Source organism: Kitasatospora sp. NPDC096140, from assembly GCF_040303045.1.
Lineage (GTDB): Bacteria > Actinomycetota > Actinomycetes > Streptomycetales > Streptomycetaceae > Kitasatospora.
On sequence record NZ_JBEOUW010000005.1, the window covers coordinates 79,199 to 194,541 of the forward strand.

The window sequence follows — 115,343 nt, forward strand, 5'->3', positions numbered from 1 at the left end:
GGGCCGGGGCCGTACCCTCCCCCCCCCCCCCCCCACCCACTGAGGCGGACGCCCCCGCCGTTCCCGCCACCGGCGGGCCCTTCCGCGTGTGCTCAGAGGCCCAGCACCGTCCGCAGCACCGTGCCCAGCTCGGCCTCCGGGTCCAGCGCCGGGCCGGGCGAGCGCCAGGCGACGAAGCCGTCCGGGCGGACCAGCACCGCGCCCTGCGGGCCGATGCCGTGCAGGGCGGCGAAGTCCGAGCCCGGCTCCGGGGCCAGGTCGTCCTCGGCGCCGTCACCGATCCGGTAGGCGTCCAGCGGAACGGCCAGCCGGTCCGCGACCCGCCGGGCGCCCGCCTGCCAGGCGCCGCCCTCGGGGCCGGTGAGCAGCACCATCGCCTGCTCGTACAGGTCCAGCGTGGAGAGTCTGACCCCCGCCCTCAGCAGCCACTGGTGCGGGGCCCGGCTGCCCGGCTCGCCCGCCACCTCGAACTGCTCGGGGACGACGGCGCCCGCCCGGTCCGTGCCGACCACCGCGCCGACCGGGTAGCGGTAGCCGAGCGCCACCGCCAGCACCCCGGCCTGCCGCCCGACGCCCGGCACCACCGCGTAGCCCGGGTGGCTGTGCTCGGCGGAGCGGGCCGAGGCGCGCTCGCCGGTCACCTGGGCGACCGGCCGCCGCTCCTGCCCGTACGTCTCCAGCAGCCGCGGCCCGGCCCAGCCGCACAGCACGGCGGCGAGCTTCCAGGCCAGGTTGTGGGCGTCCTGGATGCCGGTGTTGGAGCCGAAGGCGCCGGTCGGGGACATCTCGTGCGCGGAGTCCCCGGCCAGGAAGACCCGCCCGGAGCCGTACCGCTCGGCCACCCGCTCGGCGGCGTGCCAGGGCGCCCGGCCGGTCACCTCGACGTCCAGCTCCGGCATGCCGACGGCGGTGCGGATGTGCCGCTCGCAGCGCTCGTCGGTGAAGGCCTCCAGCGGCTCGCCGTGCTCGGGGTGCCACGGGGCGTGGAAGACCCACTCCTCCTGGTTGTCCACCGGCAGCAGTGCGCCGTCCGCCTCCGGGTTGGTCAGGTAGCAGGCGATGAAGTGCCGGTCGCCGACCACCTCGGCCAGCCGCTTGGCGCGGAAGGTGATGCTCACGTTGTGGAAGAGCTCGCCCTTGCCGCTCTGGCCGATGCCCAGCCGCTCGCGGACCGGGCTGCGCGGGCCGTCCGCCGCGATCAGGAAGTCCGAGCGCACCACCCGCTCCTCGCCGTTCTCCCTGCTGCGCAGCACCGACGTCACGCCGTCGGCGTCCTGCTCGAAGGAGATCAGCTCGGTGCTGAACCGGACGTCCCCGCCCAGGTCGCGGGCCGCCCTCAGCAGCACCGGCTCCAGGTCGTTCTGGCTGCACAGGCACCACGAGCTGGGGCTGAACCGGGCCAGCCGGCCGCCGGGGTCGATCTCGCGGAACAGCCACTCCTGCTCGGCGCCGGTCAGCGAGGGCGCCTGCAGGATGCCGTGGTTGGGCGCGAGGATCGAGGCCGCCTCGCGGATCGCCGGCTCGATCCCGGCCACCCGGTACAGCTCCATGGTGCGGACGTTGTTGCCTCGGCCGCGCGGGTGATGCGAGGTGTCGGCGTGCTTCTCGACCAGCAGGTGTCTGACCCCGAGTCGGCCCAGGAAGAGCGAGGCCGACAGCCCGACCAGCGAGCCGCCCACGATCAGGACCGGCACCCGGTCGTCGATCTTCGGATTCATCAATTGCTCCGCCCTGTAACGGGATTCCGCGGCCCGGCTACTGGGCTCGGCGCCGCCCTCGACGGGCCCGCTCAGCCGGGGGCCCCGCTCTTCCATCCCCCGCCCGAGGCCGGCTGTGCCGCCCCTTCGCCCGGATGGCCCGCAAATCTCGCGCCGCGCCCGGTGCGCCGCCCACGATCGACCTCAGGCCTGGAGCCGACCGCTCGGGCCCGACCGCCGTCGCACCGCCCTTCCCAGGCCGGGAAGCACCCGCCGGGCGCGGCCGACACGGCCGACACGGCCCGCAGCGTGCGACCCAGAGCAGAAAGTGGATCATGACAACTCTGTCCGAACCCCAGCCGAAGCAGCAGGACGAGTCCGACTCCCGGTTGCGGGTGGTGCTGATGCTGGAGATCCAGGACGGCGCCCAGCAGCGCTTCCTCGACGTCTACGAGCAGCTGCGCCACCAGGTGGCCTCGGTCCCCGGCCACGTCAGCGACCAGCTGTGCCAGTCGATCAACGACCCGCGCCAGTGGCTGATCACCAGCGAGTGGCGGGACCAGGAGACCTTCCTGGAGTGGGTGGACAGCCCGGCCCACCGCGAGATGGTCAAGCCGATGCACGGCTGCGTCAGCGACAACTTCCGCTCGCTGCGCTACGCCGTCCTGCGCGAGACCTCGGCGGCCGGCTCGACCGGCACCCGCGCCCCGATGGAGGTGCCGCCCGGCCTGCCGCGCACCGCACCGGCCGGCCACGTCGGCCCGCCGAAGGCCGAACCGGGCCCGGACGGCGTGGTCCGCCACGCGCTGACCTTCACCGTCAAGCCCGGCAGCGAGCCCGAGGTGGCCAGGATCCTGTCCGGCTACGCCTCCCCCCGGGCCGAGGTGGACGAGCACACCCGGCTGCAGCGGACCTCGCTGTTCATGCACGGCAACCGGGTGGTACGGGCCGTCGAGGTGGTCGGCAACCTGGGCGACGCCCTGCGGCACGTGGCGATGCAGCCCGAGGTGCGGGCCGTCGAGGAGGCGATCAACCCGTACCTGGAGGAGACCCGCCAGCTGGGCGACCCGCAGGCCGCCCGCGCCTTCTTCGCCAGGGCCGCGCTGCCCGCCAAGCACCAGGCGATCGCCGGCTCCCCCGCCTCCGGCCGAATGCACCGGCACGCCGTGCTCTACCCCGTCCGCCCGGGCAACGGACAGGCCGTGGCCGAGCTGCTGGCCCGGCACGACAACCTGGCCACCGCCGACCCGACCGGGCCGGTCGCGGCGGGCACCGTCTTCCAGCGCGAGGACGTGGTGGTGCGCCTGGTCGACCTGCGGGTGCCGGCCGAAGCCGACCCCGCCGCCGCCCTCGGCGTGGCCGACGACCTGGAGGCGGCCGCGCTGGCCCGGCTGCTCGACCTCGGCCCGCAGGGCGACCTGCGCACCGTCACCGGGCTCGGCGCCTTCCTCGCCGCCCGCGCCATGAACCCCGTCACCGACCGCAGCTCCGCCGACCCCCACGCCAACTGACGCTCCGTCACCCCACGTCAACTCCACGTCGATTCCACGGAGGAAGACCATCATGACCACGCAGTACCCACGGATCGTCAACGTCGACGAGGCTCCGGAGAACCGCCGCCACGGCGCCGAGCTCCGCACCATGCTCACCCCGACCACGTGCGGGGCGACCAGTGGCTTCATGGGCCTGGCGATCGTCCGGCCCGGCGAGCGGATCGGCGAGCACTACCACCCGTACTCCGAGGAGTTCGTGTTCGTCGTCTGCGGCGAGCTGGAGGTCGACCTGGACGGGGAGACCCGGCCGCTCAAGGCCGACCAGGGCCTCATGATCCCGATCAACATGCGCCACCGCTTCCGCAACGTCGGCGACACCGAGGCCCGGATGGTCTTCCACCTCGGCCCGCTCGCCCCGCGCCCCGACCTCGGCCACGTGACCACCGAGGAGTCCGCCGCCTCCGGCCCGCCGGAACACGCCAAGGTGGCCTCGTGACCCGGCGCGTCGCCGTCACGGGGATCGGTGTGGTCGCGCCCGGCGGGGTCGGCGTCCCGGCGTTCTGGGAGCTCCTCACGGCCGGCCGCACCGCGACCCGGGGCATCACGCTCTTCGACCCCACCGGGTTCCGCTCCCGGATCGCCGCCGAGGTCGACTTCGACCCGGCGGCCCACGGGCTGGGCCCGGAGGACGTCCAGCGGGCCGACCGCTACGTCCAGTTCGCGATGGTCGCGGCCGACGAGGCGATCGCCGACGCCGGCCTGGACCTCGCCGCCGAGAACCCCTGGCGGATCGCCGTCTCGCTCGGCACCGCCGTCGGCGGCACCACCCGGCTGGAACACGACTACGCCCTGGTCAGCTCCGCCGGCGCACGCTGGGACGTGGACCACCGACAGGCGGAGCCGCAGCTGCACCGGGCCTTCGCGCCCAGCACGCTCGCCTCCGCGGTGGCCGAGCGGACCGGCGCCCGCGGCCCGGTGCAGACCGTCTCCACGGGCTGCACCTCCGGCCTGGACGCGATCGGCTACGGCTTCCAGGCGGTCGAGGAGGGCCGCGCCGACATCTGCGTCGCCGGCGCCTCCGACTCCCCGATCTCGCCGATCACCGTCGCCTGCTTCGACGCCATCAAGGCCACCAGCGAGCGCAACGACGACCCGCAGCACGCCTCCCGTCCCTTCGACGCCGAGCGCGACGGCTTCGTCCTCGGCGAGGGCGGCGCCGTCCTGGTGCTGGAGGAACTGGAGCACGCCCGGCGCCGCGGCGCCCGGATCTACGGCGAGGTCGGCGGCTTCGCCACCTTCGGCAACGCCTACCACATGACCGGCCTCACCAAGGAGGGGCTGGAGATGTCCCGGGCGATCGACCACGCGCTCGCCCACGCCCGGGTCGACCGCACCGACGTCGACTACGTCAACGCGCACGGCTCGGGCACCAAGCAGAACGACCGGCACGAGACCGCCGCGGTCAAGCGCTCGCTGGGCGGGCACGCCTTCGGGACCCCGATGAGCTCGATCAAGTCGATGGTCGGCCACTCGCTCGGCGCGATCGGCGCGATCGAGGTCGTCGCCTGCACCCTGGCGCTCGCCCACGGCGTCGTGCCGCCGACCGCCAACTACGAGACTCCGGACCCGGAGTGCGACCTCGACTACGTGCCGCGCACCGCGCGCGAGCTGCCGCTGAGCCACATCCTCTCGGTCGGCAGCGGATTCGGCGGATTCCAGTCCGCCGTCGTGCTCAACAGAACGGGGTGAGTTCCATGACGTCACGTCAGCAGGGCCGCCGGGCGGTGGTCACCGGCCTCGGCGTGGTGGCGCCGAACGGCGTCGGGGCCGACGCCTTCTGGAAGGCCACCAGGCAGGGCGTGAGCGTCCTCGACCGGATATCCCGCGAGGGCTGCACCGAGCTGCCGCTCAGGATCGCGGGCCAGGTACGGGACTTCGAGCCGCAGTCGGCGATCGACAACCGCTACCTGGTGCAGACCGACCGCTTCACGCACTACGCGATGGCCGCCGCCGACCTGGCGGTGGCGGACGCCGGCTTCCGGCCAGACCCCGAACAGCCCTTCGCGGTCGGCGTGGTGACCGCGGCCGGCTCCGGCGGCGGCGAGTTCGGCCAGCGTGAACTCCAGCAACTCTGGGGCCAGGGACCGAGGTTCGTCGGACCGTACCAGTCCATCGCCTGGTTCTACGCGGCCAGCACCGGCCAGATCTCGATCCGCGGCGGCTACAAGGGCCCCTGCGGAGTCGTCGCCAGCGACGAGGCCGGCGGCCTGGACGCCCTCGCGCACGCGGCCCGCTCGATCGAGCGCGGCACCGACGCGGTGGTGGTCGGCGCCGCCGAGGCCCCCCTGGCCCCCTACTCGATGGTCTGCCAGCTCGGCTACCCCGAGCTCAGCCTGGCCGAACGGGCCGAGGAGGCCTACCTGCCGTTCACCGCGCGGGCCTGCGGCTTCGCCCCCGCCGAGGGCGGCGCGATGCTGATGCTGGAGGACGAGCGGACGGCCCGGCGCCGCGGCGCCAACGTCCGGGCGCACCTGGCCGGGCACGGCGCCACCTTCACCGGGGCCTCCCGCTGGGAGGAGTCCCGCGAGGGGCTGGCCGCCGCGATCCGGATCGCGCTGGACGAGGCCCGGATCGCACCCGAGGAGATCGACGTGGTCTTCGCGGACGCCCTCGGCGTCCCGGCCGCCGACCGGGCGGAGGCGCTGGCGCTGGCCGACGCGCTCGGCCCGGCCGCCGAGCGCGTCCCGGTCACCGCGCCCAAGACCGGCACCGGACGGGCCTACTGCGGCGCCCCGCTGCTGGACGTGGCCGCCGCCGTGCTGGCCATGGAGGACGGCGTGCTGCCGCCCACCCCCAACGTCACCGAGGTCTGCCACGACCTCGCCCTGGTGACCGGCCGCGCCCGCCCGGCCGAGCTGCGCACCGCCCTGGTGCTCAGCCGCGGGCTGATGGGCTCCAACTCCGCGCTGGTGCTCCGGCGCGGCGAGCGGGCCTGAACCTCCCGAACCACTCCGTCACACCTTCGAAGGGACACACCCCCGTGAGCAACACCCTCAGCTATCCGGAGCTCGCCGCCCTGCTGCAGGCCCGGGCCGGCGTCATCGTGGAGCCGGGCGATCTGGAGCAGCCGGGTGCGCAGTTCGACGCGTTCGGCGTCGACTCGCTCGGACTGCTCGGCGTCGTCGGCGAGTTGGAGAACCGGCACGGCCTCAAGGTCACCTCCGGCGCCGAGTCCGCCAAGACCCCGGCCGAGTTCATCGAGCTGGTCAACTCCTCCCTCTCCGCGAAGGCTGGTGCCTGAGATGCCCGGACACACCGACAACGAGATCGTCATCGCCGCGCCGCTCGACCTGGTCTGGGAGATCACCAACGACCTGGAGAACTGGCCGGACCTGTTCAGCGAGTACGCCTCGGTCGAGGTCCTGGAGCGCGACGGCGACCGCGTGCAGTTCCGGCTCACCATGCACCCGGACGAGAACGGCCAGGTGTGGAGCTGGGTCTCCGAGCGCACCACCGACAAGTCCTCGCTCGCGGTGCGCGCCCGCCGGGTCGAGCCCGGCCCGTTCGAGTTCATGGACATCCGCTGGGAGTACGCGGAGGTCCCGGCCGGCACCAGGATGCGCTGGATCCAGGACTTCGCGATGAAGCCCACCGCGCCGGTCGACGACAACGGCATGGTCAACCACATCAACAAGAACTCCCGGATCCAGATGCAGCTGATCCGCGAGAAGGTCGAGAAGCGGGCGGCGGAGCTGTGAGCGGCGCGCACCGGGCGCTGATCGTCGCCCGGATGAAGCCCGAGGCGGCGCCGGACATCGCCGAGGTGTTCGCCGAGTCCGACCAGGGCGAACTGCCGCACCTGATCGGCGTCACCGGCCGCAGCCTCTTCCAGTTCGGCGACGTCTACCTCCACCTGATCGAGGCCGACCGTCCGCCGGGCCCGGCGGTCGCCAAGGTCATCGGGCACCCGGAGTTCCGGTCCGTCAGCGACCGCCTGACCGCCTTCGTCCAGGCCTACGACCCGGCCACCTGGCGCGAGCCGAAGGACGCGATGGCGCGCGAGTTCTACCGCTGGGAGCGCTGAACCCGGCGTTCCCGATGGGCCCGCCCCCGGCCGTGTGCCGGGGGCGGGCCCATTGCGCTTCCCGGCGGTCCGGGAACCCACTCCCACCCCCGGTCCCTCGGCCCCGACATCCGGCCCCGACACCCTCCCCTCGACACCCGGCCCCCGGTCCCGGCGCGGATTCACCCGGATCGCCCGGCCAGCCGGGTGAACACACCCGGGACTCCACCCGAAGGGCGCACAGTCCGCACCGGCGCTGCCACGCTCCGGTGGCAGGCGGCCGCACCGTGGTTGACGGTGGATCAGGCGCACCCCCCGCGAGCCCCCTTGCCCGGCACCGTGTCGGCAGTCGCGGTCCGCGCGCCGGAAGGATCATCCTCATGCGTTCTGCACGCACGCTGCTCGCCGCGGCGGCCGTCGCCGCCGTCCTCACCGCCGGTGCTCCCATGGCCTATGCCGACGGCTCCGCCGACCAGGGCAAGAACCTCACCTGGCAGGAGAAGCAGGAGAAGCCCGACAAGGGCTCCGCCGACAGTACGAAGGGCAATGACAGCTCGATGGGCTCGGCCGCCACCCAGGACCACAAGGGCACCGATTCCAAGGGCACCGACTCCAAGGGCACCGACTCCAAGGGCACCGAGGAGCACAAGGGCTCCGACTCCAAGGGCACCGACTCCAAGGGCTCGGAGTCCAAGGGCGGCGAGTCCAAGGGGAGCGAGTCCAAGGGGAGCGAGGAGCACAAGGGCTCCGAGGCCAAGGACGAGGACCACAAGACCCCGCACGGCGGCGTGCACACCGGTGGCGGCGGTATGTCGCTGTCCGGCGGCGGGCTCGCCTCCGGCGCGGTGCTGCTGCTCGGCGGCCTCGGGGCCGGTGCCTACGCCCTGCGCCGCGGCCGCCGCGCCTCCGGCGCGGTCGCCTGACGCCCGACGCGCTGCTTCCGTCGCCTCCGGGCGCCCCACCCCGGCCGGGGCGGGGCGCACCGGGGGCGGCGGGCCGTTCGGAACCGGTTGAGCGGAGGACAGGAATGACGGGTGGTCCCGCCTCTGGAATGCCCCGGCTGCTGCGCGCCGGGATGGGCGCGGCAGCGGTCGGTCTGCTGCTGATCTACAACTCGGTGGACACCGGGCCGAGCACCGACACGGCGGCCACCCAGGCCGCTCCCCCGGCGGCCACCGCCTCGGCCGTACCGGGGCCGCCGGCCGCCGCCTCCCCGCCGCCCGCGGCGGCGGCCGCGCCGGGGGTGCCCCCGCTCAAGGCCTCCAAGCCGACCCGGCTGCGGATCCCGCAGATCGCCGTGGACGCGCCGTTCACCGAGCTGACCCTCAACGCGGCCGGCCAGCTCAACGCGCCGCCGCCGGACGACAAGAACCTGGTCGGCTGGTACCGCGGCGGCGTGACCCCCGGCGAACGCGGCAGCGCGGTCGTCGCCGGGCACGTGGACACCACCAAGGGCCCGGCGGTGTTCCTGCTGCTGAGCCTGCTGCTGCCCGGCAACAAGGTCGAGGTGAGCCGCGCCGACGGCACGGTCGCCGTCTTCACCGTGGACTCGGTGGAGACCTTCGCCAAGGACGCCTTCCCCGACCAGAAGGTGTACGGCAAGACGCCCGACGCCCAGCTCCGGCTGATCACCTGCGGCGGCACGTACGACAAGAAGAAGCGGGACTACCTGGACAACGTGGTGGTCTTCGCGCACCTGGAGTCCTCGCACAAGGCCTGACGCGGCGCGGGGCCTGATGCCGCGCGCACCGGACGACCGCCGGCCCCCCCCGGAGCGCGGCCCGCGGGGGCCGCGGGGGGGCGGGGGGGGGCGTGGGTGTTTGGGCGGGGGGTCGCCCCCCCGCCCGCCCCCGGGGGCGGCGCCCCCCCCCCCCCCCCCCCGGGAGGGTGGGAGGGAAGGAGCGCGGGGGCAGGGATCGCCTGCCCGTGAGGGCGCACGCGCACACGGGCCGCGCGCCCTGGCTACAGGGGCGGCACACCGTATGGCTCTTCCACGGTACGACCCCGTCCCGGCCGTGTCTGCACGAATACTTGGATTTCCTACTATCTGAGACGGCAGTCACCCGGCGGAACGCAACAGGGCCCGGACCGCCGTCCTACGGCGGTCCGGGCCCTGCGCGGGCGGGGGACCCGTCAGCCCAGGTCGACCGAGCGCGCGAAGCGGGCGCCGATCTCGGCGGCGATCACGGTCAGCACGTCCTGCGGGATCTCGCTGTCCACGGTGATGGAGGCCAGCGCGCCGCCGCCGTCGCGGGCGACCTGCATGCCGGCGATGTTGATGCCCGCGTCGCCGAGGTGGCGGCCGAGCACGCCGACCACGCCGGGGCGGTCCTCGTACTTGAAGAAGGCCATGTGGTCGGTGAGCGCCACGTCCACGTCGAAGGCGTCCACGCCGACGATCTTCTGGGTCTGCTTGGGGCCGGCCAGCGTGCCGGAGATGGCGATCTCCTCGCCGTTCGCGAGCGTGCCGCGCACGGTGATCACGTTGCGGTGCTCGGGGCTCTCGCTGGAGGTGGTCAGGCGGACCTCGACGCCGCGCTCCTGGGCGAACAGCGGGGCGTTGACGTAGGACACCGTCTCGGCCACCACGTCCTCGAACACGCCCTTCAGCGCGGACAGTTCGAGCACCTTGACGTCGTGCTGGGTGATCTCGCCGCGGACCTCGACGTCGAGCCGGACGGCCACCTCGCCGGCCAGCGCGGTGAAGATCCGGCCGAGCTTCTCGGCCAGCGGCAGGCCCGGACGGACGTCCTCGGCGATCACGCCGCCCTGGACGTTCACGGCGTCCGGTACGAGCTCGCCGGCCAGCGCGAGGCGCACCGACTTGGCGACCGCGATGCCGGCCTTCTCCTGCGCCTCGTCGGTGGAGGCGCCCAGGTGCGGGGTGGCGACCACGTTGTCGAAGGCGAACAGCGGGGAGTCGGTGCACGGCTCCTTGGCGTACACGTCCAGGCCCGCGCCGGCCACCCGGCCCTCGCGCAGCGCGGCGGCGAGCGCCTCCTCGTCCACGATGCCGCCGCGGGCGGCGTTGACGATGCGCACGGTCGGCTTGACCTTGTGCAGCGCCTCGTCGCCGATCAGGCCGATGGTCTCGGGGGTCTTGGGGAGGTGGACGGTGATGAAGTCCGAGACCTCCAGCAGCTCCTCCAGGGTGACCAACTTGACGCCCATCTGCGCGGCGCGGGCGGCCTGGATGTAGGGGTCGTACGCGACGATCTTCATCCCGAACGCGGACATCCGCTGGGCGACCAGGACGCCGATCCGGCCGAGGCCGACGACACCGAGGGTCTTCTCGCTCAGCTCGACGCCGGTGTACTTGTTGCGCTTCCACTCGCCCTGCTTGAGCGCGGCGTTGGCCGGCGCGATGTTGCGGGCGACGGAGATCAGCAGGCCGCAGGCGAGCTCGGCGGCGGTGACGATGTTGGAGGTCGGCGCGTTGACGACCATCACGCCGGCCTTGGTGGCGGCGGCGACGTCCACGTTGTCCAGGCCGACGCCGGCGCGGGCGACCACCTTGAGCTTGCGGGCGGCGGCCAGCGCCTCGGCGTCGACCTTGGTGGCGGAGCGGATCAGGATCGCGTCGACGTCGGCGATCGCGGTGAGCAGCTCGGTGCGGTCGGCACCGTTGCAGTGGCGGATCTCGAAGTCGGGGCCGAGGGCGTCGACGGTGGCGGGCGACAGCTCTTCGGCGATCAGAACGACGGCGGTCTTGGATGTCACAGTGCTCACGACAGTGTGTCCTTAACTCTGCGGTTCCCCCGGCACGAAGGTGGCGTGGAAGGGCGGGGGAAGGTGGCATGCCGCGTAGGTAGACGCACGACGCTGTGGGCCTGACGCGCACTCGGAAGTGTATCGACGGGCTGGGTGCCAGGCTGCTCCCGTCCGGCGAAATCACCCGGACGAGAGCAGCCTACTTGTACAAGGGCGTTACAAAAGGGGGGGCGGGGAAGGCTCAGGCCTTCTCGTTGACCCAGCTCATCAGCGAGCGCAGCTTCTTGCCGGTGGTCTCCAGCAGGTGGTCCTCGTCGGCCTTCTTGTACTCGTTGTACTTGGGCAGGCCCGCCTTGTACTCGGCGATCCAGTTGTTGGCGAAGGTGCCGTCCTGGATCTCGGCGAGGACCTTCTTCATCTCGGCCTTGGTGGCGTCGGTGATGATCCGCGGGCCGGTGACGTAGTCGCCCCACTCGGCGGTCTCGGAGACCGACCAGCGCATCTTCTCCAGGCCGCCCTCGTACATCAGGTCGACGATGAGCTTCAGCTCGTGCAGGCACTCGAAGTAGGCGATCTCCGGCTGGTAGCCGGCCTCGACCAGGGTCTCGAACCCGGCCTTCACCAGGGCGGCGGTACCACCGCAGAGGACGGCCTGCTCACCGAACAGGTCGGTCTCGGTCTCCTCGGTGAAGGTGGTCTTGATGACGCCGGCCTTGGTGGCGCCCAGACCCTTGGCGTACGACAGCGCCAGGGCGAAGGCGTTGCCCGAGGCGTCCTGCTCGACGGCGACGATCGCCGGGACGCCGCGGCCCTCCTCGTACTGGCGGCGGACCAGGTGGCCCGGGCCCTTCGGGGCGACCATGCAGACGTCGACGTCCGCCGGGGGCTTGATGAAGCCGTAGCGGATGTTCAGGCCGTGGCCGAAGAACAGGGCGTCGCCGGCCTTGAGGTGCGGGGCGATGTCGGCCGCGTAGACGTCGGCCTGGATCGGGTCCGGGACCAGGATCATGATGACGTCGGCCTCGGCCGCGGCCTCGGCCGGGGTGACGACGCGCAGGCCGGCCTCCTCCGCCTTGGCACGGGACGTGGACTCGGGCTTCAGGCCGACCCGGACGTCCGCGCCCGAGTCGCGCAGGGACAGCGCGTGGGCGTGGCCCTGGCTGCCGTAGCCGATGACCGCGACCTTGCGGCCCTGGATGATGGACAGGTCGGCGTCGTCTTCGTAGAACAGCTCGGCCACGGGGGCACATCTCCTTGCATCATGGTGCCGGGTTCGCGGTGTTCACCGTATGCGGTCCCGGCGGGTGTGGGGTCTTTGCTTCAGGGTTTGAGACGGTTTGGCGAGTCGGGCGGGGTCGCCGCCTGGCGCTGTTTACGCGCTGCGGTCCAGGGCGCGCAGCGACCGGTCGGTGATCGAACGGGCGCCGCGGCCGATGGCGACCAGGCCTGACTGGACCAACTCCTTGATGCCGTAAGGCTCCAGCATCCGGAGCATGGCCTCCAGCTTGTCCGAACTGCCGGTGGCCTCGATGGTCACCGCTTCGGGCGACACGTCGACGGTCTTGGCACGGAAGAGCTGGACGATCTCGACGATCTGCGACCGGGTCTCGTTGTCGGCGCGGACCTTCACCAGGACCAGTTCCCGCTGGATCGCAGCGGCCTGGTCGAGTTCGACGATCTTTATCACGTTCACGAGCTTGTTGAGCTGCTTGGTGACCTGTTCCAGCGGGAGGTCCTCGACGTTGACCACGATCGTCATCCGGGACACGTCCGGGTGCTCGGTCGGGCCGACGGCGAGGGAGTCGATGTTGAAGCCCCGACGGGAGAACAGCGAGGCGATGCGGGCGAGCACGCCGGGCTTGTTCTCGACCAGGACGGAGAGGGTGTGCTTGGACATGTGGTTCCTCAGTCGCACAAGAGGGGTCCGGCGTGGCCGGTCCCGAGAAGGGTGGCGGCGGGCGACGGGCGGGCGGGCCCGGTCAGTCGGAGTCGTCGCCGAAGTCGGGACGAACGCCCTTGGCGAACTGGATCTCGTCGTTGCTGGTCCCGGCCGCGACCATCGGCCAGACCATGGCGTCCTGGTGGACGATGAAGTCGATGACGACCGGGCGGTCGTTGATCTCCATCGCCTGCTTGATGACGGCGTCGAGGTCCTCGGGGCGCTCGCAGCGCAGGCCCACGCAGCCCATCGCCTCGGACAGCAGGACGAAGTCGGGGATCCGGGTGCCCTGGGCCGGCGGCTCGATGCCGTCGTGGCCCGGGCCGGCGTGCAGCACGGTGTTGGAGTAGCGCTGGTTGTAGAACAGCGTCTGCCACTGCCGGACCATGCCCAGCGAGCCGTTGTTGATGACCGCGACCTTGATCGGGATGCCGTTCAGGGCGCAGGTGACCAGTTCCTGGTTGGTCATCTGGAAGCAGCCGTCACCGTCGATGGCCCAGACCGGGGTCTGCGGGCTGCCGGCCTTGGCGCCCATCGCCGCCGGGACGGCGTAGCCCATGGTCCCGGCGCCGCCGGAGTTGAGCCAGGTGCCGGGCTTCTCGAACCGGATGAACTGCGAGCTCCACATCTGGTGCTGGCCCACGCCCGCGGCGTAGATCGCCTCCGGGCCGACCAGCTGCCCGATCCGCTCGATGACCTGCTGCGGCGAGAGCTGGCCGTTGGGGGCCGGCTCGTAGCCGATCGGGTAGGTCTTCTTCCACTCGTCGAGCTTCTCCCACCACTCGGCGTAGTCGCCCTTGTGGCCGGCGTCGAACTCGGCCTGGACGGCGACGATCAGGTCGGCGAGCACCTCGCGGGCGTCGCCGACGATCGGCACGTCCGCCGGGCGGTTCTTGCCGATCTCGGCCGGGTCGATGTCGGCGTGGACGACCTTGGCGTACGGGGCGAAGCTGTCCAGCTTGCCGGTGACGCGGTCGTCGAAGCGGGCGCCGAGGGTGAAGAGCAGGTCGGACTTCTGCAGGGCGGTGACGGCCGGGACGGAGCCGTGCATGCCCGGCATGCCCAGGTGCAGCGGGTGGCTGTCCGGGAAGGCGCCGAGGGCCATCAGGGTGGTGACCACCGGGGCGCCGGTCAGCTCGGCCAGGATCCGCAGCTCGGCGGTGGCCTGCGCCTTGATCACGCCGCCGCCGACGTACAGCACCGGGCGCTTCGCGCTGACCAGCATCTTCGCGGCCTCGCGGATCTGCTTGGCGTGCGGCTTGGTGACCGGGCGGTAGCCGGGCAGGGCCGCCTCGACCGGCCAGCGGAAGGTGGTGGTCGCCTGCAGCGCGTCCTTGGCGATGTCGACCAGGACCGGGCCGGGGCGGCCGGTCGCGGCGATGTGGAAGGCCTCGGCGATCACCCGGGGGATCTCGGCCGGGTCGGTGACCAGGTAGTTGTGCTTGGTGATCGGCATCGTGATGCCGCAGATGTCCGCCTCCTGGAAGGCGTCGGTGCCGATCGCCTTGGAGGAGACCTGCCCGGTGATCGCGACGATCGGCACGGAGTCCATGTAGGCGTCGGCGATCGGGGTGACCAGGTTGGTCGCGCCCGGGCCGGAGGTGGCCATGCAGACCCCGACCTTGCCGGTGGCCTGGGCGTACCCGGTGGCGGCGTGGCCGGCGCCCTGCTCGTGCCGGACCAGGATGTGGCGCACCTTGGCGGAGTCCATCAGCGGGTCGTACGCGGGAAGGATGGCCCCGCCCGGAATGCCGAAGACGGTGTCCGCGCCCACGGCCTCCAGGGAGCGGATGAGCGACTGGGCGCCGGTCATGGTCTCGACGACGTGCTGGGGAGCGGGAGCGTTGGCGGCCGGGTTGTCCCCGCGGCGGGGGGATGCGGCGTGCTCAGTCATCTGCCTGTCTCTTCTCGGGTTTTGCCGACCCGGCTGCGGGCCCCGGTGCTGCGAGGGTGGGGTCCCGGTCCGGGTCGATCGCCGGCTCTGCCTCAATCGTCCCGCTCAATCCGACAACTCGGAGGATCTCGGGCGGTCGAGGCCAGGGGTCTTGCGGGGTGGAACAGCGTCAGTGCAACAAAAAACCCCTCGTGCCCAAGGGCATGCGAGGGGTGGCGCGTCGGTCTGTCACGAGCAGGGCGTGCGAGCCCTGTCAGCCGACGCGCCCGCCAAGTACGAGAATTCGGGTGCGCATGGCAACGACCATCCTCCCGTCCGGGGTGGCGTGTCAAGCAGGTGGGATGACCGTCTCGCCATGCGGACCACCGGCCGGACCGGTAACGGCACGGTGTTCGGGCAGGTCAGAGCCGCCGTGGTGACGTACGCCACGTCCCGGTGCGGCGTCCGGCCGGCCACTCGTCCGGGTGTCGGCGGCCGGGTGGCCGCGGCGGGCGGAGAGCGGGCCCGGCTGCTTCGGCAGCGGGTAGCCGCGGCGGGCCAGCGCGCGGCGCAACCGGGGTTCGTCCAGCGGCGGCGCGAAGGCCGAGCCCTGGGCCTGCCCGCAGCCCAGTTCCTGCAGCACGGCGACCTGGCGGGGCAGGTCCACGCCCTCCGCGGCGGTGGCCATCCCGAGGTCGCGGCCAAGCCGCAGGGCGTGCCCGGCGAGCGTACGGGCGAGCCCGGACTCGCCGAGGCCCTGGACCAGCGTGCGGTCCAGCTTGAGGCCGTCCAGGGGCAGCCGGGCGAGGGCGCCGAGCGAGCCGCTGCCCGCTCCGTAGCCGGCCAGCCAGGTGGAGACGCCGAGCCGGCGCAGCGCGGCCAGCCGCCGGCCGAGTTCGTCGGCGAGCGAGTCCGGCCCCATCCGGGCCACCTCGATCACCAGCTCGCCGGCCGACAGCCCGCTGTCGCGCAGCGCGGCGGCCACCGTCTCGTACACGCCGGGCGAGCAGAGCCGTTCGGCGGAGAGCCGAACGGCGACCGGGACGGGCTCCGGCGCGCCCCGGCCCCGGCCGTGCAGGCCGCGCCGGGCGGCGGCCGCGGCGACCGCCTCGCGGACCAGCCAGCGGGAGAAGCGGGTCGCCGCGTCGCCGTGCTCGGCGGAGCGCAGGAACTCGGCCGGGGTGAGCAGCAGGCCGCCCGCCGAGCGCCAGCGGGCCTGCGCCTCGACGCCGGTCACGGCGCCGTCGGCGAGGTCCACCACGGGCTGGTGGAGCAGGGTGAAGCCGCCCTCCCGGACGGCCAGTCTCAGCCGCTCCTCCAGCTCGGTGCGGCGCTCCAGGTCGGCCCGCATCGCGGGGGTGTAGAGCACCACCCGGCCCTTGCCCTCGGACTTGGCCCGGTACATCGCGAGGTCGGCGTTGCGCATCAGCTCGTCGGCGGCGGCTCTGGGGTCGGCGGCGGGGCCGCGTTCGGGGGTGCCGAAGGCGATGCCGATGCTGGCGGCGACACCGAGTTCGGCGCCGCCGATCCAGTACGGCTCGGAGAGCGCCACGCGCAGCCGTTCGGCCAGCTCCTGGACCTGGAGGCGGCCGAGCGGGCCGCAGACCAGGGCGGCGAACTCGTCGCCGCCGAACCGGGCGACGGTGTCCCCGCAGCGGACGGCGCCCTGCAGCCGGCGGGCGGCCTGCACCAGCAGCTCGTCGCCGACCTGGTGCCCGGCGGAGTCGTTGACCGCCTTGAAGCCGTCCAGGTCGAGGAAGAGTACGGCGATCCCGGCGCCGGTGCCGCCCTGCTGGCCCCGGGCGCCGAGGGCGGCCCGCAGCCGCTGGGTGAACAGCGCCCGGTTGGGCAGGTCGGTGAGCGGGTCGTGGAAGGCGTTGTGCTGCAACTGGGCCTGCAGCATGACGCGTTCGGTGACATCCCGGCTGTTGAGCAGCAGCCCGTCGCGGTGCCGGCTGACCGTGGACTCGACGTGCAGCCACTCGCCGTCGCCGGAGCTGATCCGGCACTCCACCCGGGCGGAGGGCTCGGCGGTGGCCGGGACGCGGTGGGCGGTGAGCCGGATCCGTGCGAGGTAGCGGCGGACCTCGGAGAGCACCCGGTCCACGTCCTCCGGGTGGACGAGGTCCAGCAGGTTGCCGCCGACCAGCTCCTCCGGGTCCCGCCCGTACACGCCGAGCGCGGCCGGGGAGACGTAGGAGAGCACGCCGTTGGCGCCGGCGATCATGATGACGTCGCTGGACCCCTGCACCAGGGAGCGGAAGTGCGACTCCTTGTGGGCGAGTTCCTGGGCCAGCGACAGGTTGTCGAGCAGCATCACGCCTTGCCTGAGGATCAGTGCCAACCCGACGGTGCACGCGGCCGCGGCCACCACGCGGTCCAACTCGCGCCCGCCGAGGGCGTTGTAGAGGATTCCGGCGGTGCAGACCGCGGCGGCGGCGTACGGCGTGAGCGCGCTGAAGGTGGTGGCCACCCGGCGGCGCGGCAGGCCGCCGGCCGAGGGGTGCTCGCGCAGCGGGCGGCGCCAGCGCACCGACCACGGCGCCCAGGCCAGCAGCAGGCTGCCGGAGAACCAGCCGGCGTCCAGCAGTTCGCCGGAGTGGTAGCTGCTGCGCAGCTCCGGGGAGGTGAACAGGGCGTCGCACAGCACGGTGACGGCGAGCGCCAGCATCGCGGTGTGCACCGCCGCCCGGTTGCCGTCCCGGCCGCCGAAGCGCAGCCCGACCACCAGGCTGACCAGCAGGATGTCCAGCACCGGGTAGGCCAGGTTGAGGGCCAGCCGCAGCGGGGAGCAGTCCTCGCCGGCGGCGATCCGGCCGAGCGCCAGGCTCCAGCTGAGGGTGAACAGCGAGCCGGCGATCAGCCAGCCGTCGAGCAGCAGGCAGAGCCAGCCGGCCGCGGAGCGCGGGCGCTGGGCGAGCACCAGGACGCCGGTGATGGCGAGCGGGGCGAACAGCAGGAAGGCGTACTCGGCGAGCGAGTCCCGCGGCAGCGGGGTGCGCACGACCAGCTCGTACCAGCCCCAGGTGCCGTTGCCGCAGGCGACCATGAGAGAGGAGAGGCCGAACAGCAGCCAGGCCGGGCGGGCGTGCCCGCCGACGGTGCAGCCGTACACCAGGCAGGACAGGGCGGCCGCCAGGGCCGCCGCGGACAGGCCGAAGTCGCCCATGAAGATGGATAGTTGGCGGGATCCCCAGCCGGCGGTGGCGCCCATGGCGTAGGCCAGGCAGAGCCCGCCCAGGACGAGTCCGGGCAGCGCGCGGCTCTCCCGGAGCCGACGCAGCGGGCCGCGGCGGGCGGGTGCGGGAACCGCCCCGGCGGCGGACGCGTCGGCGGGTGGTGCACCCGGGCGTCCGGCTTCGGGCAGCACCGTATCGGTGGAGCTCACTCGGCCTCTCCCCCTCCGGCCCGGGGCCTCGCGCCCCGGCCACGGGCCACCGGACGCGCACCTCTCAGCCGTACGCGGTGGCCTGGCGCCCCGTCAGGACGGTGGCCCAGGGGGTGGGCGGCCTGCCGGCCGCCGCACCGCACCGATGCTCCCAAAATGGACCCTACACCAATTCCGTCACTCAATGACACGCACACTCAACTTAGAGTAATGGCGCAGAGGTGGGGAAATACCCCCGATTCCGGCGGATCGGCCCGGTTGGCGGCGGCGCGCGGCCGGGGGCTCACGCGGCGCGCACGGGAGCACACGGCGGCGCCCCGCCACCGGGAGCGGTGGCGGGGCGGTGGCGGGGCGGTGCTCCGGGCCCGGCGGCGGGGCCCGGTCTCAGCGGCCTGACAGGGCCTGATCGTCCGGGAACAGCCGCAGCCGGTGCGCCAGCGCGGCCGCCTCGCCCCGGCCGCCGACCGCGAGCTTGCCCAGGATGTTGGAGACGTGCACGCTCGCGGTCTTCGGAGAGATGTACAGTTCCTCGGCGATCTGCCGGTTGGTCCAGCCGCGCGCGAGCAACCGGAGCACGTCCCGCTCACGGGGGGTGAGGTTGAAGGAGTCCCCGACGGCCGCGGCCGGAGCCGGCTCCGCCGCCGCCCGCTCGGCGGGGGCGAGGCTCAGCCCGGCCCGCTCGGCGAGGCCCGCGATCTGCGCCCCCAGCGTCCGGTCCTCCCGGACGGCCGCCAGTTCGGCCGCCTCGCGCAGCAGTTCGGCCCCGTCCTCGCGCCGCCCGGCCAGCACCTCGGCCTCACCGGCCCGCAGCAGGGCGAGCGCCAGCGGGTACGGCAGACCGGTCGGCCGCAGCGCCTCGACCACGGCACCCCACTGGTCCGGGGTGTCGGCGCCCTCGGCACGGGCCAGTTCGGCCTCCAGCAGCCGGGCCCAGCCGTGGTGCAGCGGCGCCCGGGGCCGAAGCCGCCCGGCGGCCGCACCGATGGCGGCCAGCGCCTCGCCCCGGCCCGCGTCGGCCTCCGGCAGGCCCCGGGTGTCCGCCTCCACCCCGGCGGCCTCGGCCAGCAGCGGGTAGACGTCGGACTCGTGGCCGAGGCGCCCCTCCTCCGACAGTGCGGCGAGCAGTTCGGCCCGGGCCTCCAGCGGCCGGCCGCCGAGCGCGGCGAGCCGCACCGCCAGCCGGCTGATCGGCACGCTGTGCTGGACCTGGCCGACCCGGTTGGCCGCCCGGGCCTGCGCCAGCATGGTCGCCGCGGTGGGCAGGTCGCCCCGGAGCAGGGCGAGTTCGCCGCGCATCCGGTCCAGGAACTCGGCGTGGGTGCCGCTGAGGCTGGTCAGCTCGCAGGCGGCGAGCACCTCGGCGGCCTCCTGGACCCGCCCGAGGTCGGTCAGCGCCTCGACCAGGTTGCCGGTCAGGATGGTGCCGATGTTGCGCAGCAGGCCGTTGCCGTCCGCGAACTCCAGGCCCTCGCGGGCCAGCCGGACGGTGTCCTCGGGCCGGCCCAGGCCGCGCTGCATGCTGGCCAGGTTGTTGATGCCGCGCAGCAGCAGGTCGGGCACGCCCAGCCGGCGGGCCCGCTCGACCGCCCCGGCGAGCTCGGCCAGGCCGCCCTCGGCGTCGCCGTGCACGTCGTAGCGCAGGCCGCCGAGGGTCATCCGGGCGTGCACCTCGACCGAGTGCGCGCCGACCTCCTGGGCGATCCGGATCGCCCGCTCGGCAAGTTCGAGGTGTTCGGGGCCGGGCTTCTTGAGCATCGCCGAGCCGGCGCCGAGCGCGAGCACCTCGGCCTGGACGGCGGACGGCGGCAGCTGGGCCACCAGCCGCAGCGCGTGGCCGATCTCCTCCTCGTCGCCGGAGCGGCGCAGGCTGCCCAGCATCCGGGCCCGGTTGATCCGGAACCAGGCCGCGCGCACCGGGTGCACCGTCTCGTCGACCAGCCGAAGCCCGCGCTTGGCCAGGCTCAGGCCGCGCTCGCGGTCGCCGGTGCGCCGGGCCGCGACCACCGCCTCGGCCAGCACGTCCTCCAGCTGGATCCGGTCGCACTCCTCGTCGGCGGCGCTGTGGTCGCAGGAGCCGGGCGGGTAGGTCTCGGCCCAGTCGTACGGGCGCAGGGTGTGCGCCAGCACCTCCTCGGAGACCATGTCCCACAGCTCCAGGGCCCGCTCCAGCATGCCCAGTTGCTCGGCGAAGGCGTTGCGGCGGCGGGCCGCCCGGGCGGCGTCCAGGGCCGTCGGCAGGGCGCGGGCCGGATCGTGCGCGTGGTACCAGTAGTTGGCCAGCCGGGCGGGCAGCGCGTCGGAGGAGAGCAGCTGCGGGTGGGCCTCGACGGCGAGCGCGAACGTGCGGTTGATCCGGTGGCGTTCGCCGGGCAGCAGGTCGTCCGAGACCGCCTCGCGGACGAGGGCGTGCCGGAACCGGTAGCCCTCGCCCTCGCTGTCCGGGCGCAGGATGTTGGCGCCGACCGCCGAGCGCAGCGCCTCGATCAGCGCCTCCTCGTCGTCGTCCAGGACGGCGGCCAGCAGGGCGTGTTCGACGTGCGAGCCGCCCTCGGCGGCGATCCGCACCACCCGCTGGGCCTCCTCGTCCAGGCCCTCGACCCGCACCAGCAGGATGTCCCGCAGCGAGTCCGTCAGCCCGGCGCCGAAGCCGTCCTGGAAGGCCGTGGCCAGTTCCTCGACGAAGAAGGGGTTGCCCTCCGAACGGCGGTGGATCCGGTCCACCAGCTGGCGGTCGGGGGCGGCGGTGCCGAGGATGCCGGCCAGCTGCGCGGCCACCTCGCGGCGGTCGAACCGCGCCAGCTCCAACCGCTGGACGGTGCGCAGCCGTTCGAGCTCGGCGAGGAAGGGGCGCAGCGGGTGCCGGCGGTGCAGGTCGTCGCTGCGGTAGGTGGCGACCAGCAGTACCCGGGAGCGGTGCAGGGTGCGCACCAGGAAGGCGAGCAGTTCGCGGGTGGAGCGGTCCGACCAGTGCAGGTCCTCGACGGCGAGGACGAGGGTACGTTCCGCGCCGAGCCGTTCGAACAGCCTCGCGGTGTGCTCGAACAGCCGGGCCCGGCCGTACTCGTCGTTGGGTTCGCCGTCCGCCTCGCCGAACTCGGAGAGCAGGCGGGCGAGGTGGCCCTCGCTGCCGGCCGCGGCGGCCTCGAAGTCGGTGCCCAGCGAGCGGTGCAGCCGGCGCAGCGCGGCGGCCAGCGGCGCGTACGGCAGGCCTTCGGCGCCGACCTCCGGACAGCTGCCGAGCGAGGTGACCGCTCCCCGGTCGGCGGCGCGCTCCAGGAACTCCTCCAGCAGCCGGGTCTTGCCGACGCCGGCCTCGCCTCCGATCAGCACGGCCTGCGGACTGCCGGTGCCCGCCCGGCGCAGCGCGTCGGTCAGTTCGGTGATCTCGCTGCCACGGCCGACGAAGACGGGGCTGACCGATATCTGCTGCATGGAGGCGAGCATGCCATAGCCGGTGGGGACCGGCCGAGGGGTTATCTCCCCTGGCGAACGCCCGGAGGGGGAGACGCTCACTCGCGTCTCCCCCTCCGGAACTCCGTCGGCACCGCCCTGGTGCCGGACCGTCAGCATTCGGGCCGACGCACGGGGCGCCGCTGGAAGCGGGAGGCCACCGGGCGCTGCCGCAGGCGGCTCGCCTGCTTGGCCTCGCGGACCAGTCGCTCGTGCTCGGCGCGGGCCACGAGCTCGTGGGCCTGTTGCTGGAAGGTCTGGTACTCGATCACTTCGGTTCCCCTTGTGGGTCTCACTGCGTTTCGCTGACGAGTAAGAGCTTCCTCTCCCAGTGGGGGGTGGGGCATCGGGAGCGTGCCCGATCTTCCGGGGCCCGGATGCCTTAGATCGGGCTCCGGAAAAGGTTCAAGGCCCGGCCTCACCCCATTACAGAGGTGAGACCGGGCCTTAGGCCTTACTTAGAGGGCCTTAGATGCCTTAGATGCCTTAGGAAGGCAGGGTTGACAGCCTAGGTGCCCTGGGAAGGGCCCGCTCAGGCGGACACGCCCCGCTTCTCCAGGCTGTGCCTACTGTCCTTCTGCGGCGAGCCGCTCCAGGATCAGATCCTTCACGCGGGCGGCGTCCGCCTGGCCGCGGGTGGCCTTCATGACCGCGCCGACCAGCGCGCCCACTGCCTGGACCTTGCCGTCGCGGATCTTGGCGGCGATGCCCTCGTTCTCGGCGATGGCCTGGTCCACGGCGGCGCCCAGCGCGGAGTCGTCCGACACCACGGCCAGGCCGCGCTTCTCGACGATCTCGTCCGGCTCGCCCTCGCCGGCCAGCACGCCCTCGATGACCTGGCGGGCCAGCTTGTCGTTCAGCTTGCCCTCGGCGACCAGCGCGGCGACCCGGGCGACCTGCGCCGGGGTGATCGGCTGCTCGCTCAGCTCGGTGCCGGTCTCGTTGGCCCGGCGGGCCAGCTCGCCCATCCACCACTTGCGGGCCTGGTCGGCCGGGGCCCCGGCCGCGATGGTCTCCTGGATCGGCCCCACCGCACCGGCGTTGAGGACGGACTGCATGTCCTTGTCGGACAGGCCCCACTCGGCCTGCAGCCGGGCGCGGCGCACCCGCGGCAGCTCGGGCAGGGCGGCACGCAGCTCCTCGACCCACTCGCGGGCGGGGGCCACCGGCACCAGGTCCGGCTCGGGGAAGTAGCGGTAGTCCTCGGCGTTGTCCTTGATCCGGCCCGAGGTGGTGGTGCCGTTGTCCTCGTGGAAGTGGCGGGTCTCCTGGACGATGGTGCCGCCGTCGGTCAGCACGGTGGCGTGCCGCTGGATCTCGTACCGGGCGGCCCGCTCCACGCTGCGCAGCGAGTTGACGTTCTTGGTCTCCGATCGGGTGCCGAAGGTCTCGGTGCCGTTCGGGCGCAGCGACAGGTTGACGTCGCAGCGCATCTGGCCCTTGTCCATCCGGGCCTCGGAGACGCCGAGGGAGCGGATGACCTCACGCAGCTCGGCGACGTACGCCTTGGCGACCTCGGGGGCGCGCTCGCCGGCGCCCTCGATCGGCTTGGTGACGATCTCGATCAGCGGGATGCCGGCCCGGTTGTAGTCGAGCAGCGAGTGCGTGGCGCCGTGGATGCGGCCGGTCGCGCCACCGACGTGGCTGGACTTGCCGGTGTCCTCCTCCATGTGGGCGCGCTCGATCTCCACGCGGAAGGTCGAGCCGTCCTCCAGCTGCACGTCGAGGTAGCCGTTGAAGGCGATCGGCTCGTCGTACTGCGAGGTCTGGAAGTTCTTGGGCATGTCCGGGTAGAAGTAGTTCTTCCGCGCGAACCGGCACCACTCGGCGATCTCGCAGTTCAGCGCCAGGCCGATCTTGACGGCCGACTCCACGCCGATCGCGTTGACCACCGGCAGCGAACCCGGCAGGCCCAGGCAGGTCGGGCAGGTCTGGCTGTTCGGCTCGGCACCCAGCTCGGTCGAGCACCCGCAGAACATCTTGGTCTTGGTACCGAGCTCGACGTGGACCTCAAGGCCCATCACCGGGTCGTACGACGCCAGAGCGTCCTCGTAGGAGACCAGGGTCATGACGCTCACAGCGTCCCTTCTCACTTGAAGCTTGGGAGGTACGGGCCCGGCCGCCGCTCGCGCGGGGCCGGGCCTGGGAGCTCGGCTCGGCTCAGCCCAGCAGCACGTCGTCGGAGCCCAGCCGGCGCAGCTCGCGCACCAGCAGGGCGGTGCCGGTGACCAGCGCCGCGGCGCCGACCAGGGCGTTGACCAGCTTGAGGGTGTCGCTCTCCTCGCGGGCCTTGCGGACGTCCTTGGCGATGGAGATCGCGCCGAAGGCGCTGGTGCCGATGGACAGCCACAGGCCGGGCTTGCTGTGCTTGAAGCCCTTCAGGGAAGTGGACTGCGCCTTCGCCTTCTCGATCTTGCTCACAGTGCCGGTGCCTCCTCCAGCAGGGTGTGCCCCCACTTGTCGTTGAGCGCGGCCTCGACGGCGCCGCCCACGCGGTACAGGCGGTCGTCCGCCATCGCGGGTGCGATGATCTGCAGGCCGACCGGGAGATTGTCCTCCGGGGCCAGCCCGACCGGCAGCGACATGGCCGCGTTGCCCGCCAGGTTCGACGGAATCGTGCACAGGTCGGCCAGGTACATCGCCATCGGGTCGTCGGCGCGCTCGCCGATCGGGAAGGCGGTGGTCGGCGTGGTCGGCGAGACCAGCACGTCCACGCCGGCGAAGGCCGCGTCGAAGTCGCGCGAGATGAGCGTGCGGACCTTCTGGGCCGAGCCGTAGTAGGCGTCGTAGTAGCCCGAGGACAGGGCGTAGGTGCCCAGGATGATGCGGCGCTTGACCTCGTCGCCGAAGCCGGCCTCGCGGGTCAGCGCGGTGACCTCCTCGGCCGAGCGCGTGCCGTCGTCGCCGACCCGCAGGCCGTAGCGCATCGCGTCGAAGCGGGCCAGGTTGGAGGAGCACTCCGACGGCGCGATCAGGTAGTACGCCGGCAGCGCCAGGGTGAACGACGGGCAGGAGACCTCGACGACCTCGGCGCCCAGCTCGCGCAGCAGCTCCACCGACTCGTTGAAGCGCTGCATCACGCCGGACTGGTAGCCCTCGCCGGCGAACTCCTTGACCACGCCGATCCGCATGCCGCGGACGTCGCGCATCCTCGCGGCCTCGACCACGGCCGGGACCGGCGCGTCGATCGAGGTGGAGTCCAGCGGGTCGTGCCCGGCGATGGCCTCGTGCAGCAGCGCCGCGTCCAGCACGGTGCGGGCGCACGGGCCGCCCTGGTCCAGGCTGCTGGAGAACGCGACCAGGCCGTAGCGGGACACCGAGCCGTAGGTCGGCTTGACGCCGACGGTGCCGGTGACGGCGCCGGGCTGGCGGATCGAGCCGCCGGTGTCGGTGCCGATCGCCAGCGGGGCCTCGAAGGCGGCCAGCGCGGCGGCCGAACCGCCGCCGGAGCCGCCGGGGATGCGGGTGAGGTCCCACGGGTTGCCGGTCGGGCCGTAGGCCGAGTTCTCGGTGGAGGAGCCCATCGCGAACTCGTCCATGTTGGTCTTGCCGAGGATGACGACGCCGGCGTCCTTGAGACGGCCGGTCAGCGTGGCGTCGTACGGCGGGATCCAGCCTTCGAGCATCTTGGAGCCGCAGGTGGTCGGGACGCCCTTGGTGGTGAAGACGTCCTTCAGGGCGAGCGGGACGCCGGCCAGCGGGCCCAGCTCCTCGCCCTTGGCGCGCTTCTCGTCGACGGCCTTGGCGGCGGCCAGCGCGCCCTCGGTGTCGACGTGCAGGAAGGCGTTGACCTTCTTGTCGACGGCGTCGATGCGGTCCAGGTGCGCCTGCGCGACCTCGACGGCGGACACCTCGCCCTTGGCGATGGCGCTCGCGGTCCGGGCGGCGGTGTAACGGATCAGCTCGGTCATCTCGGTCAGTCCTCCCCGAGGATCTGCGGCACACGGAAACGCTGCTCCTCGGCGGCGGGGGCGCCGGACAGCGCCTGCTCCGGGGTGAGCGAGGGCCGGACCTCGTCCGCGCGCATGACGTTGGTCAGCGGCAGCGGGTGGGAGGTCGGCGGGACGTCCTGTCCGGCGACCTCGGAAACGCGGGCTACCGCGCCGATGATCACGTCGAGCTGCTCGGCGAAGTGGTCCAGCTCTTCGGGCTTCAGCTCAAGACGCGACAGCCGGGCGAGGTGGGCGACCTCCTCGCGCGTGATGCCAGGCATGCAGCGATCCTCAGGGTGAGTTCTGGTGAGGCCCGGCGTGCCTTGCGGGCGGTGCCGGGCCCGGGCAGGAGCAGCCGGGTTCGGCGCTCCGTCCTCGTGGTCTTTGGACCCCATCCTATGGGGCCCGGCCCGGCCACCGGCCAACCAGTGAGCCGAGCCGCCCGTCACCGCCGGGTCGCATCCCCGCCACCACCCCCACGGCGGCGTCCGGCACGGCGTCGATCACCGCTTCGATCCCCGTACGAGCACCGCTTCGATCACCGCGCGAGCACCGGGCGAGCACCGCGTCGAGCACCGGGCGAGCACCGCGTCCGTCACTGCGGCCGGAAGCGGGCCCAACTCTGCGTGCCCGGCGCGTTGATCTCCATCTGCGCGGCCTGGACGGCCTGGACCACCGGCGGCAGCACCGGGGGCAGGACGGGCGGGAGCGTCGGCGGCAGCACCGGCGGGATGGCCGGCTGGACGATCGGCTTGCCCTGGACCGGCTTGCCGCCCTGGAGCGGCTGCAGGCCGGCCCGCAGCTGGGGCGGCGCGCCGAGCCGTTCCACCGGCGGGGCGCCGGTGCGGTGCACCCGCAGCCAGGCGGTGGCCTGCTCGGCCGGCAGCGCCGCCGACACCAGCCAGCCCTGGACGGCGTCCACGCCCATGCAGTGCAGCCGCTCCCAGGTCTCGTCGTCCTCGACGCCCTCGGCGACCACGGTCAGGCCCAGCGAGTGGGCGAGCTCCACCGAGCAGCGGACCACCGCCGCGTCGTGGTCGTCGGCGACCATCCGGGAGACGAAGGAGCGGTCGATCTTCAGCTCGCCGACCGGCAGGCTGCGCAGCCGCACCAGTGAGGAGTGCCCGGTGCCGAAGTCGTCGAGGGACATCCCGACGCCGTAGCCGCGCAGCTCGGCGAGGGTGTCGGCGGCCCGCCGGGAGTCGTCCAGCAGCAGCCGCTCGGTGATCTCCAGCTGGAGCGCGTGGGCCGGCACCTGGTGGCGCACGAGGTGGCCGGCGACGCGCTGGGCGAAGCCGGGGTTGAGCACGTCCCGCGGCGAGACGTTCACCGCGACCTGCACCTGCAGCCCCTGGTCGCGCCAGTAGGCGAGCTGGCCGACCGCCGCCTCCAGCACGTAGTCGGTGAGCCGCGGCATCAGGCCGCTGGACTCCGCGAGCCCGACGAACTCGTCCGGCGAGACCCGGCCCTGGCCGGGGCGCTCCCACCGCAGCAGCGCCTCCAGGCCGACCACCCGGCCGTCGAAGGCCACCTTGGGCTGGTAGTGCAGCTGCACCTCGCCGGTCTCCAGGGCCCGCCGCAGGTCCCCCAGCAGCCCGATCCGGTACGGGGTGTCGGCGTCCTGGGTCTCGTCGTACTGGGCGACGCCGCTGCAGCCGCGCTGGGCGTGGCCCATCGCGACGTCGGCGCGGCGCAGCAGGGACTCGGCGTCCTGGGCGTGCTGCGGGTAGACGCAGACGCCGGCGCTGGCCTCCAGGACGAGCAGCAGCCCGTCCAGCCGGATCGGGGCGGCCAGTTCGGCGATCAGCGCCTTGGCGACCCGCTCCAGGCTGTCCGGGCAGTTGATGCCGGGCAGCAGGACGGCGAACTCGTCGCCGCCCATCCGCGCCACCATCGGGCGGCCGCGCCGGTAGTGCCGGGGCAGCCCGGCGAAGACGTCGTCGATGGACTCCCGGGTGGCGCTGCCGGCCGGGCCGCCGGAGCGCAGTGCGCGGTGCAGTCGGCGGGAGATGTGAACCAGCAACCGGTCACCGGCCGTATGACCGAGTGTGTCATTGAGTGATCTGAAGCGGTCGAGGTCAAGCAGGATGAGACCGACGCTGTACCCCTGGTCGCACTCCGCGATCGCCTCCTGGGCGGCCAGCAGTAAGGCCTGACGGTTGGGCAGGTCCGTCAGCGGGTCGGTCAGTTGGTCACGGGCGCGGTCCCTGGCGATCCGCCAGGCCGCCACCAGCACGGCCAGGGGCACCGCGAACAGCGGCAGCAGTTCGGGTTCGTACCGGTAGACCAGGACGGCCAGCGGGATGAGCGGCGCAGCACCGGCCAGCAGCACGCCGAGCAGCAGGACCGCACCCGCCACCCCCTGCGGCGGGCGTGTGGGCGCACCGCCGGTCGTACGATCCATAAGCCCTGTCCTCCGTCGGGCCCGCCCCGTCAGGCCGCCTTACGGTGAGGCACCGTGCCGGTACCGACAGCTGCCGGGCATGGAGCGACCCCGCGGAGCACCGGCCCAGCCGGTGCCCCCACCCCTGCTGACACTCTGTTGCGCACCAGGGTATGCCTGGGCCCACCCGGTGGGCAGACTTTCGGACAACCGGAAACGCGCCACCGCGCACGAGTGTCACACAGTGACACAATGCCCGCTTTCACTGCACGTACCCGGTGACGTTGCATCAGGACGATAACAACACGGATCCGACCGCCCGCCGCTCGGGTCGGCTCCGGGTCAGCCCTCGGCGGGCACCTGCTCCGGCTCGGCGGCCTCCTCCGGCTCCGGAAGTCCCAGGTGGGCACGGGCGGCGGCCGGTCCGTCAGCCAGCAGGACGGCGAAGCCCGCGTCGTCCAGGACGGGCAGTCCGAGCTGAACGGCCTTGTCGTACTTGGATCCCGGGTTGTCACCGGCGACCACAAAATCGGTCTTCTTCGAAACCGAACCGGTCACCTTCGCTCCGCGCGAGGTCAGCGCCTCCTTGGCGCCGTCCCGGGTGTGGCCGGCCAGCGTGCCGGTCACCACGACGGTCAGACCCTCCAGCGGGCGCCCCGCCTCCTCCTCGTCCGCGAACTCCTCGGTGAAGCGCACCCCGGCGGCGCGCCACTTCTCCAGGATCTCCCGGTGCCACTCCTCCTGGAACCACTCCACCACGGACCGGGCGATGATCGGCCCGACGCCCTCGACCGCGGCCAGCTCCTCCTCGGTGGCCGAGAAGATCCGGTCCAGGTCGCGGAACTCCCGCGCCAGCTCCTGCGCCGCGACCGGCCCCACGTGCCGGATCGACAGACCGTTGAGGAACCGCCAGAGCGGGCGGTCCTTCACCTTCTCCAGGTTCTCCAGCAGGACTCCGGCGGTCTTCTTGGGCTCGCCCTTCTGGTTGGCGAAGAAGGTGGCCTTCTTCTCCTTGCCGGTGCGGTCGTCCAGCTTGGGCATGCCGGTCTTCTGGTCGCGCACCAGCACCTGCAGTGGCAGCAGCTGCTCCATCGTCAGCCCGAAGACGTCCCCCTCGTCCTTCACCGGCGCCTCGGCCGGCTCCAGCGGCTGGGTCAGCGCGGTGGCCGCGACGTAGCCGAGACCCTCGACGTCCAGGCTCGACCTCCCGCCGAGGAAGGCGATCCGCTCGCGGATCTGGGCCGGGCAGAACTGGGCGTTGGGGCACCGCAGATCGATGTCGCCCTCGGTCATCGGGCGCAGCTCGGCCCCGCACTCGTGGCAGTGCGAGGGCATCACGAACTCCCGCTCGGTGCCGTCCCGCAGGCTCTCCACCGGGCCGAGGATCTCCGGGATGACGTCGCCGGCCTTGCGCAGCACGATGGTGTCGCCCAGCAGCACGCCCTTGGCCTTGACGACCTCCTGGTTGTGCAGCGTCGCGTACTGCACCATCGAGCCGGCCACCTTCACCGGCTCGGCCAGCACCGCGTACGGGGTGGCCCGGCCGGTGCGGCCGATGCCGACCCTGATCTCGGCGAGCTTGCCGGTGACCTCCTCCGGCGGGTACTTCCAGGCGATCGCCCAGCGCGGGGACTTGGAGGTGGCGCCGAGCCGGCCCTGCAGGGCGATCTCGTCCACCTTGACGACCACGCCGTCGATCTCGTGCTCGACCGAGTGCCGCTGCTCCCCGAAGTGCTCGATGAACGCCCGCACCTCGTCGAGCGTCCCCACCACCTCGTTGTGCCGGGCGGTGGGCAGGCCCCAGTCGTGCAGCAGCCGGTAGGCGTGCGACTGGTTGTCGATGTCGAAGCCGACCCGGGCGCCGATGCCGTGCACCACCATGTGCAGCGGGCGCGAGGCGGTGACCAGCGGGTCCTTCTGGCGCAGCGAACCGGCGGCGGCGTTGCGCGGGTTCATGAACAGCCGGATCATCGCCCGGGGCCGCTTGCCCTCCTTGGCGCGCTCCTCGTTCTCCGCGCGGCGGCGCTCGTTCTCCGCCACGAAGGAGGCGTTGAGCGCCTCGAAGGCCTCGGTGGGGAAGTAGACCTCGCCGCGGATCTCCACCAGCTCGGGGACGTTCTCGCCCTTGAGCCGGTGCGGGATCTCCTTGATGGTGCGGACGTTGGCGGTGATGTCCTCGCCCACCCGGCCGTCGCCGCGCGTCGCCGCCTGCACCAACTGGCCGTTCTCGTAGGTGAGGTTGACGGCCAGGCCGTCCACCTTGAGCTCGCACAGGTAGTGGTACTCGATGCCGGCCAGCTCGCCGGCGACACGCTCGGCCCAGGCGGCGAGCTCGTCGTCGTCCATCGCGTTGTCGAGGCTGAGGAGGCGCTCGCGGTGCTCGACCTCGGCGAACAGCTCCGTCGGGGCGCCGCCGACCTTCTGCGTCGGGGAGTCGGGGGTGACCAGGGCCGGGTGCTCGGCCTCCAGCGCCTCCAACTCGCGCATCAGGGCGTCGAACTCGGAGTCGCTGACGACCGGGGCGTCCTGCTCGTAGTAGCGGGCGCGGTGGTCGGTGATCTCCTGCGCCAGCTCGGCGTGCCGCCGGCGCACCTCCGCCGGGACGTCCTCCCAGCCCTCGACAGCCGTCACCGCAAGCCCTCCTACGTTCTCATTCCGGGTTGTCCACCAGGCTCTGCGCCGCCCGTACGCTCTGGGACAGCGCCCTGCGCGCGTACGCCGGGGAGGCCCCGGCCAGCCCGCAGGTCGGCGTCACCAGCACGCGGCGGCCCAGCAGCTCCGGGGCGAACCCGAGCCTGCGCCACAAGGTCCTGACACCCTGGACACTACCGGCCGGGTCCGACACCGCCTGGTCAGTGGAGGGGACGACACCGGCGAGGATCGTCGTGCCCGCCTCCACCGCCTCGCCCAGGTCGTCGTCCGAGCGCTCGGTGAGGAGGGAGAAGTCGAGGGAGATCCCGGCGACCCCGGCCCGGCGCAGCAACGGGACCGGGACGTCCGGCGCGCAGCTGTGCACGACGACCGGCGCGTCCAGACCGCGGATCGTCTCGCGCAGCACCTCCTCGGCGACCTGCCGGTCGACGGCGCGCAGCCGCTGGAAGCCGCTGGCGGTCCGCACCGCCCCGGCCAGCACGGCGGGCAGCGAGGGCTCGTCGAGCTGGAGCACGACCTCCGCGCCCGGAATCCGCCTGCGGACGTCGGCGAGGTGGCGGCGCAGGCCCTCGGTGAGCGAACCGGCGATGTCCCGGCAGGCGCCGTGGTCGGCGAGCGCCTTCTCGCCGTGCTTCAGCTCGATGCTCGCCGCCAGCGTCCACGGGCCGACGGCCTGCACCTTGAGCGCGCCCTCGTACCCCTGGGTGAACTCCTCCAGGGCGTCCAGGTCCTCGCCGAGCCAGGAGTGGGCGCGCCGGGTGTCCCGGCCCGGACGGTCGGTGAACCGCCAGCCGCTGGGCTCGGTCTGCGCGAACAGCTCGACCAGGAAGCCGGCGCCGCGGCCGATCATGTCGGCGCCCGGTCCGCGCGCGGGCAGCTCGGGCAGGAACGGCAGGTGCTCCAGCGCCCCGGTGGAGGTCTTGGCAGCCTCCCGGGCGTCGGTGCCGGGCAGCGAGCCGACGCCGGTGGCGGCGCCGCGCAGGTCGGGGAAGGGGTGATCGGTGCTCACCCCACCGAGCCTAGTGCGCGGCGCCGGGACCTCGTTCCGGTGGGCCCCGGCGCCCCCGGGCGTTCCTCAGCGTCCCGGGCGGACGCTGATGTCGGTGATCTCCGCGTCCCGGGAGGCGTCCAGCGCGGCCAGCACCGCCTTGGCGACGGACTCGGGCTCGATCCAGCGGGCGGCGTCGTACTCCTTGCCCTCCTGCTGGTGCACCTTGACCTGCATCGCGGTCGCCGTACGGCCGGGGTAGACCGAGGTGACCCGCACGCCGCCCGCGTGCTCCTCCTGGCGCAGCGAGTCGGCGAGCGCCTTCAGGCCGTGCTTGCTCGCCGCGTACGCCGACCACTCGGCGTGGGCGTTGAGGCCGGCGCCGGAGTTGACGAAGACCACGTGGCCCTTGGCGAGCCGGAGCGAGGGCAGCAGGAGGCGGGTCAGCTCGGCGGGGGCGACCAGGTTGACGTTCAGCGTCTCCTGCCACGCCTTGACCGGCAGTTCACCGACCGTGCCCAGCTCGACCACGCCCGCCACGTGCAGCACGGAGTCGAGGGTGACGGGCAGCTGCTGGTGCCCGAAGGCCCAGGACAGCTTGGCCGGATCGCCGAGGTCCCCGACGAGGGTGCGGGCGCCGGGGAAGCGCTCCCGCAGCTCCGCGGCCCGGCGGGCGTCGCGGGCCAGCAGCCAGAGGTCGTCGCCGCGCTCGGCGAGCTTCCCGGCGAGGACGGCGCCGATGCCGGAGCCGGCGCCGGTGATCAGATGTGCAGCCATGGGTCCGATCCTCTCAGGCCTTGAGCTGCGCAAACACCTCGGCGGGCGTGTCGGCGAAGGTGACCAGCTCGGTGAGCGGCCGGGGCAGGAAGCCCTCGGTGTCCATCCGCTCCAGCTGGGTCCGCAGGCCCGAGTAGAAGCCCTCGGTGTCCAGGACGACGACCGGCTTGTCGAACATCCCGTGCTTCTTGAGCTCCAGCACCTCGGTGACCTCGTCCAGCGTGCCCAGGCCGCCGACGAGCACCACGATCGCGTCCGCGCGGGCCGCAAGCTCCGCCTTCCGCTCGGCCAGGTCGGCGGTCATGACCAGCTCGTCGGCGCCGACGTAGCCCTTGTGCTGCAGCATCTCGACCATGACGCCGACCAGCGTGCCGCCGGCCGCCTTCACCCCGTCGGCGAGCAGGCCCATCAGCCCGGCGTTCGAGCCGCCCCACACCAGGGTGTGCCCGCCCTCCCCCAGGAGCCGCGCGAACTCGGCGGCGGGGGCGGCGTAGCGGTCGTCGAGCGAGTACGCGGAGCAGAAGACAGTGATGTTCATAGTGCCCACTGGTCTATCACGCCTCCTCTCCCCCACTCACCGGCATTACGCCCGGTGACCGGTTGCCCCTAAGGTGCTGCGCGTGCGCCAACTGGAGATATCGGACCTGATCACGGCCGTGGACCCGCGCGACGGCCGCCGGCTCCCGGTCGCCCGCGACGAGGTCGTCCGGCAGCTGCGGGAGGGCGGGGACGAACCGGCCGCCCGGATCGTCGCCGGGCTGCCCGCCGACCGCGACGGCACGCTCGACCCCGACGCCGTCGACCGGCTGCTCGTCGGCGTGCACACCGAACTCCAGCGGCTCAGCGAGGAACTGCGCATCGGCGACCGCCTCGTCCACCTGCTCGGCCCGCTGTTCGACGCGATCCGGGCGGACGGCGGCCGTCCCGGCCCCTACCGCCTGGTCGACGTCGGCTGCGGCCTCGGCTACCTGGTCCGCTGGCTCGCCGCGACCGGCGCCCTCGGCCCCGACGTCGAACTCGTCGGCGTCGACCTGAACGCCGCACTCGTCGGCGAGGCGGACCGGCTCGCCCGCACGGAAGGGCTCGACTGCCGCTTCGTCCACGGCAACGCCTTCGAACTGCCGGAAGCCGCCACGGTCTACGTCTCCACCGGAGTGCTCCACCACTTCGGCGCGGACGCCCTCGGGGAGTTCTTCCGGGCACAGGCCGCGTCGCCCGCGCTCGCCTTCTGCCACTTCGACATCGCCGCCACCGGCCTGGCGCCCGTCGGCGCCTGGGTCTTCCACCGTGCCCGGATGCGCCACCCCCTCGGCCGCCACGACGGCGTCGTCTCCGCGATGCGGGCGCACCCCGACGAGGTGCTGCTGCGGGCGGCGGCGGTGCCCGGCATGCGGGCGCTGGTGTACGAGCCGCGCGGACTGTCCAACCCGTTCTGCACCACGCTGCGGCCGGTGATCGGCGTACGGCCGGAGCTGGAGGCGCCGCTGCGGCGGGCCCTCGGCCGCCGCGCCCGACGGCTGGTCGGGCCCGAGCACCTGGTCGGGGCCGCCCGATGACGCTCGCCGCCGCCCTCCTGCTGCTGGGCCTGGTCGACTCGGCCTTCAGCGGCTTCCGCGCCTACGCCGGACGCGACGCCCGCATCCGCAAGCACCGGCGCAACCTCCGGGCCGCCGGGCGGGGATTCGCGGTCGGGGCCGTCCTGCTGACCGCCCCGGCGGCGGTGGCGGGCCTCCTCCTGGTGACGGCCGCCGACCGGGCGCGGACCTACGGGGCCCTGACCGCCGGCGCTCTCGGCTACCTGCTCCCGCTGGCCGTCTACGCGGTGGCGGTACTGCTGTCGCTGGCGGCCTACTTCACCCTGCCGTTCCGCGCCGGCACGCTGGCGATGGTCATCGGCCTCGGCCCGCTGACGCTGCTGCGGCCCGTCGCCGTTGCGGCGGGCTGCCTCGGCGCGGTGGTCAACGGCGGCGGCGCGGCAGCGCTGCTGGTCGGCACGGTCGCGGGAGCGGCGGTGCTGTGCGTCGAACCCCTGGTGCACCGCCGCTGGTACCGCGAGGTGCAGTAGCCCGGCTCGGGGCTCAGTCCTTGTACGGAACGAGCTTCGACAGGCTCAGCGTGAAGCCGAAGGGCTCCGGAATGCCGATCGCGTCGCCGAACTTCCGGTCGCTGCGGGTGTGGTACCGGTCGTGGTTCGGATCGGAGAACAGCGTCACCATCTGCTGGCGCGGGTCCACGATGAGGTAGAGCGGGATGCGCATCACGGCGTAGTCGTGCAGCTTGTCCATCCGGTCGTTGCCCGGGTTTGACGGCGGGACGACCTCGACCGCAATCAGGGCTTCGGCAGCGGGGGCCTTGTTGCCCGGCTCGGACAAGACCTCCACCGGCAGGTACGTCAGGTCCGGCTCGCGTCCCTTGGAGACGTCCGGGCTGACGATCTGGCTCCGCTCGCTGGGGAGGTAGCCGTCAGGAGCGTGCTGCTCGAACTGCCGGCGCACCTGGGCCAGGTTGAGCTGGTGGATGCCGGACGGCGGCGCCTGCATGATCAGTGTGTCTCCGGACCACTCGATCCGGACGCCTTCCGCTCATGTTGCCCTCCCCGGGAGGTGTGCCTCGGGAACCGTAGCCGCCGGAGCGGACACCCGGGTGAAGGCCCGGCGGTAGGTGCGGGGCGGGACTCCGCGGCGGCGGACGAACTGTTCGCGCAGGACGGCCGCGCTGCCGTAGCCGACCCGGCGGGCGATCTCTTCGACCGGCAGGTCGGTCGTCTCCAGGAGTTCCTCGGCGCCGCTCAGCCGCAGGTCCCGCAGCCAGGCGTGCGGGGTGGTGCCGGTGGCCGCGGCGAAGCGGCGGAGGAAGGAGCGCTTGCTCATCATCGCCCGCTGCGCCAACTCCGCGACCGGCAGCGGCTCGTGGAGGTGCCCGCGAGCCCAGGCCAGCACCTCGGCGAGGCGCTCGTCCTGGCCGTCCTCGGGGACGGGCACGGCCAGGTACTGGGCCTGCCCGCCGTCGCGGTGGGAGGGCAGCACCATGTCCCGGGCGATGTGGTTGGCCAGGGCGGTTCCGTGCTCCCGCCGGATCAGGTGCAGGCACAGGTCGAAGCCGGCGGCGGCTCCCGCTCCCGTGGTGATCCGCCCCTCGTCGAGGTAGAGCGCGTCGGGTTCGACGGTGACGTCCGGGTGGGTGCGGGCCAGCAACCCGGCGAACCGCCAGTGCGTGGTGGCCCGGCGGCCGGCGAGCAGACCGGCGGCGGCGAGCGCGAACGTGCCGACGCAGTGGGCGGCGACCAGCGCACCGCGCTCGTGCGCGGCCGACAGCGCGTCGAGCACGGCGGGCGGGGGCGGCGTACGGAATCCGGCGCCGGGCAGGGCGAGCACGAGATCGGCGGCGGCCAGCCGGTCCAGGCCGTGCTCGACGGCGATCGGCACGCCCAGGTCGGTCGGGACGCTTCCCGTCCGGTCCGCGCAGAGGGCGAAGTCGAAGCCCGGCGCCGCATCCCCGTGCGGGCCGAACACCTCGGCGACGATGCCGACGGCCAGCATGCCGACGCCGGGCGGGACGTACGCGGCGACGGTCGTGAAGGGAGCCGTGGAAGCCATCCGCGGATGATGGCACATTTCCTGCGATCAGTGGCATCCGTGCCACTCGTCGGGGGCCGGCCCGTCCGAAAGGATCGGGGCATGAACGACGCACCGCTCGGCCGCAGCGCCCAGTACCAGGTCCTGACCACCGGCTACGTCGGCTCCACCGGCCCCGGGGTCGCCGCCACCGTCTCCTACGTCGCGGACGCGGGACGGCACGTGATCTTCGACCCGGGCATGGTCGCCGCCCACGACGACATCCTCGCCCCGCTCGCCGAGTTGGGGCTCGGCCCCGACGACATCACCGATGTCGTGCTCAGCCACCACCACCCGGACAACACCATGAACGTCGGCCTGTTCGGGAAGGCCCGGGTCCACGACCACAAGGTCGAGTACCAGGGCCACCACTGGACCAACCGCGACGCCGAGGGCTACGAACTCACCCCCTCCCTGCGCCTCATCCGCACCCCCGGCCACAGCCACGAGGACATCACCCTGCTGGCCGGAACGGACGCGGGCGTCGTCGCCTTCGCCGGCGACCTGTGGTGGCACCGGAACGGCCCGGCCGACGACCCGGTCGCCCCCGACCGCGAGGTCCTGCGGGCCTCCCGCCGCCGGGTGCTGGACGCGGCGGACGTGATCGTCCCCGGCCACGGCGCCCCGTTCACCGCCGACGACAACCCGCCGCTGTAGCCGGGCCCACTGCTTGTCCCGACCTCAGCGAAGAGTCACGTGCCCCGCGGCCTGCTCGGCGAGCAGGCCGCCGGGCAACTGTCGTGACGATCTCCTCGTCTAGCGTCGGCAGACCAGGATGCCTCCGAGACACGTGATCTTGAATGAGCCCTCGTTCGCGATGGTGTCGGCTGCGATCTCATGCGCCCGGCCGACAGTCTCTTCGAACGGGACACCGCACTGCGAGGCCCAGGCTTCGTACGAGGCCAGGTGGGCGATCAGTGGTGCGGGGTCGGTGAGTTCGATGCTTCCGGGCAGTTCTCGGAGCCGGATGTCGCCGAACGTCGCCCCGAGGTAGCCGACCGCCTTCTCCAGAGAGAAGCGCGAGCTGAGCGAGACCCGTGGCGGTCCCTCGGGGACGCCCAGGACGTCGCCGGCCGCCTGCATCCAGAGCCGGTCGAGTTCACACTTGTCGGTGTCGCTGTTGGTCGATGCGAGAAGCACGCCGTCAGGTCTCAGAACCCGGGCAAGGCCCTCGATCGTGGCCTCGATGTCGCCCACGTGGTACAGCATGTGCAGGGCCAGTACGGCATCAGCGGAGTGGTCGGCGAAGGGCAGTGCCTGGGCGTCGGCGACCAGCACCGGCTTCTCCACCTCAGCGAGGATGCCCGCCGAGATGTCCACGCCCACCACCTGCAGGTCCGGACGGTCCCGGCGGAGGCGGTCGACGAACCTGCCGTTGCCGCAGCCGACGTCGAGCACCGTGCCACTGCTGTCGGCCAGTTCTTCGACGACGATCCCCGGCAGGTCGTACCGTGGCTGCTGCCAGCGGTAGATCGACTGGCGTGCGGCAAGATGCCGCCCATCGGCGTATGCGCTGTGCCTGAGGACAGCCTTGTCGGAGACTGCGGCATCGTGCTGCGCGGTGTTGCTCGTCACGTGGCTGGCTCCGAAAGGCTCGTGAGGGCAGGGCGGGAGCAGGCTTCCGTGACATTCTCTCGAAGACTCAAGATCAGTGGAGATCCCGCATAGACCGGCTCGGCAAGACGGGCGTTCAGAGCAAGCAGGCGGGCGGAGATGCTCGCCGTCCGCCGCTCCGCTGCCGCGTCGAGCACGACCGTGAGCTTCTCCTTGACTCCGTCGAACTCCCCTTGTGCGAGATGAGCGTTGGCAAGGTCGAGGCAAGCTGCCATGAGATCACCAGAGGACTGCTCGTTCTGCGGCCCCGCCTTGTACAGGGCGATGGCCGTCGACGAGGCCTCAACGGCACGGCCCAGGTGGACACGGCCACCCATGGCCAGTAACGCCGTACCCGCGTAGGCCCATTGCTTGGCCTCCGGGAAGGTGAAGACGCCTGGAAGGTCGACTACGGACACGGCGCTACGGGCGGCTGCGGCGTCTTCCACCGCTCGCGACGCGCTGTCGACGTCTCCGAGCGCGGCAGCGGCTCGGGCTTCGAGGCTGAGCAGGCGGGCCGCAATGGTTCCGCCTTCTGCGAACGGCAGGCCGGACCGCGCGGCTTCGACAGCCGTGCGGTAGTCCTGTTGCCAGTAGGCGATCAAGGATTGGACGGACCTGATCCAAGCCCGAAGCCCGTTGTGGCCGGCTGACTCCGCGCAGCGCCAAGCTGTTCTCGACAGCGTGGCTGCAGCCGCGTACTGACCCAGGTCAAGGGCCGCGTGCGTAGCCAGTCCGCACAGACGTCCAGCCTGCAAATACAGGTGGAGTGCCTGGTAGGGGTGTTGGCGGCCACGGAGCAACTCGAAGACAGCCCGCCGAAGGGCTCCGATCTCGTGAACGAGCTCGGCGACGGGACTGCTGACGTAGTCGGCGGCAAGCCTCGCGATGTCGGCATCGACCTGTTCCAGGAGAACGTCATCCACGTTGGAAGTGCTGACACACCGCAGGAAGACCGCTGACTCTTCCGCATCAGCCTTCACAGCAGCAACAACCGCGCTGTCGGCCACGTTCAGGCACCGGTCGGGTTCGCGCGACAGGCCTGCCGTTCTGCCGCTGCGGGCAAACGTGACGGCCTCGAACGCTTCTGGCTGCACCAACAGCAGAGAATTCAGCTGATCAACCGATATTCTCATTTCACGCGCGAGCTTCGGCCGGATCCAAGGCTGCGGAGTGCTCCTACCGGTCTCCCAGCGGCCCACGGTCGTGCGGTCCACGTGGAGGGCCTCGGCCAGTGATTCCTGGGTATGCCCGACGGCCTCCCGGCGCTGAACGAACTTCTGCCTCTTGGGTGACATGCCGCTCCTCCCGCCGAGCGCCGCTTCTGTCAGCGATAACACGCCAGCTCACGACCAGGGTTGCAGCACGGATGCCTCATGAACGCCGCACTTCTGCTCTGGCTCATCGGTGTTGAAAGCGGTTCCGTAGAGCTTGCCGGTGAGCACAGGTGCTGGTCGGCACGCCGGCTCCTCACCTCGATGAGGGTTCGGTCTCACGTCCATAGCCAGTTACAGAGTCGCTGGGCGGATACGAGCAAATGCCGCAACACAGCTCCGAAATCGTAGTCCGTACGCAGCGGCAAGCGGCCCCGAACGCCCGAATCCCACCCGAATCAGGGACTCGGCTCCCCTCAACGTTGGAGTTGCCATGCCACGCGCGATGCTGGAGTCTCACGCACCGCCCGACGCTGGTTCGAGGCCGGCCGCCAAGGTGCTGTTGCCCTACCTGCCGGAATCGGCGGGTCAGGCTCGCCGTTTCGTCCGGGAGACGCTGACGACGTGGGACATGGTCGAGCTCATCGACGTGACCGAGCTCGTCATCAGCGAGTTGGCCACCAATGCTGCGAAGACCGGATGTGGGCGACGGATGACGGTCGCCGTCGAACGCGTGTCCCGGACGACCGTGCGAACTTCGGTGCGCGACGGCTCGCGTACCCTGCCGGTGCTGATCCAGGCTTCCCCCGATGAGGAGTGCCACCGTGGCCTGGCTCTGGTGGACCGCCTGACCAGCGGCCGATGGGGCGCAAGCATCGAACCGTTCGGGAAGGTCGTTCACGCCGACCTCTCAGTACCCGCGCCGACGCCCCCGTGAGCAGGCATCATCCGGACAACAGTCACGACTCCGAAGAAGCGCCGCCATCCCATCCCGGAGACGTCCAAGTCTGGACCGCCCTTGGGGTGTCGGCCGCTGCCGGGCTGCACGTCCTCGTCGCGGCCCTGGTGTTGATCAATCGCGCCCACTGACTCCCCGCCCGCGGCGCCGGCCCGGCGTCGCGGGCGGGACCAGCGCTCCCACCCGACACCTCGGACGACAAGAGAGGTCAACCCAGCGACAGGCAGGACCCCTACTCGCTCCCACTGCCCGCACAGGTGATCCACCTGGCGGCGGAGGCATCCCGGAGGGCGGTCACGCGCCCTCCAGGAGCTGCCGTCCGCATGCCCCTGGAGCATGCGAGCGACGGCTGGCCAACACCCGGCAGGCAAGCACCTGCCGGAACGACAAGCACGGAGGTACACACATGGGCAAGCACGGCGGCGGCTCCGGCGACGGCAAGGGCGGAAAGCAGCAGGACGACAGCAACAAGGGCGCCGGACACGGCGGCGGCGGTTCGGACGAGGGCGGGAACACCTCGGACGGCTCGTCCCCGGCGGGCGGCGGCAAGTGACCGGCGAGACGCACGAGGAGGCGGGCCCCCTGGGGCTCGCCTCCGCGCTGGTGGCCGGCGGCGCGCTCTCCTCGGACTGGCTCCCCGCCTCGATCGCGGTGCCCCGAGAGCTGTTCGTCCCGGATCGCATCTGGCCGGGCATCGCGGACGGCACCCGGCAGAACCCCGTGGTGTACCGCTCCCGGGAACCCGAGGCGTGGCGGAGGGTGGTCTACTCGGACATCCCGCTGACCACCCAGTGGGACGACGGAGACCACGAGGGGGACGGGCTCGGCACAACGCCGAGTTCGTCCAACTCCATGCCGACGATGGTGTTCTCGATGCTCCAGGACCTGGACGTCCGCCCGGGAGATCGGGTCCTGGAGATCGGTACCGGAACAGGCTGGAACGCCGGCCTGCTGGCCCACCGCTTGGGCAACCGCAATGTGGTGACCGTCGAGTACGACCCGGACGTTGCTCTGGGTGCCCGGGAGAACCTGCGCCGGGCAGGCCTGAAGCCGACTGTGGTCGAGGGCGACGGCAGATCCGGATGGGCGCCGGAATCTCCGTACGACCGGATCATCGCCACGTGTTCCCTCCTCGAAATCCCTCCCGCATGGCTGGAGCAGATCTCTCCCGGCGGGATCATCGTCGCCCCCTTCGGCACCGAGTACGGCGGCGAGCACATCGTCCGCCTCACGGTCGATGACGACGGCACCAGCGCGAGCGGGCGGCTCACCCGGGGCTCCGCGTTCATGAGGCTGCGACAACAGCGGACGGACCGGCCGCTCTTCGAGGGCTACCTCCACGGAAGGGAGTGGCCTGCAGACGGGGTGAGGAGCACCACCTCACTGGCCCCGCCCGACACCGGAGGCTGGTTGGAGCAGTTCGTCATCGGCGCCGCGGTACCCGGCGCGTTCTGGCGGGCGGAGCGCTACGACGACGGCGCGTACACGCTCTGGCTCTACAGCCGCGACACCCTGTCGTGGGCCTCCGTCGACTACGAGCGGGACCGCACGGAGTACGAGGTGTACCAGTCCGGCCCCCGTAGGCTGTGGGACGAGGCCGCGGCCGCGTATCAGTGGTGGTCCGGCCAGGGCCGCCCCGGCCATGACCGGTTCGGCCTGACCGTCAACCCCGACGGCCAGTACGTCTGGCTGGACTCCCCCGACCACCCCGTCCCACAGCGCTGATCGGGCCCGGCCGTCCGCACCGGACGGCCGGGCCCCGAGTGACCCGCGCGGGCACCGCTCACGGGTGCTGGAACAGCACCTCCGGGTTGGCCACCGACGGGCCGTCGAGCAGGGGCGGGTGGAGGCCCTTCAGGGTGCGGTCGAGGAAGGCTCCGACGTACTCCCGGGTCAGCTGCATGCCGCGCTCCGGTGAGGTGGTCGTCCCCGGAGGCATCGGCAGGCCGATCCCGGCGGCCAGCACCGGGACGTCCGTGAAGCTCGCGTGATTGGTGCCCGTGACGGCCAGCCAGGGCTTGTAGCCCTTCCAGCCGGCCCAGGCCTGCCCCCAGGACGGGTCCCCGCCGTCGGCGGTGTGGTTGCTCTGCTTGCCGAGCAGGAGGAACGAGCGTCCGGCCAGCGTGTCGGCCGGGACGGGCGGGAAGAACGATCCGTCCATGTTCACCCCGGCCCGGATCCGCCGGTCCTCGGCCATCGCCGTCAGCGCCGACGCGCCGCCGATGGAGTGCCCGGCCATGCCGATGCGGTCGCGGTCGATCAGGTGCGACAGGCGCCAGGCGGGGTCGTGCCCGGTCAGCCGGTCCAGGACGAACGAGACGTCCTTCGCCCGGCTGTCGGGGAGGGTGTCCGGGGCGCCGCTGTCGCACAGCGCGCAGCCCGGGGTGGTGCCGTCGGCGAGCGTCTCACCGGAGTCCTCGTAGGTGTGGCCGACCAGGGCCACGACGTAGCCGCGGGAGGCCAGGTCGGCGGCCAGGCCGGTCAGCGTGGCGCGGGGGTTCTCGAAGCCGGGCGAGAGGACGACCAGCGGGTGCTTCCCGCCGACGGGCTTCGCGCCGGTGTAGGCGTACGTCCTGGTGTCCGCGAGGTCCTGCGGCCGGAGTCCGGTGCCCGGCGGGACGCGTGTCGCCACGAAGCCCTGGGCCTCGCCGAGGGTCATGTAGGGAGCGGGGACGCCGGTGCCCTCCCGGGCGGGGTAGAACATCGACACCGCCACCTGCCGCGGGCCGGCCGAGGGCACCCACGGGTCGGTGCGGCCCTGGTCGGTCAGGTGCAGCACCTCCTCGCCGACCGCGTACGGCCCGGTGGGGCGCGGCAGTTCACCGTGGAAGGCGGCCGGGGTCACCACTGCAGGCGCAGTAGCAGACGGCGAGGCCATGGCGGCCCCGGCCGTCGGGAGGGGCAGGGCGAGGAGGAGGGCCGCGAGGGCCGCGATGCGGCGGGATCCGTTCATGACCGCGAGACTAGGTTCGCGGTCGGGGCCCTCGAATCAGCCCGATTGATGCATTCCCGGGCCGTGGTCATCCGGAGGATTCAGCGGCGTCATCCCCGTGGATGACGCCGCGCCGTCCGCTTCAGGCGTTGACGGCCGGGCGCTCGGTGGTGGCGATCGTCGCGGAGCCGACGACCCGGGTGCCGTCGTACAGCACCACCGCCTGGCCGGGCGCTATGCCCCGGACCGGGGTGTCCAGCCGGACGCGCAGCTCACCGTCGACCACCGACGCGGAGACCGGCACCTCCTCGCCGTGGGCGCGCAGCTGGGCGGTGTATCGGCCGTCCGCCAGCGGCTCGGTGCCGCACCAGCGGGGGCGGATGGCGGTCAGCCCGGTCACGTCGAGGCCCTCGACCGGGCCGACCGTCACGGTGTTGTTCACCGGCGAGATGTCCAGCACGTACCGCGGCTTGCCGTCCGCCGCCGGGCGGCCGATCCGCAGGCCCTTGCGCTGGCCGATGGTGAAGCCGTACGCGCCGTCGTGCTCGCCGAGCTTGGTGCCGTCGACGTCGAGGATGTCGCCGGTCGCCGTGCCGAGGTGCTTGGCCAGGAAGCCCTGGGTGTCGCCGTCCGCGATGAAGCAGATGTCGTGGCTGTCGGGCTTCTTCGCGACCGCCAGGCCCCGGCGCTCGGCCTCCTCGCGGATGGCGTCCTTGGTGGTGTCGCCGAGCGGGAAGAGCGAGTGGGCGAGCTGGTCGGCGTCGAGCACACCGAGCACGTACGACTGGTCCTTGGCGCCGTCGACGGCGCGGTGCAGCTCGCGGGAGCCGTCCGGGAGGTCGACGATGCGGGCGTAGTGGCCGGTGCAGACGGCGTCGAAGCCGAGCGCGATCGCCTTGTCCAGCAGCGCGGCGAACTTGATCTTCTCGTTGCAGCGCAGGCACGGGTTGGGCGTGCGGCCGGCGGCGTACTCGGCGACGAAGTCGTCGATGACGTCCTCGCGGAAGCGCTCGGCGAGGTCCCAGACGTAGAAGGGGATGCCGATCACGTCGGCGGCCCGCCAGGCGTCCCGGGAGTCCTCGATGGTGCAGCAGCCGCGGGCCCCGGTCCGGAAGGACTGCGGGTTGGCGGACAGCGCCAGGTGGACGCCGGTCACCTCGTGCCCCGCTTCGACGGCGCGGGCGGCGGCGACGGCGGAGTCGACTCCGCCGGACATCGCCGCGAGCACGCGCAGACGGCCGGTGGACGGAGTGGTCGGGGCACCCGGGAAGTCAGTCATGGTGACTACAAGAGTACGTGGCCGCCGAACATGCCCGCCCCGGTAATTCCTACCGCCGCACCGACGCCAGCCCGGCGTTGCGCGCCCGCTGGACGACCGGCCCGATGGCCTCCGCGAGCGCCGTGACGTCCTCCGGCACCGAGGTGTGCCCGAGCGAGAACCGCAGCGACGCGCGCGCCAGCAGCGGATCGACGCCCATGGCGAGCAGGACGTGGCTGGGCTGCGGCACCCCGGCGGTGCACGCGGAGCCGGTCGAGCACTCGATGCCGGCCGCGTCGAGCAGCATCAGCAGTGCGTCGCCCTCGCAGCCGGGGAAGGAGAAGTGGGCGTTGGCGGGCAGCCGGCCGCCGGGCTCCGGGTCGCCGTTGAGCACCGCGTCGGGCACCGCTGCCAGCACCGCCGAGACCAGTGAGTCCCGGAGCCCGCCGAGCAGCACCGCCTGCTCCTCCCGGTGCGCGACGGCCCACGCCGCGGCGGCCGCGAAGCCGGCGGCGCCGGGGGCGTCCAGGGTGCCGGAGCGGACGTCGCGTTCCTGTCCGCCGCCGTGCAGTAGCGGTACGGGCTTGGCGCCGCGGGAGAGCAGCAGCGCGCCGATGCCGAACGGGCCGCCGATCTTGTGGCCGGTGACGGTGAGTGCGGTGAGCCCCGACTCGGCGAAGGAGACCGGGAGCTGACCGAGCGCCTGCACCGCGTCGGCGTGCATCGGGATGCCGTACTCGGCCGCGACGGCGGCGAGTTCGCGCACCGGCTGGACGGTGCCGACCTCGTTGTTGGCCCACATCACGGTGACCAGCGCCACGGACGCCGGGTCCTGCTCGATCGCGGCGCGCAGCGCCTCCGGGTGCACCCGCCCGTACGGGTCCACCGGCAGGTACTCGACGGACGCGCCCTCGTGCTCGGAGAGCCAGTGCACCGCGTCCAGCACCGCGTGGTGCTCGACGGGGCTGCTCAGCACCCGGGTGCGGGCCGGGTCGGCGTCCCGGCGGGCCCAGTAGAGGCCCTTGACCGCCAGGTTGTCCGACTCGGTGCCGCCGCCGGTGAAGACGATCTCGCTCGGCCGGGCGCCCAGCGACTCGGCCAGCGACTCGCGGGACTCCTCGACCACCCGGCGGGCCCGGCGGCCGGCCGCGTGCAGGGCCGAGGCGTTGCCGACCACCCCCAGGTGCGCCGTCATCGCGGCGATCGCCTCGGGCAGCATCGGCGTGGTCGCCGCATGGTCCAGGTATGGCATAACCATCCGATTGTAGAGGGCCGCACCGCGCAGCCCTCCAGGCCTGCGCATCGATCCGGCCATCGCGCGTACGATCCGGCGCGGCGCCGGGCAGTGGTCTGCACCACTGCCGGACGACCGTGTCCGGCACTGGTTTGTACCACTGCACCACCCAGCGGTTAGCCTGACGCCACTTCTCAGCCGGAACCACGGGGGCGCCATGACGCAGTCGGTCGACCGCGCGCTGACCCTGCTCGGCGCGCTCGGCGAGGCACCGCTCTCCCTCGACCAGGCCGCGACCAGCCTCGGGGTGCACAAGTCCACCGCGCTGCGGCTGCTGCGCACCCTGGAGGAGCACGGCTTCGCCCGGCGCCAGCCCGACCTGCGCTACCGGCTCGGCGGCCGGGTGCTGTCGCTGGCCCACCGGGCGCTGGAGGACTTCGACGTCCGGCAGGTGGCCGCGCCGTACCTGGCCGAGCTCAACGCCCGCTGCGGGTTCACCGTCCGGCTCGCCGTGCTGCACGACGGCGAGGTGCTGTACCTGGACGAGGTGGCCGGCCCGGCGGCCGCCGGGCCGTCCCGGATCGGGCGGCGGGCCCCGGTGACGGGCACGGCGGTGGGCCGGGTGCTGCTGGCCGGGCTGCCGGCGGACGGCGTGCCCGAGGAGCCCGAGCTGGCGGCGGTGCGCCGCCGGGGCTGGGCGGCGGAGTCGGCCGAGCACCGGGAGCCGGTGACCTGCGTGGCCGCGCCGGTCGCGGGCAGCGGCGGGCGGACGGTCGCGGCCTGCGCGCTGAGCGCCCCGGCCGCCGAGGTGCCCGCGGCCGAACTCGCCCGGATGGTGCCGGAACTGCTGTGCACGGCCGAGGCGATCTCGCTCGCGTACGGCGGTTCGCCTACTCCTCGCTGGTGCGAGAACCGTTGCGGTGCCAAGCCCGCGGGGCACGCCAGCCGTACTTCAGGGCGAGCATCCGCAGGCCGAAGGCGGTGAGCGCGGCGGCGGTGCCGGTCACGCCGGTGAGCCGGTCCGCGCCGATCAGCACCGCGACCAGGGCGGCGCCCACCAGGGCCGGGACGGCGTAGATCTCCCGGTCCCAGCGCAGTAGCGAGGGGATCTCCCCCGCGAGGACGTCGCGGATCACGCCGCCGCCGGCCGCGGTGACCATGCCGAGCGCGATCGACGCGACCGCGCCGAGCCCGAAGTCGTGCGCCTTGGCGGTGCCGGTGACGCAGAACAGTCCGAGCCCGAGGGCGTCCAGGGTCTGCACGGCGCGGTTGATCCGCTCGACCTCGGGGTGCAGGAAGAACACCACCAGCGCGGCGACGAGCGGGGTCACGAAGTAGCCGAGGTTGGTGAACGCGGCGACCGGGGTCGCCCCGATCACCAGGTCGCGCATGACTCCGCCGCCGAGGGCCGTGACCTCGGCCAGCACACAGATCCCGAAGATGTCCATGTTCTTGCGGACGGCGAGCAGGCCCCCGGAGAGGGCGAAGACGAAGATGCCGATGAGGTCCAGCGACTGCTGCACGTCGGAGGGGAAGATCTGCGAGGTCACCACACAACTATGACTTGTCCGGAATCCTCCCCTCCGCCTGCGGTGTCAGGAGGAGGCTTCCTCCGCTGCCGGCCTGGCGTCCTCCGGGCTGCGCCGGTCGTTCCCCTCGCTGTGCTCGGGGAAGTGGCACGCCACCTGGTGCCCGGTCTTCAGCGCGGTCAGCGGCGGCTCCTGGGTGGCGCAGATCTCCTGGGCCTTCCAGCAGCGGGTGCGGAAGCGGCAGCCGCTGGGCGGGTTGATCGGCGAGGGGACGTCGCCGGTGAGCAGGATCCGCTCGCGCCCGGCGCTCTGGCGGCGGCGCGGGTCGGGGACCGGCACCGCGGACATCAGCGCGTTGGTGTACGGGTGCATCGGGGTGCGGTAGAGCGAGTCCCGGTCGGCGATCTCCACGACCTTGCCGAGGTACATCACCGCCACCCGGTCCGAGACGTGCCGGACCACCGAGAGGTCGTGCGCGATGATCAGGTAGGTCAGGCCGAGCTCCTGCTGGAGGTCGTCCAGCAGGTTGACCACCTGCGCCTGGATGGAGACGTCCAGGGCCGAGACCGGCTCGTCCGCGACGATCATCTTCGGCTTCAGCGCGAGCGCCCGGGCGATGCCGATGCGCTGGCGCTGGCCGCCGGAGAACTCGTGCGGGTAGCGGTTGTAGTGCTCGGGGCTGAGGCCGCACAGCTCCAGCAGTTCCTGGACGGCCTTCTTGAGCCCGCCCGCCGGCACCGCGTCCTGCAGCTTGAACGGCGCGCCGACGATGGTGCCGACGGTGTGCCGCGGGTTCAGCGAGGAGTACGGGTCCTGGAAGATCATCTGGATGTCGCGGCGCAGCGGTCGCATCGCCCCGACGCTCAGGTGGGTGATGTCGGTGCCCTCGAACTCGATCTTCCCGCCGGTCGGTTCGTCGAGCCTGGTGACCAGCCGGCCCATGGTCGACTTGCCGCAGCCGGACTCGCCGACGACACCGAGCGTCTCGCCGGCGTTGACGGTGAAGTCGATGCCGTCGACGGCCCGCACCGCGCCGGTCTGGCGCCGCAGCAGCCCGCTGCGGATCGGGAAGTGCCGGGCCAGGCCGGTCACCTTCAGCAGCGGCTCGCGGTCGGAGGCAGGTGCCGGCGACGGGATCGCCGCCGCCTGGCTCGCCTGAGTGTCCGTCATCGGTTCTCTCCAGAAAGGTGGTACGAGGCCGGGCTCACAGCCGGGGCGCGATCTCTTCGGCGAAGATGCGGTGCCGCTCGTCGGCCGACAGGTGACAGGCCGCGAAGTGCCCGGGCGCCGCCTCGGCCAGCACCGGGAGGTCGCTCGTGGAGCGCCCGTCGGTCAGGGCGGCGTACGCACAGCGCGGGTGGAAGGCGCAGCCCGTCGGCACGTTGATCAGGCTGGGCGGGGTGCCCTTGACCGGGACGAGCCGGTCCTGCAGTTCCCGGTCCAGGCGCGGCATCGAGCCCAGCAGGCCCCAGGTGTAGGGGTGTTCGGGCGCGTCGAAGAGGGTCTCGGCCGGGCCGCGCTCGATGCACTTGCCGCCGTACATGACCAGGATGTCGTCGGCCAGTTCGGCGACCACCCCGAGGTCGTGGGTGATGATGATGACGGCGGAGCCGAACTCCTCCTGGAGGTCGCGGATGAGGTCCAGGATCTGCGCCTGGACGGTGACGTCCAGGGCGGTGGTGGGCTCGTCGGCGATCAGCAGGGAGGGGTCGTTGACCAGCGCCATGGCGATCATCGCGCGCTGGCGCATGCCGCCGGAGAACTGGTGCGGGTAGTCGTCCACCCGGCGGTCGGGCTGCGGGATGCCGACGCGGTCGAGCATCTCGATCGCGCGGGCCCGGGCCTTCTTCTTGTTGGCCTCGGGGTGGTGCACCCGGTAGGCCTCGACGATCTGCTGCCCCACCGTGTAGTAGGGGTGCATCGCGGTCAGCGGGTCCTGGAAGATCATCGCCAGTTCGCGGCCGCGCAGTTGGCGCACCCGGTCCGGGCCGGCCGCGATCAGGTCCTCGCCGTTCAGCCGGATCTCGCCGCTGATGCGGGCCCGCTTGGAGCGGTGCAGGCCCATGATGCCCAGCGAGGTGACGGACTTGCCGGAGCCGGACTCGCCGACGATGCCGAGGGTGCGTCCCTTGTGCAGGTCGAAGCTGACGCCGTCCACCGAGCGGACCAGGCCGTCGTCGGTGTCGAAGTGGATCCGCAGGTCCCGCACGGACAGGAACGGGTCGCCGGACGGTGCGGGAGCGGGAGCGGCGGCTGCCGTGGTCTTCTGGAGCTCGGTCACGAGAGCCTCACCCGGGGGTCGACGAGGGCGTACAGGAGGTCGACCACGAGGTTGCAGGCGACGATGAAGAAGGCGGCGAGCAGGGTGACGCCGAGGATCTTGGGCAGGTCGTTGTCGGAGATCGCCTGGACGGCGAACTGGCCGACGCCCTGGAGCGAGAAGACCTGCTCGGTGATCAGCGCGCCGCCGAGCAGCAGCCCGAGGTCCATGCCGAAGATGGTGACGATCGGGGTGAGCGCGGCGCGCAGCCCGTGCCGGGTGACGACCTTGCGCTCGGCCAGGCCCTTGGCCCGGGCGGTGCGGATGTAGTCCTCGCTCATCGTCTCCAGCATTCCGGCGCGGGTGAGCCGGGCGTAGAGCGCGGAGTAGAGGAAGGCCAGCGAGATCCAGGGGAGGATCAGGTTGCGGGCCCACATCAGCGGGTTGTCGGTGAAGTCGACGTACTGCAGGTTGTCCAGGATCGGCCACTCGTAGCTGAACAGCGTGAGCAGCAGCGCGCCGGTGAAGAAGACCGGCAGCGAGACGCCGGCGAGGGCGACGCCCATGGAGAGCCGGTCGAAGATCGACCGCGGCTTGAGGGCGGAGACGACGCCGGTGGCGACGCCGGAGACCAGCCAGAGCACGGCCGCGCCGATGGCGAGCGAGATGGTGACCGGGATCCGCTTGGACAGCTCGGGCCAGACCTCCAGGTGGTTCTTGAAGGAGTAGCCGAAGCAGGGCACGTGGCAGGTGGCCGGTTCCGGCCCGAACTTGTACTCGGCGCCGCTGACCAGCCCCTTGAGGAAGTTCCAGTACTGGGTGTACAGCGGCTGGTCGAGGCCGAGGTTCTGCTTGACCGCGGCGATCGCCTCGGGTGAGGGGTTCTTCCCGATGTACTGGGCGGCCAGTTGGTCGGCCGTCTCGCCGGCGACGCGCGGGAGCAGGAAGAAGATCGCGAAGGTGACCGCGCTGACGACCAGCAGCAGTAGCACCGCCGCGAAGATCCTGCGGATGATGTAGGCAAACACAGTTGGGCGGCTCCGGCGGCCCGCCGCCGTCCGGGATCTTCCGGACGGCGGCGGGCGCCGCTGCCTTCACCTGCCTTCAGGGATGCGGAGCCAGGCTCTTACTTGGTGGTGCCGATGTTCAGGTAGTCGTACTCACCCGAGAACGCCGGCGTGGAGGCCAGGTTGGTGGCGTTGTCCGGGCGGTACAGGAAGACCTTGAAGTAGGTCAGCGGGACGATGACCGCCTGGTCCATGACCTTCTTGTCGATGTCGCCGTAGATCTTCTCGCGGGCCGCCTTGTCCGGGTTGACGGCGGCGTCGTCGAGCAGCTTGTTGACCGACGGGTCGTCCAGCTGGGACAGGTTGCTGTTGCCGGAGGGCTTGATCGCGCGGCCGTCGACGATCTGCTGCAGGAAGCCGTAGCCGGTCGGCCAGTCGGCACCCCACTGCATCATCATCAGACCGATGTTGTGGTCCTGGGTGAACTGCGGGGCACCGGCGCTGTCGGTCAGGTACTTGCCCTGCGGGTACTGCTGGATCTCGGCGTTGATGCCGACCTTCTTCAGCGCGGCCTGGATCGAGGTGGCCGCGGCGACCTCGGTGGCGCGCTCGGTGCGGGCCGAGATGACGGTGTTGATGCTGTCCTTGCCGCAGGCCTTCAGGGCGTCCTTGGCCTTGGCCTCGTCACCCTTGTTGTCCTTGGTCTCGAACGCGTTGAAGTCCTGGTGGCCCGGGATGTCCGGCGGGAGCACCGTGTTGGCGATCTGGCCGCGGATCGGGCCGCCCTCGGCGGTCTGCACCGAGACCTTGTCGATCGCGAACTGGACGGCCTTGCGGCAGTCGACGTTGTCGAACGGCGCGACCTTGGAGTTGATCGCCAGGTAGACCAGACGGCCGCCGTAGGCGTTGTCGGTGCTGGCCTTCAGCTTCGGGTTCTGCAGGATCTGCGCCTGGGTCTGCGGGTCGACGCCGCCGCCCACCAGGTCGACCTGGGCGTTGCCGGCCAGCAGGTCCTTGTCGATGGTGGCCTGGTCGATGTTCATCTTGAGCACGATCTTCTCCGGAAGCTGCTTCCGGATCGGGTCGGTGCTCTTGTCCCAGTTGGTGTTGGGCACCAGGACGGCCTGCTTGCCGTCCTCGTAGGACTCGAACTTGAAGGAGCCCGAGGACACGATGTGCTTCACGTAGTCGGCACCGGTGTCCTTGGCCTGCGGGACCGGCGCGGTCTGCGGGGCGCTGACCAGGTAGTCGAAGTCCGCGAACGGGTGCTTCAGGTGGAAGACGATCGTGGTGTCGTCCGGCGTCTCGATCGAGTTCAGGCCGCCGGCCTTGTCCTTGTACGGGCCCGCGTACGGCGTGTCGTTGTCGACCAGCAGGTCGTGGAAGTAGGTCGGGCCGTTGGAGTTCACGTCCGGCGCGAAGTTGGAGCGCTCGACGGCGTACTTGACGTCCTTCGAGGAGATCGGGGTGCCGTCGTCGTACTTCAGGCCCTGGCGCAGCTTGTACGTCCAGGTCAGGCCGTCCGCGCTGGGCTGGCCCATCGACTCGGCGAGGTCCGGGACGAGCTTGTTGCCGTCCTCGCCCGCGGCCGGGTTGAAGGTGGTCAGCGGGCGGGCGTACAGGCGCGAGAAGTTGTAGATGTACGCGTAGTACGTGTTGCCCGGGTCGAGCGAGTCCGGGGTGCCCTTCATCTCGAAGGTGACCGTCCCGCCCTTCTTGTCCGAGGCGTTGACGATGTTCTTGGTGGCCGCGTTGGCTCCGCCACCCGATGCGGAGGACGAGTTGTCGTCGCTCTTCTTCGGCGAGCTGGAGCAGCCGGTCACGACCAGGACCGCGGCGGCGGCCGCCGCGGTCAGGGCGACGGTACGGGACCTACGCATGGGAGAGATCAACCCCTTGGGGATGTGGAGGCGGTGGAGGGTCCTGACGCGAAGTCAGCTGCTCGGAGTCAGTTGCTCTTGGGATCGAGGGCGTCGCGCAGCCCGTCGCCGAGCAGGTTGAAGGCGAGCACGGTGATGAAGATCGCCAGACCGGGGACCACCATGTACTGGGGGTCCACCTGGTAGTACCGGATCGCGTCCTGGAGCATCCCGCCCCAGGAGGCCTGCGGGGGCTGGATGCCGACGCCGAGGAAGCTCAGTCCGGCTTCGAAGAGGATGTTGGTCGGGATCAGCAGGGTCGAGTAGACCAGGATCGGACCGACCAGGTTCGGCAGCAGTTCCTTGAACAGGATGAACGGGCCGCGGGCGCCGAGGCTGCGGGCCGCGTGCACGAACTCCCGCTCGCGCAGGGAGAGCGTCTGTCCGCGCACGATCCGGCCCATGTAGGGCCAGTTGAAGAAGCCGATGACGAAGATCAGCACCATGATGTGCAGCGGCAGGCCGTGCAGGCCGAACGCACCGCCCTGCAGCGAGGTCGAGATGGCGATCGCGAACAGCAGCAGCGGGAAGGCCAGGAAGACGTCCATGATCCGGCTGATCAGCGTGTCCACCCAGCCGCCGTAGTAGCCGGCCATGATGCCGAGCACGGTGCCGATGGTGTTGGACAGCACGGTCGCGCCGAAGGCGACCAGCAGGGAGACCCAGGAGCCCTCGATCACACGGGTGAGCAGGTCCCGGCCCTGCAGCGGGTCGATGCCGAGCGGGTGGTCCCCGCTCATGCCGCCCCAGTCGCCGAGCGGCAGACCGCCGAGGTCGGCGTCCAGCAGGTCCTGGTGGAGGGCGTCCGGGTCGAGCCCGAACATCGACTCGATCGGCTTGGCCAGCACGGCGAGCAGGATCAGCAGGATCACCACGACGCCGCCGATGACGGCGGCCTTGTCGCGCTTGAAGCGCGTCCAGGCGATCTGGCCGAGGGAGCGGCCCTCGATCTTCTTGGCCGGGCTCGGGGCGGCGGCTGCCTCCGGCTCGTTCCCGGCGGTGGTCACGGATGCGGTCATGGTCAGTTGGTCCCCTCGCCGACGGTGGCCGGCCCACGGGTGCCGGTCGCCGGCTTCGGCGGTGCGGCTGCGGACGTGCGAAAGCTGTAGGAGGAGCGGGTGTTCGCGACAGTGCTTCGTGCACGGGCACTGTCGCCACGCGGCATGGGCTTCGCGTGGACGAGCGGTCGGCGTGCGCGCTCACCTTTGTGGGGTTCCAGGACGCGCGGTGCGTTGCGCAGAACTCTCTGCCATGCGAACTGGCTTGCGCCAGCCCTGACAACCGACAGATGCCCAACTGTGATCTGCAGGCATGCATCTCCCCGATCTCCGGCATATACCTCTTCACATGGCTGTAACAGGCATGTCAAGATGACCGGACCTCATATCCGGAAATCCGTCCGGAAAGCATCGAAGCCGACTTGATGGACAATCAAGTCGGCTTCGTGGCAAGGATTTCGGGTTTGGCAATCAGCGCCCGGGGTAGCCCGGCCACGGCTGCTGGGGCTGCTGCTGCCAGCCCGGCGCAGGCGCCTGTGTGCCGTACGCCCACCCCGGCGTCGGCTGCCCCGGCATCGACGGCCCCGGGTACGCGGGCGGCGGCACCGGCGGGTACGGACCGGTCGCCGGGCGCCCGGACTCCCGGTCGAAGAACGGCCGCGAGTTGGCGCGCATCCACAGCGCCACCGGGTCGTACTCGTCCGACATCGCCACCGTGGACACCGCGAGCCCCTCCGGGGCCACCGCGATCGCCCGCTGCATCAGGGCGCGCACCGCCTCCACCGCGGGCGGAGAACTCTCGTACAGGTCCAGGCCGATCGCCAGGTACGGCTCCCCCACCGCCGGCTGCACCCAGGCCCGGCGCAGCGCCCGCACCGCGCGCACCTCACCGGCCTGCCGCTCCAGCAGCGCGAAGAACGGCTGCGCGTTGACCTGCGGCTCGCTCAGCTTCAGCGGACCGGCCGGCAGCCGGTCCAGGCCCGCGGCGATCCGCCGCAGGTCGGCCCAGGGCACGCCGACACCGCCACCGGGGGCGTGCGGGTTGAGCCACAGGCCCCAGCGGGTGCGGTACAGCGACGCGGCGATCTCCCGGCCGGAGATGACCTCGTGGGCCCGCGCCCAGCCGGACGCGGCGAGCTGCTCGGGCGAGGTGACGGCCGGCGCGTAGCCGTGGCCGCTGATCTCCATGTTCCCGTACTGCGCGTCCGGACTGCCCGGCGTGCCGTGCCAGAGCAGCATCCAGACCCGGCCGTCCGCCAGCGCGTGCAGCAGTCGCTCGTACGCGTCGTAGCGCTCCGGCGCGACCTCGCGCAGGGCGTGCTCCAACACGCCGGGGTCCGCTCCCGGGTGCCCGGCCGGGGCCTGGCCCCAGGGCCCCGGCGCCCCGCCCGCTCCCGTTCCCGCACTCATGCGCCCACCTCGCCGCGCCTCTTTCCTCGAACCCGCCGGCCCGTCGGCCGTCTGCACGCACCCTATGGCGCGGCACCGGCCACCGCCACGGCGACGTGCCTACGAACGAACCCCGCTCACACCCGCGTGTAGAAAGGCATTACCCGGGTGAGCAGCCACTCGACCACCGGGTCGTCGGCGAGGTCGAGCAGTACGAGGTGGACGCCACCCGGCAGCGGCGCGGTTCCCAGCGCTCGGCCGAGCGCGTCGTTCACCGCGGCCGGCTCGGCCGGGGCCGCCGGATCCAACTGGACGCCCACGAACATCACGGTCGGCTCGCCCTCGATGCTGGCCAGCGCCCGGCGCGCGGTCAACACCCCGGGAAGGGCCGAAAGTTCGGCCCGGCAGGCGGCCAGGAAGTGCTCCGGGTCCTCGCCCGGCACCGGCTCGCGCAACGCCACCCGGCCGCCGGTCGGCGCCGCCGGATCCTCCGCGCCCTCCCAGCGGTCCTCGCGCGGACCGCGGCGCAGCTCGGCCACGCCCTGCGGCGGCACGGGGATGCCCACCGCCGCCTCCGGGTTCACCGCGATGCCCACGCCCAGCGGCAGCCCGCGGGCGAACTCCCAGACCGGCGCGATCGCGAAGGCCATCCCCGGCGCCTGCTGCAGGAACACCTCCTGCGAGGAGAACACCGGCACGTACGGGTCGCCGCCCAGCTCGATGATCGGCAGGTCCAGCGCCTGCCCCTGCGGGTCGGCCCCGGCCGGCAGCGGCACCCACACCTGGCTGCGGGCCAGCACCTCGATCACCCGCGGCGTCGCGCCCGGGTCGCCCATGGCCGCGGTCAGCACCTGCTCCAGCTCGTTGGCCGGCCACGTGCCACCCGACGGTGCCCCCTCGGGACCGCCCCACCCCTGCTGCTGCTCCACCGGGTACCCCATGCGCCGCCGATTCCGCCCTCTGCCGGTCGGCCGCCCTCTGCTGCGCCGACGCGGAGCAGTCTAGGGCCCGTGTTCGGGACGGCGCGGGGTGGTCGGGTCCGCCGTTCCCGCCCGATCCGGTCCCCTCCTCCCGTGTGACCGGGTCCCCTCTCCCTTCCCGGTCCGGGACGTGCCATGATGTGCGCGTCCGACGGCATGCGCCGCGGGCTCCACAACTCCATACCGGCCGCTCGAACCCGCGCGGGAGAGCCCGGAGTGCCGCCAGCGTGGCGGCAGAGCCGGCGCCGAAGGAGCAAGTCCTCCCCGGAATCTCTCAGGCCCCCCTACCGCACGGGTTAGGCACATCTGGAAAGCGGCGCACGGCCCTGTCGCGCGCCCACCCACGGTGCAAGCCGCCATGCTGTCCCCCAAGCTGGAAACAGCTGCGGGCCGGCGGGCGGTGAAGCTCTCAGGTTCGACGACAGATGGGGAGACCCACGCCGCCGCATGCCCGCGCGCAGGGTCGGCCCCCGAGCGGGTCCGGTCCGGCGCGTGCACCCCTGAGTGCCCCGACCGAGGAGTTCCTGGCCATGTCGTCCCTCCGCCTGACCGCGCTCGACGCGCTGCACCGCGCCCTCGGCGCGACCATGACCGACTTCGCCGGCTGGGACATGCCGCTGCGCTACGGCAGCGAGCGCGAGGAGCACCTCGCCGTCCGCACCAAGGCCGGTCTGTTCGACCTCTCCCACATGGGCGAGATCACCGTCACCGGCCCGCAGGCCGGCGAGATGCTGGACCACGCGCTGGTCGGCTTCGTCTCCGCGCTGGGCGTGCTGCGCGCCCGCTACACCATGATCTGCGCCGAGGACGGCGGCATCCTGGACGACCTGATCGTCTACCGCCTGCGCGAGGACGCCTTCCTGGTCGTCGCCAACGCCTCCAACGCCCAGCTGGTCCTCGACGAGCTGATCGCCCGCGCCAAGGGCTTCGACGCCGTCGTCACCGACGACCGCGACACCTACGCGCTGATCGCCGTCCAGGGCCCGGAGTCGACCGCCATCCTGGCCGGGACCACCGACGCCGACCTGCCCGGCCTGAAGTACTACGCGATCCTCCCGGCCCAGGTCGCCGGCCGTGAGGTGCTGCTGGCCCGCACCGGCTACACCGGCGAGGACGGCTTCGAGATCTTCTGCCGCCCGGCCGACGCCGAGGAGATCTGGCAGGCGCTGACCGCCGCCGGCGAGGGCCGCGGTCTGGTCCCGTGCGGCCTGTCCTGCCGCGACACGCTGCGCCTGGAGGCGGGCATGCCGCTGTACGGGCACGAGCTGTCCACCGACCTCACCCCGTTCGACGCGGGCCTGGGCCGGGTCGTCCGCTTCGACAAGACCACCAACGAGGGCGCCTTCGTCGGCCGCAAGGCGCTGGAGCAGGCCGCCGCCGCGGCCGAGGCCAACCCGCCGCGGGTGCTGGTCGGCCTGGTCTCCGAGGGCAAGCGCGTCCCGCGCGCCGAGTACACCGTGGTCTCCGCCGACGGTGCCCCGATCGGCCGGATCACCTCCGGCGCGCCGTCCCCGACGCTGGGGCAGCCGATCGCGATGGCCTACGTCGACGCGGCGCACGCCGCTCCGGGCAGCACCGTCGCGGTGGACGTCCGCGGCAAGCACGAGCCGGTCCGGGTCGTGGCGCTGCCCTTCTACAAGCGCGCCCGCTGACGCCCGTCAGGGCCCCCCGTTTTCCCATAGACGCAGGTCGAAGCCGTCCGCGCGGCGGCCCGCTTCGTCGTACCCGCTTCCCATCCTGGAGAATGACGCCATGAGCAACCCCGAGCACCTGAAGTACACCGAAGAGCACGAGTGGCTGACCGACGCCGAGGACGGTGTCTCCACCATCGGCATCACCGAGCACGCCGCCACCGCCCTCGGTGACATCGTCTACGTGCAGCTGCCCGAGGTGGGCGACGAGGTGACCGCCGGCGAGACCTGCGGCGAGCTGGAGTCCACCAAGTCCGTCAGCGACCTGTACTCCCCGGTGACCGGCGAGGTCGTCGAGATCAACCAGGACGTCCTGGACAACAACGGCCTGGTCAACGACGCCCCGTTCGAGGGCGGCTGGCTGTTCAAGGTGCGCGTGGCTTCCACCGGCAAGCTGCTCAGCGCGGACGAGTACAACGCCTTCATCAAGGCCTGACCCGCTCGTGACCGGGCGGGCCGCGCGTGCGTCGGCCCGCCCCCACCGGGGCCCCCTTTCCTCCTCCACCGGGAAGACACCATGACGGTTCTCAACCAGTCCCTGCACGCCCTCGACCCGGAGATCGCCGCCGCGGTCGACGCCGAGCTGCACCGCCAGCAGACCACGCTGGAAATGATCGCCTCCGAGAACTTCGCCCCGGTGGCGGTCATGGAGGCCCAGGGCTCGGTGCTCACCAACAAGTACGCCGAGGGCTACCCCGGCCGTCGCTACTACGGCGGCTGCGAGCACGTCGACGTGGTCGAGCAGATCGCGATCGACCGCATCAAGGCCCTGTTCGGCGCCGAGCACGCCAACGTGCAGCCGCACTCCGGCGCGCAGGCCAACGCCGCCGCGATGTTCGCGCTGATCCAGCCGGGCGACACCATCCTGGGCCTGAACCTGGCGCACGGCGGTCACCTGACCCACGGCATGAAGATCAACTTCTCCGGCAAGCTCTACAACGTGGTCGCGTACCACGTGGACGAGAAGACCGGCCAGGTCGACATGGCCGAGGTCGAGCGCCTCGCCAAGGAGCACCAGCCCAAGCTGATCATCGCCGGCTGGTCCGCCTACCCGCGCCAGCTGGACTTCGCCGAGTTCCGCCGGGTCGCCGACGAGGTCGGCGCGCTGCTCATGGTGGACATGGCGCACTTCGCCGGCCTGGTGGCCGCGGGCCTGCACCCGAACCCGGTGCCCTACGCCGACGTGGTCACCACCACCACCCACAAGACCCTGGGCGGCCCGCGCGGCGGCGTCATCCTGTCCAAGGCCGAGTACGCCAAGAAGATCAACTCCGCGGTCTTCCCCGGCCAGCAGGGCGGCCCGCTGGAGCACGTGATCGCCGGCAAGGCGGTCGCCTTCAAGGTCGCGGCCTCGGAGGAGTTCAAGGAGCGCCAGCAGCGCACCCTGGACGGCGCGCGCATCCTGGCCGAGCGCCTGCTGCAGGCCGACGTCGCCGAGGCCGGCGCGTCCGTCCTGTCCGGCGGCACCGACGTCCACCTGGTCCTGGTCGACCTGCGCAACAGCCAGCTCGACGGCCAGCAGGCCGAGGACCGTCTGCACGAGGTCGGCATCACGGTCAACCGCAACGCGATCCCGAACGACCCCCGCCCGCCGATGGTCACCTCCGGCCTGCGCATCGGCACCCCGGCCCTGGCCACCCGCGGCTTCCAGGCCGAGGACTTCCGCGAGGTCGCCGACATCATCGCCGAGGCGCTCAAGCCCGCCTTCGACGAGACCGTCGCCGCCGCGCTGAAGGCCCGCGTCACCGCGCTGGCCGACAAGTACCCGCTGTACCCGAACCTGGCCAACCAGGACTAGTCCGTAGCGGCCGGGAGTGGACGACCGGCCGGTGGACAGGGCCCGAGTGACCGGCCTCACCCCGCCGGTGGACCAGGGACCCCGGGGCACCGCGCACACTGGACAGTGCGCGCGGTGCCCCGTCCCGTGTCGGCTCGCGCCCGCCCACCCGAAGCAAGCAAGCCCCCCCACGCCCCGCCCGCAAGTCCTTCCACGAGACCAGACAAGGACGTCCTCCGTGGCCATCAGTGTCTTCGACCTCTTCTCCATCGGCATCGGCCCGTCGAGCTCCCACACCGTGGGTCCGATGCGTGCCGCCCGGATGTTCGCCCGCCGACTGCGGTCCGAAGGCCTGTTGGCCCAGGTGACGGGTGTGCGCGCCGAGCTGTACGGCTCGCTCGGTGCCACCGGCCACGGCCACGGCACCCCGAAGGCCGTCCTGCTCGGCCTGGAGAACAACTCGCCCCGCACCGTCGACGTCGACCAGGCCGACAAGGACGTCGAGCGGATCACCGCCGAGAAGCGGATCAACCTGCTCGGCGAGCACGTCATCGACTTCGACCCCGACAGCCAGCTCGTGCTGCACCGCCGCCGCTCGCTGCCCTACCACGCCAACGGCATGACCCTCTGGGCCTTCGCGGCGGACGGCTCGACGCTGCTGGAGAAGACCTACTACTCGGTCGGCGGCGGCTTCGTCGTCGACGAGGACGCCATCGGCGCGGACCGGGTCAAGCCCGACGACACCGCGCTGCGCTACCCCTTCCGCACCGGCGAGGAGCTGCTGCGGCTCACCCGCGAGACCGGCCTGTCCATCTCCGGCCTGATGCTGGAGAACGAGAAGGCCTGGCGCAGCGAGGAGGAGATCCGCACCGGCCTGCTGGAGATCTGGGCCGTGATGCAGGAGTGCGTCCGGGCCGGCATGAGCCGCGAGGGCATCCTGCCGGGCGGCCTCAAGGTCCGCCGCCGCGCCGCCTCGGGGGCCCGGGCGCTGCGCGCCGAGGGGATCGGGCCGGCCAACGCGATGGAGTGGGTGACCCTCTACGCGATGGCGGTCAACGAGGAGAACGCCTCGGGCCGCCGGGTGGTCACCGCGCCGACCAACGGCGCGGCGGGCATCATCCCGGCCGTCCTGCACTACTACCTGAACTTCATCCCGGGTGCCGACGACGACGGCATCGTCCGCTTCCTGCTCGCGGCCGGCGCGATCGGCATGCTGTTCAAGGAGAACGCCTCCATCTCCGGCGCCGAGGTCGGCTGCCAGGGCGAGGTCGGCTCCGCCTGCTCGATGGCCGCGGGCGGCCTCGCCGAGGTCCTCGGCGGCACCCCCGAGCAGGTCGAGAACGCCGCCGAGATCGGCATCGAGCACAACCTCGGCCTCACCTGCGACCCGGTCGGCGGCCTCGTCCAGATCCCCTGCATCGAGCGCAACGGCATGGCGTCGGTCAAGGCCGTCACCGCCGCCCGGATGGCGCTGCGCGGCGACGGCCGGCACCACGTCTCGCTGGACAAGGCGATCAAGACGATGAAGGAGACCGGGGCCGACATGAAGATCAAGTACAAGGAGACCTCGCGCGGCGGCCTCGCCGTGAACGTCATCGAGTGCTGATCCACGGCTGACCGGGCCCAGGCCCCCGGGCGGATTCCCCTCCGCCCGGGGGCCTTCGTCCTTCCGGTGCGCATTTTCACTGGCCGACCGACCGTCAGGAGGTCCATAATCACGGCCAGTTGGTTCACGCCGAAGGGGGAGGCGGATGACCTTCCGGCCCGGGCCGGTGCGGCCCGACGAGCCACCCGGACCACCCACGCCGCCCGACGAGCCGCCACCGTCGCCCCACGCGAAGTCCGAGGCCACCCGGCTGCTCTGCGCCGGGGTCTACCTCGACCCGGACTACCGGCGACGCGTCATCACCGAACTGGTCGAGCACGACGAGCGTTCCGTCCCGCCGTCCCTGGGCTTCGACCTGGTCACCGTCCTGGCGCACGCCCTGCGGGCCCGGGCGCTGGAGATCCGCACCGGCGCCGTGCTCGCCGCGCTCTGGTCGGGCTTCTTCCTCACCGACTACTGGGCGCTGATCCGGCACCCGCCGTCCGCCGACTACTGGAAGGCGTACGGCGAGGGGCTGACCAGCGGGTACCACGACTACGACCCGTACGGCCGGGAGTCGGTGTCCGACACCGCATGGGGTGCGATCTCCCACTACCTGCCGCCCTTCACGGCGACCTTCGCCGTCCTGTACGCCGTGGTATGCCTGCTGTCCTGGTACGCCAAGCCCCCGGAGGTCCGGCAGCACGCGCTGTACGCCCCCGTCGCTCCGGCCGACTCCCGGGCCTCCGAGCCCCGGCGCACCGCCGCCGGACTGCTCACCGCCCTCGCCGTGACCGCCCAGATCCTTTACTGGGCGCTGGCGTTGACCTCCCTGCAGGACGGGGGCTGGGAGGGCACGCTGTTCCCGCTGGCGCTCGCGGTGACGGTGGGCTGGCACCGCCTCCAGGTCGCCCAGGCCCTCCGGAAGGAGCTGACCCGGGAGAACTTCCCGCGGCACCCACGTCGGGTGCCCTTCCGGCCGCGCTACCTGGAGGTGCAGCGGGCCATCGCCCGGGAGCAGTACTCGCAGCTCGTCGTCTACGACCCGGCCGACCCCTTCCTCGGCGCCGGATTCCCCTTCAAGGCCTGGCAGTTCACCCTGGAACTGAAGCGCCGCAAGACCGGCCCGGTGGCCCCGGAGGGCAGCCTCACCGCCCGCGCCGTCCTCGACCTGGTCGTCCCGCGGCTGGCCGCCCTGCGACAGGCCACCGCCGACATCAGCCTGGACCGGCTGCAGGACCTGGAGATCGAGCACATCGTCTACCTCCCGTACGGCCCGGCGCGCGACGAGGTCCCGCGCGGACCCGAGGAGATCGCCCGGCACATCGCCGAGGCGGTGGACGAGGGCGGCGAGCGGCGCCGGCACTTCCTGCGGATCCGCGTCGGCGCGTGGGACGAACAGGTGGTGCTGACCGTTCAGTTGAGGGTGCACACCCAGGGGAACCTGCTGATGGTGGAGGTCGTCCCGCACGTGCTCGGGCCGGTCCGCCGTGACTACGAGCTGCTCGCGGACGCGGTGGCCCAGCAGGGCACCCGACCCGGACGTCGCGGCCCCGCGATGTCCGCCTTCACCGCCGGCCCGGCCGCGCTCCGCTCGCTGCTGCGCCCGGGCGGCGGCCGGGCCGCCGGCGGGACGGCCGACGACGAGGACCTGCTGACCGTCGCCGCCCGGCCGATCGTCTCCCTGCGCGAGGCCGCCACCACCTCGACCATCTCGATCTTCCAGGAGCTGGACGTCAGACGGTACTTGCGGACGATCGAGCAGCGGATCATCGAGGGCGTCCGCGTCGCACTGGAACAGTCGGGGTACGAGACCGACCGCTTCGACAAGACCGTGATCCAGGTGATGCAGGGCGGGATCCACATCGGCGAGATGAGCGGCGGCGCCGTCGCCACCACCGGGGGCACGGCGCAGTCGGGCGGCACGGCTGCGGCACCACCGTCCGGCGGGAAACCTTCGTAGCCACGCGGATCCGCGTGCATGGGTGGGGAGTTGAGCATTCGAATGAGCGAGGAGCGGAACGTGCGGGACGACGAGGAGACCACGCCCCCGCCGAGCGGCGGGGTCTCGATCGGCGCGATGACCGGCGGAGCCGTCGCCTCGGGCCCCGGCGCCCGGGCGGAGGACCGCTCGCAGCGGGCCGGGGCCCCCGACCCGCTGCCGGACGTGAGCGGCCTGACGGTGCCCGGGTCGGCGCCCGGCGGAGTGTCGATCGGCGCGATGACCGGCGGGGCCGTCGCCGCCGGGAAGGACTCGACGGCCGTCGACGCCTCGGTGCGTCTCACCGCCTCGGGCCGTGAACTCCTCACGGCGATCCAGGCGTTGCACGGTCATCTGCCGATGTTCACCCGGGTCGAGGGCAACGGCGTGGCCGAGGTGGAGCAGGAGCTGGCGGCCGTCGGCACGGCCCTCGAACAGACCGGCACCGCCCCGCGCACCCGGCTGGAACGACTCCGTGACCTCCTGCGGAGCTCGACCACGGTAGTGTCCGGACTCGCCTCGGCGCTGGCAGTCGTCCAGGCGATCGAGCAGTTCCTGCACTGAGCGGGGACCGGGGACAACGGGGGGAACGGCCGTGACGGGCACGTACTGGGACAAGAACAGCCAGCAGTGGGTGAGCCGGCCACCGGCGGGCGGCGCGGCCCCGCCGCCTCCGCCCCCTCCGCAGCAGCCTCCGTCCTACCCGCCCTTCCCGCCGCCACCGCCGGGCGAGCCGCCACTGATCACGACACCGCGCGCCCCTCGTCCACAACGCCCGCAGCGCCCGCCGATCACCGGGACACGGCGGGTGGTGCTGGTCGCCCTCGCCGGGGCGCTCCTCGGCGTGCTCGCGGGCGGCGGCGGCTACCTGCTGACGCGGCACGACGACGGGGGGAAACCGAGCGGCGCGGCGACCCTGCCGGGCGCACCGACGGCCACGGCCCCCGGCTCCGCGTCCGGCACGCCGTCCACCCCGCCCCCCACCGCCACGGCGTCGCCCTCCCCCACGCCCACCACGCCGACGCCGACGCCCACCCCCACCGGGCTGCACCTCAACCGGGTCCAGGACCCGAACGGCTTCACCCTGCTCGTCCCGGACGGGTGGCAGCGGGTCGAGAAGAACAACTCCACCTTCTACCAGACCGCGGACGAACACAGCCTGATCCAGGTCTTCGCGATGGGTGACAGGTCCCCCTACGAGGAGGCCTCCGGGACCGATGCCACCCTGGCGGGCGACCCGAAGACGTACCCGGGCTACCGCCGCATCCGCCTGGAACGGACGGCGGACGGCGCGGCCGAGCTGGAGTACGCCTACGACAACGTCAGGACCGGCACCGCCCGGCGAGCGGTCGACCGCGTCGTCGTCGGCCCGAACGGCACCGCCTACGCCATCATCGTGGCCGGCCCCGAGGGCGACTGGCCCACCCTGATCCAGGGCCTCCGGGACGCGGAGCTCGCCGGCTTCTGCTTCGCCGCCCAGTGCCCGGCGGGCACCGGCTGACGCGCGACGCCCCGCCCCACCCGCGTGGGAAGTCGGCCGGGCCGACTTCCCACGCAGCGCGGCGGCTACCGGCGGGCCGGGAGCGCGAGGAACGCCAGCCCGCCGGCCAGCACCGCCAGCCCGCACCAGGAGACGGCCGGCAGCCGCTCCCCCAGTGCCGCCACGCCCAGGACGGCGGCGACGGCGGGCTCGGCCAGGGTCAGGGTCGTGGCGGTCTGCGCGCCGGCGTGCCGCAGGCCGTGGCCGAACAGCCGGTACGCGAGGAAGGTGGTGATCACGGCGAGGTGCAGCACGACGCCCGCGCCCCGCACCGTGAGCAGCCAGCCCACCGGCCCGAGCACCACCACCGGCAGCACCAGCAGCGCCGCCCCGCCGAACATCGCCCCCATCACCCCGGCCGACGGCCGGCCGGCCGCGATCAGCCGGCCGCCGATCAGGGAGTACACGGCGTAGGAGAGCCCGGAGAGCGTCGCCAGCAGCACCCCGAGGACGTCCACCGCGGCGCCGTGCCCGGCGAGTTCGGGCCCGAGCACCAGCACCGCGCAGCCGAGCACGGCCAGTGCGGTGGCCGCGGCCCAGCGTCCGCTCGGGCGCCCCTGCCGGGCGAGCCATCCGAGCAGCCCGGTGAACACGGGCGCGCTGCCCAACGCGATCACGGTGGCCACCGCCACCCCGGTCCGGGTCACCGCCGGGTAGAAGGTGAGCGGGTACCCCGTCACCGCGACCGCGCCGGCCGCGAGCAGCCACCGCTCGCGCGGCCCGCAGGCCCGGGGCAACTCCCGTGCGGAGCGGTCGGACAGGAACAGCAGCAGTCCGCCGAGCACCAGGGCGGCGGCCCCGACACCGGCCGCCGGGGCGCCCGCCGGCACCAGTGAACTGGCGGTTCCGGTGGTGCCCCACAGCAGCGCGGCCGCGAGGATCGGCACCGGCCCGCCGAGCACGGCGGTACGGCGGGCGGCAGGGGCGGAGTGGGCCTGGCGGGTCAGGCGGGTGGAGCGGGTGAGGCGGGTCGAGCGGGTGAGGCGGGTCGAGCGCGCACGCTCGGACAAACGATTCGGCACAGTCGTGAACTTCCGTCGTCGAAGACCGTCAGGAGGACTGGTTTCGAGAACGGGCGCACGTCACCGCCCCGCGGCGGCCCCAGCGGGCCGAACCAGGGGTCCGGGAGTCAAGCCACCGACGCGCGCCCGGTCAGGCGCTGAGGGGTGGCAGCACGACGCGCCAGTAGAGGTCCACGGGCCGATGGTACCCAGGGGGCGCCGACCGGCGTCACGGATTTCCGCGATCATGAATATTCACAGGCAACAGCGTGAACCTATGCAAAATCCAAAGGTGAACTAGGTTACAAACCTTGGATTCCCAGTCACCCAGTTTGCCCACATGCTGAGATCCGTGCGATAGTCAAGGCATACTTCGGCGGGCCCGACCTGGCGCTGCCGACGCCCATCGCGCGGCACGCACCCCCTTGGCCGGCGCGATGACTTGCAGGGGCCCCCACCCGCCGGACCACGGCGACTCCGGGGGCCCTGCGTGTTTTCCGGGCGGCACGACCCGCACGACTCGGCACCGCTCACGTCAGTGCCGCTCGCGCACCTTGAGCTCGAACCAGACCCCCTTGCCCCGCGGCAGCAGGTCCGCACCCCAGCGGTCGGCGAGGTCGTCGACGATCTTCAGCCCCCGCCCGCGCTCGTTCACCGGCCGGGGCTCGGCCAGGATCATGCAGGGCAGCGCCCGGGAGGAGTCGCGGACCTCGACCCGCAGCCAGCCCGGCTTGCGGCTGACGTGCAGGCCGATGGTGCGCCCGGCGGCGTGCCGCACCGCGTTGGCCACCAGCTCGCTGGTGAGTAACTCGCCCGCCTCCAGGTGCTGGTGGAGGTCCCAGGACTCCAGGACGGACAGCACCAGCCTCCGGGCCACCGGGCCCGACTCGGGCCGGGACGGCAGTCGCACCTCGCTCGGCGAGGACTGATCGCACAGCCTGCCGGAATACATCTCCTCCAGCTCCTCGGAGCTGAGCCGCTCCAGCGCCGAGAGCGCTCCCTGGACGTCGATCCAGGACGCCTCGGCGACCGTGCCGGCCCCGGGAACTGATGACTGATCTGTTTCGCCCCAACCCGCCATGCGGACCATCATTGCGGAACGCAAGCAGCCGCGTACGGACAATGAGCAAACGATCTCCCCCGAGTCGGCATATGCCGGATGCAAATAGGGGGCCACCCGGGCCGACGTCCGTCAAGCCCGGGTTGACCCCCGCGCCCTCCTACCAGGAGCCCCACGGCAGGTTCCAGCCGCTCAGCCCGTTCGACGGGTCGAGCTTCTCCTTCTTGATCGAGTTCTTGACGACCACCACGTCGCCGACGAGCGAGCCCGCGTAGAACTTGCCCATCGAGCTGGAGTCGCTGCCGCCCTCGGCGTCCTTGAGCCCGACACAGCCGTGGCTGACGTTGTCCCCGCCGAAGATGCTGTTCTTGGCCCACCAGTTGCCGTGCACGTAGGTGCCGCTGGTGGTCAGCCGCATCGAGTGCGGCACCTGGAGGTCGTAGGGGGCTCCGGTCATGCCGGGCAGGGTGCTGGACTGCATCCGCACCGTGCCCTCCTTGGACATGACGACCATGGTGCCGTTCCAGGTCGGGTGGTCGTCCGAGCCCGAGGTGATGTCGATGTCGGAGCTCTGGCCGGCGCTGACGACCGTCATCTTGTGCGCGGCGGCGTCAACCGTCGAAACCTGGGATCGCCCGATCGTGAAGGGCTCGTCCCGGTCTCCGCCGTACACCCCCGGGGCGATCTCGACGCTCTTGAGGCGGTAGTGCACGACCACCTTGGTGCCGGGGGCCCAGTACAGCTCCGGACGGAAGTCCAGCCGGCGGTCGCCGAACCAGTGGCCCTTGACCACGGTGCCGTTGCTGGTCTCGAAGGTGATGCCCTTCGCGACCTCGTCCTTGTTCTTGACGTCCTTGCTGAAGTCCACCGAGACGATCATGCCGACGCCGTAGGTGGCGTCGTTGTCCACGTTGTCCGAGGCCTTGGCGAGGGCGGTCGGGGTCAGCGTGGTGAAGTCGCTGTCCGCCGTGGCGACCGCGCCCTCGGCGTCCGCGGCCATCGCGCTGACCTGGTAGGCGGTGCCCACCGCCAGCGCGGCGGACGGGGTCCAGGAGGCACCGTCGGCGGAGATGGTGCCGGGGACCTCCTTGCCGGTCTTGTCGCTCACCTTGACGGTGGTGAGCTTGCCGCCCGTCGCACCGACCTTGAGCGCGTTCGGCGCCACGTCCACCGAACCGGCCTTGGGCTCGATGCTCACCGCGGCCTTCGAGACCTTCGGCGCCGCGCTGGTGGGCGCCGCCGCCGCGGGCTGGGAGGCGGCCGCGCCGGCCCCCAGGTCGGCCTTGGCCGCGCTGCCGCCCCCACCGCCCCCGCTGCCCCCGCCGCAGGCGGCCGTCAGCGTCATCGCTCCGCCGACCAGGCCGACGGCCACCACTCTGCGTATCGACCTCACGTCGATTCCCTCCCTCTGGACTCCCCGGACTCCCCGTGGGCCGGCGACGGACCGTGCGACGGCCCGACCGGGTATACGCACCCGGTCACCGGAAAGGTTGCGCCATGCGCGGGGCTCGCCGCCCCGGAAACCCGAGCGGCCCGACCCCAACGGGTGAGGATCGGACCGCTCGGAGAGAACTCACCGGAGTGCCCGGACTGGCCGGGCCGACCTCCGGGTAGGGCCTACCAGTTGGCCCAGTCCACGTTCCAGCCGCCGAGCCCGTTGTCCGGGGCGACGGTCTTCTCCTTGCTGTTCACGATCTTGATGGGGTCGCCGACGATCGAGTCGTTGAAGAACTTGCCGGCCACCGAGGTGTCGCTGCCGCCCTTCACGTCCTGCATCGAGATGCAGCCGTGGCTGGCGTTGGACTTGCCGAAGGGGTTCGCCCAGTAGTTGCCGTGCACGAAGGTGCCGGAGGTGGTCAGCCGCATCGCGTGCGGCACGTCCTGGATGTCGTACTCGCCGCCGAGACCGACGGTCTGCGAGTTCATCCGGGTGACCTTCTCCTTGTCCATCACCACCATGGTCCCGCCCCAGGACGGCGTGGCGTCGGCGCCCAGGGTGACCGGCACGGTGGTGCTCTGACCGCCACGCTCGATGGTCATCTGGTGCGTCTTGGCGTCCGCGGTGGCGACCTGGGAGCGGCCGATGGTGAACGGCTCGTCCTTGTCCACGTCGCCGTAGACGCCCGGGGCGACCTCGACGTTCTTCAGCCGGTACTTGATGGTCACCTTGGTGTCCGGCGCCCAGTACTGCTCGGGCCGGAAGTCCACCCGCTTGTCGCCGAACCAGTGGCCCTTGACCGCGGTGCCGTTGCTGGTCTCGAAGGTGATGCCCTGGACGACGGCGTCCTTGTTCTTGACCGCCTTGTTGAACTCCACCGAGACGATCATGCCGACGCCGTAGGTGGCGCCGTCGCTGATGTTGTCGTTGGTGGAGATCTTCTTGTCCGGCGTCAGCGTGGTGAACGAGGTGGTGGACGCGGCCACCAGCCCCTCGGCGTCCTTGGCCTGGGCGTTCACCTTGTACGCCATGCCGACGGTGAGCGCCGCCGCGGGCTTCCAGCCGGTGCCGTCCGCGGTGATCGCGCCCGTGACCGGCTTGCCGTCCTTGTCGGTCACGTCGACCGTGGTGAGCTTGCCGTTGGAGACCGACACCTGCAGCCCGTTCGGCTGGACGTCCTGGGCGCCGTCCTTCGGCTCGACGGCGATCACCGCTGCCGAGGCCTTCGTCGTGCCCGAACCGCCCGCGCCCCCGGCGTCCGCCGAGGACGACGCGGCCGCGTTGCCCCCTCCCGAGCCGCCGGAGCCGCTGCCCTTGTCGTCGTTGCAGGCCGCGGTGAACAGCAGTACCCCACCCATGACCAACGCCATCGCACTCATCCGCCCGTAGCGGTTGCTGGTGCGTATCGCGGCGCCGGCCGTCTTACCCGTCTTCACGGTTTCTCCCCTCCCGGTATCCACTCTCTTGACGCGTTGAGTGCCCCCATGAGTTGCACCGGGCGCCGATCTTTCGCGCCGGGCTGCGGACGCGTCGGAGCAGGATAACCGGGCCGTTCGAACGGATCTCCGGGGGTCCCGGGTGGAGCGGGGGTGAACCGGCCGTGAATCGGCGGGCGGGCGGCGGGAGCGGGGCCGGCTAGCGCAGCGCGCTCCCGGCCACCCACTGGTCCCAGGGCACGTTCCAGCCGTTCAGCCCGTTCTGCGGCGGCACGACGTCCCCGGTCGAGGCCTTCACCTCCAGCACGTCCCCCGGGACGGTGTGCTCGAACAGCCAGCCCGCCGGGGAGTCCTTGCTGGTGCCGCCCTTCTCGTCGGCCAGGCCGATGCAGCCGTGGCTGGTGTTGGCGGTGCCGAACACACCCGGGGCCGCCCAGTAGTTGCCGTGGATGAAGGTGCCGGAGGTGGTCAGCCGCATCGCGTGCGGGACGTCCTTGATGTCGTACTCGTCGCCCATGCCGACGGTCTGCGAGTTCATCCGGGTCACCTTGTACTTCTCCGACACCACCAGCACCCCCCGGTAGGTCGAGTGGTCGGGGCTGCCGCCGGAGACCTTGAGCACCTTGACCACCTTGCCGCCCTGGCCGGCCCGGACGGTCAGGGTGTGCGCGTCCAGGTCCACGGTGGAGACCTGCGCCCGGCCGACGGTGAAGTGCAGGTCCCGGCTCTGGGTGCCGAACTCGCCCGGCGCGCCCTGCACGTCCTTCAGCCGCAGCACCACCGTGACCCTGGTGCCGGCCGCCCAGTACCGCTGCGGGCGGACGTCCAGCCGCTGGTTGCCGAACCAGTGCGCGGCCACCGGCACCGGCGGGTCGGCGGTGACCTGGACGGCCCGCTCCACCGCCGCCCGGTCGGCGATCGGCCGGCTGAAGCGCAGCGAGACCGGCATGCCGACGCCGACCGTCGAGCCGTCCTCCGGGGTGAAGAACGCGACGAAGGTGTGCGCCCGGGCGACGGTCGAGAACGCCGAGTGCTGGGCGGCCTTCTGCCCCTGGTCGTCCTCGGCGACGGCGTCCAGGGTGAACGCGGTGCCCAGCGGCAGCGGGCCGTCGGGCGCCCAGCCGGCGCCGTCCCGGGTGATCGTGCCGGGCACCTCGGTGCCCTTGGCGTCCGCCAGCCGCACCGACACCAGCCGGCCCTGCGCGGCACTCACCCGGACCGCGCCCTCCGGCTGCACGTCCTGCGCGCCGTCGGCCGGCAGCGCGGTCACCACCGCCCGGGACGGCGGCGGCGGAGCGGTGTACGGCACCGGCCCCACGTCGTCGGCGGCCGCCCCGACCGCCGCGTCCCCGCCCGGCGCGCCACCGCCACCGCCGCACCCCGTGAGAACGGCCAGGCAGCAGGCCACCGCCGCCGCACCCCGCGCCCACACCCGTCCTCGGCGCCGCATCCCGGGGCCTCCCACTGTTCGCGTCCGACGCCCGGAACAACGACGCCCGCGGACGGGGGGACACGCCGGACGACTCCCGGAATCCCCGCTCCCCCGGGGGGCCATCCGCCGGTAAGCCCCCGTTCAGCGGCTTCCGATCTGCGCAATCCGGGAAAGAGGAAGTGAACGGGGTCCGGGACACCCCGCCCAGGGAGGGTACGGCCATGGCGTCAGGGCAGGAGCTGGAAGCCGGGGCACGGCCGGACGGCGGCCCGCACACCGCCGAGCCACCGCGGCCCGGCAGCTGGCAGCCGCTCGGCGCCCGCGTCCGCACCGACCGGCTCGGCCGCCGGGGCACCAACTTCGCGCTCTGGGCGGCCGGCGCCGAGGCCGTCGACCTCTGCCTCTTCGACGAGGAGGGCCGGGAGAGCCGGCACCGCCTCACCGAGCAGGACTTCCAGGTCTGGCACGGCTTCCTGCCCGGCGTGCGCCCCGGCACCCGCTACGGCTTCCGGGTGCACGGCCGGTGGGACCCGTGGACCGGCGCCCGCTGGAACCCGGCCAAGCTGCTGCTGGACCCGTACGCCCGCGCCGTCGACGGCTGTTACACCTCGCACGACGCCGCCTGCGCCGCCGTGCGCAACTGGCCGGAGGCGGACGTCGCCGACACCGTCCGGGACAACCGCGACTCCGCCCCCTACGTGCCCAGAGCCGTGGTCGTCCACGACGACGACGACTGGTATGACGACCACCGCCCGAAGACCCCGTGGGCCGAGACGGTGCTCTACGAACTGCACGTGCGCGGCTTCACCATGCGCCACCCCGACATCCCTCCGCACCTGCGCGGCACCTACGCCGGCCTCGCCCACCCCGCCTCGATCGCCCACCTCACCCGCCTCGGCGTGACCGCCGTCGAGCTACTGCCGGTCCACCAGTACGCCAGCGAGGACCACCTGCAGGCGCGCGGCCTGGTCAACTACTGGGGCTACAACACGATCGGCTACTTCGCCCCGCACGCCGGCTACTCCGCCTCCGGCTCGCGCGGCGGCCAGGTCGGCGAGTTCAAGCAGATGGTCCGCGCCCTGCACGCCGCCGGGATCGAGGTGATCCTGGACGTGGTGTTCAACCACACCGCCGAGGGCGGCGAGCTCGGCCCGATGCTCTCGCTGCGCGGCATCGACAACGCCGCCTACTACCGCCTCCCGCCCAACCGCCCGCGCGGCTACGCCGACTACACCGGCTGCGGCAACACCCTGGACACCCGCCGCCCGCAGGCGATCCGGCTGGTCACCGACTCGCTGCGCTACTGGGTCGCCGAGATGGGCGTCGACGGCTTCCGCTTCGACCTCGCCGCCGCCCTGGCCCGCGGCGGCCCGGGCGGCGGCGACGGCGTGGACATGGACCACCCCTTCCTCGCCGCCGTCGCCCAGGACCCGCTGCTCAGCCGGGTGAAGCTGATCGCCGAGCCCTGGGACGTCGGCCCGGGCGGCTACCAGGTGGGCGGCTTCCCCCCGCTGTGGGCCGAGTGGAACGACAAGTACCGCGACACCGTGCGGGACTTCTGGCGCGGCGCCCGCCCGGACGTCCGGGAGCTCGGCTACCGGCTCACCGGCTCCTCCGACCTCTACCAGCGCGGCGGGCGCCGCCCGTACGCCTCCGTCAACTACGTGACCGCGCACGACGGTTTCACCCTGCGCGACCTGGTCTCCTACGACCGCAAGCACAACGAGGCGAACGGCGAGGCCAACCGGGACGGCACCGACGACAACCGCTCGTGGAACCACGGCGCCGAGGGCGAGACCGCCGACGGGGACGTCAACGCGCTGCGGCTGCGCCAACTGCGCAACCTGACCGCCACCCTGCTGCTCTCCGCGGGTGTCCCGATGCTCACCGCCGGGGACGAGCTGGGCCGCACCCAGGGCGGCAACAACAACGCCTACTGCCAGGACAACGAGGTCAGTTGGCTGGACTGGTCGTTGCTGGCGGAGCCCGGCTGGCGGGAACTGTCCGAGCTGACCGCCCGGCTGATCCGGCTGCGCCGCTCCCACCCGGTGCTGCGGCAGCGGGCGTTCTTCTCGGGCCGGGCCGCCACCCCCGGCGGCCAGCCCGACCTGGCCTGGTTCACCCCGCTGGGCAAGGAGATGACCGAGGCCGACTGGTTCGCGCCGACCGCCTGCCTGGGCATGCTGCTGTCCGGCACCGCGATGTCCGAACGGGACGACGCCGGGCGGCCGCTGCGCGACGACAGCTTCCTGCTGCTGCTCAACGCCGGCCACCGGACCACGGTGTTCACCCTGCCGGGAGAGCCCTGGGCGGCGCCGGAGGCCGCGTACGAGACGGTGGTCGACACGGCCGCGGCGGGGACGGGCGAGCCGCACCCGCGGGGCACCGTCGTCCTGGGCGGGCGCTCGCTGCAGCTGCTGCGCGCGCCCGCCCCGGGGGCCTAGGGCCGGAGCACGGCGGCCGGCTCAGCCGCGGGCGTGCCCGAGCTCGACGTTCTCCAGCACGCCGATCGCGTCCGGCACCAGCACCGCCGCCGAGTAGTAGGTGCTGACCAGGTACGAGGCGACGGCCTTCTCGTCGATGCCCATGAACCGGACGTTCAGCCCCGGCTCGACCTCGTCCGGGATGCCGATCTGGGTGAGCCCGACCACGCCCTGGTTGTCCTCGCCGACCCGCATCGCGATGAACGCGCTGGTCTGCTGGTCGGAGACCGGGATCTTGGTGCACGGGAAGATCGGCACCCCGCGCCAGGTCGGCCGCTGCTTGCCGAGCACGTCGACGGTGGCCGGGTAGACGCCGGCCTTGTTACACTCCCGCTCGAAGGCGGCGATCGCCCGCGGGTGGGCGAACAGGTAGTCGGTGTCCCGGCGCATGCTCAGCAGCTCGTCCAGGTCGTCCGGGGTGGGCGCCCCGGAGCGGGTCTGGATCCGCTGGTCGAAGTCGGCGTTGTTGAGCAGGCCGAACTCCGGGTTGTTGATGATCTCGTGCTCCTGCCTCTCCCGCAGCGCCTCGACGGTCAGCCGCAGCTGCTCCTCGGTCTGGTTCATCGGCTTGTTGTAGAGGTCAGCGACCCGGGTGTGCACCTTCAGGACCGTCTGGGCGACGCTCAGCTCGTACTCGCGCGGCCTCAGCTCGTAGTCGACGAAGGCACCGGGCAGCTCGTACTCGCCCTCGTGGCCGGCCGACAGGTCGATCTCCGCCTCGCCGTGCGCGTTCTGGGCCTGCGCGGCGTCGGCGGCGAAGCCCAGCAGCTGCTCGCGCAGCGAGTCCGAGCGGTCGACCAGCTCCTGGAAGACCGACCAGGACAGCGCCATCGCGGTGCCGGAGGTCGCCGCCTTCACGGTGTACGGCCAGGTGCCGCTCGGCTCGGTGAGCGCCTCGTCGCCGAGGTGGTCGCCGTCGGCGAGCGAGCCGAGCACCGCCTGCTCGCCGTACTTGCCGGTGCCGACCCGGTCCACCTTGCCGTGCGCGACCAGGAACACCTCCTCGATCGGCGCGCCCTCCCGCACCAGCACGTCGCCGACCGCGAAGTCCCGCTGAACGAACCGGCGGGCCAGCTCCTCCAGCACGGCGTCGTCCTCGTAGCCGCGCAGCGCCGGGACCTCGCGCAGCGAGGGGGCGATCACGCTCACCGCGGAGCCGGCCACGGAGAAGCCCACCCTGCCGCGGCCGGCGGCGAAGCTGAGGCGGCGGTTGACCCGGTAGGTGCCGGCACTGACCTGCACCCAGGGCAGCATCTTCAGCAGCCAGCGGGAGGTGATCTCCTGCATCTGCGGCTTCGACTTGGTCGTCGTCGCCAGGTTGCGCGCCGCGGTCGTGCTGAGGCTGAGCTGGGCCCGCACCCGCACTGTCGCGGATCCCGGGCCGGGGGTCGGGGTGGACTCGGTCTCGACCGTCATGTCCGCACTCCTGTCACTCGGGCATCGATGAGCATCCGTCAGAAGATCCATCGGCCGATCGGCCGGGGCTCGCAAGAGGCGCACGGCGCATTCCTCCCTGCACGAACCGCCGCGCGCGCCCCACCGGCCACCCGCACACGTCCCGTCCGGGTGGCCGGTTCTCGCCGCACACCGCCGACAGGGGCGAAAAACCGGATGAGAAGTGACGGGCTCTCTGCCTACCCTCACCGCGATGGCCGAGAACCGACAAGACACCGACAACCCGCCCGCCGACGGGACCGCCGAACCCGCCGCGGCGGCCACCACCGCCGCAGCCGCACCGCCGGCCGCGCCCCGCCACTCCACGGTCCGCTCGCTGCTGCGCCTGTGGCCGTACGCGCGCGCCGTCCGCGGCCGGCTGGTCGTCTCGGTGACGGCCGCCACGCTCGGCATGCTGAGCACCCTCGCCGTCCCGGTGCTCCTCGGCCGGATCGTGGACGGCCCGCTCGCCACGCACGACCTCGCCGCCCTCTGGCCGCTGATCGGCCTGGTGCTGCTGGTCGGGCTCTTCGAGGCCGGACTGTTCTTCACCCGCCGGGTGGTGCTGGCCCGCCCGCTGGCCGGGCTGGAGACGGCGATGCGCGGCGACCTCTTCGCCAAGCTCCAGCGGCTGCCGGTCTCCTTCCACGACCGCTGGGGCTCCGGCCAGCTCCTGTCCCGGGCCACCGCCGACATGTACACCATGCGGCTGTTCCTGGCCTTCCCGCTGGTGTTCCTGATCGTCAACTCGGTCATGTTCCTGGCGGGCACGGTGGTGATGTTCACCCAGGACTGGCGGCTCGCCCTGATCGCCCTGGTGCCCGTCGTCCCGCTGTTCGTCCTCACCCGGCGCTTCGAGTCCGGCTACTCCGGCGCCTCCCGCCTCGCCCAGGACCAGAACGGCGACCTCGCCACCGTGGTCGAGGAGTCCGTCCTCGGCATCCGGATCCTCAAGGCCTTCGGCCGCCACCGCTCGATGGCCGAGCGCTTCCGGGCCCAGGCCCGGGAGCTGCGCCGCACCGAGCTGCACAAGGCCCACCTGCTGGCCAACCTCTGGGCGGTGATCGTCGGCCTGCCGGAGATCGTCCTCGGCTGCGCCCTCGCCGTCGGCGCGTACCTGGTCGCCCACGACGAGCTGAGCGCCGGCGCCCTGGTCGCCTTCCTCTCCACCGCGCTCGCGCTGCGCTGGCCGGTGGAGTCGCTCGGCTGGCTGCTCGCGTACGCCAACGAGGCCGCCACCGCGACCGACCGCTTCTTCGAGGTGCTGGACGAGCCGGACACCCCCGACCCGGGCACCGCCACCGGCCTCACCACCCGGGACGGCATCCGCTTCACCGGCGTCCGCTTCCGCTACCCCGACGCCCCGGCCGGCAGCCCCGACCTGCTGACCGGCATCGACCTGCACGTCCGCAGCGGCGAGACGATGGCCCTGGTCGGCGCCACCGGCAGCGGCAAGACCACGCTGACCGCCCTGCTCCCCCGGCTGTACGACGCCACCGCCGGCACCATCACGCTGGACGGCCGGGACATCCGCGACCTGCCCCGGGAGCGGCTGCGCGAACTCGTCGCGGTCGCCTTCGAGGAGCCCACCCTGTTCTCCGCCACCGTCCGGGAGAACGTCCTGATGGGCGCCCCGGGCGCGACCGGGGAGCAGCTGCGCTCCGCCCTCGCCACCGCCCAGGCCGGCTTCGTGGAGAAGCTCCCGGAGGGTGCCGACACCGAGGTCGGCGAGCAGGGCCTGAGCCTGTCCGGCGGCCAGCGCCAGCGCCTCGCCCTGGCCCGCGCGGTGGTCGGCGACCCGGCCTTCCTGGTGCTGGACGATCCGCTCTCCGCCCTGGACGTGCACACCGAGGCCCTGGTCGAGCGCGCGCTGCGCGAGGTCCTCGGCACCACCACCGCCCTGGTGGTGGCCCACCGTCCCAGCACCGTGCTGCTCGCCGACCGGGTCGCGGTCCTGGCGGACGGCCGGATCGAGGCCGTCGGCACCCACCAGGAGCTGCTCCGCGACTGCGCGCTCTACCGCGAACTGATGTCGGGCGAGGCCGCCCTCGTGCCCGAAGGAAGTGCAGCCCCGTGACCACGACCGCCGAACCCACGAAGGCCGGGCCCGCCGCGTCCGCCGCGTCCGCCGAGGAGGAACTTCCCCCGCCCCCGGCCGACGAGGAGGACATCCCCGTCCCGCCCGGCGCACCCCGGGCGCTGCTGCGCTCGCTGCTCGGCCCGCACCGGGCCCGGATCGCCGTCGCGATGGTGGTGATCCTGGTCCAGCAGGCCGCCCTGCAGTCCGGCCCGCTGCTGGTCGCGGTGGCGATGGACCGCGCCATCCCGGCGCTGCGCGAGCACGACTCCGGCCCGCTGGTCGCGGTCATCGCCGCGTACCTGTTCTGCGCGCTGCTCAGCCCGGTGCTGCAGTGGGTGTTCATCAAGATCAGCGCCCGGATCAACCAGGACATCCTGCTGGAGCTGCGCGGCCGGATCTTCCGGCACGCCCAGCGGCTGAGCCTGGACTTCCACGAGCGCTACACCTCGGGCCGGATCATCTCCCGGGCCACCAGTGACATCGACGCGCTGCGCGAGCTGCTCTCGGAGGGCCTGCAGGAGCTGCTGACGGTCTTCCTGTCGGTCTGCTACATCTCGGTGCTGCTGCTGGTGCTGGACTGGCGGCTCGGGCTGGTCTCGCTGGTGTCCGCGGTGCCGCTGGCGCTGATCGCCCGGTCCTTCCGCAGCCGCTCGCGCCGGGTGTACCGCCGCTCCCGCACCTCGGCGGCCTCGCTGATCGTCCGCTTCACCGAGACCATGAACGGCATCCGCCCGGTGCAGGCCTTCCGCCGCGAGAAGGCCAACGACGCGGCCTTCGCGGTGGTCAACCGGCAGTCCGCCACCGCGACCGCGGACGGCCTGCTGGAGATCGCCCGCTACGTCGGCCTCTCCCGGGCCACCGCCAACCTGTGGCTCACCGGCGTGCTGCTGTTCGGCGCGTACCTGGCCGTCGACGACTCGCTGGCGCTGGGCACGCTCACCGCCTTCGTGCTCTACCTGCGCCGGCTCTACGACCCGATCGACCAGCTGGCGATGTTCCTGAACAGCTACCAGTCGGCCGCCGCCGCGCTGGAGAAGATCGCCGGCCTGCTCGCCCACGAGCCGACCGTCGCCGAACCGGCCGAGCCGAAGGAGCTGCCGCAGGCGGCCCGGAAGGGCCGGGAGGTGTCCTTCGAGGCGACCCGCTTCTCCTACCCCACCGGCAAGGAGGTGCTGCCGCCCTTCGACCTGCTGATCCCGGCCGGGCAGACGGTCGCGGTGGTCGGCGCGACCGGCGCGGGCAAGTCGACGGTCGCCAAGCTGCTGGCCCGCTTCTACGACCCGACCGAGGGCCGGATCCGGCTGGACGGCGTGGACCTGCGCGAGCTGGCCACCGCCGAGCTGCGGCGCGGGGTGGTGATGGTGACCCAGGAGTCCTTCCTGTTCTCCGGCACGGTCGCCGAGAACATCGCGATCGGCCGCCCCGGCGCCACCCGCGCGGAGGTCGAGCGGGCCGCCCGCGACATCGGCGCGTACGAGTTCATCGCCGCGCTGCCGGACGGCTTCGACACCGACGTGCGCAAGCGCGGCGGCCGGATCTCGGCCGGCCAGCGCCAGCTGGTGGCCTTCGCCCGCGCCCTGCTGGCCGACCCGGCGGTGCTGATCCTGGACGAGGCGACCAGTTCGCTGGACGTCCCGGGCGAGCAGGCCGTACAACGGGCGATGCGCACGGTGCTGGCCGGCCGGACGGCGGTGATCATCGCGCACCGGCTCTCCACCGTGGAGATCGCCGACCGCGTCCTGGTGATGGACCAGGGCCGGATCGTGGAGGACGGCTCCCCGCAGGAGCTGGTCGACGGCTCCGGCCGCTTCGCCACCCTCCACCGGGCCTGGCGGGACAGCCTGGTCTAGCCGCGGGGTGTCCGACACCCCCGGCCCCTCGATGTGCCCGTCCGGGTGCGCCGTCACGCACCCGGCCGGGCCGCCCCTCGGACGACTGCCGTCCGTCCGTCGCGGACGCACGGACGGCAGTCGTCCGGCGCGACGTCAGCGCAGCAGCCCCGCGTCCATCCCGGCCGACTCGACGGGCAGGGCGACCAGGCCCGGCTCGGCCGGGGAGGCCAGCAGCGGGTGCGCGGGCAGTACCCGGACGGTGTAGCCGAACGGGCCGGTCCGGCACAGCTCCAGCGTGCCCTCGTAGCGGGTGCGGCCGTCCAGGTCGGGCCCGCCGACCGGCTTCAGGGCGAGCAGGCAGGCGTCCGAGATGCCGTCCGACTCGTCCACCCGGCCGGAGACCACCTGGACCTCGACGTCGCCCGGCTGCAGGGTGCCGAGCGCGACCTGCACCCGCAGCGCCAGCGAGCTGCCCAGCTCCTGGGCCTCGGTCGGGCACTCCGCCTCGACGTGCTCGACCCGGACGGCCGGCCAGGCCTCCCGGACCTTCGCCTTCCAGCCGGCCAGCTCCCGGGCGCCCGTGAACCGCCCGGTGGACCGCCCGCCCGCCTCCGCGCGCCCGGCTTCCGGCGCCGCCAGCTCCCGCTGGGCCAGCGCCGCCGGGGCGTACAGCCGTTCGACGTACTCGCGGACCATCCGCCCGGCGAGCACCTTGGGCCCGAGGGTGACCAGGGTGTGCCGGACCATGGCGATCCAGTGGTGCGGCAGGCCGTCCGCGTCGCGGTCGTAGAACCGGGCGGCGACCTGGTGCTCGATCAGGTCGTAGAGCGCGGCCGCCTCGATGTCGTCGCGCCGCTCGGCCTCGCCGCTGTCCGGGTCGAGCACCCCGCCGCTCTCGTCGGCGGTGGGGATCGCCCAGCCGTTGCGGCCGTCGTACCACTCGTCCCACCAGCCGTCCAGGACGGACAGGTTGAGGCAGCCGTTGAGCGCGGCCTTCATCCCCGAGGTGCCGCAGGCCTCCAGTGGGCGCAGCGGGTTGTTGAGCCAGACGTCGCAGCCGGGGTAGAGGTGCCGGGCCATCGCCATGTCGTAGTCCGGCAGGAAGACGATCCGGTGCCGGACCGCCGGGTCGTCGGCGAAGGCGACCATCTGCTGGATCAGCCGCTTGCCGCCGTCGTCGGCCGGATGGGCCTTGCCGGCCACCACGATCTGCACCGGCCGGGTGGGGTGCAGCAGCAGGCCGCGCAGCCGCTCCGGGTCGCGCAGCATCAGGGTGAGCCGCTTGTAGGAGGGCACCCGGCGGGCGAAGCCGATGGTGAGCACGTCGGGGTCGAGCACCGAGGAGACCCAGCCGAGCTCGGCCTCCCCGGCCCCGCGCTGGCGCCAGGAGGCGCGCAGCCGGCGGCGGGCCTCCTCCACCAGCTGGGCGCGCAGGGTGCGGCGGAGCTCCCAGATCTCGGTGGTGCCGATCGTCTCCAGGCCGGTCCAGCGGGTGGCCTCGCCGGTGGTCATCGCCTCCTCGGCGCGCTCGGCGCCGATCTCGGCGGCGCCGAGCCGCACGACCGCCGGGTCGATCCAGGTGGCGGCGTGCACGCCGTTGGTGACCGAGGTGATCGGCACCTCGGAGGGGTCGAAGCCGGGCCAGAGGCCGTTGAACATCGAGCGGCTGACCTCGCCGTGCAGGGTGGAGACCCCGTTGGCGCGCTGGGCCAGCCGCAGGCCCATGGCGGCCATGTTGAACAGCTTCGGGTCCCCGCCGGGCCAGGTCTCGGCGCCGAGCGCGAGCACCCGGTCGACCGGGACGCCGGGCAGCGCGGCGTCGCCGCCGAAGTGGCGGGCGACGAGGTCGCGGTCGAAGCGGTCGATGCCGGCCGGGACCGGCGTGTGGGTGGTGAAGAGGGTGCCGGCCCGGACGGACTCCAGGGCGGCGGCGAAGTCCGGACCGTCCGGCTCCTCGGCGACGAGTTCGCGGATCCGTTCGACGCCGAGGAAACCGGCGTGGCCCTCGTTGGTGTGGAAAACCTCGGGGGCGGGGTGTCCGGTGAGCCGGCAGTAGACGCGCACGGCCCGGACGCCGCCGATGCCGAGCAGCATCTCCTGCAGCAGCCGGTGCTCGCTGCCGCCGCCGTAGAGCCGGTCGGTGACGTCGCGTTCGGCCGGCGAGTTGGCCTCGATGTCGGAGTCGAGCAGCAGCAGCGGGACCCGCCCGACCTGGGCCTTCCAGATCCGGGCGGCCAGGGTGCGGCCGCCGGGCAGGGCGAGGTCGACCCGGCTGGGGGTGCCGTCGGCCTCCCGGAGCGGGCTGACCGCCAGCTCGTCCGGGTCGAGCAGCGGGTAGCGCTCCTGCTGCCAGCCGTCCCGGCCGAGGGACTGCCGGAAGTAGCCGTGCCGGTAGAACAGCCCGACGCCGATGACCGGGACGCCGAGGTCGCTGGCGGCCTTGAGGTGGTCGCCGGCCAGGATGCCGAGCCCGCCGGAGTACTGGGGCAGCGCGGCGGCGATGCCGTACTCGGGCGAGAAGTAGGCGATCGCGGCGGGCAGCGGGGCGGCCTCGGCCTCCTGCTGCCGGGTCTGGTACCAGCGCGGGCCGGTCAGGTAGTCGCGCAGGTCGTCGGCGAGGTCGCCGAGTCTGCGCAGGAACCGCCGGTCGGCGGCGAGCGCGGCGAGCCGGCCGGCCGGGACCTCCCCGAGCAGCCGCACCGGGTCCTCGCCGGTCGCGGCCCAGACCTCCGGGTCCACGGACCGGAACAGGTCCCTGGTCTCGGGGTGCCAGGACCAGCGCAGGTTGAGGGCCAGCTCGTGCAACGGCTGGAGTTGTTCGGGCAGGACGGTGCGGACGGTGAATCTGCGGATTGCCTTCACGGCGTGAAGCGTAGCCGTGGCGGCCGGTCCGACAGTGCGTCAAGTGGGCTATTGGGCATCCGTTCGGGCTATTGATGAGATCGCATTCGGCGCATTGGACTGCACGGGGGGCGCGCGAGGCGCACATTTCGAGGAGCCGCGCTACCAATACGTGAACTCTTCGGTACGGATCCATTTCCGATGGCGCATCCGCTCGGGAGAAGACCCGAAACTACTGTCGTACTGCTGCAAAAACCTTGTCGCCGGTGCGAGGATGACCGAAGGTCGTTGATGCTGTGGGGAGTGCGGCGACGGGTGGCGTCCCCCTTGAAGCAGCACGTCCGAATCCTTTTCGCGTTGGCCGTTCCCGTTCTTCTTAGCCCATTCGGCGCTCACCGCGCACCGACGCGTGTCCTCGCGCCCGGCCCGCTCGTTCACGGGTGGACCGGACCGCCCAGGGGCGCGCCCCCGGAGGCGTGCGCCGGGACGCGCACGGGCTCGGGGGCGTCCTGCCACCGGCTCGGCGGGCGCCGGGCAGGTTGCCGGGGACGGCGGCGCGGGCAGGCTCCGGTCGCACGTCCTCCCCACCCAGCAGTCCTCCCGGTACTCCCCTGGCCCGATCCCCCGGCCCGCGGGAGCTGCCGCCGATCTCGGGCAGGAGCTTGGCATGCACGGCGACACGCGGGACCAGTCCACACCGGTGGCCGAAGCCCTCGACTCAGCGGTCGCGGAATCCGCCGGACGGATGGATTCTGACACTCGGACAGATCCGGCGATGCCTGCGCCCAGGGCGTCCGGCGCGGTCAGTACCGGATCCTCCGAATCCCAACCCCCCGCGGACCGGCCCTCGACGGCGCGGTCCTCCGAAACGGCCCGACGACCCGGGACCGAGGAGGACCGGACCGCGGCGCCCCGCAGGCGCACCACCACGCGCCGCACCACCGCCACCGCGTCGGCCGCCACCCCGAAGGCCGGAGCCGGGGCCGAGCCCGCGCCCCGCAAGACCGCCACGAGGAAGGCGGCCGCCCCGAAGGCGCCCGCCGCGAAGACCGCCGCCGAACCGGCGGCCGGGCCCGCCCGCAAGACCGCCGCCAAGCCCTCCGCCCGCAAGACAGAGAGCGACACCGTGATCGGCCGCATCCCCGTCCTGGACGTCAGTCCCCTCGTCGACGCCGGCCGCCGCCCGGCCAAGGCCGTCGTCGGCGAGACCTTCCTGGTCACCGCGACCGTCTTCCGGGAGGGCCACGACGCCGTCAACGCCAACGTGGTGCTGCGCGACCCGCGCGGCCGCAGCGGCCCGTGGACCCCGATGCGCGAGCTCGCCGAGGGCACCGACCGCTGGGGCGCGTACGTCACCCCGACCGCGCCCGGCCGCTGGTCGTACCTGGTGGAGGCGTGGAGCGACCCGGTCGCCACCTGGCGCAGGACCGCCTCGGTGAAGCTGCCCGCCGGGATCGACACCGCGCTGGTCCTGGAGGAGGGGGCCCGGCTGTTCGAGCAGGCCGCGGCCGGTGTGCCGAAGAAGGAGGGCCGCGCCGACGTCCTGGCCGCCGCCGAGGCGCTGCGCGACCCGACCATGCCGCCGCTGTCCCGGCTGGCTGCCGCCCTCGCCCCCGAGGTGCTGGAGCTGCTGGCCCGCTACCCGCTGCGCGAGCTGCTCAGCGCCTCCCGCCCGCTGCCGCTGCAGGTGGACCGCGAGCGGGCGCTGTTCGGCTCCTGGTACGAGTTCTTCCCCCGTTCGGAGGGGGCCGTGGTGGACCCGAGCGGCGTCGAGCCGCCGCGCTCGGGCACCCTGCGCACCGCCGCCGAACGGCTGCCGGCGGTCGCCGCGATGGGCTTCGACGTGGTCTACCTGCCGCCGGTCCACCCGATCGGCCGAGCCTTCCGCAAGGGCCCGGACAACACCCTGACGGCCGGTCTGCACGACGTCGGCTCGCCCTGGGCGATCGGCTCCCCGGAGGGCGGCCACGACGCCGTCCACCCGGACCTCGGCACCGTCGAGGACTTCGACCACTTCGTCTCCGAGGCCCGGGAGCTGAACCTGGAGGTGGCGCTCGACTTCGCCCTCCAGTGCTCGCCCGACCACCCGTGGGTGAACAAGCACCCGGAATGGTTCAGCCACCGCGCGGACGGCACCATCGCCTACGCCGAGAACCCGCCGAAGAAGTACCAGGACATCTACCCGGTCAACTTCGACCAGGACATGGACGGAATCGTCAAGGAAACCGTCCGAATCCTTCGGTTCTGGATGTCACACGGCGTGCGGATCTTCCGGGTCGACAACCCGCACACCAAACCGGTGGTGTTCTGGGAGAAGGTGCTCTCCGACATCGCCCGCACCGACCCCGATGTCGTGTTCCTGGCGGAGGCCTTCACCCGCCCCGCGATGATGCACACCCTGGCGAAGATCGGTTTCCACCAGTCGTACACGTACTTCACCTGGCGCACCACCAAACCGGAACTCACCGAGTACCTCACCGAACTCACCGGTGACGCAGCGGCCTACATGCGCCCCAACTTCTTCGCCAACACCCCGGACATCCTGCACGCCTACCTGCAGCACGGCGGCCGCGCCGCCTTCGCGGTCCGCGCGGTGCTCGCCGCCACCCTCTCCCCCAGCTACGGCGTCTACGCCGGCTACGAGCTCCACGAGAACGAGCCGGCCCACCCGGGCTCCGAGGAGTACCTGCACTCGGAGAAGTACGAGCTGCGCCCGCGCGACTGGAACCGCACCGACACCCTCGCCCCGCTGCTGACCGTGCTCAACCGGCTGCGCCGGCGCCACCCCGCCCTGCAGCAGCTGCGCGACCTGCGCTTCCACCCCACCGACAACGACCAGGTGCTCGCCTACTCCAAGACCGCGACCACCCCCGAGGGCCTCACCGACCAGGTCATCACCGTGGTGAACCTCGACCCGCACCACGTCCAGGAGGCCACCGTCAGCCTCGACGGCGACGGCCCGTACGCGGTGCACGACGAGCTCACCGGCGCCGTCTACACCTGGGGCCGGCACAACTACGTCCGGCTCGATCCCTCAGCCGAGCCGGCTCACCTCCTCACGGTTCGGAGGAACCCAGCGTGACAGTGAACGAGCCCGTCCCCGACACCTTCCCCGAGACCTCGAAGAAGAACCTGGACCCCGAGTGGTTCAAGCGTGCGGTCTTCTACGAGGTGCTGGTGCGGTCCTTCCAGGACAGCAACGGCGACGGGGTCGGGGACCTCAAGGGGCTCACGGCCAAGCTCGACTACCTCCAGTGGCTCGGGATCGACTGCCTCTGGCTCCCCCCGTTCTTCGCCTCGCCGCTGCGCGACGGCGGCTACGACGTGTCCGACTACACCTCGGTGCTGCCGGAGTTCGGCGACCTCGCCGACTTCATGGAGTTCACCGACGCCGCGCACGCCCGCGGCATGCGCGTGATCATCGACTTCGTCATGAACCACACCAGCGACCAGCACCCGTGGTTCCAGGCCTCCCGGGAGGACCCGGACGGGCCCTACGGCGACTTCTACATGTGGGCGGACGACGACAAGCAGTACCCGGACGCCCGGATCATCTTCGTCGACACCGAGACCTCCAACTGGACCTACGACCCGGTCCGCAAGCAGTACTACTGGCACCGCTTCTTCTCGCACCAGCCGGACCTCAACTACGACAACCCCCGGGTCCAGGACGAGATGATCGCCGGGCTGCGGTTCTGGCTCGACCTCGGCATCGACGGCTTCCGGCTGGACGCGGTGCCGTACCTCTTCGCCCGCGAGGGCACCAACTGCGAGAACCTGCCGGAGACCCACGAGTTCCTCAAGCGGGTCCGCAAGGAGATCGACGCCGACTACCCCGACACCGTGCTGCTCGCCGAGGCCAACCAGTGGCCGGAGGACGTCGTCGACTACTTCGGCGACTTCACCTCGGGCGGCGACGAGTGCCACATGGCGTTCCACTTCCCGGTGATGCCGCGGATCTTCATGGCGGTGCGCCGCGAGTCCCGCTACCCGGTGTCCGAGATCCTCGCCAAGACCCCGCGCATCCCCAACGGCTGCCAGTGGGGCATCTTCCTGCGCAACCACGACGAGCTGACCCTGGAGATGGTCACCGACGAGGAGCGCGACTACATGTACGCGGAGTACGCCAAGGACCCCCGGATGCGCGCCAACGTGGGCATCCGCCGCCGGCTCGCCCCGCTGCTGGAGAACGACCGCAACCAGATCGAGCTGTTCACCGCCCTGCTGCTCTCCCTGCCCGGCTCGCCGGTGCTCTACTACGGGGACGAGATCGGCATGGGCGACAACATCTGGCTCGGCGACCGGGACGGCGTGCGCACGCCGATGCAGTGGACCCCGGACCGCAACGCGGGTTTCTCCTCCGCCGACCCGGGCAGGCTCAGTCTGCCGCCCATCATGGACCCGGTGTACGGCTTCCAGGTGACCAACGTCGAGGCGCAGCAGAGCAGTTCGAGTTCGCTGCTGCACTGGACGCGTCGCATGATCGAGATCCGCAAGCTCAACCCGGCGTTCGGCCTCGGCAGCTACGCCGAACTGCCGTCCAGCAACCCCGCCGTGCTGGCCTTCGTGCGCGAGCACGAGGGGGACCTGGTCATGTGCGTGAACAACTTCTCGCGGTTCGCTCAGCCGACCGAGCTGGACCTGCGGCAGTACGGCGGGCGGTACCCGGTCGAGCTGATCGGCGGGGTGCGCTTCCCGTCGATCGGTGAGTGGCCCTACCTGCTCACCCTGGCCGGGCACGGCTTCTACTGGTTCCAGCTCCGGCAGCCCCCGCGTCTGAGCGGGACCAGGCGGTCGAAGTAACGATCCGCCACGGCCGCACCGCCATACCGGCACCACCAGACCCTCCGGGGGCGCCAGTTGAACCCCAGCGCCCCCGGAGTTCTCTGCACCACCGCGTACGGAGAACAGCCCAACGGCCACCCACACGAAGGCGTGACACCCGAGCCACGCTCGCGTGCCGCGACCGCCGCGCCGCCGCAATCCGGAAGACTGACGGACCCGGCCACGACCCGTCGGGCAGTCCGCGTGCTTCCGGGGAAAGGGAGTCATGTCCGAAACCTCCCGTTCTCAAGCCCATGTGCAGCACGACGCCCCGGCCGGCTCCACCACGCCGACTGGCGCGCGGGGCTCCGGGGTCCGGAGAACCGCCCTGGGGGTCAGCGAGCTCGTCCAGGCGGCGCTGCCGCTGATCGCGGCGTGGCTGCCCACCCAGCGCTGGTACGCCGGGAAGGGACGGCCCATCACCGGTCTCACCCCGGTGGTCGGCACCCCGCTGCAGGTCGGCGACCCGGCCCTGCTGCACCTGCTGCTGCGGGTCGAGCACGCCACCACGGCCGGCGCGCCGCACGGCGACATCTACCAGCTGCTGCTCGGCATCCGCTCGCAGGGACTCGGGGACATCGGGCCCGGCGCGGTGCTCGGCCGGCTCAGCCAGGGACCGTACGACGGCGCGACCCTCTACGACGCGGTGCACGACCCCGAACTCACCGGGCGCCTGCTGGAACACCTCGCCACCGGCGACCGCTTCGGCTCGCTGTCCTTCCGCCGCACCCCCGGCTCCGGACTGCCCGCCAACCTCCCCGGCCGCGCCTCCACCGCCGAGCAGTCCAACAGCTCGGTCATCTACGGCACCTCGTACATCCTCAAGCTGTTCCGCCGCATCCACCCCGGCACCAACCCCGACCTCGAACTCTCGCTCGCCCTCTCCCGGGCCGGCTCCACCCGCATCCCGCGGGTCGCCGCCTGGTTCGAGAGCCGGATGGAACGCGCCGAACCGGCCACCCTCGGCCTGCTCCAGCGCTACCTGCCGGACGCCGAGGACGGCTGGGAGCTCGCCCTCGACCAGGTCGGCCGGCTCAAGGGCGACCGCTCCCCGGGCAACTTCGCCATCGAGGCGCACCGGCTCGGCCGGGCCACCGCCGAGGTGCACCGGGTGCTGGCCCGGTCGATGCCGGTCGCCCGGCTCGACCGCACCCAGACCGGACGGCTCGCCACCGCGATGGCCGACCGGCTGGACAGCGCCGTCGCCGCCGTCCCCGGACTGCTGCGCTTCCGGGCCGCGCTGCGCACTGCCTTCCAGCAGCTCGCCGACGCCCACCCGGACGGGCTGCCGGTCCAGCGCATCCACGGCGACCTGCACCTCGGGCAGGCCATGCGGACCCCGCACGGCTGGGTCCTGCTGGACTTCGAGGGCGAGCCCGCCAAGTCGGTCAACGAGCGGCGCGAACCGCAGCCCGCCCTGCGCGACGTCGCCGCCATGCTCCGCTCCTTCGACTACGCCGCCGCCCACCTGCTGGCCGGCGGCCCGGTCGACCCGGAACTGGCGCACCTGGCCGCCGCCTGGGCCCAGCGCAACCGCACCGCCTTCAGCGCCGGCTACACGGCCGGGGGCGGCGCCGACCCGGCGGCCTCGCCGGAGCTGATGCGGGCGCTGGAGATCGACAAGGCGGTGTACGAGGTGGTGTACGAGGCCCGGCACCGGCCGAGCTGGCTGCCGATCCCGCTGGCCGCGATCAACCGGCTCGCCCTGTCCGTCTGACTCCCCCGATCCCCGCTCACCCGCCACCCGCACCACCGCCCGCCGCACCGCCGCTTCCCGTACCGCCCGCAGGAGTTCGCCCACCCCCGCCGCAGGAGGACCACGCCGTGACGCCGCTCGACCCGACCGGCCGCCCCGACCGCACCGTTCCGGCCACCTTCCTGGCCGGCGCCGCCGACCCGCCCCGAGCCGAAGGGCTCGCCGACGCCGACGGCGGAGCGGGCCGAGCGACCGACGAAGGAGGGGGTGCCGAAGCGGCGGGCGCCGACGCCGGGCCCGAGCGCCCGGCGCCGCGCGGGCGGACCACGCCGCGCGCGGCCCCCGTTCCCGCGGGCGTTCCGGCGGACGCCCCCGTCGGGGCCCTGCGCCTGCCCGAGGCGCCGCTGCCGCCGTCCGAGGTGGACCGGCTGGTGAGCGGGCAGCACCACGACCCGCACGCCCTGCTCGGCGCGCACCCGGTGCACGGCGGCACGGCGGTCCGGGTGCTGCGCCCGTTCGCCGAGCGGGTGGTCGTCGAGACCCCGCAGGGCCCCGCCGAACTCACCCACCAGCGGAGCGGGCTGTTCACCGGGCTGGTGGCCGGCGGCGAACTGCGGGACTACTCCCTGCTGGTGACCTACCCGGACGGCGAGCCGATGCGCCAGCAGGACGGCTACCGCACCGCGCCCACCCTCGGCGAGCTGGACCTGCACCTGATCTCCGAGGGCCGGCACGAGCAGCTGTGGCGGGCGCTCGGCTCGCACGTGCGCACCGTCGACGGCGTGGCCGGCACGGCGTTCGCGGTCTGGGCGCCGAACGCGGTCGGAGTGCGGCTGATCGGCGACTTCAACCACTGGAACGGCACCGGGCACCCGATGCGCTCGCTCGGCTCCTCCGGCATCTGGGAGCTGTTCGTCCCGGGCCTGGCCGAGGGCACCACGTACAAGTACGAGGTGCACACCCGGCAGGGCTGGGTGCTCGACAAGGCCGACCCGCTGGCCCGGGCCGCCCAGTGCCCGCCCGGCACCGCCTCGGTGGTCACCTCCTCCGCCTACGCGTGGCAGGACGGCGAGTGGATGGCCCGCCGGGCCCGCGCCCCGCACCACCGGGCGCCGATGTCGGTGTACGAGCTGCACCTGCCCTCGTGGCGCCCGGACCTCACCGACTACCGCGCCATCGCCGATGAACTCCCGCGCTACCTCAAGGAGTTGAACTTCACCCACGTGGAGTTCATGCCGGTGATGGAGCACCCCTTCGGCGGCTCCTGGGGCTACCAGGTGTCCGGCTACTACGCCCCCACCGCCCGGCTCGGCGGGCCGGACGACTTCCGGTACCTGGTGGACACCCTGCACCGGCACGGCATCGGCGTGATCGTCGACTGGGTGCCCGCGCACTTCCCCAAGGACGACTTCGCGCTCGCCCGCTTCGACGGCGAGCCGCTGTACGAGCCCGCCGACCCGCTGCGCGCCGAGCACCCCGACTGGGGGACGCTGGAGTTCGACTACGGCCGCAAGGAGGTGCGCAACTTCCTGGTCGCCAACGCGGTCTACTGGTGCGAGGAGTTCCACATCGACGGCCTGCGGGTCGACGCCGTCGCCTCGATGCTCTACCTCGACTACTCCCGCGAGGGCGGCGCCTGGACGCCCAACCAGTTCGGCGGCCGGGAGAACCTGGACGCGGCCTCCTTCCTGCAGGAGATGAACGCCACCGTCTACCGGCGCTGCCCCGGTGTGATCACCATCGCCGAGGAGTCCACCGCCTGGGACGGGGTCACCCGCCCCACCGACGCCGGCGGCCTCGGCTTCGGGCTCAAGTGGAACATGGGCTGGATGCACGACTCGCTGGTCTACATCTCCAAGGAGCCGGTGCACCGCAAGTACCACCACAACGAGATCACCTTCTCGATGGTGTACGCCTACTCGGAGAACTACATCCTGCCGATCTCGCACGACGAGGTCGTCCACGGCAAGCAGGCCCTGGTCTCCAAGATGCCCGGCGACTGGTGGCAGCAGCGCGCCAACCACCGCGCCTACCTGGGCTTCATGTGGTCCCACCCGGGCAAGCAACTGCTCTACATGGGGCAGGAGTTCGCCCAGGGCGCGGAATGGGACCACGAGCACGGCCCGCAGTGGTGGGTGCTCGACGAGCAGTGGCCGGCCCACGAGGACCACCGCGGGGTGCGCCGCCTGGTCCGCGATCTCAACCGGCACTACCGCGACACCCCGGCGCTGTGGGAGCTGGACACCACCCCGGACGGCTTCCGCTGGCTCGACGGCGGCGCCGCGGACGACAACCTGCTCTCCTACGTCCGGTACGCGGCCGACGGCACCCCGCTGGTCGCGGTCTGCAACTTCTCCCCGGTCGTCCGGCACGGCCGCCGGGTCGGCCTGCCCCGCCTGGCGGGCCGCGACCAGCTGTGGGAGGAGGTGCTGAACACCGACGCCGAGGAGTACGGCGGCAGCGGCATCGGCAACTCCCACCCGGTCAAGGCCGAAGCGGTGGAGTGGGACGGCCAGCCCCGCTCCGCGGAACTGGTCCTCCCGCCGCTCGCCACGCTCTGGCTCCGTCCGGCGTGATCGCCTAGGCTCCCCGCCTGAGACTGATCGTCAGCAGGCGGGGGGCTTGCGCGTGTTGCTGTGGACGTCGTTGAAATGTATCTACCTGCTGGCGCCCTTCGTCGGCTGGGCGGCGCTGGTGCGGACCCGGGCGGTCGGGGCCGCGGTCTTCGCCGTCCTGATGGGCCTGGCCACGGCCATCGTCGGCCCGGCGTACGGGTGGTTCTTCATCTGGCCCAGGGCCGACCTGGAAGCCGGGTACCCGTTCGTGGCGGCCCTGGTGATCCTGGCGGGCGTGCTGGGCGAGCGGTGGCTGCGCGGCCCGCGGCCGGAGAACAGGTTCGTCGACCCCGAGAGCGGGGCCGCCGTCGCGTTCTGCATCCACGCGCTCGCCGGAGGGGCCCTCGTGTTGATGTACCAGTTCTTCGCCTACGACGCCTTCCTCCCGAACCTCGCCGAGGTGCCGCTGCCGCCCGGGCTGACCATCGAGCACGTCTCCGGCACCGAGGGCGCCTGTGGCTCGAACTTCTGCTCCCGGACCCTCACCATCGGCAGCCCCGCCGGCGTGACGGCCGACCAGGTGGAGGCCCGGCTGCGGGCCGCGCTCGCCGCCGACGGCTGGACCCCGGGCCGCAACGGCACCCTCGTGCACCCGCACGGCTGGCTGGTGGACCCGCGCGTGTCGGAGGTCTTCGTCAGCGGGCGAACGGTGGAGCTGTCCGGCTCGGACGGCTCCACCGCCCGCTGACCACCGGCGCCCCCGGCAGGACCTTCGTCCCTTGCCGGTCCGGCCCGCCTCTGCTCGCGGACGTTCGTTCGGGGTGCGAAGGTATGGTCGATATGACCACCTTCCGAGACGACGGGACGGAGAAACCCACGTGGCGCGCAGCGTGTACGTGACCGGGATCGACCGGGGGGACGGCCGACAGGCGGTCGAACTCGGGGTCATGGAACTGCTCACCCGCCAGGTGGACCGGGTCGGGCTCTTCCGCCCGCTGGTGCACGCCTCCGCCCCCGGTGAGCCGGGCTCGGACCACGTCGTCGAGCTGCTGCACGGCCGCTACCGGATCGACCTGCCGAGCACCGAGCTGTACGGCCTCACCTACGAGGAGGCCGCCGCGCTGCAGGCCGCCCAGGGGCAGGACGAGCTGGTCTCCGTCCTGGTCGACCGGTTCCGCGCGATGGAACGGCGCTGCCAGGCGGTGCTGGTGCTCGGCACCGACTTCGCCGACACCAACATCCCGGACGAACTGGCCTTCAACGCCCGCCTCGCCAACGAGTTCGGTGCCGCCGTGCTGCCGGTGGTCGGCGGTCAGGGCAAGGACCCGGAGGCCGTGATCGCCGAGGTGCGCAACGCCCACCGGGCGTACACCGACCTCGGCTGCGAGACCCTGGCGATGATCGCCAACCGGACCGCCGCCAGCGCCAAGCAGCGGATCCAGCGCAAGCTCACCGAGAAGCTGCCGATCCCCGCCTACGTCATCCCGGAGGAGCCGGCCCTGGCCGCGCCGACCGTCGCCCAGCTGGTCGAGGCGACCGGCGCCGAGGTGCTGCTCGGCGACGCGGCCGGCCTGGCCCGCGACGTGCGCGGCTACGTCTTCGGCGGCGCCATGCTGCCGACCTTCCTGGACGCGCTGACCGAGGGCGCGCTCGTCGTCACCCCCGGGGACCGCGCCGACCTGGTGATCGGCTCGCTGGCCGCGCACGCCGCCGGCGCCCCGCCGATCGCCGGCGTGCTGCTGACACTCGGCCAGCACCCCGGCCCGAACGTGATGGCGCTCGCCGCCCGGCTCGCCCCGGGCACCCCGGTCGCCGTCGTCCCCGAGGGCAGCTGGCCGACCGCCGCCGCCCTGACCCACCTGGAGGGCAAGCTCACCGCGGCCAGCCCCCGGAAGGCCGAGATCGCCCTCGGCCTGTTCGAACTGCACGTCGACACCGTCGAGTTGACCAACCTGATCGAGGTCGACCGGTCCGAGCGGGTCACCCCGATGATGTTCGAGCACGAGCTGCTGGAGCGGGCCCGGGCCGGCCGCCGGCACGTCGTGCTGCCCGAGGGCACCGAGGAGCGGGTGCTGCGCGCGGCCGAGATCCTGCTGCGCCGCAACATCTGCGACCTCACCCTGCTCGGCGATCCGGACGCGGTGCGCCGCAAGGCCGCCGGCCTCGGCATCGAGCTGCCGCTGGAGGCGCCGGGCGCCGACCGTGCCCAGGTCCGGCTCGTCGACCCGACCACCAGCCCGCTGCGCCGCCAGTTCGCCGAGCTGTACGCGCGGCTGCGGGCCCACAAGGGGATGACCGTCGAACTGGCGCTGGACGTCGTCACGGACGTCTCCTACTTCGGCACCCTGATGGTCCAGGAGGGCATCGCGGACGGCATGGTGTCCGGCGCGGTGCACTCCACCGCGGCGACCATCCGGCCGGCCTTCGAGGTGATCAAGACCTCGCCGGGCGCCGCGATCGTCTCCTCCGTCTTCTTCATGTGCCTGGCCGACAAGGTGCTGGTGTACGGCGACTGCGCGGTCAACCCCGACCCGGACGCCCAGCAGCTGGCCGACATCGCGATCCAGGCCGCCGCCACCGCCGCCCAGTTCGGGGTGGAGCCGCGGGTCGCGATGCTCTCGTACTCGACCGGCACCTCGGGCTCCGGCGCCGACGTCGACAAGGTGCGCAAGGCCACCGAGCTCGTCCGCGAGCTGCGGCCGGACATCCTGGTCGAGGGCCCGATCCAGTACGACGCGGCGGTGGACGAGCACGTCGCGGCCACCAAGCTGCCGGGCTCCCCGGTGGCCGGGCGGGCGACCGTGCTGATCTTCCCGGACCTCAACACCGGCAACAACACCTACAAGGCGGTCCAGCGCTCGGCCGGCGCGGTCGCGGTCGGCCCGGTGCTGCAGGGGCTGCGCAAGCCCGTCAACGACCTCTCCCGCGGGGCGCTGGTGCAGGACATCGTCAACACCGTGGCGATCACCGCCATCCAGTCCCAGGACGACAAGGAGCACCGGGCATGAGCGAAGGAACCCGCGTTCTCGTGCTGAACGCCGGCTCCTCGTCGGTGAAGTACCAGCTGATCGAGATGCTGGACGGCACCCGACTGGCCTCCGGGCTGGTCGAGCGGATCGGCGAGTCGGGCGGGCGCCTGGTGCACACCCCCCGCGCCGGCGAGCCGCGCGAGGCGCTGCAGCCGTTCCCCGACCACTCGGCCGCGCTGAAGGCCGTCGCCGAGGAGCTGGCCGCCGACGGCCTCGGGCTGGACTCCCCCGAGCTGGCCGCGATCGGCCACCGGGTGGTCCACGGCGGCAAGCGGTTCACCGAGCCGACCGTGATCACCGAGGAGGTGCTCGGGGAGATCCGCCGGCTCATCCCGGTGGCCCCGCTGCACAACCCGGCCAACATCACCGGCATCGAGGTGGCCCGGGCGCTGCGCCCCGACCTCCCGCAGGTGGCCGTCTTCGACACCGCCTTCCACGCCTCGATGCCCGAGTACGCGGCGCGGTACGCGATCGACAAGGACGTCGCCGACGAGCACCGGGTGCGCCGCTACGGCTTCCACGGCACCTCGCACCAGTACGTCTCGCGGGCGACCGCCCGGCTGCTCGGCAAGGACCCGGCCGAGGTCAACGTGATCGTGCTGCACCTGGGCAACGGCGCCTCCGCCTCGGCGGTCAGCGGCGGGCGCTGCGTCGACACCTCGATGGGCCTGACCCCGCTGGAGGGCCTGGTCATGGGCACCCGCTCGGGCGACATCGACGCCGGTGTGGTGTTCCACCTGCACCGGGTCGGCGGACTGTCGATCGACGAGATCGACGACCTGCTCAACCGCCGCAGCGGCCTGCGCGGCCTGTGCGGCGAGAACGACATGCGCGAGATCATGCGCCGCGCCGACGAGGGGGACGCGGACGCCAGGCTCGCCTTCGACAGCTACGTCCACCGGCTGCGCAAGTACATCGGCGGCTACTACGGGGTGCTCGGCCGGGTGGACGCGATCGCCTTCACCGCGGGCGTCGGGGAGAACGCGGCGCCGGTGCGCGCGGCGGCCACCGCGGGGCTGGACGAGCTGGGCATCGCCGTGGACCCGGAGCTGAACTCGGTGCGCTCGGGCGCGGCCCGGATCATCTCGCCCGCGTACGCCCGGGTGGCGGTCGCGGTGGTGCCCACCGACGAGGAGCTGGAGATCGCCCGGCAGGCCTTCGCACTGGTGCACCGGGAACCTCACATGTCCGAGGACTGACACAAAATCGTCTCACTCCTCGGAATCATTCGTCGGCGATTCCTCCCGGTCCGTGCCGAATGCACCCATAACCCGAACGGATAGACTGATCGATATGCGCCGAGCGAAAATTGTCTGCACCCTGGGTCCGGCGACGGACTCCTACGAACAGCTGAAGGCCATCGTCGAGGCGGGCATGAACGTCGCCCGACTGAACATGAGCCACGGCAACCACGCGGACCACGAGGAGCGGTACCGCAAGGTCCGCCAGGTCTCGGAGGACACCGGCAAGGCCATCGGCGTCCTGGCCGACCTCCAGGGTCCGAAGATCCGTCTGGCGACCTTCGCCAACGGCCCGGTGACCGTCGACAACGGCGACGAGTTCACCATCACCACCGAGGACGTCCCCGGTGACCAGTACATCTGCGGCACCACCTACAAGGGCCTGCCCGGCGACGTGAAGCCCGGCGACCCGATCCTGATCAACGACGGCGTCATCGCCCTGGAGGTCGTCAGCGTCGACGGCCCGCGGGTGAAGACCGTGGTGGTCGAGGGCGGCGTGCTCTCGAACAACAAGGGCATCAACCTGCCCGGCGCGGCCGTGAACGTACCCGCCCTGTCCGAGAAGGACAAGGACGACCTGCGCTTCGCCCTGCGCCTGGGCGTCGACATGATCGCCCTGTCCTTCGTCCGCAACGCGGACGACATCAAGGACGTCCACGAGGTCATGGACGAGGTCGGCATCCGGGTGCCGGTCATCGCCAAGATCGAGAAGCCGCAGGCCGTCGAGGCCATGGAGGAGATCGTCCTCGCCTTCGACGCCATCATGGTCGCCCGCGGCGACCTCGCCGTGGAGTACCCGCTGGAGCGGGTGCCGCTGGTCCAGAAGCAGCTGGTCACGCTGGCCCGCCGCAACGCCAAGCCGGTCATCGTCGCCACCCAGATGATGGAGTCGATGATCCACGCCTCGCGCCCGACCCGCGCCGAGGTCTCCGACGTCGCCAACGCCATCCTGGACGGCGCCGACGCGGTCATGCTCTCCGCCGAGTCCAGCGTCGGCAAGTACCCGGTCGAGACCGTCCGCACCATGAGCCGGATCTGCGAGAAGGCCGAGGAGGAGCTGGTCTCCCAGGGCCTGCAGCCGCTCAACCCGGGCCGCAAGCCGCGCACCCAGGGCGGCTCGGTCGCCCGCGCCGCGTGCGAGCTGGGCGACTTCCTCGACGGCAAGGCGCTGGTCGCCTTCACCAAGTCCGGCGACACCGCCCGCCGGCTGTCCCGCTACCGCTCGCCGATCCCGGTGATCGCGTTCACCCCGGACTCCGCGACCCGCAACCAGCTCTCGCTGAGCTGGGGCGTCGAGGCGTACGTGACCGAGCAGGTCGCCACCACCGACGCCATGGTCGCCCAGGTCGACCGTGAGCTGCTGCGGATGGGCCGGCTCGCCGAGGGCGACACCGTCATCGTCACCGCCGGTGTCCCGGTCGGCATCCCCGGCACCACCAACATGGTGCAGGTGCACCACCTGGGCACCCGGGGCGAGTGAGCCCCAGGACCTGAGAACGCCCGTGGGGCGGTCCTCCCGCACGGAGGGCCGCCCCACGGGCGTCAGTGCGTCCGGAGCCCGTCGCTCACTCGTTGCTGTAGGGCGCGTCGTCGTTGAACATGTGCATCCCCGGGATGTGCAGGGTGCCGCCGAACTGGCCGGCCTGCTTGGCGGTGACGCCGGTCAGCTCCAGGTCCAGCGGGATCGGGATGGCACCGATCAGGTCGTACAGCCAGCGCGGCAGGGTGTCCGGGGTGAGGGTGATCTCGCCCAGGTCGATCGGGATCGGCAGGCCGAGCACCTTGGAGAGGTGGCCGGACAGCCGCTCCACGTACATGGTGACCGGGCCGTTGCGCATGGTCGAGGTGGAGCCCTTGGCGCCCTGGACGTGGAAGGTGACGCCGTTCCCCTCCAGTGTCGACATGTCGAGATTGTCGATGTCCACGCTGTCGACCACGAACTTCAGCACCCGCTTGCTGCCGGTCGGGGTCTTCACGTCGTAGACGCCGTGGAAGGCCGCGCCGTGCAGGGCCAGACGGCTGGTCAGCAGCGTCCAGTTCTGCTCCGGGACGACGTGGCCGGTCGTGGCCGCGCCCGCGGTCAGGCCCCGGGTGTCCACGTCGCAGTTGGGGTTGTCGGTGGGCGTGGCGGACGGGGTGCCGGTGGCGCCCGCGGTGGGCGAGGCGGTGCCGGAGGCGCCGGCCGAGGGCGTCGCCCTGGGGCTCGCCTTCCCGCTCGGCGTCGCGGCCGGCGAGGGCGCGCCGCCGGAGGACGGGGTCGTGGTCGGCGCGGCGTCCGGGGTCGCGCCGTGGGCCTGCGGCTGGGCGGGCGCGGGCTGGGCCGGCGTGCCGGCCCGCGGGGCCGGGGCGGTCGGGGTGGTGGCCGCCGGCGCCGGGGTGGTGCCCGGCTTGGGCGCCTGGGTCGGGGCGGCGGTCGGGCTGGGCGAAGCCGTCGGGTTCAGCAGGTGGTTGATGCCGCCGACGATGTCGTCGATCAGCCCGGCCTGGGTCGCCGTGCCAGGACCGCTGCCGACGCCCGGCCGGTCCGTGCCCGGCGCGACCGCGCCGGTGGTGGCGGCGCCGGCCTGCGGCTGCGCGGCCGCCCGGGCGGCGGGCGGCAGCGTGCCGGGCTCCGCCGCGGCCGGCGGCTTGACCGGCGCGACGGTCGGCGCCTGGCCGGTCGGCTGGGTCGGCACCGAGCTCGGGCCGGTCGAGGGCCCGTTCGAGGGCCCAGGGGTGGGCGCGGTGGTGGGCGCGGTCGGCGGGGTGGTCGGGCCCGTCGTCGGGTCGGCGGTCGGGCCCAGCGGCGGCTCGGGCAGCTCGCTCTTGGGGACGGGCGTCTCGATCGGCGCGACGTCCGGCACCGTGGCCGGCGCGGCACCGCAGGGCTTGCCCGCCGCCGCCTCGGCGATCGCCGGGTTGGGCGTGTAGGCGGCGGCCATCAGCAGCGCGGTCGGCACCGCGGCCATCGCCAGTGCGCGGCCTCTGAGTCTGACCCGTACGGGCGTGCGCGGGGCCGCGTGCCGACCGGAGCGCCGCGCCGGCACGGCCGCGTCGTCGGCTTGCTCGGCCGGCCCGGTCACCGCGCGGCCTCCGGATCGGTGGCGCCGGCCTGCTTCGGGACGGACGCCTCGGCGGCGGGCTGGGCGGCCGGCTCCTGCGGCTCGCCCTGGGCGGGCAGTTGGGCGGTGGGCGCCTCGGCGGCAGCCGCGACGGTGGTCTCCGCGGCGGCCTCGGCGGCCGGCTCGGTGGCGACGCTCTGCGCCACGGCCTCACCGGCCCCGGTGTCCGCGGCCGCCGCGTCCTCGGCGCCCTTGCGGCGGCCACGGCGACGGCCCTCACCCGCGGTCTTCGGCTCCGGCAGCGGGGCCCAGGAGACCATCAGCCCGCCGCCGATCAGGCCCGGCAGCAGCGCCAGTCCGAAGCCCGCCAGGTTGGAGACCGGGATCGAGACCAGGGTCAGCAGGATGGTGGCGATGCCGCCGAAGACCCGCACCGCGGGCTGGAACCAGGCGGTCAGACCGAGGATGATCATCAGCACGCCGATGATCAGCGACCCCGCGCCGGCCGTGGTCGACATCGCGATGGTCAGGCCACCGAACGTCAGGTGCGCGTAGGGGAAGTAGAGGATCGGGACGCCGGCGATCATGGCCAGCAGGCCGCCCCAGAAGGGCCTGGTGCGGCGGAAATCACGGAAGTGCCGCCAGAGCCACCCGATCGGGTTCTGGTGGCCGGTCCGGGGTTCGACCGTTGCGCTGGACATGGTGCAGCTCCTCGATGTCGCTACGAGGGGAGAACAATGGGGGTGGGCCGGGGGCGGCGATGCTCCGCCGTCCCCGGCCCCGGGTGGACCCGTCGTCGGGGCGCGTCGCCCGGCAGGCCGTCAGGCGTGCCGGGCGGGCGTCCCGGTCAAAGCGAGGCTCAGAAGCACTCGTTGCCCGCGCCGTCGCCGCTCTTCAGCGCGAGGTTCAGGCCGTTCAGCTTGAACGTGCCGGCCGAGGTGGCCCGGGCGACCTGCTGAACGCCGCTCAGGTCCGCCGCCTTGGCGGCCTGGGCGAAACCGGTCGCACCGGAGGGCAGACCGGCGCCGCCGCCGGCCTTGGTGACGCCCGGGTGCGGGGTCCAGCCCTGGGTGGCCGAGCCGGAGAGGGTGGAGGCGTCCTGACCGATGTTGATGTTGGTGAAGGTCGCGTCCGCCTTCAGCTGCTCCAGGTCGATCAGCAGGTTGTCGGCCTGAACCGGCTTGCCCGCCTCGGTACCGGCGTGCAGCTGCAGGGTGATCTTGCCCAGACCGAAGCCGGTCAGGTCCGTCACCACCGACTGGCACAGGTTGGTGATGTCGGCGTGGTCGAAGGCCGAGACCGCGACCGGGTGCGGCTTGCCGTTCGCCTCGATGTCGACCGAGCCGAACTGGGCGAAGTTGGTGCCGTGCAGCTGGTCGGTGCTGACCTTGAACTGCTGGCCGGAAATGCTGAACGAAGCGGCGAGCGCGCTGTTGGCGATCGAGACGCCGACCATCGCGGTGGCCGCGACGCTCGGAACCATCACCAGGGCGAAGCGCTTCCAGCGGGTCTTGCCGTAGGTCTTGGACATGCGAGTCCTCCTTCTAGGACGTACATCTCCGGCTCCCCGGCGGCGTGGCGCGCGCCGGTGGGGGCCTGGGATGGGAGAGAGCTACGTCCTCGGTAGCGGAGAGCGCCTTGGGCGTCGTCGGACGCGGGAGCGGCCTGCGTAGAGCGGCCCTCCCGGCCGAGCACCGACCGACCTTGTGGGGCGGCGGGCAGGACCGACGACATCGGCGATCACCCCCGAGCGACAACCAGCGACCGCGCAGGGCCGCGCGGCCGGTCGAAGGACAGGAACCGCCGTGGGACCGCGGATACCCCCCTGCCCTCCCTACCGCCGACCGGGGCCGACGGATCACCCGGTGGGGATCCCGCGCTCCGCTTGGCCGACGGCTGTCGGAGGGTGTGGAGTCTGGGACCGGGCGACGCCGATGCTGCTTGAATCCCGGGCGAAGCACAAGGGGTGCCTTACTGACGGGTAATCCAACATTCGGTGGCGTCGATCATGAACTGGACGCGACGAACACCGTACGTGACGTCTTGAAGGAACGGTGACGGCGAAATCTGCCGGAAACACCGCCGAAACACCCGTGGGCGGTCACGGATAGTGACCACCCACGGGTGAAATCAAGATTTGGTAAACCTCTGTCCGGTTGACCGGATTGTCGCCAAATCACCTGGCGACACCGCAGGTCATCCGCCGTGCCAGCCGACCGGCCGGAGCCGGGTCGGACCCGGCCTCGGAGCGGACCCGAAGCGCGCTCGGAACGGGCCCGGACCGGCGTCGGAACGGGCCCGGACCGGGGTCAGAACAGGACGCGCGCCAGCGCCGTACGGGCCGCGGTGACCCGCGGGTCGTCCGACCCGATCACCTCGAACAGCTCCAGCAGGCGCAGCCGGGCGGTGTCCCGGTCCTCGCCGGCCGTCCGCCCGACGGTGTCCACCAGGCGCCCGAAGGCGTCCTCGACGTGGCCGCCGACCAGGTCCAGGTCGGCCGCCTGGAGCTGGATCGCGACGTTCTTCGGCTCGGCGGCGGCCGCCGTCCGGACGTCCTGCAGGTCCAGGCCCTCGATCCGCTGCAGCAGCTCGGCCTGGGCCAGGCCCAGCTTGGCCTCGGTGTTGCCCGGCTGGTCGGTCAGCACGTTCTTGTACGCCTGGATGGCACCGCCCAGGTCACCGGCGTCCAGCGCGTCGTGCGCGGCGGCCAGCGCCGGGTCCTCGGGACGCTCCGGGGCCGCGGCCGGGGCCTCGCCCGGGGCGACCGCGCCACCCACGCCGAAGCGCTGCTCGGCGACCAGGATCAGCTGGTCCAGGATCTTGCGGATGTTGGCGGCGCTCTCCGCGCCCTGGAACAGCGGCACCAGCTGGCCGGCCACCACGGCCATCACGGCCGGGATGCCCTGGATGCCGAACTGCTGGGCCAGCAGCTGGTTCGAGTCCACGTCGATCTTGGCGAGCACGAAGCGGCCGGCGTACTCCTCGGCCAGGCCCTCCAGGACCGGGCTGAGCTGCTTGCAGGGGCCGCACCACTCGGCCCAGAAGTCGATGACGACCGGCACCTCGGTGGAGCGCTGGACGACGTCGGACTCGAAGGTGTCCTCGGTGACGTCGATGACGAGCTGGAGGGCGGACTGGGCGGGGGCGACTCCGGCCGCTTCGGCGGCGGCCGCCTGACGGGCCCGATCGGCCCGGGCCTGCTCGGCCTTCTGTGCGGCCTCGCCGGCCGCCTTCACTGCGGCGAGGTCGACCGCGCCGCGCAGGGCGGAGCTGTTGGGACGCGAATTCCGTGGCTGCATGGCACCATCCTCCCCCGTCCGCGCTGCTCGCGGGCACCATCCTCGGGAAAGTCGGCTCGCGCGGGGCGCGCTGCGCCGGTTCCCGGGCGTGGTACCCGCCCCCCGGTAGCCTGGACCGTTCGGCGCGGATCCCCACCCGCGCCCGCGCCGCTCCCGTCCCACGGTCGCGGCGCCTGGTTGTCACTGTTCTTTCGCTACGAGTCGTAGCGTAACTGGAGGCGGTGCCCCGGCCGCAAGCCCCACCGGCGGTTCGGCGACGTGACCTGCCCCACTTTCCCGGGCGGCCCGGCTGCCCGAATCGGCCAACAGTCGCTACCGTTACCTGCCCCACCCAAGTTACTTACCAGTAAAGCGCAAGGAGGCCCGGTGCCGGCCGCCCAGCCCCCCGCGAGCCCGGAGAGCACGGTCCCGACGTCCACGGACCCGGCGAGCTCGGCCCCGGAAGCCGCGCACCCGACCCCGGAGGCCGTCGGCACCGCCCGGGCCAAGGGCCGCCCGCGAAGCGCCGCCGCCGACCGCGCCATCCTCGCCGCCACCCGCGAAGCCCTCGCCGAACTCGGCTGGGGCGGACTGACCATGGGCCACGTGGCGAGCCGGGCCGGGGTCGCCAAGACCACGCTCTACCGCCGCTGGCCCTCCAAGAACGAACTGGTCGTCGACGCCGTCGCCACCCTCTTCGACGACCTGGTGATGCCCGACCTCGGCAGCCTGCGGGCCGACATCGAGGCCGTGGTGGCCCAGTTCGCCGACCTGCTGGCCCGCCCGGAGACCCAGGCCGCGCTGCTCGCGCTGTTCGCCGAGGGCATCCGCGACCGGCAGCTGCACCGCCGGATCCGCGAGGCCATCGTGGACCCGCAGAAGCGGCTGGTCCGCCAGGGCCGGACGGCCGCCCAGGCGCGCGGCGAACTCGAACCGGACACCGACGCCGGGTCCGCCTGCGAGGAGGTCGACATCATCTTCGACACCATCGCGGGCACCGTCGAACACCGCGTCCTGGTCAGCGGCGAGCCGATCACCCCCGAATGGACCCGCCGCTTCACCGACCTGCTGCTGGGCCCGCTCACCACCTGCTGAGGGCACGACGGAGCCGCCCGTACGGAACCCCGTACGGGCGGCTTCCCGCGCTCCTGCGACCGTTCGCCGGCCCGGTCAGAACGCCGCGTTCTCCTGGTACGTGCCCCACTCCTGCCGCAGCGCGTTGCAGATCTCGCCCAGCGTCGCCTCGGCGCGCACCGCGTCCAGCATCGGCGGGATCATCGACTCGCCCGAGCGCGCCGCCGCCAGCATGGCGTCCAGCCCGGCCCGCACGGCCGCGTCGTCCCGGCCCGCCTTGCGCTCGCCCAGCACGCGCACCTGCTCGCGCTCGACCTCGTGGCTGACCCGCAGGATCTCCAGCTCGGGGGTGACGCTGCGCGGGTGGCAGTTGACGCCGACCACGCGCTTCTCGCCCTTCTCCACGCCCTGCTGGTACTGGAAGGCGGCCTCGGCGATCTCGCCGGTGAACCAGCCCTCCTCGATGCCGCGCAGGATGCCGGAGGTGATCGGGCCGATCTCGTGGTCCTCGCTGCCCTTGTCCAGGATCCGCTGGAAGATCGCCTCGGCCTGCTGCTCGATCCGGTCGGTCAGCGCCTCGACGTACCAGGAACCGCCCAGCGGGTCCGCCACGTTGGCGACGCCGGTCTCCTCCATCAGCACCTGCTGGGTGCGCAGGGCGATCTCGGCGGCCTGCTCGGAAGGCAGCGCCAGGGTCTCGTCCAGCGCGTTGGTGTGCAGCGAGTTGGTGCCGCCGAGCACCGCGGACAGCGCCTCGACGGCGGTGCGGACCACGTTGTTGTACGGCTGCTGCGCGGTGAGCGAGACGCCGGCGGTCTGGGTGTGGAAGCGCAGCCACTGCGCCTTGTCGGTCTTGGCGCCGAAGCGGTCGCGCATCCAGCGGGCCCAGATCCGGCGCGCGGCACGGAACTTGGCGATCTCCTCGAAGAAGTCCAGGTGCGCGTCGAAGAAGAAGGACAGGCCGGGTGCGAAGACGTCCACGTCCAGGCCCCGGGACAGGCCCAGCTCGACGTAGCCGAAGCCGTCCGCGAGGGTGTACGCCAGCTCCTGCGCGGCCGTCGCCCCGGCCTCGCGGATGTGGTAGCCGGAGACGGACAGCGGCTTGTACGCGGGGATGCCCTCGGCGCAGTAGGCCATCAGGTCGCCGATCAGGCGCAGGTGCGGCTCGGGGGCGAAGAGCCACTCCTTCTGCGCGATGTACTCCTTGAAGATGTCCGTCTGCAGGGTGCCGTTGAGCACCGCCGGGTCGACGCCCTGGCGCTCGGCGGCGACCAGGTACATGCAGAAGATCGGGACGGCCGGGCCGCTGATCGTCATCGAGGTGGTGACCCCGCCGAGCGGGATGTCCTTGAACAGCACCTCCATGTCGGCGGCCGAGTCGATGGCCACGCCGCAGTGGCCGACCTCGCCCAGCGACTTGGGGTCGTCGGAGTCGTAGCCCATCAGGGTGGGCATGTCGAAGGCGACCGAGAGGCCGCCGCCGCCCGCGTCCAGGATCATCCGGTAGCGCTCGTTGGTCTGCTGCGCGTTGCCGAAGCCGGCGAACTGGCGGATGGTCCAGGTGCGGCCCCGGTAGCCGGTCGGGTGCAGGCCGCGGGTGTACGGGTACTCGCCCGGCCAGCCGATCCGCTCGAAGCCCTCGTAGGCCTGCCCGGCGGGCGGGCCGTAGACCGGCTCGACCTCGTCCCCGGAGAGGGTGGTGAAGTCCGCGTCCCGCTTGCGGGCCTTGTCGTACCGCTGCTGCCAGCGCTGCCGTCCGCGCTCGATCTCCTCGGCGTCCATGACCCCGAACTCCGCTCCGTACGGCCGCCACGGCGACGGGCGGCACAGCTATTAGGACGTCCTACTAATTTACTCGGACGTCCTAGTACTTGTCGACGGACGACACCCCCGAAAGGGCCGGCGAGTGGAGCCGACCGGGCCGGCGGGCGGGGGCGGCCGGGCCGGCGGGGCGGGCCGGACGGGTCCGGGAACGCCGAGGGCCCCTCCCCCGCGGTGGGGAAGGGGCCCTCGTACGGGCTCCCGGGCGGCGGACCGCCGCACAGACTCCCGGGCGGCCGGTCGGCTCAGACGCCGGCCGGCTGGCGGGCACCGGTGCCCGCCGGCAGCTTCTCGGCAGCCTCGCGGGCCACCTTGCGCTCGAAGACGAAGGAGAGGAACGGGATGCAGCCCGCCGCCAGGGTCAGCACCAGCCGGCCGAGCGGCCACTTCAGCTTCTGCCCGAGCAGGAAGGTCACCACGAAGTACCCGATGTACAGGTAGCCGTGCAGCATCGCGACGTACGTGGTCACGTCCTCGGCCGTGCTGAAGCCGTACTTCGCGACCATGAAACCGCAGAACACCAGCAGTGCCACACCGGTCGCAATGGCCAGGGCCCGGTACCAGCCCAGCAGGGGGGTCGCCTTCATACTCTTCCTCGCCTCGCTCGGCAGTTTCCGCCGGTACGCCCGGATCCGCGCACCGCTCCCACGAGGGTAGCCGTCCTCACGCCTCCGCCTGCGCAGCCCCCTCGTCGGGCTCGGAGAAGTCACCGGCCGCGATCCGCAGCGGCTTCAGCAGGTCGAACACCTGGCGGCACTGCTCGGGGCCGTACTCCTCCAGTCCGAACTCCATCGCCATGAGCTCCCGGGTGGCCTCCTCGACCGCCTCCCGGCCGCGCCCGGTGATCGCGGCCAGCACGCCGCGGCCGTCCAGCGGGTTCGGGCGGCGGGCGACCAGGCCGGCCCGCTCCAGACGGTCGACGGTGTTGGTCACGCTGGTCGGGTGGACCATGAGCCGCTCGCCGATCTTGGAGAGCGAGAGCTCGCCGGTCCGGCTGAAGGTCAGCAGCACCAGCGCCTCGTAGCGGGCGAAGGTCAGCCCGTACGGCTTGAGCACCGCGTCCACCCGGGAGAGCAGGATCTGGTGGGCGCGCATGATCGAGGTGATCGCCGCCATCGAGGGGACTCCGCCCCAGCGGCGGGTCCACAGCTCGTCGGCGCGGGCGATCGGGTCGAAGTCGAGTGCGAGGGGCTTGGCCACCTCCTTACCGTACCGGCGGACCGTACGGGTGCTACCAGCTGTCCTGATGGTGGACAAGCGCAACGTGTGGCGGGATCCCGCCAATCGGACGGCCAGGCCCATACCAGGACATTGCACCGGTGTGAACGGACTGCAACGGACGTACGGCGCACCGGGGTTGACCACTGATCGCGCCAACACCGCTCTAACAGGCCTCCGTTCGGGCGGTAACCCGTCGAACGGAGGGGTGATCCGTTCCTTTTGTCCGCTCGTTCACAATCCTTCCCCCTGGCGGGACTTGGCCAATTCATGAGCAAGACCTGTCATTTGTTTTGCTCGATTGTCATGCTTTCCGCCAACCCCGTACGGCCCTCCACCACCCCCACCCCCGGTGGCCGGCCGCTCGACCGCTCGGGGCTCTGAACGTCAGTGCCCGTCCCGCCCCTCAGGTGCCGACCCCGGCCCCCGGGACGCGGCGCGACCGCGCCCACACGCGGTTTCCCGGAAGGACTCGTCCGTGAAGCGAAAGCTCGCCGCAGTCGCCGTACTCTCCGCCACCGCTCTGCTCACCGGCGTCGTCCAGGTCAGCACCGTGGCCGTGGCGGACCCCGCCCCGCACTCCCGGGCCGGACAGCGCGCCGACCTGATCGCCCTGGCGAACGGCCAGGCGGGCAAGGTGGCGCACGCCCTGGCCCTGGGCGGCCAGGAGCAGCTGGTGGCCAAGGACGCCGTGGTGGACGCCGACGGCACCCGTCACTTCCGTTACGAGCGCACCTTCGCCGGCCTCCCGGTCCTGGGCGGCGACCTGGTGGTGCACCAGAAGGCGGACGGCTCGACCACCTCCGTGGACAAGGCCACCGGTGCGACCATCGCCCTGCCGAGCCTCACCCCGCAGATCCCCGCCGACAAGGCCGCCGCCCAGGCGACCGGCGCCGTGCAGTCCACCGTCGGCATCACCGCCGACGCGGACGAGGCGCCGCTGACGGCGGTGCACCAGACCGGCAAGGCCGAGCTGGTGGTCTGGGCCACCGACGGCAACCCGCGCCTGGCGTACCGCACCACCGTCGAGGGCGAGCGCGCCGACGGCACCCCGAGCCGTCAGCTGCTGGTCACCGACGCGGCCAGTGGCCAGGTGCTCTCCACCCACGAGGAGGTGCAGACCGCCGCCGGCACCGGCAAGGGCGTCTTCGTGGGCACCGTCCCGCTGACCACCACCCAGAGCGGCTCCTCCTACCAGCTCAAGGACGCGACCCGCGGCGGGCAGGCCACCTACACCCTGAAGAGCATGACGTCCGGCTCCGGCACCCTGGTCGCCAACACCACCGACAGCTTCGGCAACGGCCTGGCCTCCAACGCGGAGTCCGCCGCGGTGGACGCCCAGTTCGGCGCGGCCGCCACCTGGGACTTCTACAAGAACACCTTCGGCCGCAACGGCATCAAGAACGACGGCGTCGGCGCCGCGAGCCGGGTCCACTACGGCCGCAACTACGTCAACGCGTTCTGGGACGACAGCTGCTTCTGCATGACCTACGGCGACGGCACGAGCAACACCCACCCGCTGACCGAACTCGACGTGGCCGGCCACGAGATGAGCCACGGCGTCACCTCCGCCACCGCCAACCTGAACTACTCGGGCGAGTCCGGCGGCCTCAACGAGGCCACCTCGGACATCTTCGGCACCATGGTCGAGTTCTACGCCAACCTGGCCGCCGACAAGCCGGACTACCTCATCGGCGAGCTGATCAACATCAACGGCGACGGCAAGCCGCTGCGCTACATGGACCAGCCCTCCAAGGACGGCGCCTCGGCCGACTACTGGTCCTCCGGCGTCGGCAGCAAGGACGTCCACTACTCCTCCGGCGTCGCCAACCACTTCTTCTACCTGCTCGCCGAGGGCAGCGGCGCCAAGACCGTCAACGGCGTCAGCTACAACAGCCCGACCTACAACAACTCCACCCTCGCGGGCATCGGCCGGGACAAGGCCGCGCAGATCTGGTACCGCGCGCTGACCACCTACTTCACCTCCACCACCAACTACGCGGGGGCCCGCACCGGCACCCTGAAGGCCGCTGCGGACCTGTACGGCGCGAGCAGCGCCGAGTACAGCGCCGTCGCCGCGACCTGGACCGCCGTCAACGTCAACTGACCCACGGCGCACGCGATCCGGACGCCCGGGGCCCCTCGGAGGGGGGCAGGCCCCGGGCGTCCGCCCGTTCGGGGCCTGCCGTTCGGGGCTGCCGGTTCGGGGGCGTTCGTACGGGGGCGTTCGGTCGGGGCCGTTCATCCGGAACGGCTGCTTCGGGGCCGTCCGGCTGTCAAGGCCGCCCGGCTGGCGGAGTCCCGCCAGGGGGGCGAACGCGGCATACCAGGCAACGGGCAGCAACCGAACCATCCGTACCGGGACTGGCGATTCCTGGCCAATCCCCGGACGCGGCCTGTCCATTCCGGCCCGAAATTGTCATGCTTCTGACCACGTCCCGTCCGACCTCCGCCACCCCCACCCATCGGCGGAGCGTCAGGAACCGCACGGGAACGGCACGTCCGCGCCCTACCGCCCCAACGGTGCCAACCCCGGCGCCCCGGTACGCGGCGCACCCGCACGCACCCGCGGGTCTCGTGGAAGGAACCCCCGTCCATGAAGCGAAAGCTGACCGTCGGAGCCGTACTCTCCGCCACCGCCCTGCTGGCCGGCGTCGTCCAGATCGCCGCCGTCCCCGCCCAGGCCGCCGCCCCCGCGCCGGAACAGCAGCAGTCCGCGCTGCTCGCGTTCGCCGCCGGGCAGAGCGCCCCGGTCGCGCAGGCCCTCGCCCTCGGCGGCCAGGAGAAGCTGGTCCCCAAGGACGTCGTGGTGGACCGGGACGGCACCCGCCACCTCCGGTACGAGCGGACCTACGCCGGCCTGCCGGTGCTCGGCGGCGACCTGGTCGTCCACCAGAAGGCCGACGGCTCGGTGGGCTCGGTCGACCGCGCCTTCGCCGGCCGGCTGTCCGTGCCCACCCTGACCCCGGCCGTCGCCGCGGGCCAGGCGGCCGAGCGGGCCACCGCCGCGGTGCGCGCCACGGTCGGCATCGCCGCCGACGCGGACGAGGCGGCGCTCACCAAGGTCGACGGCGCCGGCGCGACCGAGCTGGTCGTCTGGGCGGCCGACGGCGCCCCGCGCCTGGCCCACCGCACGGTGGTCACGGGCGAGCGGGCGGACGGCACCCCGAGCCGCCAGGACGTCGTCACCGACGCCGCCACCGGCCAGGTGCTCTCCAGCCAGGAGCACGTGCAGACCGCGACCGGCACCGGCAAGGGCGTCAACGTCGGCACCGTCACGCTGACCACCACCCAGAGCGGCTCGAACTACCAGCTCAAGGACGCCTCCCGGGGCAACCAGTCGACCACCGACCTCAAGGGCGGCACCTCGGGCAACGGCACGCTGTTCAGCAAGACCACCAACTCCTGGGGCAACGGCGCGCCGTCCAACCGTGAATCCGCCGCGGTGGACGCCCAGTTCGGCGCCGCGGCCACCTGGGACTACTACAAGAACACCTTCGGCCGCAGCGGCATCAAGAACAACGGCGTCGGCGCGGCGAGCCGGGTCCACTACAGCACCAACTACGTCAACGCGTTCTGGGACGACTCCTGCTTCTGCATGACCTACGGCGACGGATCCGGCAACACCCACCCGCTGACCGCCATCGACGTCTCCGGCCACGAGATGAGCCACGGCGTCACCTCGGCCACCGCCGGCCTGAACTACTCGGGCGAGTCCGGCGGCCTCAACGAGGCCACGTCGGACATCTTCGGCACCATGGTCGAGTGGTCCGCCAACCTGCCCGCCGACCCGCCGGACTACCTGATCGGCGAGAAGCTCAACATCAACGGCAACGGCACCCCGCTGCGCTACATGGACAAGCCCTCCAAGGACGGCGCGTCGGCCGACTACTGGTCGTCCACCGTCGGCAACAAGGACGTCCACTACTCCTCCGGCGTCGCCAACCACTTCTTCTTCCTGCTCGCCGAAGGCAGCGGCGCCAAGGTGATCAACGGGGTCAGCTACAACAGCCCGACCTCCAACGGCTCGACGGTGACCGGCATCGGCCGGACCAAGGCGGCGGCCATCTGGTACCGCGCGCTGACCGTCTACATGACCTCCACCACCAACTACAAGGCCGCCCGCACGGCGACCCTGAAGGCCGCCACCGACCTGTACGGCGCGACCAGCACCGAGTACAAGACGGTCGCGGCGGCCTGGAGCGCGGTGAACGTCAACTAGCCGTCCGCTCCGGCACGAGCCACCCCCGGTAAGAAACGGCGACAGGCTGCCGCGGCCCTTTGGGAGAGGAGGCCGTGGCAGCCTGTCGACCGTCCGCGCCGCGGATCGGTCCGGTGTCGAGCGGTGGCGGGACCCGAGCGGTGGCGGGACCCCCCGGACGGTGGCGGGACCCGAACGGGGGCAGGACCCCCCGGACGGTGGCGGGACCCGGGCGCCGAGCGCCGGCGGGGATCAGGCGGTGGCGGGCTTCAGCTCGCCGCGCTCCTCCCGGCCGAGCATCCGCTCGGCGAGGAAGCCGCCGGTGGGCAGCACCGCGAGGACGAACAGCAGGACGCCGCGCTTGGCGTCCCACTTCTGCGTCTGCCAGGCCTGGATCCAGAAGACCACGTACAGGATGAACAGGACCCCGTGGACCATGCCCATCACCGGGACGGCGTCGAACGAGGTGGTCCGCTTCAGCACCGAGCAGATCAGCAGCAGGATGAACGAGACCCCTTCGGGGCCGGAGACCAGGCGCAGGCGGTGGACGGCGCTGCTGTTCACGTTGGGTACCTCAATACGGGGGTCGGAGGCGCGGGCGCGCTTGTGAAGCGACTCACAAGCCTTCCGGTCATTATCACCGAGCACACGTCCGACGCCCCTGCCGGGGGTGGGCTCCGTGCCCGATCTCACAGCGCCCGCGCGCGGCGCCGCCGCCCCCGCGGTCCCGTCCCTGTCACAGCTGTGTGCCGGAACACGACCGAGCGCGACGGCCCGTCACCGGGAACCCCTATCCTGCTGCCCGCGCGCCCACCGATCCGGGCGCCGGAAGCATCACGCCACGGGGGTAGTCACCACATGTTCAAGCGCGACTGGGACCGCAGGACCTGCGCCAAGCGCGGCCACATCACCTACGCGCCCACCGAGCCCGAGCTGGCGTCCCGGCTGCACGCCGCCACCGCCCTCGGCGACGCCTGGCGCTGCCTGCGCTGCGGCGACTTCGCACTGGGCGCCCCGCACGGCTCCGGCCCCGCCGGGGACGCGCCGCTGGTGCCGCGCGGCAAGGCGCTGCGGGACCTCTTCATCCTGCGCTTCCTCGCCGTCGAGCGGGTGCTGCGCGGACTGCTGATCATCGTGGTCGCCTGGGCCGTGTGGAAGTTCTCCAACAGCCAGGACGCGGTGCACCGGATCTTCGACGAGAACCTGACGGTCTTCCGGCCCGTCACCGACCACTTCCACTGGGACCTCGAACACGCCCCGATCGTCGAGACGATCCGCAAGACCTTCGACTTCAAGAAGAGCACCCTGCTGATCGTCGCGGGCGCGCTGGTGGCCTACGCCCTGATCGAGATCGTCGAGGCGGTCGGCCTCTGGCTGAACAAGCGCTGGGCCGAGTACCTGACGGTGGTCGCCACCGCAGCCTTCCTGCCGCTGGAGGGCTACGAGCTGAGCCACCACGTGAGCGCGGTGAAGATCTGCACCCTGGTGCTCAACATCGCGGCGGTCCTCTGGATCATGCTCTCCAAGCGCCTGTTCGGACTGCGCGGCGGCGTGGTGGCCTTCGAGGCCGAGCGCCACTCGGCCTCGCTGCTGGAGGTCGAGCAGGCGGCCGGCGCGATCCCGCACCCCGGACACGGGGCGCACGCACGGAGCTGACCGGCGCATTTGTCGCAGCCCCGTACCAGTTGCGCCCCGCACTCTCCCCGCGCCACGGCCGCACCGGCTAGATTGCGGCCGTGGCACAGTTCAGACTCCAGGGATCGCGAGTGCTCGCCGTCGACATGGGCGGGGACGCCGTCAAGGCCCGACACGGCTCCATGGTCGCCTACACCGGGCAGATGACCTTCAAGAAGCTGACCGGCGGCGGGGACGGCCTACGCGGCATGGTCGCCCGCCGGCTGACCGGCGAGAAGATGACGGTCATGGAGGTGAAGGGCCAGGGCACCTGCTACTTCGCCGACAAGGCCGCCGAGATCAACCTGGTCCGGCTGAACGGCGAGACGCTCTACGTCGAGGCGGACAACCTGCTCTGCACGGAGTCCTCCCTGCACACCGGCACCAGCTTCACCGGCCTGAACGGCATGTCCTCCGGCAACGGCCTCTTCACCACCAAGGTGGAGGGGCACGGCTGGGCCGCCGTCACCTCCAACGGGCCCGCCCTCATCCTGCGGGTCGACAAGGGCATGCCGCTGCGCGTGGACCCGGGCGCGTACGTGGCGCACACCGGCAACCTGCACCGCAGCCTGAAGTCGGGCGCGGGCTGGACCACGGTCATCGGCGAGGGCGGCGGCGAGGCCGTCCAGGTCGAGTTCACCGGCGACGGCCTGGTGTACGTGCAGCCCTCCGAGAAGATCACCATCGGGGGTGACGTCTGATGGGCTTCACGAAGATCAACGGAAAGATGGTCGAGGCCCAGGTGGTGCCCGGCCAGCGGCTGTTCAGCCAGCGCGGCGCGATGCTCGCGTACAGCGGCGACGTCCGCTTCACGCCGAACATCACCGGCGGGCAGGGCGGCGTGATGTCGATGATCGGCCGCCGGGTGGCCAACGAGGACACCCCGCTGATGACCGTCGAGGGCCAGGGCCGGGTCATGTTCGGCCACGGCGGCCACCACGTCCACGTGATCGACCTGTTCGGCGACACCCTGTACGTCGAGGCGGACCGGCTGCTCGCCTTCGAGGGCACGCTGCGGCAGTCCACCATGTTCATGGGCTCGCAGGGCGGGGTGATGGGCATGGTCCGCGGCCAGGTCACCGGCCAGGGCCTGTTCACCACCAAGCTGGAGGGCAACGGCTCCGTCGCGGTGATGGCGCACGGCGGCGTCTTCGAGCTGCCGATCGTCCCCGGCCAGTCGGTGCACGTCGACCCGCAGGCGTACGTGGCGCACCGCGGCGACGTGCGCAACAAGCTGTCCACCGCGATCGGCTGGCGCGACATGATCGGCCGCGGCTCGGGCGAGGCGTTCCAGCTGGAGCTGTCCGGCCAGGGCACGGTGTACGTCCAGGCGAGCGAGGAGAAGCTCTGATGTCCTACCCGCCGCAGCCCCCGTACGGGTCGCCGCACGACCAGCCGACCCAGCCCGGCTTCGTCGTGCCGCCGCCCCCGCCGAACCACGGCCCGCAGCAGGGCTACCCGCAACAGGGCGGGTACCCGTCGCAGGGCGGCCACCCGCAACAGGGCGGGTACCCCCAGCAGGGCGGCTACCCGTCGCAGGGCGGGTACCAGACGCCTCCGCCCGGGCAGCCGCAGCAGTACGCCCAGCCGCCCGCGCCGCAGCCCCAACAGGCGTACGCCCAGGAGCAGTTCGGCGGCCCGATCGCCCCGCTGCCGACCGCCCAGGGCGGCACCGGCCCGGTGGTGCACGACGTGCACAGCCTGCCGGTCAACGACAACGTCAACCCGTACGCCTTCTCGGTTGAGCTGAACGGGTCCTACTTCCTGCAGAAGGGCAAGATGGTCGCCTACTACGGCGACATCACCTTCAAGGGCGTCGGCGCCGGGATGATCGACCGGATGCTCGGGCAGCACTTCAACTCACCGATGCACGCGGCGGACTGGGTGGTCGCCGAGGGCCGCGGCAAGCTGCTGCTGGCCGACCGGGCGTTCGACCTCAACTCGTACGACCTGGAGGACGGCAACCTGACCGTCCGCTCCGGCAACCTGCTCGCCTTCGATCCGACGCTGCGGCTCAAGCAGTCGATCATCCCGGGCTTCCTGACCCTGATCGGCACCGGCCGCTTCGTCGCCGCCTCCAACGGGCCGGTGCACTTCGTCGAACCGCCGCTCCGGGTGGACCCGCAGGCCCTGGTCGGCTGGGCGGACTGCCCGGCGCCGTGCCACCACTACGACCACGACTACATGCACGGGCTGATCGGCGGCATCCGGCGGCTGACCGGCATCGGGGGCGCCTCCGGCGAGGAGCACCAGTTCGAGTTCATCGGTGCCGGGCAGGTGCTGCTGCAGTCCAGCGAGAAGCTGATGGCCGAGCGGTCGGTCGGCCAGGTCGGCGCCGAGGCGGGCGTCCCGATGGGCGGGGTGCCGTCGCAGCCGGGTTCGGCCGGTCACGGCGGCGGCAATCCCAACCTGCCGGGGCTGGGTAACCTGGGCGAACTCGGCCGACGTTTCGGCCTGTAAACTCGTACAAGATTGAACTAAATCAGGTATGCTGGGTGCCATGGATACGCACACGATCGACACTGCGGACAACCCTCCGTCGCAGCCCGAGGAGGAGACTCCCTGGCTGACCGTCAGGGAGCAGCGGATGTGGCGCGCCCATCTGGAGGTCTCCAAGCTGCTGGAGTACCAGCTCAGCCGCGAGCTCCAGCCCCACAACCTGGCGATCAACGACTACGAGATCCTGGTCGTGCTCTCCGAGGCCCCGGACCGCCGGATGCGGATGACCGACCTCGCGACGGCCACCCTGCAGTCGAAGAGCCGGCTCTCCCACCAGATCACCCGGATGGAGAACGCCGGCCTGGTGCTCCGCCAGGAGTGCCCCGGTGACCGCCGCGGCCTCTACGCCCACCTCACCGAGCAGGGCTGGGAGACCATGCAGCGCGTCGCGCCGGACCACGTGCGCAGCGTCCGGGCGCACTTCATCGACCGCTTCACCCCGGAGCAGCTGGACGCCATGTTCGACGCCCTCGCGCCGATCGCCGACCACCTCCGCGGCCTCCGCGGCCGCGGCTAGGCGCGCTCGCACTCCCCCGCCCCGCCGCGACCACCCTCGCGGCGGGGCGGCCCGCGTTCCGGGGGCCCCTCGGGTCCTCCGCGCCAGCCGAGAGGGGTGGCGCGGGAAAAGCCAAAGGGAATGATCAAAGCTGGGCGGGCCCGTGCACGCACACGGGCCCGCCCACGTACTGAGCACCCCACCTGCCCGCCCTCTCCGCAGCCATATGGCGCAAGAGCTCGTTCAGTGGCCCTGACAACGAGTGCATCGAGGTCGCGGACGGATTCCCGGGCATGCTTCCCGTCCGTGACTCCAAGGATCCGCAGGGACCGTCCCTCCTCTTCACCACCGATGCCTGGACGGCGTTCATCGCCGGCGTCCGCGCGGGAGACTTTTCCGGGAGGAACTGATCGGCAACAGACCGGCGACCCACGCCTCAGCCGCCGCCGAGAGTGAGGCCCACGTGCCTCCGTCCCGGATCGCGCGAAGCTGCCACCGGGCCGCGATCACGACAGCCAAGGAGGCCACCTTCGCGGGATCGGCGACGGCGTAGGGCGGGACCTTCGTCGCCCACCGATGTGCTTGCGCGACGGTGTGGCCGGCGGCAATCAAGCGGGGGAGCAATGAGGCGGTATCGACCCAGGCGGCAGCCGGGGCCGGCCATGACCAGTCGATGACGCGAACCCGGGCACCATCGACAAGGATGTTCGAGCCGGTCATGTCGGTGTGGGCCAGCGTGTCACCGACGACCGCCTCCGATACCCGGCTCTCCAGCACGGTGAGCGCGTCCAGGTGTGCGGCCTGCCACGGGGTCAGTCCGTCTGCGGCAGCGATCTCAGGCCACAGTGCCGAGCCGGTCCACCGCTGCGCGAGGCTGAACGTCCGCAGCGCGGGTGCAGGAGTGAGCTTGTCGGCGAGGCCCGCCAGGGTACCGGCGATGAGCGGCAGGTCCGATGAGCCGGGAGACAGGTCAGCGTGCCGTCCCGGTACGAACTCGAAGGCGGTGACCAGCCAGCCTCCGACTTCCCGCTGCCACAGCAGACCCGCGCCGATACCCTTCACCGCCGGTGCGGCCTGCGCTTCCTTGCGAGCCATCCACAGGTTCGGGCTGTCGAGCCGGGCCGCCTTCACGAACAGGTGTCCGGTGGCAGTGTCGAGGGCGGCGGTGAACTCGGCGATCTCGCCGGAATCCGGCACCGCTACCCCGGTGACGGTGCCGCACCGCTCGGCAATCAGATCACGGACCACAGTCGGCAGATCGGTCCACTGGTGGCGCATGGCCTTCCCCCGGGATCGGGCTGGGGCCGGACGGCGCCCTCGCCGTCCGGCCCCGATGGTCAGTTGGAGTTGTGGCAACCCTGGTGGCACTGCGAGCAGTTGCCGCTTCCACTGCTGTCGGATCCGTCGCCCCCGCTGCCTTCGGAGCAGTCGGCGGACATGACCCACAACTCGGTGTCCACCCGGTAGCCGGCCCCCATGAGCGCGGCCATGGTGGCGGCGGTGCTCGCGCCCTTCACGGGGCAGTCGCCGTCCTCCGGGTTGTGGTGAAGGAAGCCGCCCGCAACCCGGTCGCAGAACCCGGCGTACTCACGCGTGTACATCAGGAAGGCGTGCCACCCGTGGTCGACCAGGAGCGACGGCGACAGCCGGGCACCGGGCGTGGCAGCACACGCACCCAGGAACGCGAGGGCTTGGTCCACGACCCGTTCCGCGAGCTGCTGCTCCATGTCCTGGTCGTGGACGATCCGGTGAACCAGGCGCCAGAACAGGGCGTCCTCGATCAGGGCTCGGCCGGTGATCTGTGCCGTGCTTACGGGGCTCATGCTGTGCTCCCTTGATCGGTTCGGTCCCGCCGTGCGGCGGGTACGTGGCCGGGCGTCGCCACCTGGGTCACGACCTGCGAATCAGATCGGG

General features: G+C 72.4%; 91 protein-coding genes, 1 pseudogene and 1 riboswitch. Of the genes and pseudogenes, 43 read left to right on the top strand and 49 right to left on the bottom strand.

Annotation, left to right across the window (positions count from 1 at the left end):
- Positions 1 to 92: 92 nt before the first annotated feature.
- Complete coding sequence (locus ABT048_RS06510; RefSeq protein ID WP_350520166.1) at positions 93 to 1,718, bottom strand: FAD-dependent oxidoreductase; 1,626 nt, start codon at positions 1,716 to 1,718, stop codon at positions 93 to 95.
- 314 nt (positions 1,719 to 2,032) lie between these two features.
- Between ABT048_RS06510 and ABT048_RS06515 the strand changes: the two genes are divergently transcribed.
- From ABT048_RS06515 to ABT048_RS06555, 9 genes are all read left to right on the top strand, one after another.
- On the top strand, positions 2,033 to 3,208 hold the full coding sequence (locus ABT048_RS06515; protein WP_350520167.1) for a SchA/CurD-like domain-containing protein: 1,176 nt from the start codon (positions 2,033 to 2,035) through the stop codon (positions 3,206 to 3,208).
- A gap of 52 nt (positions 3,209 to 3,260) precedes the next feature.
- On the top strand, positions 3,261 to 3,686 hold the full coding sequence (locus ABT048_RS06520; RefSeq protein ID WP_350520168.1) for a cupin domain-containing protein: 426 nt from the start codon (positions 3,261 to 3,263) through the stop codon (positions 3,684 to 3,686).
- On the top strand, positions 3,683 to 4,939 hold the full coding sequence (locus ABT048_RS06525; RefSeq protein WP_350520169.1) for a beta-ketoacyl-[acyl-carrier-protein] synthase family protein: 1,257 nt from the start codon (positions 3,683 to 3,685) through the stop codon (positions 4,937 to 4,939). Before ABT048_RS06520 ends, ABT048_RS06525 begins: the two co-directional genes overlap by 4 nt.
- 5 nt (positions 4,940 to 4,944) lie before the next feature.
- Positions 4,945 to 6,186, top strand: coding sequence for a beta-ketoacyl synthase N-terminal-like domain-containing protein (locus tag ABT048_RS06530; RefSeq protein WP_350520170.1), 1,242 nt, complete (start codon positions 4,945 to 4,947; stop codon positions 6,184 to 6,186).
- A gap of 44 nt (positions 6,187 to 6,230) precedes the next feature.
- The gene (locus tag ABT048_RS06535; RefSeq protein ID WP_350520171.1) at positions 6,231 to 6,491 is read left to right on the top strand and encodes an acyl carrier protein; all 261 of its coding nucleotides are present in this window, start codon (positions 6,231 to 6,233) and stop codon (positions 6,489 to 6,491) included.
- A 1-nt stretch (position 6,492) separates the two neighbouring features.
- On the top strand, positions 6,493 to 6,948 hold the full coding sequence (locus ABT048_RS06540; RefSeq protein WP_350520172.1) for an SRPBCC family protein: 456 nt from the start codon (positions 6,493 to 6,495) through the stop codon (positions 6,946 to 6,948).
- Positions 6,945 to 7,274 (top strand): TcmI family type II polyketide cyclase, encoded by a 330-nt coding sequence (locus ABT048_RS06545; RefSeq protein WP_350520173.1) that lies wholly within the window; start codon positions 6,945 to 6,947, stop codon positions 7,272 to 7,274. The genes ABT048_RS06540 and ABT048_RS06545 overlap by 4 nt, the downstream gene beginning before the upstream one ends.
- Positions 7,275 to 7,633: 359 nt before the next feature.
- Positions 7,634 to 8,176 carry a hypothetical protein gene (locus tag ABT048_RS06550; RefSeq protein ID WP_350520174.1) on the top strand — a complete coding sequence of 181 codons (543 nt, stop codon included), beginning with the start codon at positions 7,634 to 7,636 and terminating at the stop codon, positions 8,174 to 8,176.
- Positions 8,177 to 8,280: 104 nt separating this feature from the next.
- The gene (locus ABT048_RS06555; RefSeq protein WP_350520175.1) at positions 8,281 to 8,973 is read left to right on the top strand and encodes a class F sortase; all 693 of its coding nucleotides are present in this window, start codon (positions 8,281 to 8,283) and stop codon (positions 8,971 to 8,973) included.
- A 413-nt stretch (positions 8,974 to 9,386) separates the two neighbouring features.
- Here ABT048_RS06555 and serA read toward each other — a convergent pair whose 3' ends face one another.
- The 16 genes and pseudogenes from serA to ABT048_RS06635 form a co-directional block, all read right to left on the bottom strand.
- Positions 9,387 to 10,973 (bottom strand): phosphoglycerate dehydrogenase, encoded by a 1,587-nt coding sequence (gene serA / locus ABT048_RS06560; protein ID WP_350520343.1) that lies wholly within the window; start codon positions 10,971 to 10,973, stop codon positions 9,387 to 9,389.
- A 232-nt stretch (positions 10,974 to 11,205) separates the two neighbouring features.
- Positions 11,206 to 12,204 (bottom strand): ketol-acid reductoisomerase, encoded by a 999-nt coding sequence (gene ilvC / locus ABT048_RS06565; protein ID WP_350520176.1) that lies wholly within the window; start codon positions 12,202 to 12,204, stop codon positions 11,206 to 11,208.
- A gap of 132 nt (positions 12,205 to 12,336) precedes the next feature.
- Entirely contained in the window at positions 12,337 to 12,861 is a 525-nt protein-coding gene (gene ilvN, locus ABT048_RS06570) for an acetolactate synthase small subunit (protein WP_030057405.1), read from the bottom strand.
- A gap of 82 nt (positions 12,862 to 12,943) precedes the next feature.
- Entirely contained in the window at positions 12,944 to 14,797 is a 1,854-nt protein-coding gene (locus ABT048_RS06575) for an acetolactate synthase large subunit (protein WP_350520177.1), read from the bottom strand.
- A 328-nt stretch (positions 14,798 to 15,125) separates the two neighbouring features.
- Positions 15,126 to 18,164, bottom strand: a complete 3,039-nt coding sequence (locus tag ABT048_RS06580) for a putative bifunctional diguanylate cyclase/phosphodiesterase (RefSeq protein ID WP_502893974.1) — start codon at positions 18,162 to 18,164, stop codon at positions 15,126 to 15,128.
- A 384-nt stretch (positions 18,165 to 18,548) separates the two neighbouring features.
- Positions 18,549 to 21,596 carry a helix-turn-helix transcriptional regulator gene (locus tag ABT048_RS06585; protein ID WP_350520178.1) on the bottom strand — a complete coding sequence of 1,016 codons (3,048 nt, stop codon included), beginning with the start codon at positions 21,594 to 21,596 and terminating at the stop codon, positions 18,549 to 18,551.
- Positions 21,597 to 21,727: 131 nt separating this feature from the next.
- Entirely contained in the window at positions 21,728 to 21,886 is a 159-nt protein-coding gene (locus ABT048_RS06590; RefSeq protein ID WP_350520179.1) for a hypothetical protein, read from the bottom strand.
- Positions 21,887 to 22,180: 294 nt separating this feature from the next.
- Positions 22,181 to 23,692 carry an Asp-tRNA(Asn)/Glu-tRNA(Gln) amidotransferase subunit GatB gene (gatB, locus tag ABT048_RS06595; protein ID WP_350520180.1) on the bottom strand — a complete coding sequence of 504 codons (1,512 nt, stop codon included), beginning with the start codon at positions 23,690 to 23,692 and terminating at the stop codon, positions 22,181 to 22,183.
- Between the two features lie 82 nt (positions 23,693 to 23,774).
- Positions 23,775 to 24,035, bottom strand: a complete 261-nt coding sequence (locus ABT048_RS06600; RefSeq protein WP_350520181.1) for a hypothetical protein — start codon at positions 24,033 to 24,035, stop codon at positions 23,775 to 23,777.
- Positions 24,032 to 25,525, bottom strand: a complete 1,494-nt coding sequence (gatA, locus tag ABT048_RS06605) for an Asp-tRNA(Asn)/Glu-tRNA(Gln) amidotransferase subunit GatA (protein ID WP_350520182.1) — start codon at positions 25,523 to 25,525, stop codon at positions 24,032 to 24,034. Before gatA ends, ABT048_RS06600 begins: the two co-directional genes overlap by 4 nt.
- 5 nt (positions 25,526 to 25,530) lie before the next feature.
- Positions 25,531 to 25,827 (bottom strand): Asp-tRNA(Asn)/Glu-tRNA(Gln) amidotransferase subunit GatC, encoded by a 297-nt coding sequence (gene gatC, locus ABT048_RS06610; RefSeq protein WP_030057414.1) that lies wholly within the window; start codon positions 25,825 to 25,827, stop codon positions 25,531 to 25,533.
- A 471-nt stretch (positions 25,828 to 26,298) separates the two neighbouring features.
- A pseudogene (locus tag ABT048_RS06615) lies at positions 26,299 to 27,887 on the bottom strand (putative bifunctional diguanylate cyclase/phosphodiesterase); the annotation flags it as partial.
- Between the two features lie 384 nt (positions 27,888 to 28,271).
- Positions 28,272 to 30,560 (bottom strand): NAD-dependent DNA ligase LigA, encoded by a 2,289-nt coding sequence (gene ligA / locus ABT048_RS06620; RefSeq protein ID WP_350520184.1) that lies wholly within the window; start codon positions 30,558 to 30,560, stop codon positions 28,272 to 28,274.
- 19 nt (positions 30,561 to 30,579) lie between these two features.
- Positions 30,580 to 31,590: a methionine synthase gene (locus ABT048_RS06625; protein WP_350520185.1), complete on the bottom strand. Its 1,011-nt coding sequence runs from the start codon at positions 31,588 to 31,590 to the stop codon at positions 30,580 to 30,582.
- A 66-nt stretch (positions 31,591 to 31,656) separates the two neighbouring features.
- On the bottom strand, positions 31,657 to 32,346 hold the full coding sequence (locus ABT048_RS06630; RefSeq protein ID WP_350520186.1) for an SDR family oxidoreductase: 690 nt from the start codon (positions 32,344 to 32,346) through the stop codon (positions 31,657 to 31,659).
- A gap of 13 nt (positions 32,347 to 32,359) precedes the next feature.
- The gene (locus ABT048_RS06635) at positions 32,360 to 32,884 is read right to left on the bottom strand and encodes an LOG family protein (protein ID WP_350520187.1); all 525 of its coding nucleotides are present in this window, start codon (positions 32,882 to 32,884) and stop codon (positions 32,360 to 32,362) included.
- 82 nt (positions 32,885 to 32,966) lie between these two features.
- Between ABT048_RS06635 and ABT048_RS06640 the strand changes: the two genes are divergently transcribed.
- On the top strand, positions 32,967 to 33,902 hold the full coding sequence (locus ABT048_RS06640; protein WP_350520188.1) for a class I SAM-dependent methyltransferase: 936 nt from the start codon (positions 32,967 to 32,969) through the stop codon (positions 33,900 to 33,902).
- A complete protein-coding gene (locus tag ABT048_RS06645) occupies positions 33,899 to 34,411 on the top strand; it encodes a hypothetical protein (RefSeq protein WP_350520189.1) in 513 nt (170 codons plus the stop codon). The genes ABT048_RS06640 and ABT048_RS06645 overlap by 4 nt, the downstream gene beginning before the upstream one ends.
- A 13-nt stretch (positions 34,412 to 34,424) precedes the next feature.
- On the opposite strand, the gene ABT048_RS06650 is transcribed toward ABT048_RS06645, so the two are convergent.
- Positions 34,425 to 34,913 (bottom strand): Uma2 family endonuclease, encoded by a 489-nt coding sequence (locus tag ABT048_RS06650; RefSeq protein WP_350520345.1) that lies wholly within the window; start codon positions 34,911 to 34,913, stop codon positions 34,425 to 34,427.
- 15 nt (positions 34,914 to 34,928) lie between these two features.
- On the bottom strand, positions 34,929 to 35,942 hold the full coding sequence (locus ABT048_RS06655) for a GlxA family transcriptional regulator (RefSeq protein WP_350520190.1): 1,014 nt from the start codon (positions 35,940 to 35,942) through the stop codon (positions 34,929 to 34,931).
- A gap of 81 nt (positions 35,943 to 36,023) precedes the next feature.
- On the opposite strand from ABT048_RS06655, the gene ABT048_RS06660 reads away from it, so the two are divergent.
- Positions 36,024 to 36,617, top strand: coding sequence for an MBL fold metallo-hydrolase (locus ABT048_RS06660; protein WP_350520191.1), 594 nt, complete (start codon positions 36,024 to 36,026; stop codon positions 36,615 to 36,617).
- A 99-nt stretch (positions 36,618 to 36,716) separates the two neighbouring features.
- On the opposite strand, the gene ABT048_RS06665 is transcribed toward ABT048_RS06660, so the two are convergent.
- The gene (locus tag ABT048_RS06665; RefSeq protein ID WP_350520192.1) at positions 36,717 to 37,535 is read right to left on the bottom strand and encodes a class I SAM-dependent methyltransferase; all 819 of its coding nucleotides are present in this window, start codon (positions 37,533 to 37,535) and stop codon (positions 36,717 to 36,719) included.
- Entirely contained in the window at positions 37,532 to 38,851 is a 1,320-nt protein-coding gene (locus tag ABT048_RS06670) for a helix-turn-helix transcriptional regulator (protein WP_350520193.1), read from the bottom strand. Before ABT048_RS06670 ends, ABT048_RS06665 begins: the two co-directional genes overlap by 4 nt.
- A gap of 349 nt (positions 38,852 to 39,200) precedes the next feature.
- On the opposite strand from ABT048_RS06670, the gene ABT048_RS06675 reads away from it, so the two are divergent.
- The 3 genes from ABT048_RS06675 to ABT048_RS06685 all read left to right on the top strand — a co-directional run bounded on the left by ABT048_RS06675 (position 39,201) and on the right by ABT048_RS06685 (position 41,390).
- Positions 39,201 to 39,644, top strand: coding sequence for an ATP-binding protein (locus ABT048_RS06675; RefSeq protein WP_350520194.1), 444 nt, complete (start codon positions 39,201 to 39,203; stop codon positions 39,642 to 39,644).
- Positions 39,645 to 40,071: 427 nt separating this feature from the next.
- On the top strand, positions 40,072 to 40,218 hold the full coding sequence (locus ABT048_RS06680; protein ID WP_350520195.1) for a hypothetical protein: 147 nt from the start codon (positions 40,072 to 40,074) through the stop codon (positions 40,216 to 40,218).
- Positions 40,215 to 41,390 (top strand): methyltransferase domain-containing protein, encoded by a 1,176-nt coding sequence (locus ABT048_RS06685; RefSeq protein ID WP_350520196.1) that lies wholly within the window; start codon positions 40,215 to 40,217, stop codon positions 41,388 to 41,390. Before ABT048_RS06680 ends, ABT048_RS06685 begins: the two co-directional genes overlap by 4 nt.
- A gap of 58 nt (positions 41,391 to 41,448) precedes the next feature.
- Here the strand turns inward: ABT048_RS06685 and ABT048_RS06690 are convergent, their stop codons facing one another.
- From ABT048_RS06690 to ABT048_RS06700, 3 genes are all read right to left on the bottom strand, one after another.
- Entirely contained in the window at positions 41,449 to 42,618 is a 1,170-nt protein-coding gene (locus ABT048_RS06690) for an alpha/beta hydrolase family protein (protein ID WP_350520197.1), read from the bottom strand.
- A 121-nt stretch (positions 42,619 to 42,739) separates the two neighbouring features.
- The gene (gene mnmA / locus ABT048_RS06695; protein WP_350520198.1) at positions 42,740 to 43,876 is read right to left on the bottom strand and encodes a tRNA 2-thiouridine(34) synthase MnmA; all 1,137 of its coding nucleotides are present in this window, start codon (positions 43,874 to 43,876) and stop codon (positions 42,740 to 42,742) included.
- A gap of 49 nt (positions 43,877 to 43,925) precedes the next feature.
- Positions 43,926 to 45,107 (bottom strand): cysteine desulfurase family protein, encoded by a 1,182-nt coding sequence (locus ABT048_RS06700; RefSeq protein ID WP_350520199.1) that lies wholly within the window; start codon positions 45,105 to 45,107, stop codon positions 43,926 to 43,928.
- A 199-nt stretch (positions 45,108 to 45,306) separates the two neighbouring features.
- Between ABT048_RS06700 and ABT048_RS06705 the strand changes: the two genes are divergently transcribed.
- Entirely contained in the window at positions 45,307 to 46,074 is a 768-nt protein-coding gene (locus ABT048_RS06705; RefSeq protein WP_350520200.1) for an IclR family transcriptional regulator, read from the top strand.
- Here the strand turns inward: ABT048_RS06705 and ABT048_RS06710 are convergent.
- The 8 genes from ABT048_RS06710 to ABT048_RS06745 form a co-directional block, all read right to left on the bottom strand.
- Entirely contained in the window at positions 45,980 to 46,639 is a 660-nt protein-coding gene (locus ABT048_RS06710) for a trimeric intracellular cation channel family protein (protein WP_350520201.1), read from the bottom strand. The two genes, ABT048_RS06705 and ABT048_RS06710, sit on opposite strands and share 95 nt — an antisense overlap.
- A gap of 45 nt (positions 46,640 to 46,684) precedes the next feature.
- Positions 46,685 to 47,788, bottom strand: a complete 1,104-nt coding sequence (locus ABT048_RS06715) for an ABC transporter ATP-binding protein (RefSeq protein ID WP_350520202.1) — start codon at positions 47,786 to 47,788, stop codon at positions 46,685 to 46,687.
- Positions 47,789 to 47,822: 34 nt separating this feature from the next.
- On the bottom strand, positions 47,823 to 48,899 hold the full coding sequence (locus ABT048_RS06720) for an ABC transporter ATP-binding protein (RefSeq protein WP_350520203.1): 1,077 nt from the start codon (positions 48,897 to 48,899) through the stop codon (positions 47,823 to 47,825).
- Positions 48,896 to 49,906: an ABC transporter permease gene (locus tag ABT048_RS06725; protein WP_350520204.1), complete on the bottom strand. Its 1,011-nt coding sequence runs from the start codon at positions 49,904 to 49,906 to the stop codon at positions 48,896 to 48,898. The genes ABT048_RS06720 and ABT048_RS06725 overlap by 4 nt, the downstream gene beginning before the upstream one ends.
- A gap of 98 nt (positions 49,907 to 50,004) precedes the next feature.
- Positions 50,005 to 51,765 (bottom strand): ABC transporter substrate-binding protein, encoded by a 1,761-nt coding sequence (locus tag ABT048_RS06730; RefSeq protein WP_350520205.1) that lies wholly within the window; start codon positions 51,763 to 51,765, stop codon positions 50,005 to 50,007.
- Positions 51,766 to 51,833: 68 nt separating this feature from the next.
- On the bottom strand, positions 51,834 to 52,823 hold the full coding sequence (locus tag ABT048_RS06735) for an ABC transporter permease (protein ID WP_350520206.1): 990 nt from the start codon (positions 52,821 to 52,823) through the stop codon (positions 51,834 to 51,836).
- A gap of 450 nt (positions 52,824 to 53,273) precedes the next feature.
- Positions 53,274 to 54,212, bottom strand: coding sequence for an enhanced serine sensitivity protein SseB C-terminal domain-containing protein (locus ABT048_RS06740; protein WP_350520207.1), 939 nt, complete (start codon positions 54,210 to 54,212; stop codon positions 53,274 to 53,276).
- A gap of 116 nt (positions 54,213 to 54,328) precedes the next feature.
- Positions 54,329 to 55,132 (bottom strand): enhanced serine sensitivity protein SseB C-terminal domain-containing protein, encoded by an 804-nt coding sequence (locus ABT048_RS06745; protein WP_350520208.1) that lies wholly within the window; start codon positions 55,130 to 55,132, stop codon positions 54,329 to 54,331.
- 231 nt (positions 55,133 to 55,363) lie between these two features.
- Positions 55,364 to 55,471: riboswitch (glycine riboswitch) on the top strand.
- 230 nt (positions 55,472 to 55,701) lie between these two features.
- Between ABT048_RS06745 and gcvT the strand changes: the two genes are divergently transcribed.
- The 7 genes from gcvT (at position 55,702) to ABT048_RS06780 (ending at position 63,706) form a co-directional block, all read left to right on the top strand.
- Positions 55,702 to 56,823: a glycine cleavage system aminomethyltransferase GcvT gene (gene gcvT / locus ABT048_RS06750; protein WP_350520209.1), complete on the top strand. Its 1,122-nt coding sequence runs from the start codon at positions 55,702 to 55,704 to the stop codon at positions 56,821 to 56,823.
- Between the two features lie 100 nt (positions 56,824 to 56,923).
- Positions 56,924 to 57,298 carry a glycine cleavage system protein GcvH gene (gene gcvH / locus ABT048_RS06755; RefSeq protein ID WP_350520210.1) on the top strand — a complete coding sequence of 125 codons (375 nt, stop codon included), beginning with the start codon at positions 56,924 to 56,926 and terminating at the stop codon, positions 57,296 to 57,298.
- Positions 57,299 to 57,379: 81 nt separating this feature from the next.
- On the top strand, positions 57,380 to 58,660 hold the full coding sequence (glyA, locus tag ABT048_RS06760; protein ID WP_350520211.1) for a serine hydroxymethyltransferase: 1,281 nt from the start codon (positions 57,380 to 57,382) through the stop codon (positions 58,658 to 58,660).
- Positions 58,661 to 58,877: 217 nt separating this feature from the next.
- Positions 58,878 to 60,245, top strand: a complete 1,368-nt coding sequence (locus ABT048_RS06765) for an L-serine ammonia-lyase (RefSeq protein ID WP_350520212.1) — start codon at positions 58,878 to 58,880, stop codon at positions 60,243 to 60,245.
- Between the two features lie 145 nt (positions 60,246 to 60,390).
- Entirely contained in the window at positions 60,391 to 62,187 is a 1,797-nt protein-coding gene (locus ABT048_RS06770; protein WP_350520213.1) for an AbeC-like domain-containing protein, read from the top strand.
- Positions 62,188 to 62,229: 42 nt separating this feature from the next.
- Positions 62,230 to 62,769: a hypothetical protein gene (locus tag ABT048_RS06775; RefSeq protein ID WP_350520214.1), complete on the top strand. Its 540-nt coding sequence runs from the start codon at positions 62,230 to 62,232 to the stop codon at positions 62,767 to 62,769.
- A 244-nt stretch (positions 62,770 to 63,013) separates the two neighbouring features.
- Positions 63,014 to 63,706: a serine/threonine kinase C-terminal domain-containing protein gene (locus ABT048_RS06780; protein ID WP_350520215.1), complete on the top strand. Its 693-nt coding sequence runs from the start codon at positions 63,014 to 63,016 to the stop codon at positions 63,704 to 63,706.
- 65 nt (positions 63,707 to 63,771) lie between these two features.
- On the opposite strand, the gene ABT048_RS06785 is transcribed toward ABT048_RS06780, so the two are convergent.
- From ABT048_RS06785 to ABT048_RS06805, 5 genes are all read right to left on the bottom strand, one after another.
- Positions 63,772 to 64,755 (bottom strand): DMT family transporter, encoded by a 984-nt coding sequence (locus ABT048_RS06785; RefSeq protein WP_350520216.1) that lies wholly within the window; start codon positions 64,753 to 64,755, stop codon positions 63,772 to 63,774.
- A 526-nt stretch (positions 64,756 to 65,281) separates the two neighbouring features.
- Positions 65,282 to 65,827: an ATP-binding protein gene (locus tag ABT048_RS06790; protein ID WP_350520217.1), complete on the bottom strand. Its 546-nt coding sequence runs from the start codon at positions 65,825 to 65,827 to the stop codon at positions 65,282 to 65,284.
- 139 nt (positions 65,828 to 65,966) lie between these two features.
- Entirely contained in the window at positions 65,967 to 67,199 is a 1,233-nt protein-coding gene (locus ABT048_RS06795) for a L,D-transpeptidase (RefSeq protein WP_350520218.1), read from the bottom strand.
- 224 nt (positions 67,200 to 67,423) lie between these two features.
- Entirely contained in the window at positions 67,424 to 68,680 is a 1,257-nt protein-coding gene (locus ABT048_RS06800; RefSeq protein WP_350520219.1) for a L,D-transpeptidase, read from the bottom strand.
- Positions 68,681 to 68,879: 199 nt separating this feature from the next.
- A complete protein-coding gene (locus tag ABT048_RS06805; RefSeq protein ID WP_350520220.1) occupies positions 68,880 to 70,130 on the bottom strand; it encodes a L,D-transpeptidase in 1,251 nt (416 codons plus the stop codon).
- 203 nt (positions 70,131 to 70,333) lie between these two features.
- On the opposite strand from ABT048_RS06805, the gene glgX reads away from it, so the two are divergent.
- Complete coding sequence (glgX, locus tag ABT048_RS06810) at positions 70,334 to 72,556, top strand: glycogen debranching protein GlgX (RefSeq protein ID WP_350520221.1); 2,223 nt, start codon at positions 70,334 to 70,336, stop codon at positions 72,554 to 72,556.
- Between the two features lie 21 nt (positions 72,557 to 72,577).
- On the opposite strand, the gene ABT048_RS06815 is transcribed toward glgX, so the two are convergent.
- Positions 72,578 to 74,011, bottom strand: a complete 1,434-nt coding sequence (locus ABT048_RS06815; RefSeq protein ID WP_350520222.1) for a family 2B encapsulin nanocompartment shell protein — start codon at positions 74,009 to 74,011, stop codon at positions 72,578 to 72,580.
- A gap of 232 nt (positions 74,012 to 74,243) precedes the next feature.
- Between ABT048_RS06815 and ABT048_RS06820 the strand changes: the two genes are divergently transcribed.
- Together ABT048_RS06820 and ABT048_RS06825 are read left to right on the top strand one after the other, a co-directional pair.
- Positions 74,244 to 76,106, top strand: a complete 1,863-nt coding sequence (locus ABT048_RS06820; protein WP_350520223.1) for an ABC transporter ATP-binding protein — start codon at positions 74,244 to 74,246, stop codon at positions 76,104 to 76,106.
- A complete protein-coding gene (locus ABT048_RS06825; RefSeq protein WP_350520224.1) occupies positions 76,103 to 77,959 on the top strand; it encodes an ABC transporter ATP-binding protein in 1,857 nt (618 codons plus the stop codon). Before ABT048_RS06820 ends, ABT048_RS06825 begins: the two co-directional genes overlap by 4 nt.
- 135 nt (positions 77,960 to 78,094) lie before the next feature.
- Here ABT048_RS06825 and glgP read toward each other — a convergent pair whose 3' ends face one another.
- Entirely contained in the window at positions 78,095 to 80,803 is a 2,709-nt protein-coding gene (glgP, locus tag ABT048_RS06830; RefSeq protein WP_350520225.1) for an alpha-glucan family phosphorylase, read from the bottom strand.
- A gap of 1,105 nt (positions 80,804 to 81,908) precedes the next feature.
- On the opposite strand from glgP, the gene ABT048_RS06835 reads away from it, so the two are divergent.
- From ABT048_RS06835 to pyk, 8 genes are all read left to right on the top strand, one after another.
- A complete protein-coding gene (locus ABT048_RS06835; RefSeq protein WP_350520346.1) occupies positions 81,909 to 83,864 on the top strand; it encodes an alpha-1,4-glucan--maltose-1-phosphate maltosyltransferase in 1,956 nt (651 codons plus the stop codon).
- Positions 83,861 to 85,585 (top strand): maltose alpha-D-glucosyltransferase, encoded by a 1,725-nt coding sequence (gene treS, locus ABT048_RS06840; RefSeq protein WP_350520226.1) that lies wholly within the window; start codon positions 83,861 to 83,863, stop codon positions 85,583 to 85,585. Before ABT048_RS06835 ends, treS begins: the two co-directional genes overlap by 4 nt.
- A gap of 247 nt (positions 85,586 to 85,832) precedes the next feature.
- Positions 85,833 to 87,323, top strand: coding sequence for a maltokinase N-terminal cap-like domain-containing protein (locus tag ABT048_RS06845; protein ID WP_350520227.1), 1,491 nt, complete (start codon positions 85,833 to 85,835; stop codon positions 87,321 to 87,323).
- A gap of 107 nt (positions 87,324 to 87,430) precedes the next feature.
- A complete protein-coding gene (glgB, locus tag ABT048_RS06850; protein ID WP_350520228.1) occupies positions 87,431 to 89,878 on the top strand; it encodes a 1,4-alpha-glucan branching protein GlgB in 2,448 nt (815 codons plus the stop codon).
- Positions 89,879 to 89,924: 46 nt separating this feature from the next.
- Complete coding sequence (locus ABT048_RS06855; RefSeq protein WP_350520229.1) at positions 89,925 to 90,605, top strand: hypothetical protein; 681 nt, start codon at positions 89,925 to 89,927, stop codon at positions 90,603 to 90,605.
- A gap of 130 nt (positions 90,606 to 90,735) precedes the next feature.
- Positions 90,736 to 92,865, top strand: a complete 2,130-nt coding sequence (gene pta, locus ABT048_RS06860; protein ID WP_350520230.1) for a phosphate acetyltransferase — start codon at positions 90,736 to 90,738, stop codon at positions 92,863 to 92,865.
- Positions 92,862 to 94,085 (top strand): acetate kinase, encoded by a 1,224-nt coding sequence (locus ABT048_RS06865; protein ID WP_350520231.1) that lies wholly within the window; start codon positions 92,862 to 92,864, stop codon positions 94,083 to 94,085. Before pta ends, ABT048_RS06865 begins: the two co-directional genes overlap by 4 nt.
- A gap of 94 nt (positions 94,086 to 94,179) precedes the next feature.
- The gene (gene pyk / locus ABT048_RS06870; RefSeq protein WP_350520232.1) at positions 94,180 to 95,607 is read left to right on the top strand and encodes a pyruvate kinase; all 1,428 of its coding nucleotides are present in this window, start codon (positions 94,180 to 94,182) and stop codon (positions 95,605 to 95,607) included.
- An 85-nt stretch (positions 95,608 to 95,692) separates the two neighbouring features.
- Here pyk and ABT048_RS06875 read toward each other — a convergent pair whose 3' ends face one another.
- The 4 genes from ABT048_RS06875 to ABT048_RS06890 all read right to left on the bottom strand — a co-directional run bounded on the left by ABT048_RS06875 (position 95,693) and on the right by ABT048_RS06890 (position 100,467).
- Entirely contained in the window at positions 95,693 to 97,189 is a 1,497-nt protein-coding gene (locus tag ABT048_RS06875; RefSeq protein ID WP_350520233.1) for a hypothetical protein, read from the bottom strand.
- Complete coding sequence (locus ABT048_RS06880) at positions 97,186 to 97,869, bottom strand: DUF6114 domain-containing protein (RefSeq protein ID WP_350520234.1); 684 nt, start codon at positions 97,867 to 97,869, stop codon at positions 97,186 to 97,188. The genes ABT048_RS06875 and ABT048_RS06880 overlap by 4 nt, the downstream gene beginning before the upstream one ends.
- A gap of 158 nt (positions 97,870 to 98,027) precedes the next feature.
- The gene (locus ABT048_RS06885; RefSeq protein ID WP_350520235.1) at positions 98,028 to 98,699 is read right to left on the bottom strand and encodes a DUF6230 family protein; all 672 of its coding nucleotides are present in this window, start codon (positions 98,697 to 98,699) and stop codon (positions 98,028 to 98,030) included.
- 778 nt (positions 98,700 to 99,477) lie between these two features.
- Positions 99,478 to 100,467: a tetratricopeptide repeat protein gene (locus ABT048_RS06890; protein ID WP_350520236.1), complete on the bottom strand. Its 990-nt coding sequence runs from the start codon at positions 100,465 to 100,467 to the stop codon at positions 99,478 to 99,480.
- Positions 100,468 to 100,989: 522 nt separating this feature from the next.
- Here ABT048_RS06890 and ABT048_RS06895 point away from each other — a divergent pair.
- On the top strand, positions 100,990 to 101,541 hold the full coding sequence (locus ABT048_RS06895; RefSeq protein WP_350520347.1) for a TetR/AcrR family transcriptional regulator: 552 nt from the start codon (positions 100,990 to 100,992) through the stop codon (positions 101,539 to 101,541).
- Positions 101,542 to 101,616: 75 nt separating this feature from the next.
- On the opposite strand, the gene icmA is transcribed toward ABT048_RS06895, so the two are convergent.
- The 3 genes from icmA to ABT048_RS06910 all read right to left on the bottom strand — a co-directional run bounded on the left by icmA (position 101,617) and on the right by ABT048_RS06910 (position 104,541).
- Positions 101,617 to 103,302, bottom strand: coding sequence for a coenzyme B12-dependent isobutyryl-CoA mutase large subunit (gene icmA, locus ABT048_RS06900; protein WP_350520237.1), 1,686 nt, complete (start codon positions 103,300 to 103,302; stop codon positions 101,617 to 101,619).
- A 284-nt stretch (positions 103,303 to 103,586) separates the two neighbouring features.
- Positions 103,587 to 103,928 carry a DUF3817 domain-containing protein gene (locus tag ABT048_RS06905; RefSeq protein ID WP_350520238.1) on the bottom strand — a complete coding sequence of 114 codons (342 nt, stop codon included), beginning with the start codon at positions 103,926 to 103,928 and terminating at the stop codon, positions 103,587 to 103,589.
- Positions 103,929 to 104,004: 76 nt separating this feature from the next.
- Positions 104,005 to 104,541, bottom strand: a complete 537-nt coding sequence (locus ABT048_RS06910; protein ID WP_350520239.1) for a MarR family winged helix-turn-helix transcriptional regulator — start codon at positions 104,539 to 104,541, stop codon at positions 104,005 to 104,007.
- A 496-nt stretch (positions 104,542 to 105,037) separates the two neighbouring features.
- On the opposite strand from ABT048_RS06910, the gene ABT048_RS06915 reads away from it, so the two are divergent.
- Complete coding sequence (locus ABT048_RS06915; protein WP_350520240.1) at positions 105,038 to 106,666, top strand: M4 family metallopeptidase; 1,629 nt, start codon at positions 105,038 to 105,040, stop codon at positions 106,664 to 106,666.
- 489 nt (positions 106,667 to 107,155) lie between these two features.
- Entirely contained in the window at positions 107,156 to 108,781 is a 1,626-nt protein-coding gene (locus ABT048_RS06920) for a M4 family metallopeptidase (RefSeq protein WP_350520241.1), read from the top strand.
- A gap of 231 nt (positions 108,782 to 109,012) precedes the next feature.
- Here the strand turns inward: ABT048_RS06920 and ABT048_RS06925 are convergent, their stop codons facing one another.
- Positions 109,013 to 109,324, bottom strand: a complete 312-nt coding sequence (locus ABT048_RS06925) for a DUF3817 domain-containing protein (protein WP_350520242.1) — start codon at positions 109,322 to 109,324, stop codon at positions 109,013 to 109,015.
- 294 nt (positions 109,325 to 109,618) lie between these two features.
- On the opposite strand from ABT048_RS06925, the gene ABT048_RS06930 reads away from it, so the two are divergent.
- From ABT048_RS06930 to ABT048_RS06955, 6 genes are all read left to right on the top strand, one after another.
- Positions 109,619 to 110,416 carry a DUF2127 domain-containing protein gene (locus ABT048_RS06930; RefSeq protein WP_350520243.1) on the top strand — a complete coding sequence of 266 codons (798 nt, stop codon included), beginning with the start codon at positions 109,619 to 109,621 and terminating at the stop codon, positions 110,414 to 110,416.
- A gap of 80 nt (positions 110,417 to 110,496) precedes the next feature.
- Positions 110,497 to 111,135 (top strand): AIM24 family protein, encoded by a 639-nt coding sequence (locus ABT048_RS06935; protein WP_350520244.1) that lies wholly within the window; start codon positions 110,497 to 110,499, stop codon positions 111,133 to 111,135.
- Positions 111,135 to 111,785, top strand: coding sequence for an AIM24 family protein (locus tag ABT048_RS06940; protein WP_350520245.1), 651 nt, complete (start codon positions 111,135 to 111,137; stop codon positions 111,783 to 111,785). The genes ABT048_RS06935 and ABT048_RS06940 overlap by 1 nt, the downstream gene beginning before the upstream one ends.
- Before the next feature lie 299 nt (positions 111,786 to 112,084).
- On the top strand, positions 112,085 to 112,894 hold the full coding sequence (locus ABT048_RS06945) for an AIM24 family protein (RefSeq protein WP_350520348.1): 810 nt from the start codon (positions 112,085 to 112,087) through the stop codon (positions 112,892 to 112,894).
- A 40-nt stretch (positions 112,895 to 112,934) separates the two neighbouring features.
- Positions 112,935 to 113,450, top strand: coding sequence for a MarR family winged helix-turn-helix transcriptional regulator (locus tag ABT048_RS06950; protein ID WP_350520246.1), 516 nt, complete (start codon positions 112,935 to 112,937; stop codon positions 113,448 to 113,450).
- A 245-nt stretch (positions 113,451 to 113,695) separates the two neighbouring features.
- Positions 113,696 to 113,839, top strand: coding sequence for a DUF397 domain-containing protein (locus ABT048_RS06955; RefSeq protein WP_350520349.1), 144 nt, complete (start codon positions 113,696 to 113,698; stop codon positions 113,837 to 113,839).
- On the opposite strand, the gene ABT048_RS06960 is transcribed toward ABT048_RS06955, so the two are convergent.
- Together ABT048_RS06960 and ABT048_RS06965 are read right to left on the bottom strand one after the other, a co-directional pair.
- Complete coding sequence (locus tag ABT048_RS06960; protein ID WP_350520247.1) at positions 113,796 to 114,707, bottom strand: hypothetical protein; 912 nt, start codon at positions 114,705 to 114,707, stop codon at positions 113,796 to 113,798. The two genes, ABT048_RS06955 and ABT048_RS06960, sit on opposite strands and share 44 nt — an antisense overlap.
- 59 nt (positions 114,708 to 114,766) lie before the next feature.
- Entirely contained in the window at positions 114,767 to 115,252 is a 486-nt protein-coding gene (locus ABT048_RS06965; protein WP_350520248.1) for a glycine-rich domain-containing protein, read from the bottom strand.
- Positions 115,253 to 115,343: the final 91 nt, after the last annotated feature.

Bases quoted from the DNA above. Each gene is read 5' to 3' on its own strand.
- mnmA (WP_350520198.1), bottom strand. From the start codon at position 43,876: ATGACTGACTTCCCGGGTGCCCCGACCACTCCGTCCACCGGCCGTCTG.
- ABT048_RS06880 (WP_350520234.1), bottom strand. From the start codon at position 97,869: ATGTCCAGCGCAACGGTCGAACCCCGGACCGGCCACCAGAACCCGATC.
- ABT048_RS06865 (WP_350520231.1), top strand. From the start codon at position 92,862: ATGAGCGAAGGAACCCGCGTTCTCGTGCTGAACGCCGGCTCCTCGTCG.
- ABT048_RS06940 (WP_350520245.1), top strand. From the start codon at position 111,135: ATGGGCTTCACGAAGATCAACGGAAAGATGGTCGAGGCCCAGGTGGTG.
- ABT048_RS06675 (WP_350520194.1), top strand. From the start codon at position 39,201: ATGCCACGCGCGATGCTGGAGTCTCACGCACCGCCCGACGCTGGTTCG.
- ABT048_RS06670 (WP_350520193.1), bottom strand. From the start codon at position 38,851: ATGTCACCCAAGAGGCAGAAGTTCGTTCAGCGCCGGGAGGCCGTCGGG.
- ABT048_RS06735 (WP_350520206.1), bottom strand. From the start codon at position 52,823: ATGACCGCATCCGTGACCACCGCCGGGAACGAGCCGGAGGCAGCCGCC.
- ABT048_RS06550 (WP_350520174.1), top strand. From the start codon at position 7,634: ATGCGTTCTGCACGCACGCTGCTCGCCGCGGCGGCCGTCGCCGCCGTC.
- ABT048_RS06730 (WP_350520205.1), bottom strand. From the start codon at position 51,765: ATGCGTAGGTCCCGTACCGTCGCCCTGACCGCGGCGGCCGCCGCCGCG.
- ABT048_RS06655 (WP_350520190.1), bottom strand. From the start codon at position 35,942: ATGGCTTCCACGGCTCCCTTCACGACCGTCGCCGCGTACGTCCCGCCC.
- pyk (WP_350520232.1), top strand. From the start codon at position 94,180: ATGCGCCGAGCGAAAATTGTCTGCACCCTGGGTCCGGCGACGGACTCC.
- ABT048_RS06890 (WP_350520236.1), bottom strand. From the start codon at position 100,467: ATGCAGCCACGGAATTCGCGTCCCAACAGCTCCGCCCTGCGCGGCGCG.
- ABT048_RS06950 (WP_350520246.1), top strand. From the start codon at position 112,935: ATGGATACGCACACGATCGACACTGCGGACAACCCTCCGTCGCAGCCC.
- ABT048_RS06965 (WP_350520248.1), bottom strand. From the start codon at position 115,252: ATGAGCCCCGTAAGCACGGCACAGATCACCGGCCGAGCCCTGATCGAG.
- ABT048_RS06815 (WP_350520222.1), bottom strand. From the start codon at position 74,011: ATGACGGTCGAGACCGAGTCCACCCCGACCCCCGGCCCGGGATCCGCG.
- ABT048_RS06790 (WP_350520217.1), bottom strand. From the start codon at position 65,827: ATGGCGGGTTGGGGCGAAACAGATCAGTCATCAGTTCCCGGGGCCGGC.
- ABT048_RS06635 (WP_350520187.1), bottom strand. From the start codon at position 32,884: ATGAACATCACTGTCTTCTGCTCCGCGTACTCGCTCGACGACCGCTAC.
- ABT048_RS06705 (WP_350520200.1), top strand. From the start codon at position 45,307: ATGACGCAGTCGGTCGACCGCGCGCTGACCCTGCTCGGCGCGCTCGGC.
- glgX (WP_350520221.1), top strand. From the start codon at position 70,334: ATGGCGTCAGGGCAGGAGCTGGAAGCCGGGGCACGGCCGGACGGCGGC.
- ABT048_RS06715 (WP_350520202.1), bottom strand. From the start codon at position 47,788: ATGACGGACACTCAGGCGAGCCAGGCGGCGGCGATCCCGTCGCCGGCA.
- ABT048_RS06885 (WP_350520235.1), bottom strand. From the start codon at position 98,699: ATGTCCAAGACCTACGGCAAGACCCGCTGGAAGCGCTTCGCCCTGGTG.
- ilvN (WP_030057405.1), bottom strand. From the start codon at position 12,861: ATGTCCAAGCACACCCTCTCCGTCCTGGTCGAGAACAAGCCCGGCGTG.
- ABT048_RS06740 (WP_350520207.1), bottom strand. From the start codon at position 54,212: ATGAGTGCGGGAACGGGAGCGGGCGGGGCGCCGGGGCCCTGGGGCCAG.
- ABT048_RS06930 (WP_350520243.1), top strand. From the start codon at position 109,619: ATGTTCAAGCGCGACTGGGACCGCAGGACCTGCGCCAAGCGCGGCCAC.
- ABT048_RS06960 (WP_350520247.1), bottom strand. From the start codon at position 114,707: ATGCGCCACCAGTGGACCGATCTGCCGACTGTGGTCCGTGATCTGATT.
- ABT048_RS06905 (WP_350520238.1), bottom strand. From the start codon at position 103,928: ATGAAGGCGACCCCCCTGCTGGGCTGGTACCGGGCCCTGGCCATTGCG.
- ABT048_RS06845 (WP_350520227.1), top strand. From the start codon at position 85,833: ATGTCCGAAACCTCCCGTTCTCAAGCCCATGTGCAGCACGACGCCCCG.
- ABT048_RS06660 (WP_350520191.1), top strand. From the start codon at position 36,024: ATGAACGACGCACCGCTCGGCCGCAGCGCCCAGTACCAGGTCCTGACC.
- ABT048_RS06530 (WP_350520170.1), top strand. From the start codon at position 4,945: ATGACGTCACGTCAGCAGGGCCGCCGGGCGGTGGTCACCGGCCTCGGC.
- ABT048_RS06690 (WP_350520197.1), bottom strand. From the start codon at position 42,618: ATGAACGGATCCCGCCGCATCGCGGCCCTCGCGGCCCTCCTCCTCGCC.
- ABT048_RS06770 (WP_350520213.1), top strand. From the start codon at position 60,391: ATGACCTTCCGGCCCGGGCCGGTGCGGCCCGACGAGCCACCCGGACCA.
- glyA (WP_350520211.1), top strand. From the start codon at position 57,380: ATGACGGTTCTCAACCAGTCCCTGCACGCCCTCGACCCGGAGATCGCC.
- ABT048_RS06680 (WP_350520195.1), top strand. From the start codon at position 40,072: ATGGGCAAGCACGGCGGCGGCTCCGGCGACGGCAAGGGCGGAAAGCAG.
- ABT048_RS06775 (WP_350520214.1), top strand. From the start codon at position 62,230: ATGAGCGAGGAGCGGAACGTGCGGGACGACGAGGAGACCACGCCCCCG.
- ABT048_RS06540 (WP_350520172.1), top strand. From the start codon at position 6,493: ATGCCCGGACACACCGACAACGAGATCGTCATCGCCGCGCCGCTCGAC.
- ABT048_RS06630 (WP_350520186.1), bottom strand. From the start codon at position 32,346: ATGGCTGCACATCTGATCACCGGCGCCGGCTCCGGCATCGGCGCCGTC.
- ABT048_RS06575 (WP_350520177.1), bottom strand. From the start codon at position 14,797: ATGACTGAGCACGCCGCATCCCCCCGCCGCGGGGACAACCCGGCCGCC.
- gatC (WP_030057414.1), bottom strand. From the start codon at position 25,827: ATGCCTGGCATCACGCGCGAGGAGGTCGCCCACCTCGCCCGGCTGTCG.
- ABT048_RS06520 (WP_350520168.1), top strand. From the start codon at position 3,261: ATGACCACGCAGTACCCACGGATCGTCAACGTCGACGAGGCTCCGGAG.
- ABT048_RS06515 (WP_350520167.1), top strand. From the start codon at position 2,033: ATGACAACTCTGTCCGAACCCCAGCCGAAGCAGCAGGACGAGTCCGAC.
- ABT048_RS06700 (WP_350520199.1), bottom strand. From the start codon at position 45,107: ATGCCATACCTGGACCATGCGGCGACCACGCCGATGCTGCCCGAGGCG.
- gcvH (WP_350520210.1), top strand. From the start codon at position 56,924: ATGAGCAACCCCGAGCACCTGAAGTACACCGAAGAGCACGAGTGGCTG.
- ABT048_RS06920 (WP_350520241.1), top strand. From the start codon at position 107,156: ATGAAGCGAAAGCTGACCGTCGGAGCCGTACTCTCCGCCACCGCCCTG.
- ABT048_RS06645 (WP_350520189.1), top strand. From the start codon at position 33,899: ATGACGCTCGCCGCCGCCCTCCTGCTGCTGGGCCTGGTCGACTCGGCC.
- icmA (WP_350520237.1), bottom strand. From the start codon at position 103,302: ATGGACGCCGAGGAGATCGAGCGCGGACGGCAGCGCTGGCAGCAGCGG.
- ABT048_RS06585 (WP_350520178.1), bottom strand. From the start codon at position 21,596: ATGCAGCAGATATCGGTCAGCCCCGTCTTCGTCGGCCGTGGCAGCGAG.
- ABT048_RS06745 (WP_350520208.1), bottom strand. From the start codon at position 55,132: ATGGGGTACCCGGTGGAGCAGCAGCAGGGGTGGGGCGGTCCCGAGGGG.
- ABT048_RS06805 (WP_350520220.1), bottom strand. From the start codon at position 70,130: ATGCGGCGCCGAGGACGGGTGTGGGCGCGGGGTGCGGCGGCGGTGGCC.
- ABT048_RS06820 (WP_350520223.1), top strand. From the start codon at position 74,244: ATGGCCGAGAACCGACAAGACACCGACAACCCGCCCGCCGACGGGACC.
- gcvT (WP_350520209.1), top strand. From the start codon at position 55,702: ATGTCGTCCCTCCGCCTGACCGCGCTCGACGCGCTGCACCGCGCCCTC.
- ABT048_RS06510 (WP_350520166.1), bottom strand. From the start codon at position 1,718: ATGAATCCGAAGATCGACGACCGGGTGCCGGTCCTGATCGTGGGCGGC.
- ABT048_RS06555 (WP_350520175.1), top strand. From the start codon at position 8,281: ATGACGGGTGGTCCCGCCTCTGGAATGCCCCGGCTGCTGCGCGCCGGG.
- gatA (WP_350520182.1), bottom strand. From the start codon at position 25,525: ATGACCGAGCTGATCCGTTACACCGCCGCCCGGACCGCGAGCGCCATC.